The 115,343-nt window shown below is 35.2% G+C and carries 103 protein-coding genes, 2 tRNA genes and 1 pseudogene (1 of these 106 running past the window's edge); 28 read left to right on the forward strand and 78 right to left on the reverse strand.

Features of this window, described 5'->3' with window-relative positions; genetic code table 11:
* Positions 1-465: 465 nt before the first annotated feature.
* From pruA to VB796_RS01770, 4 genes are all read right to left on the reverse strand, one after another.
* Positions 466-2,091 carry an L-glutamate gamma-semialdehyde dehydrogenase gene (pruA, locus tag VB796_RS01755; RefSeq protein ID WP_323344793.1) on the reverse strand — a complete coding sequence of 542 codons (1,626 nt, stop codon included), beginning with the start codon at positions 2,089-2,091 and terminating at the stop codon, positions 466-468.
* Positions 2,092-2,406: 315 nt separating this feature from the next.
* Entirely contained in the window at positions 2,407-2,943 is a 537-nt protein-coding gene (locus VB796_RS01760; protein ID WP_323344794.1) for a hypothetical protein, read from the reverse strand.
* 215 nt (positions 2,944-3,158) lie between these two features.
* Complete coding sequence (locus tag VB796_RS01765; RefSeq protein ID WP_323344795.1) at positions 3,159-3,434, reverse strand: hypothetical protein; 276 nt, start codon at positions 3,432-3,434, stop codon at positions 3,159-3,161.
* Between the two features lie 231 nt (positions 3,435-3,665).
* The gene (locus VB796_RS01770) at positions 3,666-4,643 is read right to left on the reverse strand and encodes a ComEA family DNA-binding protein (protein ID WP_323344796.1); all 978 of its coding nucleotides are present in this window, start codon (positions 4,641-4,643) and stop codon (positions 3,666-3,668) included.
* Between the two features lie 141 nt (positions 4,644-4,784).
* Here VB796_RS01770 and thrC point away from each other — a divergent pair, with 141 nt between their 5' ends.
* The gene (gene thrC / locus VB796_RS01775; protein ID WP_323344797.1) at positions 4,785-6,089 is read left to right on the forward strand and encodes a threonine synthase; all 1,305 of its coding nucleotides are present in this window, start codon (positions 4,785-4,787) and stop codon (positions 6,087-6,089) included.
* Between the two features lie 70 nt (positions 6,090-6,159).
* On the opposite strand, the gene VB796_RS01780 is transcribed toward thrC, so the two are convergent.
* The 8 genes from VB796_RS01780 to ybeY form a co-directional block, all read right to left on the reverse strand.
* Positions 6,160-7,932 carry a long-chain fatty acid--CoA ligase gene (locus tag VB796_RS01780; RefSeq protein WP_323344798.1) on the reverse strand — a complete coding sequence of 591 codons (1,773 nt, stop codon included), beginning with the start codon at positions 7,930-7,932 and terminating at the stop codon, positions 6,160-6,162.
* A 268-nt stretch (positions 7,933-8,200) separates the two neighbouring features.
* Complete coding sequence (locus VB796_RS01785) at positions 8,201-9,322, reverse strand: hypothetical protein (RefSeq protein ID WP_323344799.1); 1,122 nt, start codon at positions 9,320-9,322, stop codon at positions 8,201-8,203.
* 149 nt (positions 9,323-9,471) lie between these two features.
* Positions 9,472-11,250: a tetratricopeptide repeat protein gene (locus VB796_RS01790; protein WP_323344800.1), complete on the reverse strand. Its 1,779-nt coding sequence runs from the start codon at positions 11,248-11,250 to the stop codon at positions 9,472-9,474.
* A gap of 517 nt (positions 11,251-11,767) precedes the next feature.
* Complete coding sequence (locus tag VB796_RS01795; protein WP_323344801.1) at positions 11,768-13,348, reverse strand: Ig-like domain-containing domain; 1,581 nt, start codon at positions 13,346-13,348, stop codon at positions 11,768-11,770.
* Positions 13,349-13,582: 234 nt separating this feature from the next.
* Entirely contained in the window at positions 13,583-14,467 is an 885-nt protein-coding gene (locus VB796_RS01800; RefSeq protein ID WP_323344802.1) for a class I SAM-dependent methyltransferase, read from the reverse strand.
* A gap of 103 nt (positions 14,468-14,570) precedes the next feature.
* Positions 14,571-16,433, reverse strand: a complete 1,863-nt coding sequence (gene mnmG, locus VB796_RS01805; RefSeq protein WP_323344803.1) for a tRNA uridine-5-carboxymethylaminomethyl(34) synthesis enzyme MnmG — start codon at positions 16,431-16,433, stop codon at positions 14,571-14,573.
* Between the two features lie 4 nt (positions 16,434-16,437).
* Complete coding sequence (locus VB796_RS01810) at positions 16,438-16,929, reverse strand: hypothetical protein (protein ID WP_323344804.1); 492 nt, start codon at positions 16,927-16,929, stop codon at positions 16,438-16,440.
* Between the two features lie 139 nt (positions 16,930-17,068).
* Positions 17,069-17,482 carry an rRNA maturation RNase YbeY gene (gene ybeY / locus VB796_RS01815; RefSeq protein WP_323344805.1) on the reverse strand — a complete coding sequence of 138 codons (414 nt, stop codon included), beginning with the start codon at positions 17,480-17,482 and terminating at the stop codon, positions 17,069-17,071.
* A 106-nt stretch (positions 17,483-17,588) separates the two neighbouring features.
* Between ybeY and VB796_RS01820 the strand changes: the two genes are divergently transcribed.
* The gene (locus tag VB796_RS01820) at positions 17,589-18,875 is read left to right on the forward strand and encodes an OmpA family protein (protein WP_323344806.1); all 1,287 of its coding nucleotides are present in this window, start codon (positions 17,589-17,591) and stop codon (positions 18,873-18,875) included.
* A gap of 52 nt (positions 18,876-18,927) precedes the next feature.
* Here VB796_RS01820 and VB796_RS01825 read toward each other — a convergent pair whose 3' ends face one another.
* The 5 genes from VB796_RS01825 to VB796_RS01845 all read right to left on the reverse strand — a co-directional run bounded on the left by VB796_RS01825 (position 18,928) and on the right by VB796_RS01845 (position 24,665).
* Complete coding sequence (locus VB796_RS01825) at positions 18,928-22,278, reverse strand: DUF4175 family protein (protein ID WP_323344807.1); 3,351 nt, start codon at positions 22,276-22,278, stop codon at positions 18,928-18,930.
* Positions 22,279-22,315: 37 nt separating this feature from the next.
* A complete protein-coding gene (locus tag VB796_RS01830; protein ID WP_323344808.1) occupies positions 22,316-22,915 on the reverse strand; it encodes a Uma2 family endonuclease in 600 nt (199 codons plus the stop codon).
* 162 nt (positions 22,916-23,077) lie between these two features.
* Positions 23,078-23,839 (reverse strand): exodeoxyribonuclease III, encoded by a 762-nt coding sequence (locus VB796_RS01835; RefSeq protein ID WP_323344809.1) that lies wholly within the window; start codon positions 23,837-23,839, stop codon positions 23,078-23,080.
* 58 nt (positions 23,840-23,897) lie between these two features.
* Positions 23,898-24,239 carry a hypothetical protein gene (locus VB796_RS01840; RefSeq protein ID WP_323344810.1) on the reverse strand — a complete coding sequence of 114 codons (342 nt, stop codon included), beginning with the start codon at positions 24,237-24,239 and terminating at the stop codon, positions 23,898-23,900.
* An 84-nt stretch (positions 24,240-24,323) separates the two neighbouring features.
* The gene (locus VB796_RS01845; protein WP_323344811.1) at positions 24,324-24,665 is read right to left on the reverse strand and encodes a carboxymuconolactone decarboxylase family protein; all 342 of its coding nucleotides are present in this window, start codon (positions 24,663-24,665) and stop codon (positions 24,324-24,326) included.
* 335 nt (positions 24,666-25,000) lie between these two features.
* Here VB796_RS01845 and VB796_RS01850 point away from each other — a divergent pair, with 335 nt between their 5' ends.
* Positions 25,001-25,681, forward strand: a complete 681-nt coding sequence (locus tag VB796_RS01850) for a ComF family protein (protein WP_323344812.1) — start codon at positions 25,001-25,003, stop codon at positions 25,679-25,681.
* A gap of 57 nt (positions 25,682-25,738) precedes the next feature.
* Here the strand turns inward: VB796_RS01850 and gldJ are convergent, their stop codons facing one another.
* The 7 genes from gldJ to VB796_RS01880 all read right to left on the reverse strand — a co-directional run bounded on the left by gldJ (position 25,739) and on the right by VB796_RS01880 (position 35,030).
* Entirely contained in the window at positions 25,739-26,983 is a 1,245-nt protein-coding gene (gene gldJ / locus VB796_RS01855; protein ID WP_323344813.1) for a gliding motility lipoprotein GldJ, read from the reverse strand.
* Positions 26,984-27,133: 150 nt separating this feature from the next.
* Entirely contained in the window at positions 27,134-30,496 is a 3,363-nt protein-coding gene (gene mfd, locus VB796_RS01860) for a transcription-repair coupling factor (protein WP_323344814.1), read from the reverse strand.
* A gap of 206 nt (positions 30,497-30,702) precedes the next feature.
* Positions 30,703-30,783, reverse strand: a complete 81-nt coding sequence (locus VB796_RS23765) for an SEC-C metal-binding domain-containing protein (RefSeq protein WP_416233510.1) — start codon at positions 30,781-30,783, stop codon at positions 30,703-30,705.
* 125 nt (positions 30,784-30,908) lie between these two features.
* Entirely contained in the window at positions 30,909-31,934 is a 1,026-nt protein-coding gene (locus VB796_RS01865; protein ID WP_323344815.1) for a PDDEXK nuclease domain-containing protein, read from the reverse strand.
* Positions 31,935-32,044: 110 nt separating this feature from the next.
* Positions 32,045-32,533, reverse strand: a complete 489-nt coding sequence (locus VB796_RS01870; RefSeq protein WP_323344816.1) for a YchJ family protein — start codon at positions 32,531-32,533, stop codon at positions 32,045-32,047.
* Between the two features lie 11 nt (positions 32,534-32,544).
* Positions 32,545-34,191: an OmpA family protein gene (locus VB796_RS01875; RefSeq protein WP_323344817.1), complete on the reverse strand. Its 1,647-nt coding sequence runs from the start codon at positions 34,189-34,191 to the stop codon at positions 32,545-32,547.
* 257 nt (positions 34,192-34,448) lie between these two features.
* Positions 34,449-35,030, reverse strand: coding sequence for a TIGR00730 family Rossman fold protein (locus VB796_RS01880; RefSeq protein WP_109744937.1), 582 nt, complete (start codon positions 35,028-35,030; stop codon positions 34,449-34,451).
* A gap of 97 nt (positions 35,031-35,127) precedes the next feature.
* Between VB796_RS01880 and VB796_RS01885 the strand changes: the two genes are divergently transcribed.
* A complete protein-coding gene (locus VB796_RS01885) occupies positions 35,128-35,340 on the forward strand; it encodes a hypothetical protein (protein ID WP_323344818.1) in 213 nt (70 codons plus the stop codon).
* Positions 35,330-35,602, forward strand: a complete 273-nt coding sequence (locus VB796_RS01890) for a hypothetical protein (RefSeq protein WP_323344819.1) — start codon at positions 35,330-35,332, stop codon at positions 35,600-35,602. The genes VB796_RS01885 and VB796_RS01890 overlap by 11 nt, the downstream gene beginning before the upstream one ends.
* Positions 35,603-35,659: 57 nt before the next feature.
* On the opposite strand, the gene VB796_RS01895 is transcribed toward VB796_RS01890, so the two are convergent.
* Positions 35,660-36,568, reverse strand: a complete 909-nt coding sequence (locus VB796_RS01895; RefSeq protein ID WP_323344820.1) for a TIGR01777 family oxidoreductase — start codon at positions 36,566-36,568, stop codon at positions 35,660-35,662.
* Positions 36,569-36,600: 32 nt separating this feature from the next.
* A complete protein-coding gene (locus VB796_RS01900) occupies positions 36,601-37,254 on the reverse strand; it encodes a peptidoglycan recognition family protein (protein ID WP_323344821.1) in 654 nt (217 codons plus the stop codon).
* A 129-nt stretch (positions 37,255-37,383) separates the two neighbouring features.
* On the opposite strand from VB796_RS01900, the gene VB796_RS01905 reads away from it, so the two are divergent.
* Both VB796_RS01905 and recO read left to right on the forward strand, forming a co-directional pair.
* Positions 37,384-38,157 (forward strand): lysophospholipid acyltransferase family protein, encoded by a 774-nt coding sequence (locus VB796_RS01905; RefSeq protein ID WP_323344822.1) that lies wholly within the window; start codon positions 37,384-37,386, stop codon positions 38,155-38,157.
* Positions 38,158-38,259: 102 nt separating this feature from the next.
* The gene (recO, locus tag VB796_RS01910; protein ID WP_323344823.1) at positions 38,260-38,949 is read left to right on the forward strand and encodes a DNA repair protein RecO; all 690 of its coding nucleotides are present in this window, start codon (positions 38,260-38,262) and stop codon (positions 38,947-38,949) included.
* Between the two features lie 4 nt (positions 38,950-38,953).
* Here the strand turns inward: recO and VB796_RS01915 are convergent, their stop codons facing one another.
* The 10 genes from VB796_RS01915 to VB796_RS01960 all read right to left on the reverse strand — a co-directional run bounded on the left by VB796_RS01915 (position 38,954) and on the right by VB796_RS01960 (position 48,202).
* Positions 38,954-39,367: a putative toxin-antitoxin system toxin component, PIN family gene (locus VB796_RS01915; RefSeq protein ID WP_323344824.1), complete on the reverse strand. Its 414-nt coding sequence runs from the start codon at positions 39,365-39,367 to the stop codon at positions 38,954-38,956.
* Complete coding sequence (locus tag VB796_RS01920) at positions 39,367-39,591, reverse strand: hypothetical protein (RefSeq protein WP_323344825.1); 225 nt, start codon at positions 39,589-39,591, stop codon at positions 39,367-39,369. Before VB796_RS01920 ends, VB796_RS01915 begins: the two co-directional genes overlap by 1 nt.
* A gap of 49 nt (positions 39,592-39,640) precedes the next feature.
* On the reverse strand, positions 39,641-40,162 hold the full coding sequence (locus VB796_RS01925) for a phytanoyl-CoA dioxygenase family protein (RefSeq protein ID WP_323344826.1): 522 nt from the start codon (positions 40,160-40,162) through the stop codon (positions 39,641-39,643).
* On the reverse strand, positions 40,155-40,364 hold the full coding sequence (locus VB796_RS01930; RefSeq protein ID WP_323344827.1) for a hypothetical protein: 210 nt from the start codon (positions 40,362-40,364) through the stop codon (positions 40,155-40,157). The genes VB796_RS01925 and VB796_RS01930 overlap by 8 nt, the downstream gene beginning before the upstream one ends.
* A 38-nt stretch (positions 40,365-40,402) precedes the next feature.
* Entirely contained in the window at positions 40,403-41,134 is a 732-nt protein-coding gene (gene lptB / locus VB796_RS01935) for an LPS export ABC transporter ATP-binding protein (RefSeq protein ID WP_323344828.1), read from the reverse strand.
* A gap of 53 nt (positions 41,135-41,187) precedes the next feature.
* Positions 41,188-42,930: a single-stranded-DNA-specific exonuclease RecJ gene (gene recJ / locus VB796_RS01940; RefSeq protein ID WP_323344829.1), complete on the reverse strand. Its 1,743-nt coding sequence runs from the start codon at positions 42,928-42,930 to the stop codon at positions 41,188-41,190.
* Positions 42,931-43,002: 72 nt separating this feature from the next.
* Positions 43,003-43,605 (reverse strand): hypothetical protein, encoded by a 603-nt coding sequence (locus VB796_RS01945; RefSeq protein WP_323344830.1) that lies wholly within the window; start codon positions 43,603-43,605, stop codon positions 43,003-43,005.
* Positions 43,606-43,685: 80 nt separating this feature from the next.
* Positions 43,686-44,891, reverse strand: coding sequence for a DUF1501 domain-containing protein (locus VB796_RS01950; RefSeq protein WP_323344831.1), 1,206 nt, complete (start codon positions 44,889-44,891; stop codon positions 43,686-43,688).
* A 314-nt stretch (positions 44,892-45,205) separates the two neighbouring features.
* Entirely contained in the window at positions 45,206-47,473 is a 2,268-nt protein-coding gene (locus tag VB796_RS01955; RefSeq protein WP_323344832.1) for a TonB-dependent receptor, read from the reverse strand.
* A 138-nt stretch (positions 47,474-47,611) separates the two neighbouring features.
* Positions 47,612-48,202, reverse strand: a complete 591-nt coding sequence (locus VB796_RS01960) for a NifU family protein (RefSeq protein WP_323344833.1) — start codon at positions 48,200-48,202, stop codon at positions 47,612-47,614.
* 546 nt (positions 48,203-48,748) lie between these two features.
* On the opposite strand from VB796_RS01960, the gene mutL reads away from it, so the two are divergent.
* Positions 48,749-50,653 (forward strand): DNA mismatch repair endonuclease MutL, encoded by a 1,905-nt coding sequence (mutL, locus tag VB796_RS01965; protein ID WP_323344834.1) that lies wholly within the window; start codon positions 48,749-48,751, stop codon positions 50,651-50,653.
* Positions 50,654-50,729: 76 nt separating this feature from the next.
* On the opposite strand, the gene VB796_RS01970 is transcribed toward mutL, so the two are convergent.
* Together VB796_RS01970 and VB796_RS01975 are read right to left on the reverse strand one after the other, a co-directional pair.
* Complete coding sequence (locus VB796_RS01970) at positions 50,730-51,371, reverse strand: thioredoxin family protein (RefSeq protein ID WP_323344835.1); 642 nt, start codon at positions 51,369-51,371, stop codon at positions 50,730-50,732.
* Between the two features lie 151 nt (positions 51,372-51,522).
* On the reverse strand, positions 51,523-52,038 hold the full coding sequence (locus VB796_RS01975; RefSeq protein ID WP_323344836.1) for a TlpA family protein disulfide reductase: 516 nt from the start codon (positions 52,036-52,038) through the stop codon (positions 51,523-51,525).
* Between the two features lie 224 nt (positions 52,039-52,262).
* Here VB796_RS01975 and rplU point away from each other — a divergent pair, with 224 nt between their 5' ends.
* The 4 genes and pseudogenes from rplU (at position 52,263) to VB796_RS01995 (ending at position 56,288) form a co-directional block, all read left to right on the forward strand.
* A complete protein-coding gene (gene rplU, locus VB796_RS01980) occupies positions 52,263-52,574 on the forward strand; it encodes a 50S ribosomal protein L21 (RefSeq protein ID WP_323344837.1) in 312 nt (103 codons plus the stop codon).
* A 96-nt stretch (positions 52,575-52,670) separates the two neighbouring features.
* Positions 52,671-52,919: pseudogene (rpmA, locus tag VB796_RS01985) on the forward strand (50S ribosomal protein L27); the annotation flags it as partial.
* Between the two features lie 243 nt (positions 52,920-53,162).
* Positions 53,163-56,072, forward strand: coding sequence for a BACON domain-containing protein (locus tag VB796_RS01990; RefSeq protein WP_323344838.1), 2,910 nt, complete (start codon positions 53,163-53,165; stop codon positions 56,070-56,072).
* Between the two features lie 72 nt (positions 56,073-56,144).
* A complete protein-coding gene (locus VB796_RS01995; protein ID WP_323344839.1) occupies positions 56,145-56,288 on the forward strand; it encodes a hypothetical protein in 144 nt (47 codons plus the stop codon).
* A gap of 47 nt (positions 56,289-56,335) precedes the next feature.
* On the opposite strand, the gene VB796_RS02000 is transcribed toward VB796_RS01995, so the two are convergent.
* The 8 genes from VB796_RS02000 to prmA form a co-directional block, all read right to left on the reverse strand.
* Positions 56,336-57,073, reverse strand: a complete 738-nt coding sequence (locus tag VB796_RS02000; protein WP_323344840.1) for a sulfite exporter TauE/SafE family protein — start codon at positions 57,071-57,073, stop codon at positions 56,336-56,338.
* A 307-nt stretch (positions 57,074-57,380) separates the two neighbouring features.
* Positions 57,381-57,743 (reverse strand): ModE family transcriptional regulator, encoded by a 363-nt coding sequence (locus VB796_RS02005; RefSeq protein WP_323344841.1) that lies wholly within the window; start codon positions 57,741-57,743, stop codon positions 57,381-57,383.
* A gap of 75 nt (positions 57,744-57,818) precedes the next feature.
* Entirely contained in the window at positions 57,819-58,037 is a 219-nt protein-coding gene (locus VB796_RS02010; protein ID WP_323344842.1) for a PLDc N-terminal domain-containing protein, read from the reverse strand.
* A 121-nt stretch (positions 58,038-58,158) separates the two neighbouring features.
* The gene (locus VB796_RS02015) at positions 58,159-59,322 is read right to left on the reverse strand and encodes an AIR synthase related protein (protein WP_323344843.1); all 1,164 of its coding nucleotides are present in this window, start codon (positions 59,320-59,322) and stop codon (positions 58,159-58,161) included.
* Position 59,323: 1 nt separating this feature from the next.
* Entirely contained in the window at positions 59,324-59,836 is a 513-nt protein-coding gene (locus tag VB796_RS02020; RefSeq protein WP_323344844.1) for a DUF6169 family protein, read from the reverse strand.
* Positions 59,802-59,954 (reverse strand): hypothetical protein, encoded by a 153-nt coding sequence (locus tag VB796_RS02025; protein WP_323344845.1) that lies wholly within the window; start codon positions 59,952-59,954, stop codon positions 59,802-59,804. The genes VB796_RS02020 and VB796_RS02025 overlap by 35 nt, the downstream gene beginning before the upstream one ends.
* 36 nt (positions 59,955-59,990) lie before the next feature.
* On the reverse strand, positions 59,991-64,715 hold the full coding sequence (locus VB796_RS02030) for a hypothetical protein (protein WP_323344846.1): 4,725 nt from the start codon (positions 64,713-64,715) through the stop codon (positions 59,991-59,993).
* A gap of 212 nt (positions 64,716-64,927) precedes the next feature.
* Positions 64,928-65,761: a 50S ribosomal protein L11 methyltransferase gene (prmA, locus tag VB796_RS02035; protein WP_323344847.1), complete on the reverse strand. Its 834-nt coding sequence runs from the start codon at positions 65,759-65,761 to the stop codon at positions 64,928-64,930.
* 139 nt (positions 65,762-65,900) lie between these two features.
* Between prmA and VB796_RS02040 the strand changes: the two genes are divergently transcribed.
* From VB796_RS02040 to VB796_RS02060, 5 genes are all read left to right on the forward strand, one after another.
* Positions 65,901-66,098 (forward strand): hypothetical protein, encoded by a 198-nt coding sequence (locus VB796_RS02040; RefSeq protein ID WP_323344848.1) that lies wholly within the window; start codon positions 65,901-65,903, stop codon positions 66,096-66,098.
* Positions 66,099-66,402: 304 nt separating this feature from the next.
* The gene (locus VB796_RS02045; RefSeq protein WP_323344849.1) at positions 66,403-67,263 is read left to right on the forward strand and encodes an AraC family transcriptional regulator; all 861 of its coding nucleotides are present in this window, start codon (positions 66,403-66,405) and stop codon (positions 67,261-67,263) included.
* 47 nt (positions 67,264-67,310) lie between these two features.
* The gene (locus VB796_RS02050) at positions 67,311-67,484 is read left to right on the forward strand and encodes a hypothetical protein (protein ID WP_323344850.1); all 174 of its coding nucleotides are present in this window, start codon (positions 67,311-67,313) and stop codon (positions 67,482-67,484) included.
* Positions 67,474-67,983, forward strand: coding sequence for a DUF6169 family protein (locus tag VB796_RS02055; protein WP_323344851.1), 510 nt, complete (start codon positions 67,474-67,476; stop codon positions 67,981-67,983). Before VB796_RS02050 ends, VB796_RS02055 begins: the two co-directional genes overlap by 11 nt.
* A 29-nt stretch (positions 67,984-68,012) precedes the next feature.
* A complete protein-coding gene (locus VB796_RS02060) occupies positions 68,013-68,561 on the forward strand; it encodes a hypothetical protein (protein WP_323344852.1) in 549 nt (182 codons plus the stop codon).
* A gap of 220 nt (positions 68,562-68,781) precedes the next feature.
* Here the strand turns inward: VB796_RS02060 and VB796_RS02065 are convergent, their stop codons facing one another.
* The gene (locus VB796_RS02065) at positions 68,782-69,219 is read right to left on the reverse strand and encodes a DUF3291 domain-containing protein (RefSeq protein WP_323344853.1); all 438 of its coding nucleotides are present in this window, start codon (positions 69,217-69,219) and stop codon (positions 68,782-68,784) included.
* Positions 69,220-69,285: 66 nt separating this feature from the next.
* On the opposite strand from VB796_RS02065, the gene VB796_RS02070 reads away from it, so the two are divergent.
* A complete protein-coding gene (locus VB796_RS02070; protein WP_323344854.1) occupies positions 69,286-69,780 on the forward strand; it encodes a DUF456 domain-containing protein in 495 nt (164 codons plus the stop codon).
* A 63-nt stretch (positions 69,781-69,843) separates the two neighbouring features.
* Here VB796_RS02070 and rlmN read toward each other — a convergent pair whose 3' ends face one another.
* From rlmN to VB796_RS02095, 5 genes are all read right to left on the reverse strand, one after another.
* Positions 69,844-70,890, reverse strand: a complete 1,047-nt coding sequence (gene rlmN, locus VB796_RS02075; protein ID WP_323344855.1) for a 23S rRNA (adenine(2503)-C(2))-methyltransferase RlmN — start codon at positions 70,888-70,890, stop codon at positions 69,844-69,846.
* 178 nt (positions 70,891-71,068) lie between these two features.
* Positions 71,069-71,863 (reverse strand): (Fe-S)-binding protein, encoded by a 795-nt coding sequence (locus tag VB796_RS02080; protein ID WP_323344856.1) that lies wholly within the window; start codon positions 71,861-71,863, stop codon positions 71,069-71,071.
* A 12-nt stretch (positions 71,864-71,875) separates the two neighbouring features.
* Complete coding sequence (locus tag VB796_RS02085; RefSeq protein ID WP_323344857.1) at positions 71,876-72,736, reverse strand: sterol desaturase family protein; 861 nt, start codon at positions 72,734-72,736, stop codon at positions 71,876-71,878.
* 51 nt (positions 72,737-72,787) lie between these two features.
* Entirely contained in the window at positions 72,788-73,777 is a 990-nt protein-coding gene (locus VB796_RS02090) for an alpha/beta hydrolase (protein ID WP_323344858.1), read from the reverse strand.
* A gap of 63 nt (positions 73,778-73,840) precedes the next feature.
* Entirely contained in the window at positions 73,841-75,169 is a 1,329-nt protein-coding gene (locus tag VB796_RS02095; RefSeq protein WP_323344859.1) for a (Fe-S)-binding protein, read from the reverse strand.
* 252 nt (positions 75,170-75,421) lie between these two features.
* Here VB796_RS02095 and VB796_RS02100 point away from each other — a divergent pair.
* Positions 75,422-75,494 (forward strand) — tRNA-Phe (locus VB796_RS02100).
* Positions 75,495-76,010: 516 nt separating this feature from the next.
* Here the strand turns inward: VB796_RS02100 and VB796_RS02105 are convergent.
* The 13 genes from VB796_RS02105 to VB796_RS02165 form a co-directional block, all read right to left on the reverse strand.
* Positions 76,011-77,138 (reverse strand): HNH endonuclease, encoded by a 1,128-nt coding sequence (locus VB796_RS02105; protein WP_323344860.1) that lies wholly within the window; start codon positions 77,136-77,138, stop codon positions 76,011-76,013.
* 10 nt (positions 77,139-77,148) lie between these two features.
* On the reverse strand, positions 77,149-78,051 hold the full coding sequence (locus tag VB796_RS02110) for a hypothetical protein (protein WP_323344861.1): 903 nt from the start codon (positions 78,049-78,051) through the stop codon (positions 77,149-77,151).
* 1 nt (position 78,052) lies between these two features.
* Entirely contained in the window at positions 78,053-79,054 is a 1,002-nt protein-coding gene (locus tag VB796_RS02115) for an AAA family ATPase (protein ID WP_323344862.1), read from the reverse strand.
* Complete coding sequence (locus VB796_RS02120) at positions 79,051-80,727, reverse strand: DUF262 domain-containing protein (RefSeq protein WP_323344863.1); 1,677 nt, start codon at positions 80,725-80,727, stop codon at positions 79,051-79,053. Before VB796_RS02120 ends, VB796_RS02115 begins: the two co-directional genes overlap by 4 nt.
* Positions 80,724-82,202 (reverse strand): DNA (cytosine-5-)-methyltransferase, encoded by a 1,479-nt coding sequence (gene dcm / locus VB796_RS02125; protein WP_323344864.1) that lies wholly within the window; start codon positions 82,200-82,202, stop codon positions 80,724-80,726. Before dcm ends, VB796_RS02120 begins: the two co-directional genes overlap by 4 nt.
* Positions 82,203-82,512: 310 nt before the next feature.
* Complete coding sequence (locus VB796_RS02130) at positions 82,513-83,085, reverse strand: hypothetical protein (RefSeq protein WP_323344865.1); 573 nt, start codon at positions 83,083-83,085, stop codon at positions 82,513-82,515.
* Between the two features lie 6 nt (positions 83,086-83,091).
* A complete protein-coding gene (locus VB796_RS02135) occupies positions 83,092-83,916 on the reverse strand; it encodes a ParA family protein (RefSeq protein WP_323344866.1) in 825 nt (274 codons plus the stop codon).
* Between the two features lie 122 nt (positions 83,917-84,038).
* Positions 84,039-84,923 (reverse strand): toprim domain-containing protein, encoded by an 885-nt coding sequence (locus tag VB796_RS02140; RefSeq protein ID WP_323344867.1) that lies wholly within the window; start codon positions 84,921-84,923, stop codon positions 84,039-84,041.
* A gap of 383 nt (positions 84,924-85,306) precedes the next feature.
* Complete coding sequence (locus VB796_RS02145; protein ID WP_323344868.1) at positions 85,307-86,416, reverse strand: hypothetical protein; 1,110 nt, start codon at positions 86,414-86,416, stop codon at positions 85,307-85,309.
* 135 nt (positions 86,417-86,551) lie between these two features.
* Positions 86,552-87,016 carry a helix-turn-helix domain-containing protein gene (locus VB796_RS02150; RefSeq protein ID WP_323344869.1) on the reverse strand — a complete coding sequence of 155 codons (465 nt, stop codon included), beginning with the start codon at positions 87,014-87,016 and terminating at the stop codon, positions 86,552-86,554.
* A gap of 394 nt (positions 87,017-87,410) precedes the next feature.
* The gene (locus VB796_RS02155) at positions 87,411-88,637 is read right to left on the reverse strand and encodes a site-specific integrase (protein ID WP_323344870.1); all 1,227 of its coding nucleotides are present in this window, start codon (positions 88,635-88,637) and stop codon (positions 87,411-87,413) included.
* Between the two features lie 292 nt (positions 88,638-88,929).
* Positions 88,930-89,772 (reverse strand): dienelactone hydrolase family protein, encoded by an 843-nt coding sequence (locus VB796_RS02160; RefSeq protein ID WP_323344871.1) that lies wholly within the window; start codon positions 89,770-89,772, stop codon positions 88,930-88,932.
* Between the two features lie 123 nt (positions 89,773-89,895).
* Complete coding sequence (locus tag VB796_RS02165) at positions 89,896-93,000, reverse strand: TonB-dependent receptor domain-containing protein (protein ID WP_323344872.1); 3,105 nt, start codon at positions 92,998-93,000, stop codon at positions 89,896-89,898.
* A gap of 228 nt (positions 93,001-93,228) precedes the next feature.
* Between VB796_RS02165 and VB796_RS02170 the strand changes: the two genes are divergently transcribed.
* Both VB796_RS02170 and VB796_RS02175 read left to right on the forward strand, forming a co-directional pair.
* Complete coding sequence (locus VB796_RS02170; protein ID WP_323344873.1) at positions 93,229-94,200, forward strand: DUF3089 domain-containing protein; 972 nt, start codon at positions 93,229-93,231, stop codon at positions 94,198-94,200.
* A 40-nt stretch (positions 94,201-94,240) separates the two neighbouring features.
* Positions 94,241-95,311, forward strand: coding sequence for a mannose-1-phosphate guanylyltransferase (locus tag VB796_RS02175; RefSeq protein ID WP_323344874.1), 1,071 nt, complete (start codon positions 94,241-94,243; stop codon positions 95,309-95,311).
* Positions 95,312-95,349: 38 nt separating this feature from the next.
* Here VB796_RS02175 and VB796_RS02180 read toward each other — a convergent pair whose 3' ends face one another.
* The 7 genes from VB796_RS02180 to VB796_RS02210 form a co-directional block, all read right to left on the reverse strand.
* On the reverse strand, positions 95,350-96,228 hold the full coding sequence (locus VB796_RS02180; RefSeq protein ID WP_323344875.1) for a MerR family transcriptional regulator: 879 nt from the start codon (positions 96,226-96,228) through the stop codon (positions 95,350-95,352).
* Positions 96,229-96,415: 187 nt separating this feature from the next.
* Positions 96,416-97,150: a carotenoid biosynthesis protein gene (locus tag VB796_RS02185; RefSeq protein WP_323344876.1), complete on the reverse strand. Its 735-nt coding sequence runs from the start codon at positions 97,148-97,150 to the stop codon at positions 96,416-96,418.
* Between the two features lie 78 nt (positions 97,151-97,228).
* Positions 97,229-97,304 (reverse strand) — tRNA-His (locus tag VB796_RS02190).
* Between the two features lie 196 nt (positions 97,305-97,500).
* Positions 97,501-98,109 (reverse strand): superoxide dismutase, encoded by a 609-nt coding sequence (locus VB796_RS02195; RefSeq protein WP_323344877.1) that lies wholly within the window; start codon positions 98,107-98,109, stop codon positions 97,501-97,503.
* Positions 98,110-98,274: 165 nt separating this feature from the next.
* Entirely contained in the window at positions 98,275-98,712 is a 438-nt protein-coding gene (locus VB796_RS02200; RefSeq protein WP_323344878.1) for a nucleoside deaminase, read from the reverse strand.
* 166 nt (positions 98,713-98,878) lie between these two features.
* Positions 98,879-99,958, reverse strand: a complete 1,080-nt coding sequence (gene aroC / locus VB796_RS02205; protein WP_323344879.1) for a chorismate synthase — start codon at positions 99,956-99,958, stop codon at positions 98,879-98,881.
* A gap of 167 nt (positions 99,959-100,125) precedes the next feature.
* The gene (locus tag VB796_RS02210; protein ID WP_323344880.1) at positions 100,126-101,610 is read right to left on the reverse strand and encodes a BatD family protein; all 1,485 of its coding nucleotides are present in this window, start codon (positions 101,608-101,610) and stop codon (positions 100,126-100,128) included.
* A gap of 178 nt (positions 101,611-101,788) precedes the next feature.
* Here VB796_RS02210 and VB796_RS02215 point away from each other — a divergent pair, with 178 nt between their 5' ends.
* Together VB796_RS02215 and VB796_RS02220 are read left to right on the forward strand one after the other, a co-directional pair.
* A complete protein-coding gene (locus VB796_RS02215; protein WP_323344881.1) occupies positions 101,789-102,007 on the forward strand; it encodes a hypothetical protein in 219 nt (72 codons plus the stop codon).
* Between the two features lie 314 nt (positions 102,008-102,321).
* Positions 102,322-102,843 (forward strand): HNH endonuclease, encoded by a 522-nt coding sequence (locus VB796_RS02220; RefSeq protein WP_323344882.1) that lies wholly within the window; start codon positions 102,322-102,324, stop codon positions 102,841-102,843.
* 57 nt (positions 102,844-102,900) lie between these two features.
* Here the strand turns inward: VB796_RS02220 and VB796_RS02225 are convergent, their stop codons facing one another.
* From VB796_RS02225 to rpmH, 6 genes are all read right to left on the reverse strand, one after another.
* A complete protein-coding gene (locus tag VB796_RS02225; RefSeq protein ID WP_416233509.1) occupies positions 102,901-103,437 on the reverse strand; it encodes a DUF2480 family protein in 537 nt (178 codons plus the stop codon).
* Positions 103,438-103,479: 42 nt separating this feature from the next.
* Positions 103,480-104,160 (reverse strand): tRNA (adenosine(37)-N6)-threonylcarbamoyltransferase complex dimerization subunit type 1 TsaB, encoded by a 681-nt coding sequence (gene tsaB / locus VB796_RS02230; RefSeq protein ID WP_323344883.1) that lies wholly within the window; start codon positions 104,158-104,160, stop codon positions 103,480-103,482.
* Between the two features lie 235 nt (positions 104,161-104,395).
* Positions 104,396-106,063: a S41 family peptidase gene (locus VB796_RS02235; protein WP_323344884.1), complete on the reverse strand. Its 1,668-nt coding sequence runs from the start codon at positions 106,061-106,063 to the stop codon at positions 104,396-104,398.
* 22 nt (positions 106,064-106,085) lie between these two features.
* On the reverse strand, positions 106,086-106,610 hold the full coding sequence (locus VB796_RS02240; RefSeq protein WP_323344885.1) for a DUF4269 domain-containing protein: 525 nt from the start codon (positions 106,608-106,610) through the stop codon (positions 106,086-106,088).
* A 64-nt stretch (positions 106,611-106,674) separates the two neighbouring features.
* Complete coding sequence (rnpA, locus tag VB796_RS02245) at positions 106,675-107,133, reverse strand: ribonuclease P protein component (protein ID WP_323344886.1); 459 nt, start codon at positions 107,131-107,133, stop codon at positions 106,675-106,677.
* Positions 107,134-107,245: 112 nt separating this feature from the next.
* The gene (rpmH, locus tag VB796_RS02250; RefSeq protein WP_323344887.1) at positions 107,246-107,401 is read right to left on the reverse strand and encodes a 50S ribosomal protein L34; all 156 of its coding nucleotides are present in this window, start codon (positions 107,399-107,401) and stop codon (positions 107,246-107,248) included.
* Positions 107,402-107,630: 229 nt separating this feature from the next.
* Between rpmH and VB796_RS02255 the strand changes: the two genes are divergently transcribed.
* From VB796_RS02255 to VB796_RS02275, 5 genes are all read left to right on the forward strand, one after another.
* Entirely contained in the window at positions 107,631-109,064 is a 1,434-nt protein-coding gene (locus VB796_RS02255; RefSeq protein WP_323344888.1) for a M61 family peptidase, read from the forward strand.
* A 74-nt stretch (positions 109,065-109,138) separates the two neighbouring features.
* Positions 109,139-109,717, forward strand: a complete 579-nt coding sequence (locus VB796_RS02260) for a hypothetical protein (protein ID WP_323344889.1) — start codon at positions 109,139-109,141, stop codon at positions 109,715-109,717.
* 118 nt (positions 109,718-109,835) lie between these two features.
* A complete protein-coding gene (locus VB796_RS02265; RefSeq protein ID WP_323344890.1) occupies positions 109,836-111,017 on the forward strand; it encodes a M20 family metallopeptidase in 1,182 nt (393 codons plus the stop codon).
* A gap of 166 nt (positions 111,018-111,183) precedes the next feature.
* On the forward strand, positions 111,184-111,582 hold the full coding sequence (locus VB796_RS02270) for a hypothetical protein (RefSeq protein ID WP_323344891.1): 399 nt from the start codon (positions 111,184-111,186) through the stop codon (positions 111,580-111,582).
* 222 nt (positions 111,583-111,804) lie between these two features.
* Positions 111,805-115,343 carry the 5' portion of a M4 family metallopeptidase gene (locus VB796_RS02275; protein ID WP_323344892.1) on the forward strand. Its footprint extends 94 nt past the window's final position, so the window shows 3,539 of its 3,633 coding nt (coding positions 1-3,539); the start codon lies at positions 111,805-111,807; its stop codon lies off the right edge, out of view.

Raw genomic sequence — 115,343 nt, forward strand, 5'->3', positions numbered from 1 at the left:
CTCTTTCATGCCCTTTAAATAAAGAAACATAACTACAACTCCTGTCTTCTGAATAAAATTAATTAATCTGTCTTCCTATCAATATCTCAAAGAACTCTTACAATCTTAACCTCTAGCAGCTAAAATTCTTGTCAGTATATTCAGTCTAAAATAAACCCTAAATAAACCCCCTTTTAATCACATCCCGTCGTTTCGGAGTGCAAAGTTCTACCTTTTATTTTAAACTACCAAACTATATAACAAAAAAATAAAAAGAAATCACAAATGCATTGACTATCAAATACTTATAAAATAAAAAAATAAACCTCATTTATGAAATGAAAAATAAGCAATTATACTCAAATACAATAGTTAAACTTTTTCGCAAAAAAATTATAAAAAAAACGAGTTCAGAAAAACCAACTTCTCCAAAAGTCACGATTAAAATTCTAATCCTAACTTTTGGAGAAATTGGTTTTGCCTATTTTAAGATAAAAAAGGATATTTGTAATCGATTGGAGATACGAATGTCTCTTTGATAGTTCTTGGAGAAACCCATCTTAACAAGTTCAGCATTGAACCTGCTTTGTCATTTGTTCCCGAAGCTCTTGCTCCACCAAAAGGTTGTTGTCCCACGACTGCTCCTGTTGGTTTGTCATTTATATAGAAATTACCTGCGGCATTCACGAGTTTCTTATTGGCAATTTCTAAAGCATATCTGTCTTGTGAGAAAACAGCTCCCGTAAGTGCATACTCAGATGTCTTATCTACGAGTTCTAAAGTTTCTTCGTATTTATCCTCATCATAAACATATATGGTCAGTACAGGACCAAAGATTTCTTCACACATGGTTGTGTAGTGAGGGTCTTTAGTAAGAATTATGGTTGGTTCGATGAAATATCCTTTCGATTTATCAAAGTTACCACCCGCAAAAATTTCTACATTATCTGAAGATTTAGCTTGTTGGATATAATTTGAGATTTTATCAAAAGCTTTTTCATCAATAACTGCGTTTACAAAATTTGAAAAGTCTTCAGTAACTCCCATTTTAATTTCCTGCAAGAATTGAGTTACGTATTCAGATGTTTCTTTCCAGAGATTACTTGGTATATATGCACGAGAAGCGGCAGAACACTTTTGTCCTTGATATTCAAATGCTCCTCTCACTAAACCCACTGCGAGGGCTTTTGGCTCGGCAGATTTATGAGCTACGATGAAATCTTTTCCGCCTGTTTCTCCGACAATTCTTGGATAAGTTTTATATAGATGAATATTCTCTCCAATTGTTTTCCAAATGTGTTGGAACACTTTGGTACTTCCTGTAAAATGAACGCCTGCAAATTGTGGATGTTTGAAAACAATATCTCCTGTCATTGGTCCATCAGTATAAATCAAATTGATTACGCCATCAGGTAAACCTGCTTCTTTCAAGATTTTCATCAAAACATTAGCTGAATAAATCTGTTGCGGAGATGGTTTCCAAACGACAACATTACCCATTAAAGCAGCTGATGCAGGTAAATTTCCTGCAATGGCTGTGAAATTGAATGGTGTAACAGCAAAAACGAAGCCTTCCAAAGGACGATGTTCGAGGCGATTCCAAACGCCATCGGAAGATTCTGGTTGTTGTGCGTATATCTGTGATGCAAAATGGGCATTGAAACGAAGAAAGTCAATCCACTCGCAAGCAGAATCTATTTCGGCTTGATAAGCATTTTTTGACTGCCCTAACATGGTTGAAGCATTTAGCTCCATTCGGTATTTTGTGGCAGAAAGGTCGGCGGCTTTTAAGAAAATAGCTACACGATTTTCCCAAGGTAAATTTGCCCATTGTTCACGAGCAGCTAATGAAGTTGCAATCGCTTGATGAACATGAGACTCATCACCTTCGTGATAATAACCCAAAATATGCTGATGGTCGTGAGGGCAAGTTAAAGGTTGTTTTTTATTAGTTCTAACCTCCTCTGAACCGATATACATGGGTACATCTGCTACGGAATTACGCATTTCAGCCAATTTTGCTTTGAGGGCTTCACGCTGTGGCGTATTGGGAGCGTAGGAATTGATTGACTCGTTTTGAGGTTTCGGGACATTAAAGAATCCTGTTGACATTTGATGAAGTTTTTAGTTTGGTGTAAAATTAATCAAATTGTGTGAAATTATTACTTATCTATCCAAGTTACAAACTTGAACCAGTCAATGGAATACTGAGCAAAATAACTTGGCGAGTACCTGACGCACGATGGATGGTGGGACACGCATCCACGGGACGGAGTTGGTTCTACCAATCAAAGAAGAAGAAATGGTCTGCGTAGGTTTGCATATCCATACACAGGAGTACACAAACAAAAAGCCATATTTTTGAGGATATGGCTTTTTGAGTGGAATGAATATTTTTTTGTGTTGGAATCATTTGAATGAAATTCTCTATTTTTCCAAGAATTGAACTAAGGACACGCTAAAAACAGCATTTTTATTGGTATAAAAATCGCTTTTAACAGCATTTGCTAAACTGAAAGTATAATTGAAATTCAAGGAAGAGTTTTCAGTTAGATTATATCCCAAAAGTAGATTTCCTCCTAAATCAATAGATTTATTGGTACCTACTTTATCAGCAAGCAAAAAACTAATTACTGGACCTGCCCCGAATTGAAAATTACTGGTAGTTTTGAAAATTACATTTAAAGGTATATCTAAGTACGTTTTTGTGTAAACAGCATCTCCCTTTTTGCAGTACAACAAGGCAGGTTGAAAAACAAGATTCTCTCCTTTTAAAGGGGTTTCTGCTACGATTCCGCCTTGATAGCTAAATGCACTTGTAGTTGAACCACCCGCATAACCCACATTGGCACTGTTGATGTAAGACAACCCAAGCCCCACCTTATACCCCCACTTTAACTGTGCTTGACTTTGAAAATGTAAAAAAACTGAAAGAAAAAAAAGAATAATAAAATGCTTTTTCATAGATAATTTATTTGGTTGACACTATTTATTTGGTTGCTAAAATCTTGCCACGTTTGAGTCATGAGTAAAACACTATTATGAAGATTAGGTGTTAGAACAGCACAAGGACTGCAAAAGTGGTGCTTTCTCTCCAACAGCCTACGAGTGAGACGCTCCTCAATTTTAGGTCTTAGGAGAACCTAAGACCAGATTGGAGCAGAAAAATTGCACAAATATTAAATATTAGTGAAGTAATTTATTAATTCTTCTTCCATAATTATAGAGTTTTCAAATTTAATAGTTTTTGATTTTAAAATATCTTCTGTTTCTATATTTATAGTCATTAAGTCACAAATCCCATTAGGTAATAGTTCAATTGATATTATTTTAATGTCTGCATAGTTAATTGAAACAGACATTTTATACTGATCCACAATGTCAATTTCTTCAATAGAAATATTTTCATTTTCAGATATATACTTTTCTAAAAACTTTTTTAAATCTTTAAACATACCATTGTTTTGGTTTGGTTGTCACTATTTCCTTCCGTGGTTGGTAAGCCATCGTCGTCTCGTGGATGTGTCTCCCGACCAGCCAACTGGCGAAAGCAAAAACCCGAACATATTGATTATCATATAATTAATATTTAAAATCTTTCCATAAAATGAGTCAAAAAACCAAAATCACCTGTGGTTGGTCGTAGGAACGCTTCGCTAAACCTACGATCAACCACAGAATGAACTTCAAAATTCAAAATATGGGAATATCTTGTCCAAAGTTTTGGCATCTAATAATTTGATATTTTCAAAATCTTTGCGACTCGAAAAATTACCGTGTTGTTGTCGATACGCAATAACTGACTTCGCAATATAAGGACGAATGTAATAATGTTTAAACTCCTCGACTGTGACTTCATTAATTTTGATTTTGCGAAGCGGTGGATTTTTTATTATTCCATATTTTAAAACCTCGTCCACAACGGTTGAATCTAATCCGTAAACTTCTCGTACTTGATTCTCTGAATAAAATCCGCCAAGCATATCCCGATATTTAATAATTCGGGCGGAAAGTTTTGAACCAATTCCTTTCATTTTTTTCAAATCATTGGTATCCGCACGGTTCAAATCGAAGGTTGTGGGTTTGAATGATTCCTTATTCGGCAAATTTGAAACGGATTTTGTTTCTACTGAAAAATCAGGTTTAGTGTTTACAGGAAAAGATTTCCCCGCTTTATCTGGCAAAGTAATGTATGGCTCTAATTTTGAATAAAGGTCGGCGGGGAAATCATAAATTCTTTGGAGGTCTTCTTTTTTACGGAACTCTCCGCCTTTAGAACGATAATTGATAATTCTTTTTGCCATCCATGAAGCAATACCTAATTGTTCCAATTCTTGTTGAGAAGCTACATTTGGGTCGAATGGAGCTAACTTAACATTACGATTTTCAGTATATTCTTTGTCTGACTTTTCATATTGATTATTAAATCGGTCTTGATAAGCTTCTTTCTTAGCAGATTCTTTTACTTCAATCTTCGCCATCATTTCCTCCACTCGCTTAGGGTCGATGGTTTTTGAAGTTTTAGGATTATCGGGAAGAAAATCGAAAACAAAAATGGAGAAAATGAAAGCGATAATTAGGAAAATAAGGAACATAAAACCTTTGATTTCAGTCTTATTAAAGGCAAAATAGTCCCGTAGATAGTAGCGTAATTTTTTGAACATGGTGATTTTTCGTTTTTTTGATGGTTGTCGAACAGTTTTAAATTAATTTTGTGGCATTAAATTAGTATTTTTTATTCCCCAATAATAAAATCTGAGTGATTTTATTGACTAAAATCTCGTTTTGAACCAAAAAATTACAACATGATACTTTACAGCACCAATCATCAAAGCCCCGATGTACATTTGGAAGAGGCAGTTTTCAGAGGATTACCACCCGATAATGGTTTATATATGCCTCATGTTATTCCGATGTTGCCCGCTTCATTTTTTGAGAATATTGAAAAAATGTCTATTTCGGAAATTGCTTTTGAAGTGTCAAAAGCATTATTAGGAGATGAAATTTCGGAAGAGGATTTGAAAATGATTGTAAACCGTGCGATTGACTTTGACGCTCCTGTTGTAGAAATTGAAAAAGACACTTACGTTTTAGAGTTATTTCATGGGCCTTCAATGGCATTTAAAGATTTCGGAGCGAGATTCATGGCTTCGTTAATGTCTTATTTTTTACAGAAATCTCAAAAAGATATTCATATTTTAGTGGCTACTTCTGGAGATACTGGCGGTGCAGTTGCTCAAGGATTTTATAAAACTTCAGGCATTAAGGTTACCATTCTATATCCAACGGGTAAAGTTTCGGACATTCAAGAGAAGCAATTAACCACTTTGGGAGAAAATGTAACTGCTTTGGAAGTTGATGGAACATTCGATGATTGTCAGGCTTTGGTAAAAGCAGCGTTTTTAGATTCAGAATTATCTTTAAAATTCAATTTAGCCTCTGCCAATTCAATCAACATTAGTCGTTTGATTCCTCAATCTTTCTATTATTTCAATGCTTTTGCAGAATTGAAAAGAGCTGGAAATACAAAACCTGTTGTTTTTTGTGTACCAAGTGGAAATTTTGGAAACCTTTCGGCAGGATTAATTGCTCAACGCATGGGATTACCCGTAAAAATGTTTGTAGCAGCAACAAACGTAAATAACGTTGTTCCAGAATATTTAAAAACGGGTACATATCAGCCAAAACCATCGCAGGAAACTATTTCAAATGCAATGGATGTGGGCAATCCTTCTAACTTTATCCGTATGCGTTTGTTGGCAGGTGATGCACACGAAGAAGTAGTTACACACATTACAGGAGATTTTAGTGATGATACAGATACTCGTAAGGCTATGAAAGACGTTTTCGACCGTACAGGATATGTCATGTGTCCGCATACTGCGGTTGCTTATTTAGGTTTGAAATCTTATACTGATAGTTTAAATGAAGAAGTAGCAGGCGTTTTATTATCAACTGCTCACTATGCTAAATTCTTAGATGTCGTTGAAGAGACTCTGGGAACGACGGTTGAAGTGCCTGAGCGTTTGTCGGCATTATTGTCGAAAGAAAAGGTTTCTATTCCGATGACGAAAGACTTTGTGGATTTTAAAGCTTATTTGTTAAAGTAATATGATTTAAAAATTTGACTGCAATAAAAAACGCCAACGGATTGAATCCATTGGCGTTTTTTATTGAGATTTATTCATACATTCCTTCAATTAAATCTTTATACTTGTTGTGAATTACTTTTCGCTTCAATTTTAGAGTTGGTGTTAATTCTCCGCTATCAATTGTGAATAGACATGGGAGTAATTCAACTTTTTTCACTTGTTCATATTGAGCGATGTTTTTCATCAATGCTTTTACTTCTTCGTCAAACTTCTCTTTTACTTTCGGATTTTTAATCATTTGAGCGTCATCTGAATACTCGATTCCACTTCTTGAACACCAATCTTTCAAGGCATTAAATTCTGGAATTAATAACGCTGATGGGAATTTCTGCCCTTCTCCTACTACAATTGCTTGTTCAATCAAAATTGATTCTTTCAATTTATTCTCTACTAATTGAGGTGCAACATATTTTCCTCCCGACGTTTTGAAGATTTCTTTTTTACGGTCGGTGATTTTTAGATACTTCCCTTCCGACAATTCGCCAATATCTCCTGTATGAAACCAACCATCTGCATCAATTGCCTCCGCAGTGGCTTGTGGTTTATTGTAGTAACCTTTCATAATTGAAGGTCCTTTTACACAAATTTCACCATCTTCAGCGATTTTCAATTCGATATTTGGGAGAATTGTTCCGACGCAACCAATTCTAAAGTCTGTTAAAATACTGGCTGAAATAACTGGCGATGTTTCTGTAAGTCCATAACCTTCAGCAACTGGAATGCCCGCAGCCCAAAAAATACGAGCAAGTCGTGGTTGAAGAGCCGCTGAGCCTGATGCAATCAATTTAATATTTCCTCCTAAAGCCTCTTTCCATTTACTGAAAATGAGCTTTCGGGCAATTTTCAATTGTGTGTCATACCACCAACCCATCGGTTTCATTGGGTCATATTTCAAACCTAAATTTAAAGCCCAAAAGAATAATTGCTTTTTAATTCCTGATAATTCATATCCTTTGGCAACAATTTTATCGTAAACCTTTTCCAAAAGTCTTGGAACGGTTGCAAAAACGTGCGGTTTAACTTCTTTTAAGTTATCCCCAATTGTTTCCATACTTTCAGCGTAGTAAATGGAAACACCATTATACATATATACATACACATCTGTACGCTCATAGATATGACATAACGGCAGAAAACTCAATGCTTTATCATCAGAAAGTAAATCTAATGCTCTTGCTTCCACCAATCCATCTATATTTGATACAATATTTTCATGAGTCAACATTACGCCTTTCGGTTGTCCTGTTGTTCCAGATGTATAGATTAATGTTAATAAGTCATCTGGACTAACAGCAGCTTTGTATAAATCTAATTGAGCTTTATCTTCTCCAATAGCTAAATCCACTACTTCTGACCAATTATTTGCTCCTTTAATTTTATCAAACGTATAAATCCCTTGAATTCCATCCAATGACTCAGTGGCTTTTTGTACTTTTTGTAATAATACTGTATCAGCCACAAAGATAAATTTAACCTCTGCATCACTAAAAATATACCGATAATCTTCAATGGTGATGGTTGGGTACATTGGAACAGACACTGCTCCCAATTGCTGTACGCCTAATTCAATGAAATTCCACTCTGGTCTATTTGGAGAAATAATAGCAATTTTATCGTCCTTCTTTACCCCTAATTTCAATAGTCCAATACTTACTTTATCAACAATATCAATTACTTCCGTAGCACTATACTTTCTCCATTCGCCATTCACTTTGTTGGCAAATGCGTCATTTTTATTTACTGGCAATACACAATGTGTCAGCAAATCAAAAACTCTTGTGATGTTTGGGTTACTTTTCATAAAATGATTTATACAATGTTGATAACTTCTTCTTTAAATACAAATTTTAGTTTTTTTAGTTCTAAAATATATTTGGCAAATATATACTTTTACTTGAAATGAAATAGTATGCAAGCATAATTATTTATCACTTTTTTTATGTTATTAAATCATTCTAATATCTTTGTATCCTAATAATCAATCTGTTAACTAAATTTGAGATTTAAACAATAAGAATAATTCTTTTCAGAAATAAATAAAAAGCTCAGCCTTTCGACTGAGCTTTCAACTATTCCTCCTCCTCTTCCTCACTAATAATTTTTATTATTTCCTTTTTCCCATCTGAAAAAATGTAGGATAGTTTAATTTCTGCTCTATCATCATCATCATTTAAAATATACTCTCCATTTTTAGATGTTCTATCATTTACAAATTGCCCTTCATACCTTTCGCCGTCTGGAAAATAATATATTCCGCTTCCTTGCCGTTTTCCGAGAACATATTCTCCGACATACATTTTTTGTCCGTTCGCATAATAATGTGTCCCAAAGCCATCACGTTTACCATTTCTCCAAGCACCTTTATAACTTCCTTGCGTTGGGTGAATGTAATACCCATCTCCATTGGCACAATCTCCCGAAATACAACCTGTTTTATTTATGGTGGATATATTTTCAATTTCGAAATCCTTTTCAACAATTTCTGGTTTGCGTTGATAAACTTTTGCTTCAGGTTGTATGATTACTTGGCTTTCTGTACGTGGAGGTGTATTTGTTGGTAATTTTTGTGGAATTGTGGATAACCTTGGATGAAGATTTTCTGCTTCTTTCCATCCTTTTTCAATGGCATCCAATCTTTGCGAGCGTGGCGGATGCGTAGATGTTACGTACTCTCCTTGAAAATGTTTCATGGCTTCCTGCGACTGTGCAAGGTTCGCTCCCATTTCGTGTAACCAAAAACCTGAGAAATAATCTGCTTCCAATTCTTTATCTGGACGGCTTCCTGTTCCATCAATGGTATGAAAATTGGCGTGATGTCCAATTTCATGTGCTAAAATTGATACTGCTGCCCAGTCGGTGCGAGTGGTTTCTTCAACTCTGTTCAAAAAAGCATTGTCATAAATAATATAAGGCTGTCCTTCAATTACCGTTGCAAAGCAATTATCTGTGTTTGAACATTGCATTACTCTAAACTTACTTTGAACTTGTCCCATCTTTCTGGCAAACTGTCCAATCACTTGTTCAGCATGACTATCAGACACAAATCCTTGCATTTGTGGACAAATTTCTTGTGGAGAGATATTTCTTCCAAAATAATTACAGGCAAAAATCTTTTTAGTGTTTTTTTGTTGACAAAATGATTGGTCTATCAACGAAAAAATAAACAGTAGTGATAATAATGGGCTTTTCATGTGGATAAATTTACTTGAATGTGGATAATTCCTAAAATTCAATCAATGTTTTACAAGTAAATTTTTATCATGCAGTTTTTGGATTGGGTTATCAACAAAAAACCGCAAGTTTGAAAACCTGCGGTTTAATTTTATTACGAAAACATTAATTAGTTTATTGTGTCACCTCTTAAATTTCTAAATCTTTTTCTTGCATCAGCTCCATAAATGCTTCCTGGATACTTTGTTAATAATTCTTGATACAATTTCATCGCTTTGGCTGGCTGATTGAGTTTTTCTTGATAAGTCTTTGCCAAATGGTAAGTTGCGTCATCGCCTTTCAACTCAATCGGGAATTTTTGGATAATTGTTTCCAAATCCTTCACTCCTTTATCCACATCACCTTGTTTTAAGTACGTCATGGCTCTTAAATAAATAATTTCATCTTCGAGTGGGTCGCCTTTAAAAGTTTTTTCCATTGCGTTCAAATTTGAGATAGCTTCTTCATTTCGATGTTGAAATAATAGTAGTTCAGCATTTGAATATGCCTTCATGGCTTTTTCGGTACTGTCAGTTCCTGTATTTTCTTGAATCAACAAACTTAATTCCATTGCATCATTGGCAATTTCTCTGGTTGTGGCCTGTTTCAGAATATCTAACACCTCTTTCGACAATTCAAAGTCACCTCGAAAGTAAGCCAATTTTGCATTTCTTAATTTGGCATCATAACCAAGTGGACTATCTTTTTCTGATTTTTCAACTTGTGAATAAATTAGTGTTGCTTCCCAAGGTTCAGATTTTAGTAAGTAAATATCTCCCAAATCTAATTTACAGCGGTCGATAAACTGTTGGTCGCCATTTGCCATTTTTATCGCCGTCTCCAAAACTGTAATTGCCGTATCTTTTTCGTTTAGGTAGAATGCATAAAGTAAACCTTTACTTCTGACGGCTTCGAGTGTTTTTTGGTTTGTGCCTAACTCCTGCAACATTTTAGAATATTCAGAAATTAAAAGCCGAATGTCGTCCAAATTGATGGGATATACACTTTTGATAACTTCTTCTTTTGCATTTATCAACATTCGTCGCCAAAGTGAATAATTTTGATGACGTGGATACTCTTTTATCAAATATTCAAAAATCTTTCCTGAGTTAACATAGTCTTTATTTTGATGAGCTAAAAAGCCTAAATCAGTTACTTGAATTCCTTCTTTTCGGTATCTTCTATCTAAGGCTCTTGCTTGAACAAATGCTTTATAAAATTCTTTCTTTTGTATTAAGTGCCAAATCAATACCTCACTATAATAGGCTTCGTCGGGGTACTTTTGAACTTTAGTATAAAGCACTTTTTCTAATTGTTCAATTTCCTTCTCATCTTTAAGCTCATCTTGAAGTATTGACTGTACCATTTCTCGATTTTCCGATACGAAGCCAAACTTGAGATACTCATCTATCATTTGCGGAATTTTACCCTCCATACGATACAACTTTGCTAATTGAACCGCATATTTATCTTCTGATTTGAAATGTTCTCTCGATTTTTCTATGGTTTGAATTGCCAAATCGAATTGTTGATTTTGTGAAAATTCTGTAACCAATTCCATCAACGCATTTTCATCTGATTTCACTTTTTCAATTGCTAAATTATACTGTTTTAGAGCTTCTTCTTTTTTTTCATTCAATTCCAGTAGTCGGGCATAGTCAGTTATATACTTTGCATTTCCATCCGAAGATTTGATTTCCTTCTTTGCAAATTTTTCAGCATCTTCCCATTCTTTCAATTTTATCAAAGTTTGCAAATATGGCTTATGAATCACTTTGGCAGTTTCTTTATTCTTTGCCAATTTCTGAAAAATGGTTTTCGCCTTTTCATACTCTCCCGCCTTCATATATTCCATACCCAATTCGGCATCCTGCGAAAAAGCACCAAATGACAGAATTAGGAAAAGCATGAATCCGAAATTTTTCAAAAAAGTTTTCAACAACATTATATTATAATAAATCATTTTTTTTTATTTAAAATTTAAAAAGAAGAAAACTACTATATCTATTATACTGTGTATATGTGGATTAAGTTTGTGAAACTTATTTTTCACGATTTATTTACTAAAACTTATTTTTTATCCACAGTTAAAATTGAGTTATCAACACATAACTAATTGAATAACAATACGTTTAATTATTAACCACTGATATGTGTATAAGTATTCTGTATTTATCAACGTTGTCCACACTTACATAATTGTGTGGTAAAATTGTATTTAGAGTCCTGATAAATCGAATACTTTTCCACGTTTAATTTTAGGCATTTTCTGAATCCACAATGACATCAAAAATATCCACAATTATTTTGTTCAAAAACCATACCTTATCCACTTATTGAATCCATCGTTTCGACCATATTTCTATGCTTATCCACAAAAGAAATATCAGCATTCTATTTTTTATCTGAATAAAATACCTTTTATATTAGTCTATCGTAAAATCATAACCCGTTAGTTCAAAATTTTGCTTAAGCTTTATTTTATCCTTTGTAATTTGGGTTTCTTCTGGAAGAATATTTTTTTCCAAGTCTCCGCTATCCCATCGAGCATTTCGATTTTCGTCCACAATCAATCTTACATAATATATACCCGCTTTTACAAAGCTAAATTCGTACTTTGCGATGTTGTCCAATTTTTGAATCACTTCATATTTTTCGTCAAGCAATTGAATGATGAAACCTTTCTTTTGAGGATTTTTAATTTCGCCCGCAATTGTCCCATAATTTTCCACATCTCTTATTGGGTGATTTAAAAGTGCATTATTTGTCGAATCATTTTCTACTGAAATAAACGCTCCTTTTTGCATTCTCATTCGCACAAATTCTTTTGGTTTTTTGGCATCCACCAAAATTTTCATTTCAGTTTTCTCCTTATTCCAGAGGAGATTTTTTTCGGAAATGGGGACTTTTACAATGGTATCATTTTCAAATTCCAATTTATTCAAATCAAAACTTTTGATTGGTTTTGTAAAGGTGAAAGTGTAGCCTACTTCTTTTAAGTCTATATCTTCATTATTAGCAGGTTTTATCTTCATAGAGAATTCTTCTTTTATACCCTCATCTTTTTTACTTTTTACTTTAAATTTTACTTTTTGGTCATGCGTGAAAACTCTATCTAATGAATCAGTTACTGAAATTTTTACTCTAATTGTATCGATGGAGTTATTAATTGAATTGAAAATTCTGATATTTCTATGATCAATTTGTTGATAAACCATGCTATCTTTTTTATCAGCGAAATTAATTTTGAGATTTTTTATGCCTCTATTATATTCAATTAGGTAATAATTAGCCGTGTTTCTGGTTTTGAGAACTTTTGTTGGTATTCTATCCATTTTTGCCATTTTGATTTCCAAGTTATCCACATTGTTTTTCAAGTCGATTGTATCTTTTACAAATCCTATAATTTCTTTCGCTTCATCATAAAGTAGATTACTATTGTTATCTGTTATGGCAAAAATTCTATATTTTCCTGCGGCGATATTTTCAATTTCGAATTTTCCAGAACTATCTGTTTTCATAAAATAGTATGGTTTAATCTTTTTAGGATTTAAAGTATCCGAAAACACATATAGACCCACACTTATATCCATCATTGGTTTTTTATCAAGTGGGTTAATTACTTTTCCACTTACTTTTAGGGAGTCAATAATATTTCCTGTACTGAAAACTAATCTGATATTTTTTGCAGGATTTCTTTCATTCATATCTTTAAAAGTATTTCTGAAATTAAAACTGTAAGTGGTATTTGTTTTAAATGGTTTATCGAAAGTTAGTTTTGCTCCTTTTGGTAAAACTTTGGTTTCATACGTTCCTTCCAAATTTGGTGTGATGGATAATTGCTGTAAAATATTATCAACACTTACATATTCATCAAATTGTAATTCAATTTGTTTTCCATTAAAATTCTTCGATTGATTGAGTGGAAATACTTTTACTAACACTGGTGCAAGTGTATCTTTTTTTCCTCCAGTTGGTGCTACAATTTGGGCACAACTCAAAAGCATTTCTGTTATAACTAATCCCAAAAAACTTATTAATACTATGTGTTTTAATCTCATGTTGATATGTTGAAAACTTTGTGGAAAATCATCGGTGCTTTCCGTGAAACAAATTTTGATTTACTATCTAACCCAAATTTGATAAAAATTATCGGTTTATAGAAATCCTTAGGTATGTACAAAAATAAACCCTCAATAGTTAATAACCATTGAGGGTTGTGGAAAAGTGTGTTATTAACGTTAATCTTTCTTAAAAATATAGATTAGACTTGAATAGTTTCTGTTGTCACTTTTTGCATTGATGTTTGACTTTAATCCATCTAAAAATGCTTTGATATAATTGATTTTACCCGATTGATATTTTGTACTCAACATCGAAACATAAAACGAATCAAATTTCATTGGTAAGATTTCTTTCAATGAAAATCCCTTTTGTTCAAATAATTGTTTTATACTTTTTTGTGAGAAATGGTATAAGTGTCTTGGTACATCATAAGCCGCCCAATGCTCTCGATAAATTTCCGCATCTTTGGATTCGTGATTTGGAACGGCAATGATTAAATATCCATTCTCACTTAATCTTTCTTTTAACCAATCAATTGTTTCGTTTAATAAGTGTATGTGTTCGAGTACGTGCCACATGGTTATTATATCAAAAGTTTCATCTTTGAATGAACTTAATATTTCAGTTTTTATGGTAGCTTTATTTATTTCTTCTGCAATTTGCCTTGCTCCATTATCAGGTTCAATGCCATTTACTTTCCAACCATCTTCTTGGCATACATTCAGGAACATTCCAGTTCCGCAGCCTACATCTAATAGTTTTCCTTTTTTGGGAATGAGTGAATTAATTAAACTTAATTTACCCTTTAGTGTATATTTTCTTACAGAGTGGTACAATTTAGCAATCAACCCTTTCGAAGTATTTGTATGAGAAATATAAGATTCTGCTTTATAGTAATCTCCAATTTGTGTTAAATCGGGTCTTGGATTTGTAAACTTGAAGCCACAATTTTTACATTCTTGTATCGAAAACTTTTCTTGACTTACCGTAAAGTCTTGAACTTTTAAAAATTCTACAAACGTGTTATTTTGACAAACAGGGCAATTCTTTAATTCTTCCATTTTTGTAAATTATAAGCTTCTTTTAATTTTTGACAAAGATACAAAAAAAGACCTGCAAGGTTTTATTTCCTTACAGGTCTTCAATTTTACTTTTTCGATTTTATTATCTTCCCATGTAAAGCATCAAAACTGAAACATCTGATACCGACACTCCACTAATTCTTGAAGCCTGCCCTATCGTTTGTGGTCTTATCTTCGTTAATTTTTGACGACCTTCAATCGAAATTGTTTTCAATTGCATATAGTCAAAATCGGTTGGAATATTAAGGTTTTCTAATCGTTGAAGTTTATTTACCATCAATTGTTCCTTTTCAATATAGCTTTCGTATTTCACATTAATTTCTGCTTGCTCCAATACGTCTTCTTTATATGCTGCAAAAAGTTTTTCTACATCTTCCGTCAATGTTCGTAAATCTTTTATCTCGATATTGGGTCTTCTCAATAAACTCCATAAAGAAACCTTTTCTCTTAACTCTGCCGTACCAAATGCTTGAAGTTTTTCATTTACTTCTTTTGGTGAAACTTTAACAACTTTTAATTTTTCAATTAACTCAGCCGATTTTTCAATTTTGATTTTTACATTAATTAATCTTTCTTCCGAAGCCAATCCTATTTTATAACCCTTTTCGGTTAATCTAATATCTGCGTTATCTTGTCTCAATAATGTTCTATACTCTGCTCTTGAGGTAAACATACGGTACGGTTCATCTGTACCTTTGTTTATTAAATCATCTATTAATACTCCTATATAAGCTTCTGAACGATTTAACACAAATTCTTCTAAGCCTTGAGCTTTTTGATGTGCATTAATCCCTGCCATCAATCCTTGACACGCCGCTTCTTCATATCCAGTCGTTCCATTGATTTGACCTGCGAAAAATAAGTTTTCTATCAACTTAGTTTCTAATGTAGATTTCAATTGCGTAGGCGGAAAGAAATCATATTCGATTGCATAACCTGGTCTAAACATTCTTACATTTTCAAAACCTGGAATTTTTTTCAAGGCTTCATATTGTACATCTTCTGGCAATGAGGTCGAGAAACCATTAATATACATTTCAACAGTATTCCATCCTTCTGGTTCAACGAATATTTGATGACGGTCTTTATCAGCAAAACGGTTTATCTTATCTTCAACCGAAGGGCAGTATCTCGGGCCAAGTCCTTTTATTCTACCCGCAAACATCGGTGATTTATCAAATCCTGTTTTTAATACATCATGTACCTCCTGATTTGTATAAGTTATCCAACAACTTCTTTGCTTTGTCAAATTCTCAGTATTCAAATAAGAAAACTTACTTGGATTCTCATCCCCTTTTTGTTCTTCCATTTTTGAATAATCTAAACTTCTTCCATCTACTCTTGGTGGAGTTCCTGTTTTCATTCTCCCCGCTTCAAAACCGATGCTTACTAATTGTTCAGTTATGCCAGTTGAACGAGCTTCTGAAGTTCTACCTCCCCCGAAGTTTTTTTCACCAATATGAATTAAGCCATTCAAAAATGTTCCATTTGTCAATACAACAGATTTCGCTTTAAACTCAATATTCATCTGAGTCCTCACCCCTACTACTTTATTGTCTTCAATGAGTAGTCCAGACACCATTTCTTGCCAAAAATCCACATTTTGATTTTGTTCCAATGCCATCCTCCATTCTTCTGCAAATCTCATTCTATCTGATTGACATCTCGGCGACCACATGGCTGGACCTTTCGAGCGATTCAACATTCTAAATTGAATCATTGTTTTATCCGATATTATTCCAGACATTCCACCGAGAGCATCAACCTCTCTCACAATTTGTCCTTTTGCAACTCCACCCATTGCAGGATTACAAGACATCTGTGCGATGGTATTCATATTCATTGTCACCAATAAAACTTTCGAACCCATTTGAGCTGCAGAATGTGCTGCTTCACAACCAGCGTGTCCTGCTCCTACTACTATTACATCATATTCTTTGTACATATATTTAATGATAATTTATGCTATTGTAAAATTTTAGAAATTCTAAATCATAATTGTATTTTGTATGAATTTCATCATTGTTTGTTTTTTCTTTTAGTGCTTTTAATATTGGATTGCTTGGTAATACCTTTAATCTTTTTTCAAGTTCAATTTTTGCAAAGTATAATGAGTGAGCTTTTATTTCATTATCTTTTCTAATCAATGGCATTAAATTTAAGTAGTGCCAACAAAGTTTTAAGTCGTCTTCATTTGTCATATCAAATTCTCCAACAGGTATAATATGGTCTATTTCCCAAGCTGAACAATAATTATCCCATGTCATTCCTTCTAAAAACTGGTGTTCAAGATATTCTCTGAAATCTGTTCTGCTTAGAATAATGTATCTTAATATTTCATTGTTTGCATAGTTATCTAACCTCATTTCTCCCTTAACAAACCTTCTCAGGCTAATTGAGTACCGTTTTTTTATACCTTGGTTATCCGTTCTAAATCTCATTAGTGATTATTTTTAGTAAATGTTCCACGTGGAGTTTTTTTACTTGTTTGTTGATTTAAATATAAAAAAACATTACGAACGAATAGGTAATTACTGAAAGACTCCACGTGGAACGTTTATTGAAAATGAAACGGTCGAATTAGAAAATTGAAATATACTCACTCTCTAAACGTCTCATTTCTGCTTTGTCTTCTGGAGTGTGGTCATCATAACCGCATAAATGTAATAATCCATGAACAATAACACGCTTTAACTCATCTTCAAAAACAGTATTTAAAGTCTGTGAGTTCTCTTTTACTCTTTCAATACTAACAAATATGTCTCCTTCAATAACATCATCATCTTCTGAATTGTCGAAAGTAATAATATCAGTGTAAGTATCATGTTCAAGATATTCAACATTAATTTTGTGGAGATACTCATCAGAGCAGAATATATAGTTTAGGTTTTTGACCTTAAAGCCCTCTTTATCAGCTATTTTTTTTAACCACGCCTTAAAAAGATTCTTGCCTTGAAATTTAAAATTAATATCTTCGTTGAAAAAAATAATCATTTGGTATCGTTATTGGTGAATAAATTAAAACAATACAAAGATACAACACAAAAGATTAGTAAGTGAAAATCAAGAGTTTAGTAGATTAAAATTAACTAAATAAGAAATGAAAGTAAAAAGACCACTCAAATATGTAATAGGTTTATTTATAGGAATTATGTTATTGGGGAACTTCGCTACATTAAGTCAACAAAGAGATGGATTGAGACAAAAGGGCGATAGATATGAAAATACGGGTATTCCAAATAATTGTGATGATAAAATTTATGGGGTAACCCTAAATGGAAATGTCATAGAAATAGAAAATATAGAAGGTAATAGCAAGGTAATGAAGCAATTAGGGATTGTTTTTCCTTTTAAATGTAATGCTTTGGCGAAAGGTGTGAATAATAAAATTTATGGAGTAAAAGCCGATGAACAATCAAAAACACCTATTTATGAGTATAATCCAAAGGCTGCTCAAGGGAATGTATCAAAATGGGTTTTACCATCGCATAATGATGGTGGATGGATTTCTGGAGCAGTTGATTCGAAAGGAAAGTTGTATTTTATTACGACTACGATGGAAAACTTAGTGAGAGTTGATATTAGAAAAGGAGAACCTGATGTAATGTGGTCGGATAATATGAGTGTAAGTGGGTGGAAAAAAGATAATTGCTCAGCAGGTTGTAATTTCTTTATCAATCAAAAAGATGAATTGGTTGTGAAAGAAAATAAAGGCAATAATTTGTGGTATATCCCTTTGAATGAGCGATTTACGGTTTCTAAAAGTGAAATTATTAATTCTGCAACTGAGATTAACCCATCTAATGATATTTTAGAATATTATAATACAAATGGAAACTTAATGACTTTATTATTACGAAGGGATGGAATATCATATTACTCAAATAAAAAAGCGGATACCTTTAGCTTAATAAAAATAGATACGTTGAAAATGGGAATATTAACTGATTTAGCAGGGTGTAATAATTTTATTAAGAAAGAAGAAAAAGTAGTAGAAGAAGATAAGGATGAATTAATTACTGCCAGTACAAATGTGAATGAAAGTATTAGATTGAAAAATATACTTTTTCAGTTAGGAGAATCGGAATTAATGCCTGAATCATTTTCTGAACTTAATAGATTAGTAAAACAGCTTAAAAAATATCCACAGGTCGAAATTTTATTGGAAGGACATACGGATATAACAGGCGATGCCGTCGAGAATATAAAGCTGTCATTGGAAAGAGTTAATTCATGCAAGAAATACCTTGTAAATAAGGGCATAGAGAGCCGAAGAATACAAACGAAAGGGTTAGGTAGTGCAAAGCCATTGAAACGCACAGGAAGCGAGAAAGAACGTGAAATAAACCGCCGTGTTGAGTTTAAAGTGATTAAAGGAATTGGTTAACTATAATAGTAAAGAAAAAGCCTCAGAATCTATTTCTGAGGCTTTTTCTTTACTAATTAATCTGCTTAAAGTAATTATCAACTTGACGCTTGTAATAAGGGTTTAAATTTGGTGGAACAGTTCTTAGTAATTCCGTTTGCTTTTGTTTATCCTTGACATATTGTTGAAACTGAGGTGGTGCTTTACGTTCAAAAGTCTGGCGTGCAGTTTCTGCTTTGCGTTTTTGGTCTTCCTCTTGTTCTTTCATTGCCTTTTCAGATTCTAAAAGTCGAGTTAAAAGCTCCTGTTGGCGTTTAATGAGGTTTTGGTCGAGACGTTTATTCACTAAATCCGTTTCCGTTTCTTCCATTTTCTTCATCATATCCTTGATTTCATCTCCAAGTTTTCTTCCTTTTTCAGTTCCTTTACTACTATCTAAAAATTGTTGGAGCATTTTTCTGAGTTGAGATTGTTCACGAGCCATCTTTGCCAATTGCTCAGAAACGCCCCCCTGCCCTTTTGAACCCTTTTGCATGGATTGTTGCATTTGCTGATTCAATTCTTTTTGAGTATCCCCCATGCTTTTCTGTTTTCCTTTGCTTTTTCCTTTACCACTTCCAGAACCTTGCATCATCATTTGCTGATTTTGTTGCATTTGTTTCAATACATCGGATAATAAAAGAGCTAAATTATTCATTGAAGTCATCGCAAACTGTTGCTTGGCGGTTGTCATTGATAATTTGCGTTCTTTAATCAATTTAACGGCATCACCCATGTAACCTTTCATGTTGTTCATTTCACGAGTAACGAAGGTTTCAATCTGTAAAACACGTTTAGAGAGCGTATAAAGACTGTCTTCAATTACTTTGGCATCATCTTGCAACTTGATTTGGTCTTGCGATAATTTAACAAATCGTGGGTCTGATGGATTTATACCTCTAAAATCTTTCATTAGCTTTTCTTGGTCGAATGAAAGCGTTACCAAATTGTCGAGAATATCTCTTAAGTCATCCATATTCTCTTCGTTTTGCTTCATTTCTTGCTGTTGTTTAGCCTGAGCTAACTTTTGAGCAAGGTTTCGCATTTTACGAGCGGCACGTTTTTGTTTTTCAGCGGCACTTTTATTGTCGCCTTTATCCATTTGCTTTTCAGAATCCTTTTGGTCGTCAGAAATATCGTCTTGCTGTTCTTTATCCATGTCCATCTTCTCCGAATTCTTCATTTCCTCATTCATTTTTTCAGCTTCCTTCAAATCCTTCTTGATGTCCTCAAATTCTTTACTTAGCTTTTCTTGTTCTTTTTTAGCCGCATCGGTTTCTTTTTGTTTTTCTGGTGAATTATCAGCTTTCTTTTCAAGTTCTTCATTCTTTTCGGCTAATTTCTCTTCCTTTTCTGCCTGATTTTCAAGGTCTTTCACTGCTTTATCCATTTTCTGGTCAAGTTGAAGTTTCTTGAAAAGGTCTTTCATTCGCTCTAATTCTTTCTCTGCATTACGTTCTTTATTTTTAAGACGCTCCATTTGCTCCAACATTTTATTGTCTTCTGGATTTTGTTCGAGCATTTTCTTTAACTCTTCGTACATTTTCTGAGTTTCAGGATCCATCAATTCATTCATCATTTTCTGCAATGCTTCCATTTTCTGCTGATTTTCAGGCTTTTGCTCATTAAAGCGTTGTTGTTTCTCATTCAGATTTTGGTTTTGTTCCTGCAAATTCTTGATTTCGTTCATCAACTCTTCTTTTTTCTTGATGAGTTCTTCGGCTAACTTTTTATCTTGAAAATCAAGTTCTTTCTTATTTTTCAAACGATTTTCTAAAGCCGCAATTTCTTTACGTAATTTTTGTGCCTTATCGAGTGTTTTCTCTAATTGTGCTTCTGTTTTGTCGATAGAATTATCAATTTCTTTATCAATTGAATTTTTATCAGGAACGGCATAATTCATTACCTGCGAGCGAGTTGACTTTGCTCCATTCACGCCATCATTATCCCAAACTTGAATGAAATACTCCAATTTATCGGCTGGACTTAATTTTAAACTGTCCAAATTCCATTGTTTGTAAAAACTTTGAATCGTTTGATTAGTGTTAATTGGTAAATTGAGACTGGCGTAATTCTGCGTAGAAGGTTTTCCATCACGAAGCACTTTGTAGAAAATAGCTAATTTACTAATTCCATAATCGTCAGCGATATTTCCGCCCAAAACCATAAAATTATAAAGTGTTGAATCTTTATATTGTTCCAAACTCAACTGTGGATATTTATCAGGAACAACATTCAAGAAAAAGCTAATTCCCTCAGCATGAGAAGCATACTGATTTTTCAAATACACTTTGTAAGTTCCAGAAACTTTAACTCGTTTAGATAAATCGAACCCACCACCTAAAAGTTTTTTCTCTGCATAATAACGTTTTCCGTCTCCTTCAAAAACCATCAAAATCGAATCGGTATCAGTAACATTAAAATCCCATTCGATGTGAGTACCTTCTGGAACGGTCAAATTACCAACGTTTTTCATGGATTCGTTGGGTTTGTTGAGATAGGAAGGGTAAGAAAGATTAACATCAAAAAAGGCTAAACTTGGGCGATTCACGATTTCAACATCATATTCGCCTGATTTAAAGCCTGCTGCCTCAAATTTGAAATCAAAACTTTGTTGAACTTTTGAAAAAGTGTAAGTATAATGACGCTTATCAACCGTTTCCATTTTGAGTTTACGGTCGTTGTGCATCAGATAAACCGATTCTGGAATTGTATTGCCTTGAAGCGATAAGTTTACGGTAAAGTCTTCATTCTTAAAGGCTTGCATTTTTTTATTCTCTAAAACGAATGAAAAAGGAGCTTCTTCTTGGTACTCATTTTTGAAGTTTACGATACGTTCGGTGCTTTTTGAGAAGAATGCAGGATATAACATCAAAATCAAAGCAATTGCACCTGCAGGAAGAGCTGCAAATTTGAGGTATTTACGGTTTTCATTGATTTTGATGGCATCGGCAAATTTTAAATATCCCAATTGTTCCGACTTCTGTTTGATGGAAGCCAAAAGCAATTCATTTTGATTGCGGTCGAGTGTTTTGGTTAATTGGAGAGTGTTCACCAACTTATCTCCTATTTCAGGAAAAAACTTTCCAATTTGGTCGGCAGCTAATTCGTTGGATAAAGGTTTTCGTTCACCATATAAGAACATCAAAGGTTTAACAACCCAAAAAATGAGGGAAACCAAGAAAGCACCCAAGAACGAAAAGAAGAGAATCGTTCTAAAAGTAGTGCCAAAATGTCCAAAGTATTCGAGGGTATTAAAAACCAAAAAAGCGGACAGGATAACCGCCGCTGAAAAAATAGAACCTTTAATGAGCCTATTGAGATAATATTTTCGTTTGTATTCCTCAATACGCATCAAGAGCGTAGCAATGGGTGAAGTTGTCATAGTTATCTAAAATTTAAACTTTCAATTTAGACGGTTCTTAAATTGAAAAAATGTCTTCCATTATTATTTCTAAATCTGGAAAAATATTGACCTTGATAGTTGGTGTTTCGGCGTTTGGCTCGAAACTTCCAATCAATTCATAGATACCTTTATCATTCAAAAGGTGTACCATAATGAATCTTTCTTTCGGAAAAACTATCCAATATTCACGAACTCCTGAACTTTCGTATAAATCTAACTTTTCGTTGAGGTCTTTTTTAGCGGTTGAAGGTGATATAATTTCAACAATCATATCTGGAGCTCCCATACAACCTCTATCATCCAACTTTTTAGGGTCACAAATAACACAAATATCAGGTTGAACAACCGTATAAATGGCATCTTCTCCTTCTTCGCCATTCATGGGTATTCTTACATCAAAAGGAGCAGAATAAACCTTGCATGATTTTCTTCTTAGATAATGGTCAATATCTGAGGTAATTCTGACAGATATTTGCTGATGATAACGTAGTGGAGCGGGAGACATTTTATAGATTTTCCCTTTAATTATTTCCACAAAATCTTGAAACTTCCACGTTAGATAATCAGCGTAAGAATATTTCCTATTTAAGTCTAATTCGTCAATATTTGTTATCATGGTATTAGTTGATTTTATTTTGCCACTAAGGCACAAAGACTCTAATATTTAAAAATTTGCGACTTAGTGGCTAATTAATCAAAATCAAAAAATCGTTTTGTGTTGCCAGAAAAGCCACTAATATTTAAAACTTTGTGTCTTAGTGCCTTCGTGGCAATCCAATCAATTTATCTCCAATAAAACTGGACAATGGTCAGAGTGTTTTGCTTCAGAAAGTATTGCCGAACGAACCAAACGTTCCCGCATAGGTTCTGTTGCACAATGATAGTCAATCCGCCAACCTAAATTTTTTGTCCTTGCTCCTGCCCGATAACTCCACCAAGTATAATGATGAGGTTCTTGATTGAAATGACGGAAAGTATCAATAAAGCCGTTCTCCAAAAAACTGCCAACCCAAGCTCTTTCTTCTGGTAAAAATCCAGAACTATTGGCATTTGATTTTGGATTATGAATGTCAATCGGATGATGGCAAATATTATAGTCTCCCGAAATAATCAAATTGGGAACGGTCTTTTTCAATTCATAAATATAATCATGAAAATCAGTAAGCCATTGCATCTTGAAACCTTGACGTTCATCTCCACTCGACCCCGAAGGCATATACACAGACATTAACGAAAAATCTTCGAAATCGGTACGTAACACTCTACCCTCTCGGTCGTAAATTTCTATTCCACAACCGTGAACTATATTTTTAGGTGTAACCTTTGTGAGAATAGCCACGCCAGAATATCCTTTCTTTTCCGCATGATGCCAATAAACCTGATAGCCCATTTCTTCAAAAATCGCTTTATCAATTTGATGTTCTTCGGCTTTTACTTCTTGAAGACAAATCATATCAGCGTCAGTAGCTTTTAACCAATCTGCAAATCCTTTAGACATTGCCGAACGAATACCGTTGACATTATAAGTTAAAATTTTCATGAATTAGAACAGGGTTAACCTGTTAGATTATTTGATAGTTTAGAAACTGTTCTACCAATTAAACAAATACTTCTTTCTCAAAATATTCAATAACGTGAGCTTTCATTAGTTTTTCTTGCTCAACAATATTGACAAAAGGTAATTGTTGAACCAATTTCCAATGAGGCCAACCATCTTGGTCGATGCCTTCGAGTTCATAAATTCCGCTAAAACTTAATGCTTTGCAAATAGCAATGTGCATCAAATCTTGTTTTTGTTCTTTGGTGAAAAATTGATGCCCTTTGCCCAATTCTTGCACGCCCATAAGGAAAAGAACCGAATCTAAATCGGCGGGACGTTTACCCAACGATAGCTCTAATTTATCTAATAATGATTCCCATTCGAGGGATAAATTTTCCATGTAAGTTTTAATTATAAATGAAAGATTGAAAGAATTATGAAAATGAATTTTATTTCAGAATCACTCAATCCATCATTCGCTCAATCACTCATTGATTAATGCTTCCCAATATTCAGTAGCACGGCGTAAATGTGGGATTACAATTGTTCCGCCAATTAAAGTTGCCACAGAAAAAATCTCTTGAATTTCTTCCGACTTTACGCCTAATTCATGGCACTTGCCTAAGTGATATTTTACGCAATCATCGCAACGCAAAACCATCGAACACGCCAGTCCCATCATCTCTTTTGTCTTCTCTGACAAGGCTCCTTCAGCGTAAGTATTTGTGTCAAGATTGAAAATTCTTTTAATAACTTTATTATCCGAAGCCATGATTTTCTCATTCATTTTGCCACGATAATCGTTAAATTCAGTAACTAAACTCATAGATTTATTTGTTGATTTTGTGTGAGTACAAGTTGATAAATTTTAGTATTTTTACCGATAAACGCTTTAATAAATTCGGAACTATCTACAATTTGTCGCAGAATAAAATTAGACCACAGATTGTACTGATTCAACGGATTTACACGGATAAATTTAAAGAAAAATCAGTGTAAATCTGTTTTATCTGTTCTATCCGTGGTCTAATTTGTCTTGCGACAAATAGTAGATAATTCCGAATAAATTTACCAGTTTTACAAAGTTAATCAATATCACCGAAACAAATCTTTTCAAAAGGTTTTGTGAAATAAATTCTAAAAAATAAACGATATAAACCGATGCTACACGCTTTCCTTGACCTCATATTTCCCCGAATCTGTGCTGGTTGCGAACAACCTTTAGAACTCAACGAAAATCAAATTTGTACCGATTGTAGGTTTGAATTGCCCAAGACTAATTCCCACATTTTACCCGACCAACAATTGGTCAATAAGTTTGCAGGAAGAGTAAATCTCAAACATACACTTTCGTATTTGAAGTTTATTAAAGGTGGAAAAGTACAAAATATGATGCATGAATTGAAGTATAAAGGTAATCAGGACGTTGGAGAGATGTTAGGTAGGTGGTATGGAGCAGATTTACGAGAAAATGGCTTTTCCGCTGAATTTGACCTTATTCTGCCCGTTCCTTTGCATAAAAAACGATTGCTCATTCGAGGATATAATCAGTCAGATTCGTTTGCCAAAGGTTTAGCTGAAAGTCTTGGTATAGAATGGAAAAATGATATTTTGAAAAGAGGCGTTGAAACAGAAACTCAAATCAAAAAATCGAGAATTGAGCGTTATCAAAATATGCAAGATGTGTTTTTTGTGGATAAACCCGAAGGACTTTCGGAACGTAAAGTAGTGATTGTGGATGATACACTTACAACAGGTGCAACACTCGAATCTTGTGTGATTGCATTGAACGATATGGGCGTAAAGGACATTTCAATTATTGCTATTGCAACTGCTTCGTAAACAAAAAAAAAGAGCCGTAAGAAATGAATCTTACGGCTCTTTTTCAAAACATAATTCTTATTTATTAGTACCAGCTCTAATCATTGCACAACGGAAACCGATGGTTGATGTTGCTGAATCTTGGTCAATAAAACGACGAGTTCCTGGAGCTAACCAATAAGCTACGTCTGCCCATGAACCACCTTTATAAACTCTTGAATGATTATCTACTAATGAGTTATCATTTTTCTTATCGTAGTTCTTGGCGTTATCCAAATAATCACTTCTACGGATTGGGTTCAAGTCATTGAAATCTTCGTAAGACAATGGGCGATATAAGTCATAAACCCACTCATTAACGTTACCTGCCATTTGAAACAAACCGAAGTCATTAGCAGGGTAAGAATAGATTTCATTAGTGATAATTGCACCATCATTTGACTTACCTGCAATACCAGCATAATCACCACGACCACGCTTAAAGTTGGCTAACATTGTTCCCTTTTTCTTTCCACGAGAAGAACGCATATTAGGGCCATCCCAAGGATAAATTCTTTGATTAGTTTGATTTTCATCCTCATATTGAGTTCCAATCATTGCCTTTGCAGCGTATTCCCATTCTGCTTCAGTAGGAAGACGGTAAGCAGGAAGAACTTTACCTGATTCAATCTGTAAACGTTGTCCCGAAGTGAATGCAGGTGCTGCTTTAGATTCTGCTTTTCCTTTAGTTTTAGTAGTTTTGCTACCTTTTTTGCTACCTTTTTGGCTTTTCAAGGCGATGTCATTGTTAACTGCCGCAGTACGCCAATTACAGTAGTCAGAGGCCTGAGTCCAAGATACACCCACAACTGGATACATACGGAAACCTGGGTAACGTAAATATTGTTCAACGTAAGAATCGTTGAAAGCTAACTCATTTTTCCAAACTAAAGTATCAGGAAGAGCTGATTCATAGAATTCTTGAGAAGAATCTTTTTGAATTGCATTCAAATATTCAAGATAGTGAACATTACCAATTTCAGTTTCATCCATGTAAAATGACTGTACTGATACGGTTCTTTCCAAGTTATCTCTTGAGTTGATAACATCTTCTTCCAAAGCACCCATCGTAAAGCGACCGCCTTCCACGAATACTAAGTTAGGACCAGTTGGCTGACCCTTGAAAGATTTATCAATCTGAAAACCTCCTTTTTTATTGTAAGCAATACCAGTAGCAGTACTGTTTTTGCTCATTTTTACGCTACTTGGCTTTTTTGATTTACATGAACTCACTAAAGCGAGTCCAACTAAAATAACAGCCACTGATTTGAGGGACAACTTCATCTGTTGATTAATTTGATTGTCTGATATAAACTAAATGATTTTAAATTCTACTTCAAAACGATTTAAAAATCGTGAAAAGGACTACAAAGTTAAGATAATCAGCGTAATATCTGGCGGGAATGGCTGAGAAGTTTGGCTTAAAAGCCGTTTCTACTTAGATTCTCTGCCGATAATTTCTCTCAAGATACCTTTTAATTCTTCAATTGACGTAATTTTTTCAAAAATAAGTATCAATTTTCCTTTTGCTTCCTTGAGTGAACACTTGCGAGAATTCATCTTTACGTAATCAAGAATCTTGCCAAAAGTAGCTGATTTATAATACTTTTCGTTCTCTGATGAAACGAAGTAACATTTCAGATTATTGTTTTTGAGCAATATTTTTTCCATTCCGAGTAATTCTGCAACCCATCGTACACGTACAATTTCGATAATATCTATCATTTCTGGAGGCAAAGGTCCGAATCTGTCTTTGACCATTCTTTCAAATTTGATAAGCTCTTCTTCGTTTTTCATATCGTCTAATTGGGTGTAGAGCGATAATCTTTCGGAAATACTACTTACATATTTTTCTGGAATGAGTACCGTCAAATCCGTTTCAATTTGGCAATCTACTTTTATGGTTTCAACCACTTCCGACAATTGTTTTTCAAAGAGTTCACGGAATTCATTTTCTTTTAATTCCTGAACGGCTTCATCCAAAATTTTGTGATAAAGTTCATAGCCTAAATCGGTAATGAATCCACTTTGCTCTGCTCCTAACAAGTTCCCTGCTCCTCTGATGTCCAAATCTCGCATGGCAACTTTAAAGCCGTCACCCAAATCTGAAAACTCTTCTAAGGCACTCAAACGTTTGCGTGCATCACTCGTGAGCAAAGAAAGGGCTGGGGTTAGTAGAAAACAGAATGCCTTTTTATTGGAACGCCCCACTCGACCACGCATTTGGTGTAAATCCGAAAGTCCAAAATGATTGGCGTGATTGATAAAAATGGTATTGGCATTCGGAATATCAAGTCCAGATTCGATAATATTAGTGGAAACCAAAACGTCATAATGTCCTTCAATGAAATTCATCATCACTTTTTCGAGCTTATCGCCGTCCATTTGTCCGTGAGCAAGACCAACTTTAGCATCAGGAACCATGCGGAGGATGATATTCGCAATAGACTCTAATTCATTGACCCGATTATGCACAAAATAAACCTGCCCGCCACGTTTGAGTTCATAACTCACCGCATCACGAATAAGCGTTTCGCTAAAAACTTGTAATTCTGTGGTAACTGGCTGACGGTTTGGCGGTGGTGTGGCAATAATTGATAAATCTCTTGCACCCATCAACGAAAAGTGTAGCGTTCTCGGAATTGGGGTTGCGGTCAAAGTCAAAGCGTCGATATTAACTCGCATTTCCTTCAAACGGTCTTTTACTTTTACGCCAAATTTTTGCTCTTCGTCAATAATCATCAATCCCAAATTTTTGAATTGAACATCTTTATTGACAATTCTATGCGTTCCAATGAGAATATCGGTTTCACCTGCGGCAACTCTTTTGAGCGTTTCTTTAATCTGCTTGTCCGATTTGAAACGATTAATATATTCAACCCGACAAGGGAAATTCTCCAAACGGTCACGGAAAGTTCGGTAATGTTGCATCGCTAAAACCGTTGTAGGAACTAAAATAGCTACTTGTTTTGAATCAGCAACGGCTTTGAAGGCTGCTCTGATGGCAACTTCTGTTTTTCCAAAACCCACATCCCCACAAACCAATCTGTCCATTGGGTGAGGTTTTTCCATGTCGGCTTTTACGTCTGCCGTTGATTTTGCTTGGTCTGGAGTGTCTTCGTACAAGAAAGATGATTCCAATTCTACCTGCATGAAACTATCTTTCGAGAAAGCAAAACCTGGAGCCATTCTACGTTTGGCATAGAGCGAAATCAATTCTTTGGCAATGTCTTTAACCTGCTTTTTAACTTTTGATTTCTTATTATCCCATTCCTGCGAACCCAATTTTGACATTGTTGGTGGTCCTCCTTCCTTGCCCGAATATTTAGCAATTTTATGCAAGGAGTGAATGGAAACCATCAATACGTCATTGTCTTTATAAATCAGACGAATGGCTTCTTGTTCAGAATCACCAACGGCAACACGGTCAAGACCCGCAAAACGCCCAATACCATAATCAACGTGGGTAACGAAGTCGCCAATTTGCAAACTTCTCAATTCCTTCAATGTCAGAGCTTTCGACTTTGAATATTTGCTTTTTTCTCTGAAACGATGAAAGCGGTCGAAAATCTGGTGGTCGGTATAACAAACCAATTTCATTTGTTCATCTACATAACCTTCACGCAAAGAAATATTCAAAGGTTGAAAACGAACATTTCTATCAATTTCGTCAAAAATTGTGGCAAGGCGTTCCAATTGTTTGGGAGAATCGGCAGTGATTACGTTTGTATAATGAAGTCCTTGATTTTCACGAAGATTATCCGCCAGACGTTTGAAATCCTTATTGAAAGCAGGTTGAAGTTTAGCTTGCAAAAGGATTTTTTCCGCTTTGAAGTGAAAACGTCTGCCAAATTCTACGATACCAAACTCCTTAATCAATTTCAAGAAACCTTTGCGAGTCTCGAATAATTGCGTAGGTTCGGAAATTACTTGAATTCCGCCACTTTTAGCGATTATCTCTTGGAAGTTGCCCTCTACCTTCTCAAAACATTTTTCGATGATTTCTAAGGTCAATTCAACGTCCTTAAACCAAAGTCGAGCATCTTTTGGAAGAAAGCTCAAAAACGGCTCACGAGTTTCTTGAATCAGTCGATTTTGAACATCAGGAATAATGTTAATTCTCGAAACGGATTCTACCGAAAGTTGTGATTCTGGGTCAAATGTTCTGATACTTTCAACTTCATCTCCAAACAAATCAATACGATAAGGCAAGTCGTTGGCGTAACTAAACACGTCCACAATTCCACCCCGAATTGAATACTGACCAGCCTCGTAAACAAAGTCGGTTTTTTCAAAATCGTAACTTGCCAAGACTTCCCCCAAGAAGTTGGTATCTAACTTTTCGTTGACATTTATCGTAAAAGTATTCTTCGATAAAGACCGACGATTAATCACTTTTTCAGAAAGAGCTTCGGGGTAAGTAACCAATAACAAACCCGAAGGAGCATTGTTGAGTTTGTTCAAAACCTCCGCCCGCATGAGTACATTAGCATTATCAACTTCCTCATACTGATACGCCCTTTTGTAAGACATTGGGAAAGAAAGAACATACTCCTCTCCTATCAAATTCTGTAAATCATTGATGAAATAAGCCGCTTCTTCACGGTCAGAAAGTACAAAAATGTGTGTTTGTTGAGGATTGAGAAGATGTACCGCCGAAGCAATAACAGCATCTAAACTGCCCACAATGCCCTTTATTTGAACATTCGGGTGTTCATTCGGCGATTTTATCTGTTCTGCAATCGTTTTTATGAAACCGTCTTCACGGTAAAGGGTCAAGAAATCTTTAACGAGCATTTGTGAAAGGTTTTAGGAGTTGGGTGTTAGGTTTTAGTCAGGACAAATTTCATGGATAACTCAAACTTAACAAACAACAATAGCCACGAATCGCTTGATTCCTAAAAATCAAAAGCCATTCGTGGCGAGAAAAATATCTGTAAAATTAACTATAAAATGGTGGATTTAGTTTGGAAATAATATTCAAATTTTAAATTTGGACGAGCCTATCCCCCACAACATTTCTTAAACTTCTTCCCACTTCCGCAAGGACAAGGAGCGTTTCGGTTGATAGATATGTCGCTTATGTTGGCGTTCCAAGTTCGTCTGCCGTCGTTTGGTGTTTCACGGGGTCGCCCAGACCAACGACTCGTGCGATAGCCTTCAGACGAATATTGGTTGCATAATTAAGTAATAGTTAAAAAAATAAAAATTACTCCTGCGATAACTCATTTTCAATTTCGTCTATACTTGGTAACGAAGGTTTTAGGTTTTCAGGTAATGCACGGGTAAGTTCATATTCTGATACGCCAATAGGTTTGTTTGTATCTCGAAGAGCATACTCGGCTATAATTTTCTTTTTATTTTCACACAATATTAATCCTATGGTAGGTTGGTCAGTAGGGTGTTTCAATAAATCGTCAATTGCCGAACAATAGAAATTCATCTTCCCCGCATATTCAGGTTTAAAATCTCCTTTTTTTAAATCTATCACCACAAAACAGCGCATTTTGATATGATAAAAAAGAAGGTCAATGTAAAAATCCTGTTCCTCCACCTCCACATGATACTGTCTACCAACAAAAGCAAATCCAGCACCTAATTCAAGCAAGAATTTTTCGATATGTTTAACTAACTCAACTTCCAATTCCCTTTCTGCAAAAGGCTCAGAAAGTGTCATAAAATCAAAGATGTAAGGGTCTTTCAGAGTTTGTCTGGCTAATTCTGATTGAGGATTTGGCAAACGAACATCAAAGTTATTGGCAGATTTCCCACTTCTTTCATACGTTTTTGATTTTATCATAGCAACCAAAGTATTACGTCCCCAGTCATTTGCTATGGTTTGTTGCATATACCAAAAACGAGCGTCTAAATCTTTGACTTTTTCAATCAAAATGATGTTATGCCCCCAAGGAATTGAAAGCAATAATTTTTTGTAATCTAATTTTGCAACAGCCTGTTGCAAAATTGAATACTCCTTAGAGAAACGAAGCATATAGCCCAAATTCCTCTCCGAAAAGCCTTTTATTTCAGGTAAATCATTTTTCAAGTCTTGGGCTAATTTAGGAATAACACCTGCCGACCAGCCCTCTTTTTGCTGGCGTTGCTGAATTATCATTCCAATATCAGAATACATCGAAATCATTTCAGCATTAGCTGCCAATGTGGCTTTTATTTGTGCTTTTCTAATTCTTGCTTTTATATCTTCAAGCAAACCACTGTATAAAGTTAATTCCATAAAACTATGTAAGGTATTGAAAAGGGCTTATTGTCGTAAGAAACATACAACAGAGGTGGAAATTTGGATAGTCGATATAAATATTTGATTTTATCGAATTTAAGAGAATTTTATCCCCCACAACATTTCTTAAACTTCTTCCCACTTCCGCAAGGACAAGGAGCGTTTCGGTTGCTAGAAATTACTTCACTTTTGGGCGGAGGAACGATTTTTCCACTTACATAAAACCAAGTTCCATCCTCTTTTTTGAAGACCGATTGCTCATGGTGAGTTTGAAGAATATTCTTTTTTTCGTGATAATAGGCCTTAAATTCTACTTCGCCTAAATCGTCATTTTCTAATCCTGTTTTGCAAGAAAGCACTTCTAATTTTTGCCATGAACTTTCCTTTGCCCACGCTTCAATTTCGGTTTTAGAATAATTGGCTTTTTGTGAAATATGAGTGCTATCAATCAAATATTGAGACGCAACCGTAACATAAGCCGAATACCGTGAACGCATCAAGGCTTGGGCTGTCTGGGCAGAAGTTTTGCCTTCAATAATGGGCTGGCAACATTCTTCAAAAGCTTTGTTTGAACAGCAAGGGCATTGGTTTTGCATGGATATTGATTCTAATTCTTCAAAATTTCAAACTCAACTCTTCGGTTAATAGCTTGATTTTCAGGGGTATCATTATTTACTTTTGGACGAGTTTTACCGTAACCTTTTGCCGAAATTCGTTCAGCAGGCACGCCCTGTGTGAGTAAGTAGTTACGCACGACATCGGCACGTTCTTGAGATAGTTTATTATTGACTAAATCTGTTCCAAGATTATCGGTGTGTCCACTAATTTCTGAAACGATTTTTTTATTGGTTTTGAAAAACTCAGCAATACGGTTTAGCTCTGGATATGATTCTGATTTGAGGGCTGCTTTACCAAATTCAAAGAAAATATTGTTCATTTCAACTTTAACGCCAACTTCAACTGGTTTTACGGTCATATCTTTTCCTTCAATTTCGAGATATTTACCATTTAGTTTTGTCAAATCTATATTTTGGGATGTTCCAACGTAGCCTTCAATTTTGGTGGTAATTCCGTAGTTTTTACCATACGGCAAGACGATTTTATAAATCCCCGTAATTGGGTCGGGCGTGGCAATGCCTAATTCTTTTCCGTTGGTCAAATCTTCGTAAATGATTTTGGTATTGACAGGCACTTTACCTGTTTTTGAGTCAATTACTTTTCCAGAAACTAAAACCACAGGGTCAGATTTTGTCGTTTCAGTTTTCGTTGGTTTGCCATCGCTTGGTTTTTTCTCCCCTCCTGCCATTGGTGAAGTCGTACTTGCAGGAACTTCAACGGCTTTTGGCTGGTCTAATTTCAAGCGAAAAATATCTTTTTTGCCAAGCGAATTATTACTCGAAATGAAATACGCATAATCGCCCGCTGCCGAAATGGTGTAATAGGCATCGTATTGGTCAGTATTGATGGGTTCGCCTAAGTTTGTAGGTTCAGTCCAATTAATCCAAGTTTCGTCTTTTCTTTTACAAACCCAAATGTCATTGCTTCCTTTTCCGCCTTCACGATTACTTGAAAAGTAGAGCGTTTTGCCATCGGCTGCTAAGAATGGCGTTGTTTCGGTAAAATCGGTATTTAGGTCGTCACCCAAATTCATGGGTTCAGACCAAGACCCGTCTTTTTCTAAAAATGAGGCATAAATATCGTCTTCATCTGAATTTTTCTTTTCTGAAAAAGCCATCAAAAGCACTTTCCCATCATTTGAAAGATAGCCATATTCGTTTTTCCCACGACTCAATTTTTCGTATTTAGGAATGTCTAATTTCTTAGGAATTTCCCAACCCGAAGCCGTCTTTTTTGAAATAGAAAATCCACGAGTTTCATATTGTCCGTTTACGTAAGCACCTTTTACCAAAATCGTTTGTCCGTCGGGCGAAACACTATAAATCGTATTGTATTGGTCACGATTTAGAGCTTCGGACATACGTCTTGAGGTTGTCCACGCACCCATGAGGCTTTCGGAATACCAAATATCTTGCGAGCCTGCAATTTGCTCCGTTCCTGCCATGCCGAACTTATTTTGTGGATGGTTTTTTCTTCCAAAGAATAATGTTTTCCCATCGGGAGACATTACAGGATTTAATTCAGAATATTCAGTATTGACGGCAGAACCGATACTTTCAGGCTTGTGTTGAGCAAAAAGTGCGGTACTTTGAGCAAAAAGAAGAGCTGTGCAAACGAAAGGAAAAGTGGATTTCATGTTAAAATTTTGATTGACGGCTTTGGTAACGAATATAATTTCAGTGAGTTGTTAGAAGCAGAGTTCTGAAAATCATCGTGTTACTTATTTTTGAATAACGAATTTGGGTGTAAAAAATTACGATTTGCGTGCAAGTATCTTTAGTGTAGATACGAGTAACGACTTCTATAAATAATTAGAAATAAACCGCTGACGAGGTTTTTAACCGTCGTCAGGGTTGAAAAATTATGCTCTAATATCTATCATCTATTCTCTAACTAAGCTCTTCCAATCCATTTACCCACTAATTCACCCTCTGAAGAATCATTTTTGAGTTTTTCCAATAAAGAATCAATATTATCATCAACGATTAACATTTGTAGATTAGCTTCCTTCAAAAATCCTTCCGAAACCATCTTTTCAAGCATTTTTAATAAATCATCGTAAAAACCGTTGGTATTTAACACGCCAATGGGCATTTTATGAAGTCCTAATTGTCGCCAAGTCAAGATTTCAAAAAGTTCGTCCAATGTTCCCCAACCACCTGGCAAAGCAATAACGGCATCTGATTTCTCCGCCATGATTTGCTTACGAGTGTGCATTGTTTCTGTAACGATACACTCGGTTAACCCTTTGTGTTGCACTTCCCAAGGCTCCATAAAAGAAGGAATTACCCCGATAGCTTCGCCACCATTTGCCAAAATAGCATCAGCAACTGTTCCCATTAAACCAACGCTACCCCCACCATAAATTAGGCTAAGTCCTTGTTTAGCAAGTGTTTCGCCAACTTGTGTGGCTGTTTTTTTATAAATTTCGTTGTGACCTGCTGATGAACCGCAGTAGATTAAAATATTTTTCAAAATACGGTATTTGTTTAGTTAATTTGTAAAAATAAATAAAATATGCTCAACCGACTATTTTCGTCAAAGAGTATTTATCAATAATCAAGATAAGGCAATGAAAACACTCACCATACAACCAAGCAATATGTCTGATTATCGTCTTTTTATTGATTTGGCAAAAAGATTAAAAGTTGATTTCTTAGAACAAGAAGTGCCAACAAAGAAAATGTTTTTAGATGGTTTAGAGCAGAGCGTTGAAGACATTAAAAAACATAGAAAGGGCGAGTTGAAACTTAAAAATGCTTTTGATTTAATTAATGAACTTTGAGATAATTTCAACACCTGAATTTGAAAAAGAATTGAAACGACTGAATAAAAAGTACGTTTCAATGAAAATGGATTACGTAAAGCTTCTCTTAGACTTGCAAGATAACCCAACTCAAGGAGAACCTTTGGGAAAGGACTGTTATAAAGTTCGCATGAGTATTGAGTCAAAAAATAAAGGCAAAAGTGGAGGAGCAAGAGTAATAACTTGCGTTAAGATTATTGACGATATTGTATATTTATTAGCGATTTACGATAAAAGTTAGTTGTCTACTTTGAAAGATAAAGAGATTGCCAAAAGAGTAAAATTATTAGAGGAATAGCTATTTTAGCAAATCCTCCAAAGCCGTTTTCGCATCTGTAAATTTATACCGAAAATCTGTTTCTAACTTAATTCTTTGGTTTAAAACATAATTTCCTCCCAATACAATACTTGCCATTTCGCCAAAAACTAACTTTAAAGCAAAAGCAGGAACATTCGGCATCCAAAACGGACGTTTCAAAACTTCGGCTGAAAGTTTCGTTAAATCATAATTTGTGACAGGATTTGGAGCAACGGCATTGTAAAAGCCTTTCATGCTGTTATCAGTGAGAGATTTTACGTACAATTCGCATAAATCATCTAAATGAATCCATGATTGCCATTGTTTTCCCGTTCCCAAAGCTGCTCCAACACCCCAGCGAACAGGTTGGATAATTCTTGGTAAAGCCCCTCCTTTTTCGCTCAAAACAATTCCTGTTCTCAATTTCACCGTTCTGATTCCTAAATTTTGGATTTCATCGGCTGCCGCTTCCCATTGAATACAACAATCTGCCACAAAGTCAATGCCTGCGGTGTGTTGTTCAGAAATATGTTCATCGCCCGTATTTGCTCCATAAAAACCAATACCCGAAGCCGAAACGAAAGATTTAATTTTATGTGGAATCGTTTTCAGTTTATTCGTAATTAATTGAATAGATTTTGTACGACTTTCAATGATTTCTCGTTTCCGTGCTTCACTCCAATTTTCATCAGCAATGCCCGCACCCGCAAGATGCACGAGATAATCAGCTTCCTCAATTGCCTTTTCGTCAATGATACCTTTTTCAATATCCCAATGAAAAGTTTGGATTTTGCCATTTGCTGAACTTGGTTTACGGCTCAAATGAGAAACGGTAAATCCTTTGGCAATGAGTATTTCTGTAAGTCGAGTTCCGACTAAACCAGAACCGCCTGTGATGAGTACATTCATGTTGTTAAGGTAAAATAAGTTTTATTTAAGAACTAATAACTCCCTTTCAAGTTCAACTTTTTTACCCCATTTCTGAGTTTTTCCATAAATTCTTTTCCAGGGTCACTTTTTTCAGTTCGATAATTAGCATCTGTTTCTTTCCAAAGTGGTGTGTTTTGGAAGGAAGTATATTCATGGTGTCCAATTAAATATTCAATAGATTGATATTTCTTTTTGAGGTATTTTACCAACCAAATATTGGCTTTAAGTTGTGCTTCAGTCAGCGGAAATTTATTGCCGTCACCAACATTTTCGATGCCCAAAGCACACCAATTTAATCCGATGACATGGCGAGCCATCAAATTTTCTGGCATTAATCGGTAAATTGTTCCGTCTCTATCCACCAAAAAATGGATTGAAACATTCAACGGACTTGCTCCTTTTAACTCTTTACGGACATTTGGCAATAAAACAGGGTTAAAAGCATTGAATGAACCTTCAAGTGTCGGAATTGCCGTCCAATGAGATACAATAATTTTAGGTGAAATGCTTGGTTCTGTGAGTGTTAAGTTATGTCTTTCTTGAAGATATTGCAATGAAAGAGCTTTGCGAGTAGAATCATAAATGATTGGTCGTTCGATGATTTTTTGCGAAAATCCTTTAAAAACCATTATAAATAGAAAGACAAAAAAGATTATTTGTTTCATAATGAAGAGTTTTTAGCCGAAATCAGCACATTGAATGCTAAGACAATTTACTAAAAAATACCTATCTTCGATTATTTGTTTCATAGGAAAATAGGCAATATGAATTCGATAGTAAAAAAGTTTCTCTCAATGATAGATGTTTTCGGTTTTTTTGAAAGAGACCCGTTTGGAAACTCTATGTTTTTAAAGAGAATAATAGTAATGATTTTGGGGGTGATAACGTATAGTCGTCTGCGAGGCGTGAATAAAACGCAAGTCAGCGGAACAGAGCATTTAGAAGGATTGCCACGGACAGGCGTATTATTTTTATCCAATCACCAGACTTATTTTATGGATGTGATTGCCCTGTATCATATTTTCTTTAGTGTAAAATGGGGTTTTAGAAATTCAGTTAATTTCCCGATTTATTTGTTAGCACCCCGTTCGAGAGTATTTTATGTAGCCGCTTCCGAAACGATGAAAGATGGAGGGTTAATTCCAAGAATTTTCTCACAGGCAGGAGCAATTTTAGTTAATCGTTCTTGGCGAGCTGAAGGCAAAGATGTGAAACGTGCCGTGGATACTTCGGCGGATGATAAAGTTGGGAAAGGATTATCTTACGGTTGGGTAGTAAGTTTTCCACAAGGAACTACTACGCCTTACGCACCTTTACGCAAGGGAACAGCCCATTTGATAAAAGCACACAATCCGATTGTAGTCCCCGTCGTAATTAATGGATTCAGAAGAGCGTTTGATAAAAAAGGTTTACGTTTTAGAAAAGTAAATACAACTTTAACGGTAAACTTTAAAGAGCCAATCCGATTTGACCCAGAAATGCCAGTGGAGGAAATTATGGAGATTTTAAGAGATAGAATTGAGCAGAATATTCCTGTTGATAAATTGACATGGAAAAGAGAAGTGTAGTTTTTAGGTGTTGGGTTTTAGGTGTTAGATTTAAAGAGGTCTATTTTCTCATCCAGATTAAACACTAAAGCCTAATTCCCGAAACCTAAAACCCGTATTAAAATGCTTTATAAAACTCGTGGCATAGTTATTAATTACATTCGTTATCGAGAAACTTCGGTAATTGTGAAGATTTATACCGAACAATTTGGGATTCAGACTTACATTGAAAATGGCGTTAGAAGTGCCAAATCAAAGAATAAAATTGCGCTATTTCAGCCACTTACGCTTTTAGATTTAGTTATTTATCACAAAGATGGAAAAGGCATTCAGCGGATTTCGGAGATAAAATGCAATGCTCCATTTCAGACAATTCCTTTTGATATTCATAAATCTTCTATTGCGTTATTTATTACCGAGATTCTATCAAAATCGCTTCACGAAGAAACAGGCAATACTAATCTTTTTCATTTCATCAATAACTCCATTCTTTGGCTGGATGGCACAACGGAGCATTTTGAGAATTTCCATTTACAGTTTCTCTTACAATTTGGAACGTACTTAGGTTTTTCGCCCGAAAATGCCCACGAAATTTCGAATGAATTGAGTCTTCATAACTTACCAACGTTAACAAAAGTGCTTGAAAATCAGTTGGATGTGCTAATGAATACACAATACGATAAAGTACCAAAGATTGACCGTTTTTCCAGAAATCAGTTATTAGATTCAATTATTCTGTTCTATCGTTTGCATGTGGATACGCTTACGGAAGTGAAATCGTTAGCGGTTTTGCATGAGGTGATGCGGGGGTGAGGGATTAATGTTCCTTCAAAATAGAAAGAAAAGACTCTAAATCCACTACTTTAAGTAATGGAAATTCAAGGTCTTTAAAAATATTAAAATCGTTATCATTACTTACCATAAAGTCTGCATTAACACAGATAGCCAAATCGGCAAATTTATTATCATCAAGGTCATTTTTGATGAGTTCCCAACGAAAAGCAGGTTCCGTAAAAACTACATTTGGAGCAATTGCCAATTGATTTAAGACTAATTGAGATGTCTTTTGAGAATAAGTTGCCGTTAAAATCTCTTCATATTCAAGAAGAATTTCCGTGCTGACAAACCATTCAAATTTTCCAGCCATAAAATCTAAATAAAGCTGATAGAAAGGACTTTTAGGAGGAATGGACGCTCGTAAACAGTTTGTATCAATGACAACTCGAAGCATTATGATTTGGAATTGAGCATTTGACGAAAATCGTCTTCAGTGTAGCCTTTTTCTTCAATAACAGTTTCTAATTCAGCTTTGAGTTGAACATCAAAATAATTCATCATCAATTTGCGAATTTCTAAAGTTTGGTCGTCAGAAATATTTTGTGAAAATAATCTTAAAAGACTTATTTGTAAGCTATTAAGTCTTGGAGAATTAGATATGTTTTCGATACTTGACATGCAAAAATCTGTTTATTGTTAGAACAAAATAATGAAATATTTGTGGAAATTACAAAGCACAATCCACTTTTTCTCTCCAATCCATCCCAGCAGTTAAATCAATATCAGAAAACTCTAAATGAATAACTCTCCTATTACGTTCTGAAGTGCTTTTATTTGAGGCATGAAGAATCAGAGGTTTCATCAACATTATACCGCCTTTTGGAACTGGGCAAGTTACAGGTTCTGGATAATCCTCTAATTGAAAGTTTTTCATTGGAATTACTCCTTTTTGATGGCTATTTGGAATGACTCTCAAAGCCCCATTGGTTTCATCACAATCATCTAAATGAATTCTGACTGTGTAAATATTCTCTAAAACCTCACGTGGAGGTTGTACCGTTGGCTGTCCTTGTTTTATCGACCAATTTACAAAACCCTCCCTTTCAATTTTATCAGAAACAGAAATGGTTAAATCCTGATGCCATGCCACTATCCAATTTGATTGTGGAGGTTTATCGAAATAAATGGCTTTGACGTTGAAATATTTCTCACCAAATAAATTCTTAATCAAGCTTTTTAGATTAATCATTCCAAAGGATATTTTGTAACTCAGGAATCTCTGAGAGTAAATTTCTAATTGCAAATAGGTCATTGCTTTGTCGAAAATTTGGAGAGTTTTGAGTAGCGTTTTCGATAGTTTCAATCAATGAATTTACTTCTGATATTGTGTAAATATTGGATATGGTGGTAAAGCCGTTTTGGGATAAAATATTATTAGCAAGTGTTTTCATAATTGTAGCTTATTTTTCTAATTGCATTTCACTTCCCCCTAAATCTTCCGCTTCAACTCAAAATGTTTTCCCAAATATAAACGTCTAACTTGTTCATCATCAGCGAGTTCTTGAGGTGTTCCAGCTTTTAGGATTTTTCCTTCAAAGAGTAAATAGGCACGGTCGGTAATGGAAAGGGTTTCGTCAACGTTATGGTCGGTAATCAAAATTCCGATGTTGCGATATTTAAGTTTTGCCACAATGCCTTGAATTTCCTCCACCGCAATTGGGTCAACGCCTGCAAAGGGTTCATCTAATAAAATAAACTTCGGGTCAACCGCCAAAGCACGAGCAATTTCAGTTCTTCTACGCTCTCCTCCCGACAAAACCTGTCCCAAATTTTTACGGACGTGTGTCAATGAAAATTCTTCTAAAAGTGATTCTGTTTTTTCCTTTTGCTCTTTTTTAGAGAGTTTGGTCATTTCCAAAACCGCCAAAATATTTTCCTCAACCGATAAAGTACGGAAAACGGATGCTTCCTGAGCTAAATAACCGATGCCAAGCCTTGCACGCTTGTACATGGGCAAGTCCGTAACGTCCAAGTCATCCAAATACACTTTGCCAGAATTGGGTTTGACCAAGCCTGTTGCCATATAAAAAGAGGTAGTTTTTCCTGCACCGTTAGGCCCTAAAAGTCCCACGATTTCCCCCTGTGCCACTTGGTAGCTAACGTTGTCATTAACAGTGCGTTGTCCGTATTTTTTGACTAAATTTTCTGTTTTTAGTATCATTTTTAACTTTGATAAATCTTGTTTGTGTGGATTGATGTTGGTTTTAGACTTTGCTAATTACCTACCCTAACCCCAAATTTTATATCCTTCAACATCAACTGAAAACTCCTTTTTCCTTGCCATTCATTAATCTCTATGGTATAACAAATCGAAAATAGTTTTCCTTTGGATAATTCTTCGTAAAAATCTTCTACCATGCCAAAACCTACGCAGGTAAAAGCAGGTGAGTCTTCCTGAAACACATTAATTTTCAAGTGTTTCTCTTTCATTTTTATCGGTACGCCATGCAGTTTTACATTTTCAGAAACAAAAACGGGTGTCATGTTTTGAGGACCAAAAGGAGACATTTGACACATGATTCTGTGAAATTTATCGGTAATTTGACTTAATGGTAAATTCATATCTACCGAAATCATCGGCGAAAGCTGTTCGGGTAAAATTTTACGGGAAACCACTTCTTCAAATTTACGTCTAAAATTCTCTATCTCGTTGATTTCTAAGGTTAAACCTGCCGCAAAAGTATGTCCACCAAACTGAATTAAGTGTTCTTCACATTCTTCGATGGCTTCGTAAACGTCAAATCCAGGAACAGAACGTGCCGAACCCGCAGCGTGTCCTTGCGATTCGGTAAGAATAATGGTCGGGCGGTGATATTTTTCAATACAACGACTCGCCACAATCCCGATTACCCCTTTATTCCAATCATTTTTGAAAAGTACGGTACTTTTGGCATTCTGGAGTATTTCATCATCTTGAATCATTCCCAAAACTTCTTCGGTAATACTCGAATCTAAGCCTTTTCTATCGGAATTGTGTTTACTGATAATTTTAGCGAAATCAATCGCAGCGTCTTCATTATCAGATAACAACAAGTTGACGGCATCGTAAGCGTGCTTAATTCTGCCAGCCGCATTGATGCGTGGTCCAAGTCCAAAAACGACTTTGGTAATATCCATTTTTCCTTCCAAACCTGCCGACGACATCAAGGCTTTTAGTCCCGTTCTTGGATTGGTATTCAATTGTTGTAAACCAAAATATGCCATTGTGCGGTTTTCGCCCACGATGGGAACAATGTCGCAAGAAATGGACGTAACCACCAAATCGAGATAAGGCAAAAGGAGTTCTTCGGAAATTCCTTGATTGGAACAAAAAGCCTGTAAAAGTTTGAATCCTACTCCACAACCCGTCAATTCATCGAACGGATAAGTACAGTCTGAACGTTTGGGGTCAAGTACGGCAATGGCATCGGGAAGGTCATTTTCATCGGGGCGGTGGTGGTCGCAAATGATAAAATCTACGCCATGAGCTTTTGCCCAAGCTACTTTATCTTTTGATTTTATGCCACAGTCCAAGCTCACAATCAAGCCAAAACCATTATCAGCCGCATATTCAATTCCTTTTTGTGAAACGCCATAGCCTTCCGCATAACGGTCGGGAATATAAAACTCTAAGGGACAATCTTCTCTATTTTGAAAAATATGCGTTTTCAAAAATCCATAAAACGTTGCAACTGAAGTAGTTCCATCGACATCATAATCACCGTAAACCAAGATTTTTTCACCTTTAAAAATGGCTTCTTCCAAACGAGCAACGGCTTTATCCATGTCTTTCATCAAGAATGGGTCGTGCAATTGAGAAAGAGCAGGTCGGAAAAAATCTTTGGCTTCGTCGAAATTTGTAATTTCTCTTTGAGCCAAAAGCGTAGCAATTTCAGTCGAAACATTCAGCTTTTCGACCAATAAATCAATCTGTTCTTGGGGTGGAATGGGTTTATAAATCCAACGTTTTTCTGTCATACAACAAAGTTAAAACCTTGATGCGTAGGATTGATATGTTTGTGGGGAAATTAAGAAGATTTAAGGGAAATCTCAAAAACTCATCCGAAGACCCACGCCTAAACCATCTTGACTTGGTTTTATATCAAAGGCTGTTTTGGGTTTGGTAATGAGTTGGTTGTAGCGTTTATTGGCTTTGTGGAGGTGAGAAAAACTATTTATTCGGATGATTGTTGATGCCAACATTACTCCTGCTCCAAATAAGATTGTATAACCTCCTCTTTCCAAAGAAGACTTTGTGTTGGGAGTATTATAGTAAGTGAAAGTAGTAGAAAAAGCTTGAATAATTCCTCCAAAATAAATTAAAATACCTGCATTTTGACCAATCAAATATATAGGTCTTGTGCGTCTATGTATTTGATAATCAGTAAGAATTTGTTTGTCTCCGAATTTATCGTAATAAAACTTTAAGGGTTTATTTGAAAGATTTTTTTCGGTCCCAATTGTATATTCATTGGCATTTGCACCCATTAACCAATAGCCAGATATGATTGAAAGAGCAAAAAGTGGAACATTTTTCTTAATCTTAATAGTCGGAAAGGAATCCAAACGACTGGAAATTCTCAAAGAATCTTGAGCTTTGATTTTGGGAAGGATTGTACTAATAAGTAATAATAGAAGTAGATATTTTTTCATGTAAAGTAGAGTTTGATTTGTTCTCTACAAATATAATAGAAATGGCTGTCATTGCACTCGCAATGATAGCCATTTTAACATTACACAAACCCCAAACCCTCAAATTTTTTCCCCAAAACCGCCATAGAATCTGTTTGTAACCATTTGTCTAAAACAGTCGAATAAATATCTCTGAAATCAACTTTGTATTTTAAATCTCCTTCGTCAAGATTTTGTAAATCAGGAGTTTGCATGAGATTTGAATCGGTTTTCAACTTCCCTCCCATCACAAAAACATTATTTGCCGTGCCGTGGTCGGTACCGTTTGAGCCATTTTGTTTTACCCTTCTGCCAAATTCCGAAAACGTCATCACCATTACCTCTTCCGTGCGTCCGTTGGCTTTTAGGTCGTCCATAAAAACACGCATGGCTTCGGCGTATTGTTTCAATAAACGTTCTTGCTGATTAACCTGATTGACGTGCGTATCAAAACTTCCATGCGATACATAATATACCTGTGTTTGCACGCCTGAGTTGATTAATTCTGAAATAGTTTTCATTCTTTTGCCCAATTCCGTTTGTGGATAAGTGGCTTTTGATTGAAAAACCTTCGATTTTTCGTAAATATAATCTGCCGAAGAAATGGTTTCGGAAAGCGTTTTATAGAGATAATTTACGTTATCAAATTCTTCGTGATTGACTTTGGCGAGTTTTTCGAGAAATGGATTTTTCGTTTGTCTGTACAATTGAGCGGGATTTTGTACCGCCATTCCTTTTACTTTTGAGCCTTTTAGTGCTAAACTCAGTGAATCATCAACTTCAATGGCGGAGTATGGTTCGCATTTGCCCGAACATTGAGCGTCTAAATATCTCCCTAACCAACCACTTTTTAAATATTCGCTTGATGAACTGCCCGTTTGCCAAATATCCATCGAACGAAAATGCGAACGGTCGGGATTTGGGTAGCCTACGTTATTGATAATCTGCATCGAACCATTATCATAAAGTCCTCTGATTGCTCCTAAAGCGGGATTTAAGCCAATTTCATCGTTTAGTTTCAAAACTTTATCCGACTTAATTCCGATGGTTGGACGTTCACGATAATAAATATCATTTCTGAAAGGAACAACGGTATTTAATCCATCATTTCCTCCTGAAAGTTGAACCATTACTAATATTTTTCCTTGATTTTGACTTTGAAGTTGTGCCAAAGCCTGCTGCTCAAATCCCTTTAAGAAGTTGGGAATCAGCATTGTACCTGCCGTAGCAAAGGCTGATTTTTGGATAAATTCACGTCTGGAAGTCATAGTTGAGATGTATTTTATTTCAAAATGCTTCTTTGACTGTTTGTTTTGGGAAAGGTTTAATTTTTGCCACGAAGGCACGAAGACTCTAAGTTTTTTAAATAATGCAGACAGGGTTAGAACCTGCCTGCGTTTAACCTGTTTATTTTGCCACGAAGGCACGAAGACTCTAAGTTTTTTAAATAATGCAGGCAGGGTTAGAACCCTGCCTGCGTTTAACCTGTTTATTTTGCCACGAAGGCACGAAGACTCCAAGTTTTTTAAATAACGCAGATAGGGTTCAAAATCCAGCCTACGTTTAATACGTTTAACCGAAACTAAAACAAATTCCAACGAACCCCCAAAAAGCCTCTTATCCCTTGCATCGGAGCGTAACTTGCATCAGTATTAAAATAGTAGCCTTTCGGGAATGTACCCAAAGCTGAATTTTTTATTTGTTCAGAGCGTAATTCATTTGATTGATAAACGATTTTTTGTTCAGGAAAGAAGTTAAAAAGGTTTTTGGCACCCGCATAAATTTGTAAACCGTTGTTGAAGCGACGGGAAATTTGGAGATTAGAAATATTAAAAACAGGAGAATTAGCTTCTCGAATATCATCTGTAATCAAAGGAATATCCATTGAGCCATAAATATTTCCTGTAAAATCAAAGGCGATTTGTGTTTTTGGGTGCGTATAAGAAATAGCGTAATTAGTTGTAAAAATAGGCGTTTTTTTCTGGCGAATTTTTACATTTTCCTCCATTCGATAAATGTCTGTGTAAGTTCCACCCAACGTTATTTTTATCCCATTCGTGAAATTAGCATCGATATTTAGGCTTGCACCTTTCAGTTCTCCGTAGCCTTTCAAATTATCAAAAATCACTTTTGTGGGGTCTGTATCGTAGTCTGCTACCACTTTATTGGTGAAATAAGTATAAAAAATACTTCCATCAAGCGACAAAAAACCCTTTTCGTGCGTAATCGTTTTTTGGTAGTTTAAATTAGTATTCCATGATTTTTCTGGATTCAGTTCCGAGCGAATTTCAACCTTCCTTGAACCCGAATAAACCGTTTCATCTTCCGAAAATAAATTTACCACTCGATAACCCGTTCCAAAACTCAAACGAATAATATCTGCTTTTTCAGAATTGTATTTCCAATTCACTCTCGGCGAAATAATTCCTCCGTGAATATCATTGTAGTCATAACGCACGCCCACCAAAAGTGTATTTCGTTTACTAAGTTTTATTTCATCTTGAGCAAATACACCTGGTAAAAAGGTTTTACTGGGTTTATTCTGTGTCGAATCGTTTTCGTCTTGCGTTAAAGTATTGTTATCATCATAAAAAGTATAGCGTAAAGCAACGCCAAAAAGGGCATCATGATTTTTGCCTAATTTCTTATCCCAAACCAACTGACCAAAGGCAATTTCTTGCTGAGCAATATAAGGCTGATTGCCATAAACAGAATTTTGGTCGTGATTATTATAAGAAAATTGTAGATTAATTTGCTGATTATCAATCGGTAATTGGTAATTCCCGATAATTTCCCAACGCTTTGTATAAATACTTTCTCCGTAAATTTTATCATTTCCTCTATCTGATTTTTGCCAATTGAGTTCTCCTCCAAAACGGTCTTCATTTACGTACCTACCCGCAAGCGTAAAAATCCGACTTTGTTTTCTTTGAAACGACCATTTATTAAAAACTGAAATTCTATTTTGCAGTGTTACATCGGTAAAACCATCATTATTTTTATCAAATCGGTTTTGAAAGTTGAAATAATTGCCACTCAACATAGTGTTTGCCGTTCCAATTTTTGCCTTCACTGCACCGTCTAAAGTGTATTCTCCATAAGAAGTTGTGTTTAAATCCAAGGAAATAATAGGTGCTTTGATGGGGTTTTTCGTAATGACATTGATTAAACCGCCAACTGCTTCCGAACCATAAAGCGTTGAAGCAGGACCTTTTACAACCTCAATTCGCTCGACCATTGAGTTTGGAATTCCCGAAAGTCCATAAACTGTGGAAAGTGCCGACACGATAGGCATTCCGTCAATTGTAATCATGGTATAAGCACCTTCCATGCCGTTAATATGAATATCGCCCGTATTACAAACGCTACAATTCAACTGTGGACGCACGCCATTAACCATTGTAAGTGCTTCAAAAAGGCTTGGGGTTGGGTTTTTTTTGAAAAAAGTAGGCGTATAAATTTCAATAGGCGTTGATGATAAATTAACCATCGTTTCTTTCATTGTTCCCGATACCACCACTTCATTGAGAGCCGTTTGGTTGGGTTCAATTTCAAAACTAACCGTCGTTATTTTATCTTTTTGAATTTGAACTGTTCGCTGGGTCGTTTTGAAACCCACGCCCGAAATCTGAATAAGTTGTTTGCCTACTGGAATAATCTTTATCAAGAAATTACCCTCCATGTCAGCTTGTGTACCAATTCCTTTGTGACTTGGAAAGGTAATATTTACAAATTCTGCGGCTTTTCCATTACTAATTACTTTTCCTTTTAAGCCTTGCGAAAAAGATAGAAAATTTCCTAACAAAAGAATTAGAAGAATTGATGAGGCTTTATGCTTGCAGTATTTCATTTTTCGTTAATTCACATTTAATTTTTAGGTAAGTCTAAAAATTAAGCAAATATAAAGCTAAAAATGAAAAAACCAATAAAAAAGCCTTTCCAGAATTTCTGAAAAGGCTTTTAATCTGTTTATTTTCAGAAGTTTGTCTTAAACTCCTTCTGCTACTACTTCTTTAACTTCTGGAACCATACGAGTTAAAAGGTTTTCAATTCCTTGCTTTAATGTAATGGTTGAAGACGGACAACCAGAGCATGAGCCTTGCAAAAGAACTTTAACCGTTCCTTCATTGAAAGAATGAAAATTGATTGCTCCACCGTCAGATTCTACCGCTGGACGCACATATTGGTCTAAAACCGCTTTGATTTTGATAACCGTTTCCGAATCTTGCTCCCCTCCTGCCGACTCGTAAGCGGCAATGGTAGTTTTAGCAAAAACGTCTTTTTTATCTTCAAAAAATTGCTTCAAAAATTGCTTCATTCCAAACAATTCATCTTCCCATTTTGTCTCATCGTTTTTAGTAACGGTGATGAAATTTGAAGAAATAAAAACTCTTTGTACGAAGTCAAAACCGAAAAGCTCAACCGCTAATGGTGAGTTTTTGCCTTCAACGAGTGCATCAGAAGGCGTTGCATAGTCGAAAGAAGAACCATCTGGCACTAATTCAAAGTTCAAAACAAACTTCATTGAATTAGGATTGGGCGTTGATTCTGTATAAATAAGTATTTGGGGCTTCAACATAATTTCTTGGATAATATTACTTGTTTGAGTCGATATAACAGTAAAATTACAAAATAAGTTTGGTCTTGATAGAATATAACAAGGATTCTATCATTTGAAAACTGAATAATTTAACGGAATTATCTACAATTTGTCGCAAGACAAAATTAGACCACGGATAGAACAGATAAAACAGATTTACACTGATTTTTCTTTAAATTTATCCGTTGAATCAGTACAATCTGTGGTCTAATTTTATTCTGCGACAAATTGTAGATAGTTCCGTAATTTAATAACAGAATGAAACGTGAAACGGTATTGCTCAAAACCTAAAAGCTAACACACATATATACTGCTGACAGTTTGTATAAAAAGTGTAACCATATTGAAAGTCAGATTGTTATGGAGTTATCCACGTATTATCAACATCAAACTTGTTTTTTTTATTGCCAATCGTCTGATTTATAGCGAACTTAGGGGCAGTAAACAGTTATCAGTAAACAGTTATCAGTAAAAATTTTCTACTAACTGTTAATTGATAACTATTCACTAATAACTGATTCAAAAATGTTAGATATAATTCAACTTCTTCCTGATTCTATTGCCAACCAAATTGCGGCTGGTGAGGTAGTTCAGCGTCCTGCCTCGGTGGTGAAGGAGTTGTTAGAAAACTCCATTGATGCAGGGGCAAGTACCATTCAATTGATTATTCGGGAGGCTGGAAAAACGCTTATCCAAGTAATTGACGACGGTTTAGGAATGTCAGAAACCGATGCCAGAATGTGCTTTGAGCGTCATGCAACTTCAAAAATTCGTACTTCAGAAGACCTCTTCAAAATCCGTACAATGGGTTTTAGAGGTGAAGCAATGGCATCAATTGCCGCTGTTGCCCAAGTAGAAATGCGTACTCGTAGAAAAACCGATGAATTGGGGATTTTGATAAAAATTGAAGCATCCGAAATCAAAGCCCAAGAAGCCGTTGCAACTGAACAAGGAACAAGTATTCAAGTTAAAAATTTGTTTTATAATGTTCCCGCCAGACGTAACTTCTTGAAATCCAATCCCGTAGAGATGCGTCATATTTTGGATGAATTTCAACGAGTATCTTTGTCAAATCCAGAAATAACCTTTACACTTCATCATAACGATTCGGAAGTTTATAATCTTCCTGCGGGAAAATTGAGCCGCCGAATTGTAGATTTATTCGGGAAGAATTATCGAGAACAATTAGCATCTTGTGAAGAAGAAACGTCCTTCGTGAGTGTGCGTGGATATGTAGGTAAGCCTGAATTTTCTAAAAAGACTCGTGGCGAACAATTTTTCTTCGCCAATAATCGCTACATCAAAAATGGCTATTTGAATCATGCCGTGATGTCAGCTTTTGAAGGGATGATTGCGGAAGGTACGCATCCTTTTTACGTACTTTTTATCGAAATTGACCCCATTCACATAGACATTAACGTTCATCCGACAAAAACGGAAATAAAGTTTGATGATGAACGTACCGTTTACGCTATCGTACAAGCTGCCGTTCGGAAGGCGATGAGCCAGCACAACCTCACTCCTTCTTTGGATTTTGAAACTGACGTAAACTTTACCAATAATATTTTCAATTTCGGAAACTCTCCTTTTCAGACCAAACAACAAAGTGCCGAAACATTTAATGGCGGACCAGCCGTGACAACTGCCATTCGTCATGATAATTCTCCCCGTGAGCGTACCAATCTGACCAATTGGAATAAACTTTATGAAGGTCTAAACAGAACATCGGATGATTTTGAAAGAAAAGAAGTAAGTCAAGCCAATTTTGATTTTGGAAAAGATTTTGAGCCAACGCCTTTCACGATGAAAAGTAAAGCAAACGATATTTCGGATATGCGTTTGCAAAGAGGCTTTAAAGATTCAGAGGCTACGACTTTCCAAATTCATAATCGTTATATTGTCTCGCAAGTAAAATCTGGAATGTTGTTGATTGACCAACGAGCGGCTTATGAGCGTATTTTGTACGAAAAATTCTCGCAACACCTCCAAAAAAATGATGGAGCATCGCAACAGTTACTTTTCCCGACGACCGTAACGCTAACACCCGTAGATTTTCATTTGGTGCTTGAAATTCAAGAAGAAATTCGGAATTTGGGTTTTGTCTTGAGCGTTACAGGACACGATACTTTTGTGGTCAATGGTATTCCTGCCGACTCGCCCGATGAAAATGAGCAAGCGATGATTGAAGGACTTTTGGAGCAATTCAAAGATAACGAAGCGAATTTACATTTAGATAAATCTGAAAATGTGGCTCGTTCGATGGCGAAGCGTTCAGCAGGACGTTTTGGTATTCATGCCCTTACCGTTTTAGAAATGAATGCTTTGGTAGAACAACTTTTCGCATCCTCAAACCCAAGTTACACACCAAGCGGTGAATTGACGATGAAGATTTTATCTTTAGAAGAAATGGCTGGGGTGTTTTTGCGATAGCAATAACTGTGACCATATAAACAAGTACGGCTTCGTTTAAAACGAAGCCGTACTTAAAATCTATTAGAAAGTAATCTTAAATGCCTTTCCATTTAATAGCACATCCCACCGACTTCGTGATATTTACCACCACGGGCTTTCCTACTAATAAACTATTTACGGCATCTTCAACATAGCGTTTAGTTACACCGTTAGCATCTTGCGTGTTGTCGTCAATTCCGCCAATGTATTGCATAATAAACTTGTCGCCTTCACGCTTAACCACATAAACAGAAGGTGTACGAGCTGCCCCAAAAGCACGAGCTACATTTTGCGTTTCATCTTGTAAATACTCAAAAGTATAACCTTTAGACTTGGCTACGGCTTGCATATTTTCGAAAGAATCCTCTTCGTAAGCTGTTGGGTCATTGGGATTTATGGCTAAAACAGGATAGCCTTGTGACGCATATTTTTTGTCCAACGCCATGATACGACTCTCATAAGCCTTTGAAAATGGACAGTGATTACACGTAAAAACGATTATATAACCCTTTGTCGAACGATTTTCTGCCATTGAGGTCACTCCACCTGAGGTACTTTTTAGCTTAAAATCAGCAACAACGTCGCCGATACCATAGCCTTTGTCAGTAATAGTAGTTGATTTATTTTTGAAAGCAAACAGTATCGTAAATCCCATCAGTAACACTCCGACAGAACTTAAAATGTATATTTTTTTCATGATTTTTTTCATTTTTAATACTTTTAATGTGTTATTATTCAGACGTTTAAAGTTTATAAAGTAACAAGGTCGAATGGTGAATCAGTGAGTTATGATTTAGCGATTATAAAAAAAGCAGATAAAACTTAATTACGCATTCACAAATATAAAGCTAATTAGCCCCGTCAGCAGGTGTCATTTTTTTTAACTCTTCCAAAAAATGTTCCATGTTTACTTGTCCTTCAAAGAAAACACGTTTTTGCATGGTTAAATTTACCAACAAAGTAGCGGGAATAGTACCCGACCAATCTTTATCAATATCATCAATCCAAGCATTGTAATCGGGTTCGTCTAATAAAACAACGTCCGACTCAATGCTATTTTTATTGACAAAAGAATGAACCTTTTCCTGTAAATCTTTTGGAAAATCCATACTAACCATCAAAAATCGAACTTTTTTGCTTGAATATTCTTGACTTAGTTTTTCAAGACTCGGTAGTTCTTCTATGCAAGGACGGCACCAAGTAGCCCAAAAATGCACAACTAAAGTTGTATCTGTGGCATGATTTATCAGTTGTTGCAAATGTTCAAATTTGACAATTTCTATTTTCTGATTTTGACCAACAACTTGAAAAACAGACAAATACAGTCCTAAAAACAGTATTTTGGGCATTCTATTCCAAGACATAATTATTTGTTTTTGGATTGTTTATTCAAGGTTATGATTAGATTTCAAACAATTGCTCGTTAATGAATCTTATAACGTTCTATTATACAGAGTGTTATAAAAAAAGAAATGAATAAAATTAATCATAAAATTTGAAATAAAAGTAGTCGATAACTTTTAGATTTCAAAACAAAAGCTGTACCTTTGCAACCCAAATTAAATTTTCATTACTAAATAATTTACAAATGTACGCAATCGTAGAAATCGCTGGTCAGCAATTTAAAGTTGAGAAAGACCGTTACCTCTACACCCACCGTTTGGCGGGAGAGGAAGGCGCTGCACTGGTTTTCGATAAGGTTCTTCTTGTCGATAATGACGGGGACATCAAAGTAGGTCTTCCGACAGTAGCAGGTGCAACAGTTTCAGGTAAAATTTTAGCTCACGTTCGTGGGGAAAAAGTTCTTGTTTTCAAGAAAAAACGTCGTAAAGGCTATCAAAAGCAAAACGGCCACCGTCAAGATTTGACGAAAGTATTAATCGAAGGAATCACATTGTAGGAGTTAGGTATTATGGGTTAGGTTTAAGAGTTATTCAACTCATAAACAATAACTCAAAAACTTATCACTTCTTACTCATAAACTCATTCAAAAGAAATGGCACACAAAAAAGGTGCGGGTAGTTCGAAGAACGGCCGTGAGTCACACAGTAAACGCCTCGGCGTTAAAATTTTCGGAGGTCAGCCAGCAATTGCAGGAAATATCATTGTTCGTCAAAGAGGAACAGCTCATAATCCTGGCGTAAACGTAGGTCTTGGAAAAGACCATACTTTATTTGCTTTAGCTGATGGTTTAGTAACTTTCAAAAAAGGATTTAAAGGACGTTCTATCGTGGATGTATTGCCTTTCAGCACTGTTGTAGTTGCTGCTCCAGCTGCGAAAGCGGTAGAAGTTGCTGCTCCAGTTGAAGTTGTTGCTGAAGAAGCTCCAAAAAAAGCTAAAAAAGCTAAGAAAGAAGATAAAATCGAAGAGTAGTCTTCTATTTGTCATCAATCTTGAAAAGGCTCGTTCTATTATTGAACGAGCCTTTTTGTTTTTTTAGGCAAGTTCTTTCTCGTAAATTCGTTCTAAAGAAAAACCTATTGCTCTATGCAAAAAATCTATACATTTCTAATCATTCTCATTTTTGCTTATTCTGCTACAAAAGCTCAAGATAATCAACGGTACATGGCATTATCGTTGGTAAATGTTGATTATCGTAATTCTCACATTGACCAAATCCAAAAGGCTTCAGAAATTGGAATGAATGCCGTTATCATTACGGTTCGGTGGGATGTTATCAATCAGTTTAAGGTGAATTCTCCTAATCCTTGGGAACAATACGACTTACAGGTTCAATACGCCCAAAGCAGAGGAATGAAAATTTGCTTGCGGGTATGTATGTACACGTGGTGCAATACAAAGGTAATTGGAGCGGCAGATGATAATTCTGTAACTCCATGCGACGGACTGTCAAATGCCGATAGAATGGTTGGCTATGATGTTTCAGGTAAAAATAAGCGAGTGCAACAACAAGCAACAGGATATAACGGTTGTGATTTAATTGATGATTGCGGACACGTACTTTCTTATAGTTTTGCATCCAAACCTTTTCAAGAACGAAGTCAAAATTTTGCTCGGTTAGTGGCTAATCGCTACAAATATTTGTTAGATACCAATGACTTGCTTTATATGAGTGTGGTAACAACGGCTGAACAAGAATTTGGTTTTCCTTACAAAACAACCAAAGGCAATGATGGGGGTTTTAATGCAATTTTCGATTATTCGCCAACGGCTATTGCTGGTTTCAGAGAATTTCTAAAGAATAAATACGGTAATGATTTTAAGAAGTTTCAATTAATTTGGGGAGCAAGAGGAAAAGATTTCAATAGTTTTGATACCGTTGAACCTACCGCACCCGCTGGCTCTTTTGCATGGGGTGTTTTTATCGGTAACGGAAAACATACACAAGATTGGTATATGTACCGCCACACTTTATTGAAAAATTATTCCATGAATTTTATAAAAGCCGTAAAAGGAGTGGACAACAGAATAAAAGTCATTAACGATTATGGTTCAATCGTGGAAACTCGGATGGGAGCTTACGGTTTTAAAGATATTGGAGAAGGTACAGATGGCATAAAAGTAAATAATGCTCCTTTATCCGACCACCGACATATTACGGATATTTGCCGAAGTAGTTTTCCTGATAAATGGGTAATGAATGAAGCAGAAGGTCCTTTTGCCACACAGCAACAATTTGAAGAATGTTATACGCACGGAGCAAAATTGATGAGTGCTTTCAACTACAATTTAGAAGAACCCGCTCAGAAAAAAATGCTTACCGAAATGGTTAATAAATACGTAAAAGGCACAAATGGAATTATGAAACCTATTGAAACCTGTGGCGTTGCTCTTTACAGCGTTGAGGATATGCTCACGAATGATGGTTGTAATAATGCCGACAGAACTAATATTACCAATACTTGTAGGTCGTATAAAAACTGGCGAAGCGTTTATGATGCCAATGGAAACAAACCCGTTAGGATATTGTTGAATGAAGAATACGCCACTGATATTCGTTACACTCAACCAAGTTCAGACTATTCAACTTGTGGTTCAATTCCTGATTTTAAGGATACTTATAATAATGCCTGTATAAAATTAACGACCTTACCAAATGCTCCAGATACGTATCGTGGGGGCGTTGAAAGTGTTGATTGTCAAGAAATAACAGGTTGGGCTTTAGACAGTAAAAATCTTGAAAATATCTTAACCGTTGATATTTATGTTGATAGCGTAAAAATTGGCACAACTCAGGCAAATTTGGGAAATCGTCCAGATTTAGCTACCACCTTTAATAATAAACAAGCGTATTTTCGTTCATTCAGATATATTCTTCCTGATACTGCTTGGTTTAAAAGTAGCACTCGGCATAAGATTATGGTAAAATTTGGAGGAACAAATAAGTCCTTAGAGTCACAATCCGAAACAGAAAAAACATTACGTTGTTCTGGAAGTGGTTCTGGAATGTGTGGTGTCCGTTTTAGATTGGGCATTAATCCAGATTCTTTAGCCAATGTTTTCCCGACGGGAGCAGAGTTTGAAGTAAAAGTTAGTTCAAATTTGAAATGGAAAGTAGAAAAATCAGCAACTTGGTTGACAGTAAGTGCGGATACAGGTTCTTTTGATAACACCTTTCGGTTAAAGATTTTAGCATCTTCAGAAAAAGATACTCGGACAGCCAAAGTTACAGTTTCGGGAGAAGGCATCACCAAAACCATTTTTATCACTCAAAAAGGAGTAGGAGAGAAGTGCGACGATTGTAGCGATAAACCCATTATTACTAACCCAATTGATATTGAGAATGGTCCTGTGGCTTCACTGGCTTATCGTGGATTTGTGGAAAGTGGCAATTGTTGTTCGTTGAATGGTTGGGCTTTTAATTCAGATAATTATGATGATATTTTAACCTTAGATTTATATTTTGACAAACAGAAAATAGGGACAACGCAAGCCAATAAAGGTTATCGTTTTGACTTAGTGAATACCTTAGGTTCGGAAAAATTGTTTTATAAAAGCTTTTGCTTTGATATTCCTGCGAGTGCTTGGGCATTGTTTAAAGATGGAAAATCCAGACGTTTAAGCGTGCGATATGCAGGAACAATAACAACATTGCCAGAGGCTGAAATTTTTGTATTAGCTTGTCAGGAAAAAAATATTTGTCAAGATAGAGATTTGTGCATTAATCAGAATGATTATGACAAAGAAATAACTGTTTATCCCAACCCTAATACTGGAAAATTTAGAGCTGAAATATTCTCAACTGCCAGTCAACCAAGTATATTCAGATTTGTAACTGCCAATGGGCATATCCTAAAAACAGAAAATGTTTATTTGAATCAAGGTTTAAATAAAATCAATTTAGATATTTCTGATTTACAAAACGGGACAGTTTTATTGTCGATTGAAATGGAAAATGGAAGAAAATTATTAGGCAAAGTTGTGAAAGTGAACTAAGTTTTGTTGATGATTTGTTAATAAATCAATAACCGTTAATTGATTTATTAAAGCTAATTTTGAAACAAAAACATGAAACAACACAGAGCAATTTTCCAGCAAAATAACTGGAGAGAATTTCAAAGTAAAAGAAAGGCGAGACCTTCATCAACTCGAAAAGAAAAAGAAAGTATCCACCCCGAATTTGATAAAGTATCCTTCGATTGGATAAATTAAAAAAGCCATCCCAAATGTATTTGAGATGGCTTTTTTAATTATTAGAGCTAAGTAAATATCAATTTTGCACAAGCAATGACTAAACCCAAAGCGAGCATATACCGTAAAGTTGGTAAATTAAATTTCTGACTACCGAAATATGAACCCAATAATCCACCTAAAATAGTCGCTAAAATTGCCCATTGCAGATTTTCAGGAATTTGGAAACCACCTTTTGAAATTTGTCCGTACAAACCCGAAAGAGAATTCACAAAGATAAAAAGTGCCGAAACCGCAGCGGTTTCTTTGAGTTTTGCCCACTTCATCAAAAGCATAACTGGACTCAAAATAATACCGCCTCCAATGCCAATCATGCCAGATAATAAGCCAATTACACCGCCCGTAGTGAGTCCTGCCCAAGTTGGGATTTCTTGATTTTCGGATTCTTCATTTCTAAATTGATATAATAAGCGAGCGATAGAAATAAGAATACATACGGCTAAAATTTTCTTATAGATAGAATCTGAAAGCGTCATTGTTCCCCCAAAATATGCCATTGGAATGCTGGCGATGGCAAAGGGTAAAAATAATTTGAGTTTAAAAAAACCTGCTCGATAAAATCCAATAAATGAAAATAACGAAACGGCAAGGTTCATTAGCAATGCCGAAGATTTCATGAGGGGAGGAGCAATACCCATAATTGCCATAACTGCCAAATAGCCACTCGCCCCACCATGACCAACCGAAGAGTATAAAAAAGCTACAATCGCTAAAAGTGGGAGAAGAAGTAAGAAATGTGAATCCATAAATTCGTTATGTTTTTGCAAATATAACGAATGGTAAAACAGGTTTCCAACCTGTTTGTCAAATTTGTAATCTATTTCTTGTGTATTGACAGGTTGGAAACCTGTCCTACTTGAAGTGTTGCTTTTTGAATAAAGTAAAACAGTTTCCAACCTGTTTGTCAAATTTGTAATCTATTTCTTGTGTATTGACAGGTTTGAAACCTGTCCTACTTGAAGTGTTGCTTTTTGAATAAAGTAAAACAGGTTTGTAACCTGTTTGTCAAATTTGTAATCTATTTCTTGTGTATTGACAGGTTTGAAACCTGTCCTACTGGAAACATTGATTTTCCTGTAAAAGAAATGCTTGAAAACGAGCTTGAAGGGCTTTATAATCTTCAATGGCTTGAAGACCTTCTTCGGTCACGATTGTTCCACCCCCACTTTTGCCGCCAGTTTGTGTAATAACGAAAGGTTTTTGTGCTTGAGAGTTCATAGAATTGACTAAATCCCAAGCTCTTTTGTAAGACATTTCCATCGCTTTGGCGGCTTTGGAAATAGAACCGTGTTCGATAATAAGTTGTAATAATTGAATTCTTCCTTTTCCCAAAAAGCGTTCAGAACCATCTTGGCGTTCAATCCAGATAGCCCCTGTAATTTTGACTTCGTGAGGAGAGGCAAGAAGATTCTTCATTGGTTTTACTATTTAATGTTATAACATAAAAGCCGTTTCAAAGTTTTGAGACGGCTTTTATATTGAATAATCGTTTTAACGGATTCGTTGTTTGTATCCTACAAAGAAATAAATGTATGTTCCAAAAGGAACAAAAATCACAATGAGTAACCATAGCAATTGCTGATTTTTCTCAAACTTACTGGTTGCTACACTGAAAACTGCAATAATTGTTGGTACAATTATGCCAATGATTAAAAATAATTGCCAAGCCATAATGGCGAAAGATGGCTCAAGAATGCTTAGAACTTCCATGATTAAATTTGTGTAAGAGTTAATATTTAGAATACAAATTTAATGTTTTCTAATAATGCTCGTGAACAAATTGTATGTATGGTTTTAAATCTAAGCTGTTACAGACTTCAGTCTGTATTAACTAATAAACAAACTCTCCAAATTCAGATTTGATGGTAACTTGCTTACTTTCAGAACCTTCTACTCGACCAATAATTTGAGCATTGATACCAAATGACTGTGCAATATCAATAACCGTTTGAGCATATTGAGGATTAAGATAAACCTCCAAACGGTGTCCCATATTGAAAACTTTATACATTTCCTTATAATCTGTTCCGCTTTCCGCCTGAATCATTTTGAAAAGAGGAGGCAAAGCAAACATATTATCTTTGATGATATGAACATTATCAACAAAATGTAAAACCTTCGTTTGGGCTCCACCCGAACAATGAACCATTCCATGAATGACAGGGCGCAATTCATTTAAAAGTGTTTTTACCACAGGAGCATACGTGCGAGTAGGAGAGAGGATTAATTGCCCTACGTTTAAAGGTGTTCCTTCAACGCTATCCGTTAAACTTTTTGAGCCACTATAAACTAAACTTTCAGGAACGGCAGGGTCAAAACTTTCAGAATATTTTGTGGCTAAATAATGCCCTAAAACATCATGACGAGCCGAAGTAAGTCCATTTGAACCCATTCCTCCGTTGTAAGTATTCTCGTAATTTGCTTGTCCGTCAGAAGCTAAACCAACAATTACATCACCCGCTTGAATGGTATGATTTGAAATTACATCAGCACGTTTCATTCTCGCAATTACCGTAGAATCCACGATGATGGTACGCACTAAATCGCCTACATCAGCAGTTTCACCGCCTGTACTCCAAATACCGATGCCATTATCACGGAGCATTTCTAAAACATCTTCCGTTCCGTTGATGATTTCAGCGATAACTTCCCCTGGAATTAGGTTTTTGTTACGCCCAATGGTGCTTGAAAGGAGCATATTATCGGTTGCACCAACACAAATTAAATCGTCGGTATTCATCACAACGGCATCTTGAGCGATTCCACGCCAAACCGAAATATCGCCCGTTTCTTTCCAATAAAGGTAAGCTAATGATGATTTTGTACCCGCACCATCGGCGTGCATGATATTACAGAAAGCATCATCTCCGCCCAACATATCGGGAGAGATTTTACAAAATGCTTTTGGGAAAAGCCCTTTATCAAGTTTTTCGATGGCTTTGTGGACATCTTCTTTGGAGGCAGAAACGCCTCTTTGCATATAGCGGTCGGTCATTTTATTTATCGAAAGAGTCTGAGATTTTTACAAACTCATCAAATATTTGGGTTCTGAAAGGATTATCTTTTTTGATAATTAGGGAAGATGGAATACGTTTGCCTTGCGTATCCGTAAAAACAGTATCAATTTTTAAGAACATATTTTCGTGAAATTCTTCAAACCAAATATTGAATTTACGGTGACGAACCATTTGCCTATTATCGGATGATTCACAAATATAAATAGTTACGGTATTATTGAATTTTTGATAAAAATCTTCAAAAATTTTAGCAATTGTTCGTGATGTATTGCCATCAAGTGGAGGACGACCTTGAATGGGATTATGAAGAACAGCAATTATAAATTCAAAAGAGAACTTAGCATATTCTTTGCTTGAATCGAAAAGATAAGGAGTTGGTTTGAACTGTATTTCGTAAATAATTTTTGAGGAAGTTTCAAAAACGTATGAATTATAGTCAGCACCGACAAATTCAAATTTATACTCCAACGATAGCTGTTCTTCTTTCTTCATTTCTAAGTCTTAATCTTTGCAAAGCTGCTTGATATTCAGGTTTTTGTAAGTTTTTTTTAGCATCTTTAATAGCTTGTTTTTTATCCTCAACAAGTCTATCTATTATTGATTTTTCCATCATAATGAATGTTAAATATCTTTTATTTATACAAATTTAAAAACCTTCCTTGACTTCCTCCTTCTTTTTCTCTTCTTTTTTCACTTCGTCCTTTTTTGTAACCTTTTTCCCTTTCTCAGTTTTGGTTCTGTATGCGTCAGTAAAACGGTCGGTGAAGGCAAATTTTTCTTCTGCTCCAACGCCCAAGAAAGTGTACGCATTTTTGCCACTTCCTTTTTTCACACCTTTTGATTTGGCAGTTACCGCATTGTTAAATTCTCCGTCGGAAGAGATTACCCCCATTTCGTTTTTCAAATATCCCATAAAATACCAAACATCTGTTGAGGGTTCTAAATACAAGTAAAACTCGTCACCTTCGGCGGTTTTTTTGATTTCTACCATCCCTTCAATTTCTGAATTAATATCTGTTCCTCCGATACTGGCAATGCTCAATTTACCAACGGAATAAAAGCCAGAGGCTTGGTCTGAATACCGCAAATTGGCTTTTGAAATTACCATTGTAGTATTCAGTTTTGAGTTAATACTATGTAAAGGAACGTGTTCATTTTTCAAACGTCTTTCAAATGATTCAACCGTTTTTCCTCCTAATAAATTGGCTAATTTAGACAATAAGTGTTCTTTGTCTTCGGGTTCATCAGCACTTACGTTGTCTCTACTGTCTAAATTGGTTTTCACAATTTTATCAGCCATCGCTTTCAACACTTCCGCAGGCATTGGGAAGTTTAAAACCAACATTTGGTCAAATTTATACTTTCCGCTGTCCACTCGCATTTCGGCAAAACCTGATGATTGAACATAATTTGAAGGATTAAAGAAATTGAAATTACCTTCTAAATTGAGCGTTTTCTTTTCGTCATCATAAGTATAGCGACTTACTTCGTAAGATTTGTTTTTATCATCTGGTCCAATTTCAAAGCGAGCCGTTTTAGGAATATCTTTTAACTGACCATTAACTACAAAAATATCTTCATCTTTTACATCTTCTTTGCTGGTTAAGAAGGTAGTGTATAAACCCGTAGAGGTAGTTCTTGCGTGTAAACCTGCATAAATTGGAGCATTCAAATCTCCTTTCATATTAGGTTGAATTTGGATATTTACATCGTCTGTACTGTTGCCTTTATACACAACCCAATTGATTACATCTGCTCTGTTTTTATATTCTGGACGAACAAATCCATTGAGTGTCAGGTTTTTATCTGTTGCAAGCATTGTGATGTCTCCTCGATAAAGAATTTTTGGGGAGAGGTGAAATTTATCGGTTTGCTCGATGGTTGCCTTTGCCGTAGTGGTATAACCTTTCGTTTTTTTACGGTTATCAACAAGTGATTCCTTAAACTCAAAATTACCCATTTTAATGTTCATGGTGTCCCCAACAAGATTTGGGAATCTATAAGTTGCATCACCTTCAAATTTCACTCTTGAAATAATTCTAATATTTCCATTTACTAAATTGTGATAGCCATTAACGGTATCAATTTGCAATTTAGCATTATAAAATCCACGCATTTCGGCATCTCTTCGAATCGAAACTGCTCCTTTGTCAGGAATAATCTTTGCATCTGCCGACTTGATAAATGGTACGCCATTGATGTTAAGTGATTGTTTATCAATTTCATATAATGCTTCAGAGCCATTAAAGGAAAGCCCTTCTTGTGATGGTTCAAGAGACGTAAAAGTGGTATTTCTTACATCACCTTTCATCGTAATCGTCTTTTTATTGATGTCCCATTCGGCATTATTGATAGATGTTTTATACGCCGTATAAGGGAAATATAAACTGGTAGAGTCTTCAATTTTTAGATTTGTTGGCGTTTTGATACTCACCAAACCTGTCGCCAAATTGAAACTTACATTCATTTTATTTCCTAAAAGAGCAGGTTTTGAAACCTTCAAATTATTGCCAACCGAAAGGTTTGCCATATCAGCGGTAAAGGCTTCTTTGCCAAATTTGATATTATCCGAAACCGTTTCCGAATCTTGTCTTTTTACTTTACCAAAGCCAAATAAACCCGTCTGACGAACTAATAATTTTCCTTCTAATTTTGAACTGGCAGCATAAAAATCAAAAGAATTTCCTTTGGTTTCAATCAACATACTATCGGCTTTGGGTTGCCATTTCAAAGAATAGTTTTTAATATCCACCTTCGTAAAGTACGCTTGTCCGACTGTTCCTTCATTAATAATCCCCGTTGTTCCATAAGCCGTTACTGAATCGGCAGTAAAAAGGGCATCTTTTGCTTGAATTTGTGCCGTTAGGTGATTGATTTCACTTTCTGCATGAAGCCCTTGTCTATCCATTAACAAAGGCTTTGTAAATTTTACGAAGGTTTTACTATTATAAACATTATATTTTCCTTCAATAACCTTATGGCTAAAACCTAAAGTATTATCAGGCATCGAAATCAGCGTTTCTTTGAATGGAGGGAAAATACCGTCTGAATTAAATGTTCCTACAAAATCAATATCCTTGATATTCAAACTGTCAAAATCAATGCTTGGTACTTTGAAAAATATCTTTTTGCTATAAGCTCCATTGGCACGATAAGGGTGGTCGAAATACGCCGTTACGCCCGTAGGCACAACCAAACGAGGATATTCAACCAAACGCTGACGACCCGATTTGTTGTCTGGTTTGTTGATATAAATTACCCCTGCTTCATATTTTAAGTCTCCCCCAATTTCTGTTCGTCCTTTCTTGGCTAATTCTTTTTGAGGAATGAAAGTAATCGAATCAATTTTATTCAATTTTACACTAAATTCACCGTAATTGAATGACAAATCTTTTCCTCTAAAACGGAAATTACCCGTTTTCAACTCACCACTAATACCAAAATTTCGGTCTTTATTTACACGGATTACATTATCGTAAGGAGCCATATAAACATTCAGCGAATCCGAAAGATAAAATTGCTTTACTCCTCTGACAATCAATTGATTATCTTTTAAATTTAAGGAGGCGTTCGATGTTGTATCCTTTGTGCTTGATGAATAAAACGAAGGAATCAAGAAGTTGTCATAATCTTTTTTAGCACCAAAAACCGCTAAATTGTGCATTCCTTTTCTGGATAACTTCAACACTTCCACATCGGGGTCGTACTCAAAATACCCCTTTTGCATCATTTCTAAAAATACAGGTTTTAAAGCATTAGCATCTTTTTGGAAAGCTCTGGCTAATTCAGAAAGTGTGGTAAATGGAAGATTATTTTTCTTGATATAATTTGAAACAACCAATAGAGGGTTAAAACTATAATTGGCTGAAATTTGGGAGAATCTTTCAGGATTATAATAATCAAAAGACTCAAAAAGGGCAGGAACAACATTCTTAGCGGTCAGAATAGAAAAGTCCATTCTTTGGTCATTTAAACCCCAACGCATGGCATCGGCGGTAATGTCTAATTTATGGTAACTGTCTGAATAAGCCGTTTCTCTAAAGCCACCATTATCTACTTTATTTAAACGTAAGGTGAAATTTTTACGGTTATAATTTAGTTTTACCGAAGGATGATATAAAGAATCTTGTGCCGCAAAATATCCCGTAAAAATAGCGGATGGTGACGTAATTAAGGAGTCGCCCACTTCAAAGCGTTTACTAATCACTCTGAAGGCTACTTTCCCATCTTTTTTCACAATAATAGTTGCTAATTTTGACTGCAAAGATGAACTCGAAATTCTATTTCCAACCATCGTAAAACCGCCTTTGTATTCAATGTCAGCACTATTTTTCAAGACAACATCATTTTCCATAGACATAAATCTTGGATAATTTGTTGGAGCATTTTTTGCTCTTTTTTTACTCTGAAATTCAAAAATTCCTTTAATCGGGCTATTCAGTCGTTGATTATGGGTAATAACCGCCAATTCTGAAACAATTTTTGGATTTCTAATTTCCATACTGTAATTATTCAGCGTTACAAAAACGTCAGGTAATCCCACATTTTCCCAAGTAAAAGTGCCACCTGTTCCCAACAAAATTCCATCTTTCAAACTTAGGGTTGATGACGTATTTCTTAAGGTTACTGAATCATTAGCAGTCACAATATTTAAGTCGATACCCTTAAATTCCATCACAGGGCCTGGGTTTAAAACTTGTGATATTGGTTCATCAGCGATGGCAGGAGTTGTAGCATTGTTGGCGTTTGCCGTTGGGAGAGGAGCGTCCCAATCTTCCCAAGCATTAGCTTTTTTGATTGGCTCGGGAGTAGCATTTGTAGGTTGATTGCTCACTGGAGGCTTTTCTGCCTTATTGATTTCTATTTTTTGCTCATTGAATTTAAACGAAACGGAGCCATTTAATGTGTATAAGCGGTTAAAATTTGTAAAATAAACGGCTCTATTATTGAAAAATAAACGACTAACATCAATATACCTCAAAGTCGTTTTAGTATCTCCCGTTTCCACCGATTTACGAAGCGTTTCTAAATAATTGTCCAATGATGTTTGAGGCATCAAAGCACTATTTATACCTAAAATTACGGCATCGAAAAGCCCAACAAATTGAGGCGGTTTGTAGCCTTTTTTAAACATGAAATTAGAAACACTTGCTAATTTTCCCTTTTGTGGTTCGGTAAGTTTTCCCGAATTCCAAAGTTTGTCAAAATTGATAGCAATCGTTTCTGCTTGTGGATTGCCAGAAAGAGCCAAAAAGTTTTTAGCATCTGCCAAAAACTCTTCGGGTTTATCCGATAGTTTTAGACCTTGTGCGTTTGAAAACGAGTAAACAAGTACGAGTGTTAGACTAATTAAAAATGATTTGATGTTCATAGATTTCACGTATTATCTTATGTAAAATTAACGAATGTTTTGGATTGATATTTCATTTGTTTAAATGACAAATCAGTTTTGGATATGAAGTTACACAGAGAGCCACAGAGATTAAAATGAGAACCTTAGAGTATGTCATTGTATCTCTGTGGCTCTCTAATTTTTCTCTGTGGCTCTGTGTGTAACTTCATACCCGAAATGAAAATATTGATTTATACTCGCTCAAAAACAACCGCAGCCCAATTATTTTTATTTTCAGTTTGAACTTTCCTTAAACCGACTTCTTTGGCTACGTTTTCAATGTCCTCAATGTCATGTTGATAGAAACCACTGACTACTAATTGAGCAGGTGCAGGTTTCATGAACTCAACATATTTTGGAATATCACGCATCAGGATATTTCGGTTAATGTTAGCCAAAATGATGTCATATTGTTCGGCAGGCTCATCTTCAATCGTTCCTTGACGAATAATGATATTGTCGCAATTGTTCAATTGACAGTTTTCTCTCGAATTTTCAGCCGCCCATTCTTCAATGTCAAAACCTGCAACGTAAGATGCTCCTAATTTTGAAGCGAAAATTGCCAAAATACCCGTTCCACAACCTACATCAAGCACTTTTTTACCTTCGTGATTAACGTTCATTTGCAAACTCAAAACCATAGAAGTTGTTTCGTGATGTCCCGTTCCGAAAGACATTTTAGGATTTATCAACAAATCATACTGAATATTTGGGTCTGCTTCGTGGAAACTGGCACGTACACGCACACGTCCATCAGCGGTTAAAATGGGTTCATAATTTTTTTCCCATTCTTCGTTCCAATTCTTTTTTTCAAGCGTTTTGTATGAATAACTGATTGGAGTCATGCCCAAATAACGCTCCATAATTTCATCTACCGCATTTTCTGAAAATAAATCATCGGTAATGTAGGCGTTTAGTCCATCGTTTTCTTCGGTGAAAGTCTCATATCCAATTTCGCCTAATTCAGCCATGAAAATATCGGAAAATTCAGGATTGATGGTTAGTTTTAATTCTATATAGTTCATGGTTGAATCTGTATTTTAATTTTTGAATCCTCAAAGATAGGAAGTTTTACACGATTCAGAATCAAATAAAAGAAGGATTGGATACATTTTGGCAAAGCTTTTTCGTTAAAGTTATTCAAGTATTATTAAATTTGAACTTATGAAAAAGCTAATTCTTTTAACGGTTATAATTGCGTCTTTTCAAGTAGAAACAGAGGCTTCGAGTAATACTAATTTAACAAAGACAACTATTTCGGCTACTTCGTCGGAAGTTAACATGGTCGTAAAGCGTCGTCGTAAAAAAGGTTTTCTTTGGGGGATTTTCAAAAAGAAAGACTGCGGTTGTCCTAAACATTGAGTAACGCAGGTTTTAATCTGTTTAAGTAGGATACAGGTTAAAACCTGTTTAAGATAAGATACAGGTTAAAACCTGTTTAAGATAAGATACAGGTTAAAACCTGTGTTACAAAATAAGAAAAATTCAAAATTGAGCTTTTATTGGAAGCCCACAAGAGTAGTAAAAGAAGTATTTTAGATTATTTTGGAAGGTTGAAAAAAGTAATTTCAATAAATTTTGGATACTTTTTGTCATTTTTGCTAATAATTGTGCATTTTTACCATAACTACTTTGTTTTCAATCAATTTGATGAATTTTTCCGCAAATGAAAGCCTCCCTCGAACAATTAGACAACACTAAGGACGGTTCTTTTTTATTCCGCCAATTTACGCTTCCTTATTTTGATGCCCCTTACCATTTTCATCCCGAATTTGAGCTAACACTTATACTGAAAAGCGAAGGAAAACGCTTTGTTGGTAATCAGGTGGCTGATTTTCAAGAAGGAGATTTGGTTTTATTAGGTCCAAATGTACCTCATTGTTGGAAAAATGATGGGATTGGGGTAGAAAACTCTGCTCGCTCAATCGTTGTTCAATTTAAGGACGGTTTTTTGGGAGAAGCATTTTTTAAAAATCCAGAGACACAACCTGTAAAATTGTTGTTGGAAAAGGCAAAAGCAGGAATTCGCATTACAGGAAAAACTCGTGATAGAGTTGCCCGAGAAATGATTTTTTTGTTAACCGTTCCGCCTTTTCAAAAACTTTTGGGATTGTTGGACTTATTGAATACGATAGCTATTTCTAAAGACTTTGAAATTATTGATGATGAGTCAGAAAAGTATGATTTGTCGCCAGTAGATTTAGAACGTATCAATAAAGTTTATGCTTATGTGATTGAGCATTATACTCAGGAAGTACATCTGGAAACGGCAGCTCACCTGACCAATATGACAGAAACGGCTTTTTGTAGGTATTTTAAAAAGATAACAAAGAAGACATTTTTAGATTTAGTAACCGAATTCAGAATTAAACACGCTTGTAATTTGTTAACCAGTACCGACAAACAAGTAGCAGAAGTTTGTTTTGAAAGTGGATTTGGAAATATCTCACATTTTAATAAGCAATTTAAAGTTGTAACAGGATACAGTCCTTTACATTACCGAAAGATGTTTTTAGCCACGATTTGAGGATGTTTTAATATTTTGTAGTTTTGTGTAAATCAAAAAATAAAGTCATGATAGAAATTACAGTTTCACCCAATGATAGACCAAGTAGCAAGAGGGCTATTGCATTTGCAAAAGAATTGATGGCTAATAAAAAGGAAATGATGCGAGAGGCGAAGGAAGATTTTAAAAAGCCTGAATTTCAAGAAATGTTGAAAAAATTAAGAGAAATCAATGAAAGATAACGAATTAGTTCTACCATATAAAAAATTATTTTTAGGAGGAAGTGACAATGTTTATGGTTTTGAAACAGTAAATTCAATTGTATATGAAGTAAAATTCAAACCTACATCTTATATTTTTGAATCTTATTTGGCTTTCCCAATTGATGCGTTTGAGTTTGTTATTTCAGTGGCGTTAAATCCCACAGGAAAAAATCCACCACTTGATGCCAAAATACCTTTTACGATTGCCTCCATTTTTATGGACTTTTTCCAGAGAATCCCAGAACAAGTAATTATTTATATTTGTGATTCTGCTGATACCAGACAATCTGCTCGTAAAAGAAAGTTTGACCAATGGGTTGAGTTTTTTAAAGGAAATGAATTTGTAAAAGTAAATACAACCATTATTGATATAGATGGGACTCGTTACCACAATTCCCTAATAATAAGAAAAGATAATCCTAATCGTTTAGCCATAACCGAAGCATTCATTAATCTTGCCGAAGAGCAGGATAAGTGATTTTAACAAAATAATAAAGCAACAAACCCATGAAATCATTAAGTATTACCTTTATTCTTGCCTTTTTTATTACGCTTACCTTATCTTCTTTCAAGTCCAAAACTAAAAATGTTACCGATAATGGAGATTATGATACACTCAATTTTCATTCAATGACTATTTCAGGAGTAAAATTAGGAGCAAATTATGGGGTTATTTTGGAGAAATTTGGTTCGCCAGATTCTGTACGTAAAGAGGAAACTCCCGATGCTCAGAGTGCCAATCATTTTGAAATGTATCGTTATGGTAAAGATGCTTTCTATGTGATGGACGACAATGTGAGTGGTTTTGAATTGGAAACTGCTCGTTTCAACCTTGAAAACTTAGGAGGTTTAAAAGTGGGTGACCCAATGTCGAAAGTAAAAAAGCGTTTTCCCAAATCGTATAAACTTCGTGATGTGGATAATACAGAAGAAGAATGGGTGACAATTATAAGTGTGCAATTTGGGACAAGTGATTCATTCTTAGAAATTACTGTTCAAAATGATAAAATCGTTGGTTTGGCAACAGTAACTGATGACGGAACAGACGAACAGTAAGATAGAGATTTGGAACTATAAACATATTGCAGACAAATTTAGACCACAGATTGAACTGATTTTACACAGATAAAACAAAGAATAATCAGCGAAAATCAGTATAATCTGTTGTATCTGTGGGATATCATTTGTCGTGTGACAAACCCTTTATCGTTCCGCAGAGATTTGATTTTAGGAGTTAGGTAATTGGTAACTTTTTCGATTACCTGACTCCCAATACCTAAAACCTGCTTTTAAAATCAAAAGCATATTCACTCGCTCCATTTTTTTGTAAAAACTCCAAACGTTCACGAGCTTCTTCTACGCTTGGAGTCTGCCCTTCGTCGATATACCAAAGTACCATTGACGGCTTCCCAAATTTTTCAAACCATTTACTTCGGTCTTTCATCACTGATGAATGAGCTGATTTATAAGCATATTCCATCAAATCTTCAATTGACTCCCAAACCGACATATTTACAATAATTCGTTCATCATCGAAAGGATGTATATTCGTAGCGTTTCCAGCATCATCTTTTAGTCTCCAAACAAACCCTTTACTATTTTCAGCTAAAGTATTTATGGTATCAATTTGTGAAACAAAGTCAGCCATTAAAGGGTCATCTATTGTTTCAGAAAGCATTCTGGCAATGTTTAATTGAGCTAATTGTTTTTTCATAAATCTAATTTTACGTACTTCGTACAAGATAAGAAATGTTTCGAAATAAATCCTAAATCAAGATATATGGATATTCTTTTATTAATCGCTTCAATAATATGTTTGCTTGTTGGGTTAGCAGGTGCGGTGCTTCCATTACCTGGTCCACCAATAAGTTTGATTGGACTTTTTATCTTGAATGCTTCAAAATATGCAGATTTCGATCGTAAAACATTGATTTTCTTTACCTTATTGACTATTGCAATGAGCGTATTTGATTATTATGCACCGATTTGGGGAACAAAGAAATTTGGAGGTACAGCATACGGCTCTTGGGGTTCAACAATTGGGCTTTTACTGGGACTTTTTTTTACGCCAATTGGAATGTTTTTAGGAGCATTTTTAGGGGCATTTTTGGGCGAAATAATCGGAAAAACTAAACCAGATAAAGCCTTAAAAGCAGCAATTGGTTCAATGATTGGACTGATTACGGGAATTATCGGAAAGGTAATTTTATGTTTAATAATGCTGATTTATGCAGGAATGGCAATTGGGGAATATATTTTTATAATGAATACTTAGATTATAGAGGATAGATTTTAGAGCGTGGTGTTTCTCTAAAATCTATCCTCTATAATCTAAACTCTACTTTTTCTTCCCTGCTAATTGTCCACAAGCCGCATCAATATCTTTTCCACGTGAGCGACGTACATTTACCACCATATTTTTGGCTTCTAAGAAATTGGCAAATTTCGCCAATGTTTGTGGGTCAGTATTGGTATAATTAGCTTCTGCAATTGGGTTGTATTCTATAATATTGATTTTGCAAGGAAACTGTTTCGCAAACTCCCAAAGTTCTTTTGCATCGTCTAAAGTATCATTAAACTTATAAAATAGAATATATTCAAGGGTGATTCTACTACCCGTTTTTTTATAAAAATGTAATAAAGACTCCTTCAACGCCTCCAAAGTATTTGACTCATTGATAGGCATAATTTCGTTGCGTTTTGTATCATTGGCAGCGTGTAAAGAAAGTGCCAAATTGAATTTTACTTCATCATCGCCCAATTTTGTAATCATTTTGGCAATACCTGCCGTTGAAACTGTAATACGCTTTGGCGACATTCCCAAGCCTTCGGGAGAGGTAATGTAATTAACTGATTCTAAAACATTTGCGTAATTCAACAACGGCTCGCCCATGCCCATATATACGATGTTAGTAAGAGGCGTTTGGTAATGAGATTCCGCTTGGTCACGGATACGAACTACTTGGTCGTAGATTTCGGCAGGGTCAAGATTCCGTTTTCTATCCATATAACCCGTTGCACAAAACTTACAAGTCAGAGAGCAACCCACTTGCGACGACACACAAGCCGTCATACGGTCATCGGCAGGAATTAGTACGCCTTCTACCAAATTTTTATCGTATAATTCAAACGAAGACTTAATGGTACGGTCGGAGCTAACTTGTTTTTCAGCTACTTTCACCGCACGAATTTCAAAATGTTCGGCTAATAATTCACGAGTTTTTAAAGAAAGATTGGTCATTTCCTCAAAACTCTGAACGGACTTTTTCCAAAGCCATTCATAAACTTGTTTAGCTCTAAATGCTTGTTCTTTATGTTCAGCCAAAAAATCTTTAATTTGAGCGATTGACTGCTTGCGTATATCTTTTTTTACGATGGTTTCCATGATGACAAAAAAAGAGCAAAGATTTTATCTTGGCTCTTTTAGGGTTTATTTTCTACAAAATTACGAAGAAATGTCTGTGGAATCAATAAATGTTGTATTTTATTGATAATCAATCATTTGCGACTTTTTAACCTTTGATTTCTATGTAACCTATCTTTTCAATGTAGTTCAATGGTTATCACATAGCCTCCAACAACAATTCCGCTAAGTCATAAATCTTCACAGAATCCTCCTTTTCCTTATTTTTTACACCATCAGACATCATTGTCATGCAAAAAGGACACGCTACCGCAATGGTTGTTGCACCCGTTTCGAGAGCATCTTCAATGCGTTCAATATTTACTTCCTTCGTTCCTTTTTCAGCATCTTTAAACATTTGTCCACCGCCTGCACCGCAACAAAGCCCTTTGGTTTTACAACGCTTCATTTCTACCAAATCAGCGTCTAATGCTTCTAAAACTGCTCTCGGAGCTTCATAAATATCATTGGCACGTCCCAAATAGCAAGAATCGTGGTAAGTAATTTTTTTGCCTTTAAACTCTCCACCGCCTGCTAATTTTACTTTTCCAGCGTTGATTAATTCTTGTAAGAAAGTAGAATGGTGAATTACATCATAATTTCCTCCTAAAGCTGGATATTCATTTTTCAAAGTATTAAAACAATGGGGGCAAGCCGTCACGATTTTTTTTACGCCATAGCCATCCAACACTTGAATATTCATGGTTGCCTGCATTTGGAACAAAAACTCATTCCCTGCTCTACGTGCGGGGTCGCCAGTACATGATTCTTCCGTGCCGAGAACGGCAAACTTTATTCCAACGTGATTCAGAATTTTACAAAAAGCAATGGTTACTTTTTTATAACGGTCATCAAATGAGCCTGCACAACCAACCCAAAAAAGCACTTCGGGCGTTTCGCCAGAAGCCATCATTTCTGCCATCGTTGGCACTTTATATTCTATTTCTTGTGTCATTTTATTGTTGATTTAAATCTCCTTTTTCATTTCTTGAGCCGTTTTTCTTGACCCGTCGTGGCTCCATCCTGGTTTTCCAAAAATATAGCCCAAAGCATATTTAGGATTAGCAAAAACGTCTTTTCCAATGGCAATCCATTCGCCAAATGCAATTTTTACGGGATTATAAGTATTTACATTTTCAACTAATCCATATTTTGGACGATGCGTTTCTTCGACAAATGTCCCAAATATTCTATCCCAAATAATCAAAATTCCTGCGTAGTTACAATCTAAATACTCAACGTCCGAGCCATGATGTACTCGATGGTGCGAAGGCGTATTGAAAATGTATTCAAATGGTCGCCACATTTTGCCAATCGTTTCTGTATGAATCCAATATTGGTACAACAAACTGATTTGTTGCATGATAATTATGACGATTGGATGAAAACCTACAATGGGCATCCAAAGATAAAAAACGTAGGAGAAAGTAATATTGCCAGTCCAAGTTTGACGTAAAGCCGAAGCCAAGTTGTACTTTTCAGACGAGTGATGCACTTTATGCGATGCCCAAAAATAACGTATCAAATGAGCTTCACGATGAAACCAATAATAACTTAAATCATCCGCAAAAAATGCCAAAACCCACATCCACCAAGCCGAACCATCAAGCGTAAAAATGTTGAAATTTTCGTAGAGATACCAAAATATTCCCGCCATGATGGTTTTGGTAATTAAGCCCGAAGCCAAATTTCCCAAACCCAAAGCAATAGATGTGAACGAATCCTTAATTTCAATTCTATCACATTGTTCTCGATACAAAAAATAGCCTTCTATCAATACTGAAATAAGAAAGAATGGCACAGCGTAAAGGATTAAGTTCGGTGGCATGGGAATACAATTAACAGTTAAGAATTAATAGTTTGAAATTGTAATCAAAATTCACTCAATTAATATTTTATCTAAAAATTTCTCCGTTTTTTTCTGAATATTGTCAACATCTTTTGATAAAATTGGTGATGCCAACACATGATTTCCTGCATTTGGAAAAACCATTTTTTGCTTATTGCTTGAACCTAATTCGTCAAACATTTTCAACATCGCAGGTACAGAAACCACTTTGTCTTGTTCTTCTTCATTTTTGTAATAATAACCCATAAAAACAGGACATTTTACCTTTGCAAAAGTCTCAGGTTTCATTGCGTGCGTTAAGAAGTTTTGTAGAGCAATTACACCATTTAAGTGATAATGACGACACCAATATTTGGCGTGGTCTGGATTGGCAGGAGGGAAATCCCTAATCTCAGTACCTGTAACGGCTTTTCCTAAAGCTAATCCCCAATGATTATCCAATAATTCAGCATTGTCATCATAAATCTTGATACATGGCGAATAAATAACGATTGCCTTAATTTCTGGGTGTTGCGAAGCTAAATAAGTCGTCAATGCTCCACCGAAAGACGTTGCTACGACCACTACTTCATCTCCCAAATTTTTCGCAATTGCCAACGCTTTTTCTGCCGAAATAATAAAGTCATCTGTCGTAACTTTTGCCATCGTTGAATCTCCTAAATCAATACCATGTCCAGCCAAGCGGGCTAAATACAGATTGGCACCGTATTTTTTTGCTAAATTTCTATGAACTGGATTTCCTTCTTCTTGCGTAGCCGAAAAGCCGTGAATGTAGAGAATCGCTAATTTTGTTTTCTCTTTTTTGGTAGAATCAGCCCAAACAATACGTGCCTGACAATTGGGACGAATCCCTTTTTCAGTGGCTTCACCTTCGTTAATTTGGCTCTCTAAAGTTGGTAAATCTCCTGTGAGTTTAAACATAGGAACTTCCAATTTGGGTGCTTCGGGTTTTGGACCCGACAAGTAGCCTACTGTTCCCACGCCAATGATTGCGAGGAGGATTTTTAAGAATGTTTTCATTTTGTTTTATTTTTAGTAACACAGACTTTAGTCTGTTTTTAACATTACAGACTGAAGTCTGTGTTACTTCACTCCCTCAACCCAATTAAATCTATCCGTTGGTGAGAATTTCCACGGAGCTTGGTTATTTTCTAAATTCGAGAACATAGCATTCCAAGAAGCAGGTGCATCCGATTCTTCCATAATTTGGTAGCGACGTAACTGTAAAATGATATCCAAAGGAGAAATGTTGATTGGGCATTCCTGCACACAGGCGTTGCAAGTAGTACAAGCACGTAGTTCTTCGGCAGAAATATGGTCACCGTAGAGAGATTTCCCATCGTCCACAAAATTTCCTCCATTTGCAGCCATATTTGCCCCTACAATTTCCAAACGGTCACGGGTATCCATCATAATTTTACGTGGAGAAAGTTGTTTTCCTGTCATATTCGCAGGACAAGCCGATGTACAACGCCCACATTCCGTACATGAATACGCATCCATGAGGTTTTTCCAAGTCAAATCTTTTACGTCTTTCGCTCCAAAACGAGCAATTTCAGTAGAAGCATTGGCATCTGGTTGAGCTGTTCCCAGCATAATTTGTACTTCCTTCGTTACATCAGGCATATTTGGAATTTCACCTTTAGGTTTCAAATTTGAAAAATAGGTATTCGGAAAAGCCAAAAAGATGTGCAAATGTTTTGAATATGTAACATAAAGAGCAAAAGCTAAAATGCCTAAAATATGCAACCACCAAGTAATTCGCTCGTAAGCAACCAAAGCTCCTTCCGACCAAGAACTAAACAGAGGTTTCAGAAATCCAGAGAAGGCAAAATCTCCTACTTTATGATAATGTTCATTTCCCATGTCTTGCAAAACGCTATCTGCCGCATTCATGGTCAATAAAGCCGTCATCAAAATAATTTCTGCCAAAAGAATCGTATTAGCATCAATTACAGGAAACCCATTTAATTCACGATGGCGAGTAGGTTGTAAGCGTTCAACTTTAACAATATTTCTACGAATCAAGAAAATCACACAAACCACCAATACACCCACAGCCAGAAATTCAAAGAAATTTATTAAAGTACCATAAAAATCACCCAATAGCGGGGCGAATAAACGGTGCGTACCTAAAATGCCATCTAAGACAATTTCGAGAACTTCAACATTAATTAAAATGAATCCTGCGTAAACTACAAAGTGCAAAATTCCCACGATAGGACGGTCGAACATCTTTTTTTGTCCAAAGGCAATTCGAATCATCGTTGCCAATCGTTCCGAAGGATTATCCGAACGGTCTTCAGCACGTCCCAACAGAATAGTGCTTTTGATGATACCGATACGTTTGCTAATCATAAAACCAGCACCACCCAGTGCCAGTACAAAAAGAATTTGTTGAAGAATGTGCATGATATTTATTCGATATTTGAAATTCGGTATTTAATTTTCAATGTTTGTAATCGTACATCGAAAATCAAGCATTAAACTTTCACAATTTACAGATAAAACTAAACGATACAAAGATTATTAATTTCAAAATGTTATGCAAGCATACTAATTTATATTTTTTTAATTTTTTTTTTGCTTTTAGTTTTGGATTTAAAAAAAACATTCCTACCTTTGCAGTCCCAAATGACACATCGGGAAGTACCAAAAAGTAATGGTGAAATAGCTCAGTTGGTAGAGCATCGGACTGAAAATCCGTGTGTCGGCGGTTCGAGTCCGCCTTTTACCACAAAAAACCCCTTAAAACATTGTTTTAAGGGGTTTTTTATTGTGAGATATATGGAAAGAGATATGGAGACTTATTAGTTTCTTCTTGAAACTGTTTTATTCGTAGAATGTTTATTGTCTGCTGCACTCTATTAAATTAATTTTCAGAACAACATGCTTATTAATGAAAAATAGCCGTCAGAATCTTATGATGTAACTCTGATTGCTGTCTTGCCCGCTTCGAAGGTTAATTATGTTGATTTAAAAATATTCACAGAACCCAATTTGTGATAGTTTAGGGTTTTTGACAACTTTTTTAAATTTGACGAATTTAGGAATTTCAAGCAAACCTGCAATTTTTTCTTGAAACTTTTAGAGGTGACAAACAAGTCTTGTTTTTTGGTAGGCTGTTCCACTGCTTACTGTTGTTGCTTCAATTTGAATACTTTGAAACGTAGGCTTGTTACTTTTTTGGTTATCATAAGATGAGACTAATACAAAATACCCAAGAGTGAACTACCCAATATTTGGTGATTTTTTACGTCAAATTGTCAATGTCATCTTGAAATACATGTTTCCTGTGATAGTCTAAATATGCTTCTCTATTCTCAGGGAAAATACGCATTTTATTTTTTGCAGTTGGATTAATATTTAGTTTGTCCCAAGTGTATGAACTTAATTGTGTTCCACATATTAATTCTCCATTATCCAAAAATGTAATATAACCTTGGTCAAAAAGTTTATCATAAGTAGGTGATAGAGCAAGGCCATTTAGATAATCTAAAGCTTCATCTTCTTTTTTTTCTTTAATACAAACGTTGTAAGGTTTGATGTGACTTGCAATTAAGAGTCTTTCGTCAGTTATCTTCGAGAAAGGGCATTGGGGCATGTGTTCTAAAACTGCTTTTCTATATTTTTCTTGCCCAATTCTATATGATTTCTTAAGTTCTTCAATTTTTGGAATATCTACATTTACTTCTTCAATTACTTGTAAAGCACTTGGATGTACAAAAGTTCGAAATTGATAATCTAATAAAATTCTAAAATAAAATATTGGTTTATCATTCCCTGTCGTTGGCAAAACAGGTACCAATTTTAAAATGGATAGGTAACTTATTTTGGGAAGAATCAATTCCCGCCAAAGTTTCCAAATATAGTCATCTGATCTAATGTAGCCTCTATTTTGTCTTTGAGACAAATTATCAGAAGCATCATAAATTGAAAATGGTATATGTTCCGTTTTGATATTCTGTACTTCCTTATACCTCTCGTTGTAGTAAACGCTTATGTCATTGTGGTAAATTTGTTCTTGAGCATAATACTCAGCTTTGGCATCGTCTAAATATTTGAGTAAGTTGGTTTTGCTGAAAAAACAAGTATTATTTTGAATTATAGCACCACTTTCCTTTGCTGAATCGATAGTTTTTCGTTTCTTTTCTTTGTCGATATGTTCTAAACCCCAAGAAGAATATTCAAAAAAGTTAGAAATTCTTTGCCCAAGTTCTCCACTGTAAGTACCTATGTGCTTTTTACTTTCTCCATTACCATCAAATTGTGCTAACTTATTGGAACGATGAATAAAGCTATCTTCTGCTCTAAAATCTTGTATAGCATCAATAATGTTGTACTCGATGTTATCTATTTTTATTTTTTGATATTCAGGCATTATAAATAATTTATTTGTTCTTTAATTCTTTCAAAATAGAGATAGCATTTTTTATGTGTGAATTTTGCTCTTTTGTTAGTCTATCCTTAAGAGGCTTATCTTCAAGAGAAGCTAAATAATATATTCCATCTATCTCTTTAAAATACAATCTTTTCGCGATGGGGTCTCTCATTTTTAATTCCTTAATTGTTTCATTTTTGTGAGTAACATCTCTTAGTAAAGTTTCAGGAATATTAAACCCGTTTTTTTTATAATTAATGATTGTTTCAAAACCCTCAATTATTAAGTCTTGAATCTCTTTTGACATTTTACTGAACGTGTTGTCAAACTTCTTAGATGATGTTGGATTATTTAATATTGTTTTTAGCTTATCTAAATTACCTAATTTGGATAATTCCTCATTTTTAATAGTTTCTTCGATAATATCAGTATTAGACTTTAAGCCATATAAATTATCAACTGAGAAGCTTGTAGTATTACTTGAATTGATAACTAATGAATCTTTTGCTAAATCGCTATGAAGATTTAAACTAAACAGAATACCATTTTCATTTGATATGATTTTAATAAATAGAGCGTCTTCTTGATTTGTATTCAAAACAAAATGATAATTGTTTTCTTCTGTTAATACGGTTTCAATATCTAAAAAATTTTCTATTGGATATTTTGTAAAAATGCTAAATGAATAATCTTTTATTTCTTTATTGTCTATTAATTCTAAAGAATCTGCTAAAGTTAAATCTTTAGTAAGGTTAATATTGTTTAATTGTGTACTGCATATAATACCGTCAATATAATTAGGGAATTTCTCTTTTAAACTTTTATATTCAACAATAGTGTTTTTAAAAGCATTAATGATTTCTGCATTAGAGATTGGATTGGGAGTGATGTCATTAAATAAAAATTGTTTCATATCAAATCAGTTTAGAGTGATTTAATTCAAATTGGTCAAAAAAACCTTTTGGCCAATTATTTACACGACCATCATTATCAATAAAAATTGTTGTTACATCTGTATTTCGGTATTCGTTTAATTCAAACCAATGTACTAATGTTTTGTCAGCAAAGTTGTTTTCCTTTATAAACAATCTAATTCCAGTAAATATGTGGTCGCTATGAGTTTCTATAATTACTTGTGTGCCTAATTTAGAGCATAAGCAAATTAGTTTTGCAAGCTCCGTTTGCCCCTTTGGATGTAAATGTGCTTCAGGATTTTCAATAATGACTACATTATTCTTTTCAATTGTTGCAACTAATAACGTTGTAATTACTGGTAATATATAACTTAATCCAAAACCAACATTGGTTGCTCTATGTCCGTCATAAGTTGCATAAGAAGAATCGCTTATGTCTTGTACTTCGTAATCAAAAGTAACATTTGGCGAAATTACTTTTAGCCAAGTACGAATATTTTCTAATAGAGTGTAAGACGTAGCGTCTGGATGTTTAATTAATTCATCTAAAGAAACTGGATTAATTGAATCATAATACCTGATACATTGTAATACATTTTCTCCGTTTTTTCCAATCATATTTTTTGTTTCTTCATCATTTGAGATTGGAATAGATAATTGCGGTCCAAATCTATTTGCAGATATATGCCAAACTTTTGGAAAAAGATCTGCAATTAATTCTTTTTTATTATTAGGAAAGTCTATTGAATATTCGGAGCCATTAATTTCAATACTTAACACAATCGAATCTTTAGCGTTTTTATTTTTTAAATCCAATTCTGTACCGTGTCCATCCAATAATAAATTTTTTTCATTTTTAAATGCTTTCTCAAGGATTAGTAAAGATTGAATTATTGAACTTTTTCCACTACTATTCAATCCTGTAAGAATAGTCAAATTTTCTAAATCTAATTCTCTGTATAAAAAAGATTTGAAAGCTGTTAAGGTGATACTATTGATCATACGCTGTATCTATTTAGTAAATAATTTATTTTAGTGTACCTCTCAATTACTGAACTATGTTTTAAAGCATTTCTTGAAATGATTTCATCAAACTTGTAATCTTTTAAAAAGTTGATTTTGTAATCATTTAAAAACTCATTCTTATTACCTTTTAAATTTTCAAATTGAGTTTCCGACATTTCAGATAATAATACACCCCAAACTTCAAAAAGTGTTTTATTAATAGGTGTTTTTCTTTTGCCATGATAACTCTTTCTAAATGCATGTTCTCCAAAAATAATTGATGAACGTATTATCCCTGAAGCGAACCTATTTTTAAGTATTTCTGGGTCACTAATTTTTACTTCTGAAATAATATTTTCTGAAATCTTCTTTACTTCTTTAGAATTCATCTCAGGCATTGAATTTAATATTTTAAGTGTATCACTTAAGAATCCGTCCATATTTCCACTCTTGGGATATAAAACATAGTCACGTATCATAAATGATAGAAGTCTTAAAATAAATTCTCTATCAAGCATTCTATTTGCCTTTATTGAACTATTTGTAACTTTTAAAAATTCATTTGTTGAAGCAAGTTCTTTTAATAAGACGGTTGATTTTCCGCTATACAATGCATGACGTATTTCTTGGTCTGTTAAAGGAGCACCTCCCCGGTTGACTCTTTTGAAGATATTTCTTTTAACTATTTCGGGTGTACCAGGATTTATGACTGTAAATGTAAATTCCGTTTCTAAGATTCTATTCTCAATAAATGTTGGTAAGTTTTCAAATGCAACATTATTAAATTGGTCACCCCAAAATTCTAATTTTTGAAGCTTAAATTTTTTATCAATAATATAGTCTCTAATTGTAGAAAGCCTTTGTAAACCATCTACAACGGTATAATTTCCTTTTTCGTCTGCTGAAACATAGAACATTGGAAGTGGGATTTTAAGCATTAATGATTCAATAAGTTGGCACTTTTTATCCATTGTCCAAACATAGTTTCTTTGAAAATCAGGATTCAGATTTATTGTACCTTGCTTTAATCTTCTCAGTAGTGTGTCCATTGTTATTTTTTTTGTGTCAATGGATATTAATTCAGGGTTAAAAGGTTCGAATTCAGCATCATCAACAGTGAGTTCTTCCTCTTCGAGAATTTCATTTGTATAATCTGAAAATAAATAAAAATAGTATCTTATTGTGTCATTATTGATGCTTTTTATCTTTGTTATCTCAAGATGCGAAATAACAGGAAGAGAAATTTCTCGAATTAATTTATACCCTTCTGAATTAGAATTAACATAAACTCGAGGGCCTTGTAAATTATTTTGGTCTTTAATCTTAAATTCTATTGTTTCATCTAACTGTAGAACCTTGCTATATTTGATACTCCATAATTCTTCAAATGTGTCTTTTTCTCGGTACTCCTGTGTAGGTGCAATATGCTCTTTCCTAATTTCATCTAAATATTGAATTAAATCTTCTTTTAATAAAAAACAGTTAGCCTCAAACCCTCGTTCTCCGAAAAAATCTATCAGTTTCTCTCCAACTTGTCCAACGTAAAGTTTGGCCTCTCCATTTCCATCTCCAATTTTATTTGACTGAGCGACAAAAGAATCAGCAATATTTATGCTCTTCAATGTTCCTAAAACTTCAAACTCTTGTTCTAATATTTCAATTCGATTCATGTGCGTGCATATTTAGTAATGTCCATTTGTTTAAGTAAAGCAATAAGAACATCAACTACGATACTGTTTCCTGCTTGTCTGTACATTTGAGTATCACTTACAACTTGTGTAAAATCATCTCGAAAACCCATTAAACGCAAACATTCTTTTGGGGTTAGTTTTCGGATTTTTCCAGTATGCGTAACGTAGTTGTCAACTCCAGCTCTATGCATTTTATGCATACTTTGCAAAAGAGGCCTTGCTACTTCAAGGTCTGTTTTAATAGACGTTTTAAAGGTTTTAGTTCCACTACTCAAAACGTAATCACGAACTTTGTCTGATAGATAATATTTCTCTTCAACATTATTCACGTCAAAAATAAATTCATCAAATTCACTTTCTCCTTGCTCAAACACAAAGTCTCCGTGCCAATTAAATTGCTGGTTAGCTTTTTGGCAAAGAGCAATTTCTCCGTTTATTTGGGTATAGCGTTTGTTTCTATTTTTTGAACTTGTGACAAATTTTACACCTTTTTCTTTCAGATAATATTTGCTATCCGTATAATCCTCCAAGAAGTCTTGCATTTTGTGTTCCAATGCAATAGGCTCAGGGAATGTAAATTTTGTGGTTTTATCTTTGAAGCCAACAACAAAAATTCGTTCTCTGTGTTGTGGTATTCCATAGTTTTTAGCATTCAAAACTTGGAAATAGTATTTGTATCCTAATTCGTCAAATGTTGCTTTTATAGTTTCAAAAGTATTGCCACTATCGTGATTTAACAAGCCTTTTACATTTTCAAAAATGAAAACATTGGGTTGACTCTCTTTTACAACCCTTGCAAATTCATAAAAAAGAGTCCCTCTTGTGTCTTCAAATCCTTTTCTTTTTCCAACCATAGAAAACGACTGGCAAGGACTTCCTCCAACTAATAAGTCTAATTTCCCCTTGTATTTATTACCGTTTATCTCGCAAACATCTTTATACCAATTACTCGCTCCGATTTCGTAATTTGCGAAATAACTTTGCTTTACAAAATCGTCAATGTCACACGCGAATTGGATTTCGGTGGTTAGGTTTAAGCGTTTTAAAGCGTATTCTATTGCTCCAATTCCAGAGAACATTGTTCCAATTTTTATTGTTGCATTAGGGTTTGAAAATTCTTTTTCTCGCCAATCTTTTTCAAACTTGATAGTTTGTTGGACTGTTGAGTGATATTGTAAATGTTCGCTAACAATACTTAAAACTTCTTTATATTGAGGATATTCTTTTAATTCTTCCACGATTTTAGTTGAATAATGATAATTTAAAAGAGTTTTTTTATCTGTTTGTAAAATTAAAGAAAGACTATCTAAATGCTCCAAATTAAAGCATCTTTCATCCTTTTCAATTTTTCCAAGTGTTGAAGGGTCAATATTGATGTGTGCAGCAACTTTACGTAGTGGAAAACCTAATTCTCCTCTTCTTTGCTTAATGTATTCTCCAAATGTTGCTTCCATAATTTTCTTTTTTTTGGACGACTTTTGTCCAAAAGTACGGAATATGAAATAAAGTCCCAAATTCCTTTATAAAATGTTGGATTTTATAATTTAGGAAGTTTTACTTGCCTTCATTGCATCATCAATGATACAAGCAATTCGCTTTTTATGGTTTGTTCTTGCTTGTTGCTCAGGTGTCATTTTCGCTAATAAATTATCTAAAAGGGTCATTTTAGAATTTTGCTAAAATACTATTTAAACTCTACATCAAAAAAGAGCATTGTGCCTACAATGCTCTTTTTTGTGCCTGCAATTTGGGGTGTTGTTGTGCCTACTTGGTGTTTATGCTGAGTTTACTAAAGTATTTTGACTTTACTGTAATTCCTTCCGATAGTTCCCGATTGACTGAGCCTAAGTAGAGACGTTTTTTTTGAAGTTTTCCCTCTGTATTGCGAATATACCTGGTTGCATAATGAAACCTACCGTTACTCCTCATTTCGGTTTTTAGAGACCATCCACGCATTGATAAATAAACAATTTTGTCTTGTTTGGTTGGCAAAGCTGAAAATTCATCCCAATTCAAGTCATCGTGCGTAACACGTTGTTTCTCTTTTCTCGATAATCTTTTAAATTTTTGCTCAATGACAGGCTTATTAGAATCACTACTATTCTCAATAGTTGGTACAACATTAGTCATTGGTGTAAATGCTGTGTTGTCAATCTCTAACTTTTGAAATGTTGGAACAGGATTGGTTGGTTCCATTTGTATTGTTTTTGGCTGAGGAGTAGTTTCAATAATCGACTCAGTTGGTTGAACAGCATTACCAGTTGGGATTTGTAAGCCATTGTTGATTTCCTCTAATTTCTTGAAGACGAAACCGTTTAGTTTGCTTTTCGTTGCCATACTTTCTTATTTTTTGATGTTCATTGTGTAGCGACTGCCAATTATCTCTCCTGTATTTCGTGCGTATTGCCAAGTTTCGGCTAAACTCTTGTATTCCAAAGCTACTTTTGTACGTGAGTTGGCTATGATTGTCGGAATACCTGTGTAACCATCTTCAACCACTTTTAACTGTCTTGGTATCCTCTCTTTTAGCATAATTCCCATACCCAATTCTTTACTATCTTCAACTGAATCAATGAGTTCTTTGTGGAGATTGGTATTTTTCTGAAACATGGTAAAAAGAATACTTTTCGGTTTTTGTTTGAAGACTTTACTAATCTCTCTATCATGCCATTTGTCGAGAACAGAAACTAAAATTTGAACCCCTGTCATACTTGCTTTAGAAAAGTCAGTTACCAACATCAAATTGTCCGAAGCGTAAACAGCATTGATAGCATCTAAACCCAAATAGGGGGGAGTGTCAATTATAATTTGGTCGTAATTGTGCTTTACTTTATCAATAATCTGTTTTAAAAGCCTGTAATCACTTAGTCCGTTGGTTCGTTGATAGGCATACAAATTATTGGGTATATAATCGAAATAAGGAGTAGTTATGATAGCCCTTTGAGGGTCGATTCGTCGGTCTTGATAAAGACTACTAATTGTCAATGCTTTTGCGTCTAAAACGGCATCTTCACTGCCTTGTAAATTTATCCCTACGTTTCCCTGTGGGTCAGTGTCAATCACTAAAACTCGTTCTTTGAGTTTATTTAGTCCTGCACCTAAATTGATGGTTGTGGTAGTTTTAGCAACACCACCTTTAAAGTTTATAATTGCTGTAATTAGTGTCATTTTATTGAAAAATTGTGCCTGCAATGGCGTAAAAATCGTTGTGCCTGTTTTGTTATTTTGTTGTGCCTACAATACGTTATGCTATTGTGCCTACAATGTATATACGTTGTGCCTACATTGTGTTAAGGTGGCTTTGTGCCTGCAATTAAGAATTCGTTAAAATCGTTGTAACCTTCATAGATAAAAGACTGGTCAATTAAGTTTGGGTTTACTTGTTTCAACTTTTCAAAAGCTTTGCGTCCTGCATCATCATTATCCAAAAAGCAGAATACCTTTTTGTATTCGCTAATGATGGGTAATGCTTTGTTTAGATTACTTGTGGAATTTAGAATAATAGCCGTCATTGTGGGGTTTCGTCCAAAATGCTCAATAGCAGACAGAAAATTAAAGAACCCTTCAAATATCATCACTGATTCACTATTGGGTATTTCTACGGAGGAATAGAATTGACATCCAATGTTGATTTTTCCGCCCTTTAATTTGCTTCTAATCGCATAACCTCCTTTATCGTTGGTAAATCCTATGCCAAAGTATCTCTTCTCGTTATTTACAGAGTATTCCACTTCTTTTAAGTATTGATAGGCAACTTTAAAACTAATACCTCTAAGTTGGCAGTATTCAATGAGTGCGTAATGTTGTAGTGGTTTTACCGCTATGATTTGGACTTGGCTATTGGATTTGTTATTAAGGTTTTGACTTGTTGAAAGAGAAATAATTTCCTTTTCTTTTACCAAGTCAAAATCCTCTAAGAGTTTGCAAGCTTCATTAAAGTTTAGACTTTCCATGAGCATTACTAACTCAATAATATTTCCCTTGTCACCGCTTCCTAAATCATTAAAAATATTCTTAGTAGGGTTTACACCGAAAGAAGGTTTTGAATCATCACGTATTGGGGAATGATACATAAACCAACTACCACTTTTTGAGGTAGGATTTATTCCTTTATTTGCCAAATAATCCATGATAGATATTTGTTTTAGTGTCTTTATTTGGTCTTGATTTCTCATTGGTTTTAAAACGGTTTTGACTTCGTGAAAGAAAAATAAACTCCTTCTTTTTCATAAAGTCGAATGGTCAAGGATGTGGACGGACAGACGGACGGACAAATGGACACATATGCAAAATGTCCGTTTGTCCAGACTGTCCATGTTCTCCATTTTATCTGATTTCTTGAAAGATTTCAGCCACAAAGTGTGGACGGACAAAATGCGGACGGACGGACAAGGGGGCATATATGTAAAATGTCCGTCCGTCCATATTTGTCCATTTTATCGCATTTCTTGGAATTTTACATCTAAAAAATGCGGACGGACGGACATTGGACACCTTTACATATATTTTGTCCGTCCGTCCATATAGATAAGTGGACGGACACTTAAAAAAATGAAACTCAAAACCCAATTTTGAGATTAGGGTTGTCGTAGTGGTAAATTGTCCGTTTAATATTGTCCCTAACGTCTTCCTCAACCCGAAGAAGTCGGCTGTTTATAATTGCTTTGAAATACCTATCATTTCGTTTTCTGATAGCATCTTTTGATGAATTTTGTTTAGCTGGTGGAGCATAAAGCACTACCCTTTGTTTGAGAATGTCACTTGTTAAGCCTGTTCCATTTACATTCTTAAAAACCTTTTCAAGAACTTTAGCAATCTCTATGTTTTTGCTATGGTCTTTATCTTCTGCAATCTTTTTGATATTATCCAGCGTTTCATTGTCACATGAAACAGGTTTTCCATTCTCATTAAACTGCCAATAAATTGGTTCTATCCGTTTTGACCCTCTGAAATAGGTTGATTTAATGGAGTGAACACCCTTATCTTCTTCATAAGAAACAGAAATAGCCCCCTGACATTTTCGGGCGGCTTCACTTCCAATGTGTCCTCTCATCTTTCCATTACTATTTCCACTATTTTCATGGATTAAACATACTATACAGGTATCATTGATAGAACTCATTTTCATTAAATATCTAATAATCTCATTTCCTGCTGTTTCATCATTGGCACTTGGTAGAAAGTCTGTAACGCCGTCAATTATCCACAAATAGGCATCGTTGTAATGATGAAACAGACTTTTGAGATAGTCCAAATTTTCGGAGTGGCTATATTCTCGAAGATTTAATGCGATGAAGTTTTCGGGTTGTTCACTCAGTCCTGCAATATCGAGTATTGAAGTAATCATTTTTTGAGTATCAGCTGGGTTTTGCTCTGTATCTAAGTAGATAACCTTTCTACCTTGACAATATTCAGAACGAATTGATATAGTATCATGCTCTTGCGGAATGTGTGGCATTAGAGCTGTGGCAATCATAAACCTTGTGATAGTTGATTTTCCTGCTTTGGGTAATCCAGAAGTAAATGAAATATCCCCATTGACCGCAAATACAGCTTCACTGATTCGGATAACAGGTTTCATTTCTTTGTATTGATTGAAGAGAGTTATAGAAAGGTTCTTTATTTGTTCCAAACTATGCTTAATTTCCTCTTGTTTTTCTCCTGCCATTTTTGTAGTTTTGCCTTTGTCTTAAAGAATTTAAAAATTGATTTTTAAGCCATTGTGTTGTCGCACAATGGCTTTTTTTGTGCATAGTTATTTGAGCATCATATAAATATGATGCTCAAAACCAATAGTGCAATTTTAAGGTTTTTGCTTTTTAATTGTACGGGAATTAATGTACTCGACCAAATCAGAGCGTTTGAATAGGATACGTCTTTCTGATATTTGGACAGCTTTTATTTTTCCATCGCCCACTAATTTTTGGAAAGTGGGTCGAGAAATCTGTAAAAACTCTATCGTCTTGGTAGCGTTCAAATATTCCTCCTGTGGGAGATTTATGGGATTAGATTTTAGGTTAGTCAAGGCTGTACTAACAATGCTTTGCACCATCTCTGAAACTTGCTCCAATGTCAAAACAACTAAATTTGTTTTGGGAATTTCACTTGTATAGTCTAAATTTGCTATAAGGGTATGCGACTTTTTCATCGAAGGGGATTGATTTAATTTCAAACTACTATCGGTTAAATGTTGAGATTTTGAGTGAACATTTTTGTTTTTTTCATTCAGCAAAGAAAAACGCTTCCCTGCACGTGTCGTTTTCGCCATGTGTTATTTGTTAAGGGCTTAATTCAGTCGTCAGGTCGCCAAACTTTTCGGGCTGATTTAAGCTTTTTTTATTTATTTACAGACAAATATTGTATATTTTAAGTAAAAAAAAAATTGTATTTTAATAATATTTTCTTTTGTCAAAAAAGAGCTTTTAAGGTATTTTTGAATTTTAGTAATAATCTCTTCACACTTCAAACTGTACACATTGTTATACATTTTAACTATTTTTTTGGGGGAAAAGCAATTAGGTTGTACAATTAAATAGTTTTTAATGAAAAAATAATGACTGCGTATCTATACAGGAAACTTATACACGAAATCAAATAACAATTGTACTGTACTAATATTTTACTAAATTAAAAATGTCTAAAAAAAATATTTTCAATTGCTGTTAATCTTCCCATTTAGTCATTTCATTATCTAAATCCTTGTCAGTTAATTTTATATACTTCTGAAAGCTCTTCAAATCCTTGTGTCCAGTCATTTTTCTAATTGCGGGCAAAGGTATTCCTCTTGTGATAGACTGCGTTATAAATGTACGCCTTGCTGTGTGGCTTGTCATTAGTTCGTATTTAGGTACAGTTTCTTCTATTCGTTGGGCTTTGCGGTGTGTGACAACTTGTTCTGGAGTGTCTATCCCTGCTACCTTACCTACTTCCTTTAAGTATTTATTAAATTTTTGTTGTGTAAACATTGGGAGGATAAAATTGTATTTCTCTAAAATACTACGTGAAAATGAATTGAGAGGGATAATAAGGTGGTCGCCTGTCTTGATAGTAACTATATCTAATTTGCCATTCTTGATATTTTCAGGCTTTATATTAGAATAGTCAGATTCTCGTAAACCTGTTGAGCAACCGAAAACAAATAGGTCTGCAACCTTTTGAAGTGTCTCACTTGCAAATTCATGAGTGTACAGTTTTTGAAGTTCTTCTTTGGTGATGTAGATAGAATTCGTTTCATATTCTTTCAGTCTTTTACCCTTATTGAGTTTTTCAATATTATAAACACCCATATCCGCACAAAACTTTAAAAAACCTGTTAGGTAATCAAGGCGTTTATTTACGGTGCTATTTGCAAGTTTACAATCGTCAAGTAAGTAGTTTACAAAATTATTGAAAAACTCAAAGTTCATCATTTCAAAAGTAGGTACTTTCTTTCCAAAATAGTCGCTTAAATTGTTTCCTACAGTACAAATATGTTTGATAGTTTCAGTGGACATTTTGTTTTTGCTATCATTAAGGTAGACTTGAAACCACTCGTAAAAATCTCTATAAGGTGCTTCAATTTTTTTAATAGGATTTTCGAGTTCTTCTAATTTCTGATTGATGAACTCATAGGTAATTAACTTATCTTCACGTCTTGCAGTATCAATTATAGAATCAATCTTACGTTTATAATCTTGAGCTTTAGCATTCATTTTTTCAAAGCCATATCCATAAGTCTTTCTTACTTTTTGATTATCATTATCCCAAAATTCAGGAGCAAATTTTGCAGGGGTTTTATAATATTTTTGTTGATTATTAATTACAACTTGTACGCACAAGGTTGCCATTTTAGGCTGAGGTTTTGAGTACCTAACTTTTGGGAGGAAAGTTAATTTTGTCGAAACTGCCATATATCTTTTTATTTTAATGCCTTAAACTCTATACAAATATAATGGGTAATATTAAAGATATATGGAAAATATAAGAAATTATTTAAAAATACAGAGAAGATTTTATAGGAAAATGCTTTTAAATGACATTTAAAAGCATTTTCCTATAAAAATAGGAACGGTGAGATATTAATATTTGTGATACGCCTTTTACCACAAAAAACCCCTTAGAACATCGTTTTAAGGGGTTTTTATTTTAAGAGCATTTTGTGACAATTTAGAAATACAAAATGCTCTTAAACTTCAAATAAATTTAAAATTTACTCTTCAAATAGTTAATTGCTAAAGAATAAGCATCTTCCGAAGCTACTTTATCAAATTTTGGATTTGAAGGATTAGCAAAAGCATGTTCTGCATCATAGTTTTTTACTTTTACTTTTTTTCCTGCAGCTGACATATCCTTTTCGAACTGAGCTACTACTGCTGGAGAAATCCATTGTTCTTTAGCTGCAAAAAGACCTAAAACGTCACAATGAAGCGTTTTTAATTTCTCAACGTCTTTCTCAGGCATTCCATAGTACATCACGCAACCAACGGCTTGTTTCCCTTCAAGAAGTGCAGATTTTAACGACAACCCACCACCAAAACACCAGCCTACTGAGGCAATTTTTGCTTTAGGGCCTACATAGGCTACTGCTCCTTGAATAATCGACTGTAAACGCTTAGGATCAGCTCCTGACATATATTTCCCTGCATCTTCTGCCGTAGTGGCTATTTTGCCATCATACATATCAATCGCAATCACATTTACATCTTTGAGGTCATTATAAAAAATTTCCGCCTGTTTTTTGATGTGGTCATTAAGTCCCCACCATTCCTGATAAACAAAAAGATATTTGTTTGATTTGGTGGTAGCTTTAATCAAAAACGCATTTGCCGTCTGTCCGTCTGGCGTTTTGAATTGAATCATTTCTCCACCTACCAAACTTACGTGTGTGTAAGGCAGTGGTTCGGCATGGGCTTTTTGGAATTCTTTTGTGGAAGCCATCAACTGCATATCATCTTTTTTGAGACTGCTTGTTGGCGAGCAACAGCTTTGTGAAAAACCGAAATAGCTTACGGTTGATACGAGAAGGGTTAAAAGTAATTTGTTCATGAGATTTATTAAATGTTTATACATTAATTATAACTAAATGGATTGATTAAAAGTTTTGAAAGGAGTAAAAACAAAAAAGAGGCGTGAAGCCTCTTTTTTGAAATAATAATAAATCTATGAATGTTATTTATTCAATAACTCATCAAAAACAATTGAAACGTAATATGACGAACCAACAGAAGCACTTCCGTATGCTTGTATGTAAGGATTGCCAAATAAATTTGTTCCACCTACTTTGATAATTGATTTTATACTTGGTACTTTATAGCTAAACTGAGCATCAAAATTATTGATAGTAGGTACTTCTGTATTTGTAAACAAAGCTACCCCAGAAGTTGTAGGTACTGGGAAGCTCGACTCCCAAGTGAAAGCATCTTGATGACGAAATGATACGTTATATCCCCAATTGCTTCCAGAAATAATACGTTTTCCAAAACTGAACTTATATGTGTATTTTGGAGAATTAAAACCAGCATAAGGTACTTCTGAGCTTACTTTAAAGTCGCTCAAAGTATTGTTTGTGATGTTTGCTCCTAAGTTATATCCTTTTGCCAAAGAATAAGTTAAGCCTAAGCCCCATCCTGAAATGGTAATATCCTCAGTAGAGTTAGCAGGTCTTTGATAGCCTTCACGAGTGGTAGCACTTGCTAAGCCAGATTCTATTGGTAAGCCTGGTGCTAAAGCTGCCGTAGGTACAACGATAGAAGTTCCTCCAAGGAAGTTTTTATAAATACTCATGTAATAAGAAGCGTCAACAAATAAGCGTTTAGCGATTAATGTTTTATAGCCAATTTCATAAGATTGGATTTTTTCTGGCTGTAAAGCTTTGGCTTGATACTTTGGTAATGTTGCTAAAGCATAAGCAGGTGCAACTTGAGTAGCTGTTTCTGTGATTTTTTGGGTAAGCGTAGCAGTTACATTACTACTAATTGTTGCTTGGATTGCTGGAGAAGCTAATGTTGTTGCTACTCCTTGACTAATAGCCGCCGCCGCATTGGCAGCAGGAATTTGTCCAGCAGCAACTGCTGCATTAACTTGTGCTGTAACTCCTGCTGTAACTTGTGCTGTAACTGCTGCCAAAACTCCCGCTTGAATAGCAGGTAACTGAGCTGTAACTGCTGCTGTTGCGTATGCTTTAGCTTTTGCAAGCACATCAGCCGTCACATATTTAGCAGGGTTTTTTGAGAAATCTTCTAATACATCACGAGTTACGCCTGTTGCCAAATTGTATCTTGCGTCAAATTCAGGAAGCCCACCAATAAGTGTTCCAGAAGGGGTTCTTAGGTCGATATATTGGTTTTGAGTTGTTGGAATACGGAACCCTGTTTGGTAAGACAATCTAATATTGTGTTCTCCAAAAGTAGTAACTGCTGAAATACGTGGCGTAAATTGCCCTTCAAAATTTTGGTTTTTATCATATCTCAATGAACCTGATAACTTTACATGATTGTCAAATAAAGATTTTGATACTTGTGCAAATGCACCATATTCTTCAATGCCAATAGTTCCTGTACGAGCGTATTTAGGGTCAGTTGTTGAGGTTTTACTATTTGGAGTATCAGCAAATAGAGTTCCGTTTGAACGTAACTGATAATTACGATAATTTGCTCCTACAATAAAATCTACAAATTTGATTTGGTTTTTAAAATTATAAATACCTTCTAAATGATACATATTACTTGCATCACCAAAAAGTCCACCGCCATTTGTGATAGTTGTTGTTCTATATTTATTGAGTAAGTTATTAAATGCTGTCGAACCAGGTGCAGGCATATTAGCATCAGCTACTTTACGAGCCGCCAAATCTGCTTGTTCCTGTGTTGAACCTGTTGCTAAAGCTGCTCCAAAAGTTCCTGCGTATTCAGTAAACCATTGTTTGTTAGATTTTATTTCCTGAAGCATTCCTACGGCAGTTAAGCCCGCTACGTATGAGTCTCCCGAACGTTCTTGAGTTGTATATCCACGAATCGTAAAGTTATCTCCACGTAGTTCTAATTTTGCCTGAGTAATAGCAAAGTTTCTCAATGAATATTTACCAGTACCAGTATATACCGTAGTTCCTTCGCCATAATTCAATTGTGCAATCGCTTCTACTTTTTCAGACAAACGATAGTGTAAAGCCGCATTAAATTTTAAAGATTTAGTGTTATAATCTACTAAATCTTTTTCTAAATAACCTGTACGGCTAACATTAACTTTTGGTAATGCGGCATTTAATGAATTTAAGTTTGCCTGAATTTCATCACCATAAGAGTTCATTCCGTCATAATCTGTATTAGTGCCAAGTCCACGTGTTGGGTCGGCTTTTCCTCCGATATTCAAATTGGTATAATTGGTAGATTGCCAGTCTGTTGCTTTTACGTAAGAAAAATTCATTTTAAATGCCAATTTATTATTGAAGGCTTTGGCATATCTAATAGAAAAATCCCCTAAAGGAGTTGTTGCTTCTGTACGATTACTCGCTGACATCACTCCTGCTTTTACAGAAGCACTTAATCCTTGATATAAAAATGGACTTTTTGAGTTCATCAATACCAAACCATTGATAGCATTAGGGCCATAAAGAGCAGAAGCCGCTCCTGGAAGAACCTCTACATTTTCAACGTCCAATTCTGGCATACCAATAATATTATCTACCGCAAAGTTCAAACCTGGTGCTTGATTATCCATACCATCAATCATTTGTACAATACGTGGATTACCTGTCGAGCCAAAACCACGCATATTGATAGATTTGAATAATAAGCCTTGAGTTGTCATGTCAATTCCTTTTAAATTAGCTAAACCATCATAAAAAGAGGCAGAAGGCGTACTTTGAATGGCACGAATATCCATTTTTTCAACAGAAACAGGAGACTTCATTACGCTTTCTTCAATACGAGATGCAGACACAACAACTTCTTGACCCAAAATTGTTTGTTCTGCCAATTTAATGTCAAAATCTGTTTTGCTTTCGGTAACAGTAAATTCTTGACTTTGATAGCCCACACTTGAAACTAAAATAACAAACGGAGGAGCTGTTGTTGTTGAAAGAGAGAAATTACCTTTGGAGTCTGTGATTGTCCCGATAACCTTTCCTTTAACCGCAATACTCACGCCAATGAGGGTTTCTTTCGTTCCTCCATCGCTAACTTTACCCGCAATTTTTGTTTGGGCAAACGTGGATGCCGCAAGTAACACGATAGAGGCAATGAAGCCTAATCGTAGTTTTGTGAAAAAATTCTTCATACAATGCCTTTTTAGTGAATTAAGGTTAAAATATAGTAATTTTGTAATACAAAATTGCAAATTATTATGCAAAAATTGGGATTAATTTTGAATTTATTATGCAAGCAGAGTAAATATTTTACAATTTTTTAATAAAATTATCCAAATAGCAGGGTTATGGTTCTTAAAAAAAGTATATTTTTTGTTCTAATTGTCTCATTTTCAGGGTGTAATAGGCTACCATTCAAATTGAGTAGTCATTTCTCTGAGAATGCAATTCCTGTTAAGCCCGACTACTCAAAAATAGAATATTGGGCGGCTCTACCTAATAAAGTTGACCAAGCAGACCAAGTTCCTCTAAAATCAAACTTAACCGATGGGCAATCAGAGGCTAAAGTGGATGTGTTTTTCTTGCATCCAACTATCTTTACTGGCAAACCCGAAAATCAATATGAATGGAATGCAGATGTTAATGATTTGAAAATGAATGAATCGGTGGATAATTCAACTATCTTGAACCAAGCAACCGCTTTTAATGGTTCGGGTAAAATTTATGCACCCCGTTATCGTCAAGCTCATTATCACGCTTTTGTTACGACAGATAAAAATGATAAAAAACGGTCGCTTGATGTGGCTTATTCAGATATTAAAGATGCTTTTGATTATTATTTGAAAAATTATAATCAAGGTCGCCCCATCGTGATAGCATCACATAGTCAAGGAACGGTTCATGCTACGAGACTGATGAAAGAATATTTTGATAATAAACCACTCCAAAACCAATTAGTAGCTGCATATTTGGTGGGAATTACAACTCAACCAACAGTTTTTGAGAATATCATGCCCTGTAAAACGGGAGAAGAGATTGGGTGTTTTGTTTCTTGGAATACTTATGCAAAATATTATTATCCAACATGGTACAAAGCAGGGTTGAATACTGCCGTAAGTACCAATCCACTTACATGGACTTTGGATGAAAATTACGCTCCTGCTTCTTTAAACAAAGGTGGTGTTGGTTTGAAATTTACGATGTACCCAAATTTAGTAGATGCTCAAAATCATCAGGGTATGTTATGGATAAATAAGCCTAATATTGCAGGAAGTTTTCTATTAAAAACAAAAATTTGGCACCGTGCCGATATTAACTTTTTTTACACAAATATCAGAGAGAATGTCGCTCTTAAAGTCGACAAATATTTATTAAAAAGTAAAGGAAAATGAATCTGTTTCAACCTCTTCATTTTTTAGACTTACAGACAACATGAATAATAACAATTATGTAGTGATTATGGCAGGAGGCGTAGGAACTCGTTTCTGGCCTTTTAGTAGAACCAAAAATCCAAAGCAATTTCACGATGTTCTTGGAACTGGCAGAACGCTTCTACAACAAACAGCCGACCGTTTTGAAGATATTTGCCCCAAAGAAAATATCTATATCGTAACCAGTAATGATTATATTGGTCTGATAAAAGAACAACTGCCTTTTTTGGCAGATAGTCAGATTTTAGCAGAACCATCACGTAGAAATACCGCTCCTTGTGTAGCGTATGCTTGTTACAAAATTGCTGTACAAAATCCAGAAGCAAATATTGTAGTAGCACCTGCTGACCACATTATTCTTAGAGAAAAAGAATTTGAAAAAAGGATAAACCTTGCCCTTGATGCATCTGCGAAAGACGATATTTTAGTTACTTTGGGAATAACGCCTACTCGTCCTGACACGGGTTATGGATATATTCAGTATGTAAAATCTGAAGATGATGTAAAGCAAGTAAAAACCTTTCGTGAGAAACCCAACTTGGAGTTAGCTAAGTTGTTTGTAACCAGTGGTGAATATGTTTGGAACGCAGGTATTTTTATCTGGAATGCCCAAGCAATTAAAAAGGCTTTTGCCAAAAATTGCCCTAAATTACACGATATTTTTTCATCTGGCGACAGTCAATATTTTACGGAAAAAGAAGGTAATTTTATCAATGAAATTTACCAAACTTGCGAGAGCATTTCTATTGATTATGCCGTAATGGAAAAAGCTGATAACGTCCATATCGTTTTGGGAGATATTGGTTGGTCAGATTTGGGAACTTGGAAATCGTTATATGAAGTTTCTGGAAAAGACGAAAATGAGAATGTCATTGATGGTTCAACCATGCTCTATGGCGTAACTAATAGTATTATAAAAACACCAAAGGACCGTTTAGTTGTAGTGCAAGGTCTTGATGGTTATATCATTGCGGAATATGATAACGTACTAATGATTTGTGAAAAAGAACAAGAACAATTTGTAAAAAACTTCGTAGCTGATGCGGGGAAAAAAGATAATAAATTTGTCTAAATTTTTAGAGCCGAGGCATTGCCTCGGCTCTAAAAATATTATTCTGATGCAATTTCCATTAGGTGCTTAATTTGAGTTATGATTTGCACATTATCAGGACAATCAATGTCTTGACCTACGATTTGATACCCCGTCAGTAAAACCTTTGAATCTGGAAACTCCTTCGCCAGCTTATAAACATACTTTTGAATTTCGTTTTGTCCAGGAACAGAGGTAATAACCGAGAAAATAATATCTGGTTTATGAACATCATAAGCAAAGGCAAGCTCATTGAAAGGCAAACTTTGACCTAAATAAACCACCTTGTTTTGTCTTGAACGAATAATATAATTAGCAAAAAGAAGACTGATTTCGTGCATCTCTCCTTCTGGCAAATACAAAAGATACTTCTTCGCACCCTGTCTCAAAGATGGCAACTGTCCGTCAATGGCTACAATCAACTTCTGACGTATCAGGTTTGAAATAAAATGTTCTTGAGCTGGGCCAATTGACCCTGTAATCCACAGTGTACCAATTCTACTTAAAAATGGATAAATGATGTTGACCATCATATTCTCAAAACCAAATTGGAGTGTATTGGTACTAACAATTTTCTCAAAACGTTCCTCATCCAAATCAAGCATGGCAATGGTCAAGGCATGAATTTGGTCTGGGTAATTCAACTGTTTATCAGAAATCAACATTACTTCCTTCGACATTTGGTCAGAGGACATTTTGGAAATTTCTGAAATTTTATATCCGTGGTCTTTCAGCAAGGAAATATTTAAAACCAATTTTAAATCCTTGTCATCATACGTGCGAATATTCGTATCAGTGCGGTCTGGCTTCAGGATATCATATCGCTGCTCCCAGATTCGAAGAGTATGAGCCTTAATGCCCGAAAGCTGTTCAAGGTCTTTAATTGAATAATTGCTCATGGTTTGTTTTTATCGTCAGATTTCTCCACAGGTCTTTTAAAAATCAAGCTTTTTAATAAAAACTTAAAATCGTTATCGTCTGAATAAACTGAAAACTAAATACACAATATAGGGCTTACTAATAACTTAACAAAAAGAGTCAAATTTATGTTCTTTAAGTTGACAACATTATGTTTAATGAAAAGTTTTAAAAATTAAACAAATTTTGTATTGTTCCCAAAGTTGAATAGCACAAATATAGGAAAATAAAAAAAAGTAATTGGAGGATAAAGAGTAGTTGTGCTAATAAATTGGTTTTCAGGAAATTGCCCTTTAAAAAGACAAATGCTAATACAAATGCAATCAAAAACCATGCTTGAAAGTTTTGAGACGGTATTTGTTCATTTTTCCAATGCCAAAAATCCAACCGAATAGCTACTGGTTCAATCAAAAAATCCAATGAAACCATTAAACTCGCTGATAAAAAAGCCCTAAAAAATAGAGAAGAAAAGACAGGATTGGTAGGGAATATTTTTTTTAAATATAAACTGATATTTTGTGTAACAATACTTGAACAATAAATCAGTAAGAGCCAATTTGCTCCAATTACTAAAGGCACGCCAAATAATTGAGTTCCTAATGTTTGTCCATACCAATATTGTCCAAAAATTAGCCCTGTGTGAACTCCAACAACTTCGACCAAAAATCCAGCTAAGAAGATAGAGATTGAAATTAAAATAAAATTTCGATTAAAATCTTGATGGAAAAGCAAAAGTAAAATTAAGGAAACCCAAAGGTTGAGAGGAGATAGAAGTTTGAAATATGGTTGAGTATAAGGAATAATCAAGCCAATTGTTCCTGCAAGATACATTAGTATAATCACTACAAAGGTAGTTTTGCGATAATGTTCCGAAACAGACGATTTGATTTGTATGAGATTCATATACTTAAAACAAGGTAATAGCTATTAGGTTTGAAATAATTGACAACAAAAAAGCCTTGTCTATTCGACAAGGCTTTTGGCAGGAAGATGGGGCTCGAACCCACGACCTCCGGCACCACAAACCAGCGCTCTAACCAACTGAGCTACATCCTGCATATGTAATTTGGAAGTGCAAAAGTAGGAAAAAAATTGGCACTTCCAAAATTTTAGAATCTAAAAAAATGAAATAATTTAGTTTGGAATGATATTTTGAGCTTGACTTATTTTTAATTACTTCTTAACCGTTTGATTGTCAAAATATTAAAAATAAATACATCCAAATAAATATTTTATATTTTTTTAAATAAAAATTACTTCGCTGCTGCATAACGAGCCTCTGCACCGTTCCAATCTACTACATTCCAAAATGCGTCGATGAAATCTGGACGTTTATTTTGGTATTTTAAGTAATATGCGTGTTCCCAAACATCCAATGCAAGAATTGGCGTTCCTTTCACTTCTGCCACGTCCATTAATGGATTATCTTGATTTGGTGTTGATGTTATTGCTAAAGAACCGTCTTCTTTTACGATTAACCATGCCCAACCTGAACCGAAACGTCCAATACCTGCTTTTTTGAATTCTGCTTTTAAGTTATCAAATGAACCAAATGTCGAATCGATAGCTGTTGCTAAAGTTCCAATTGGAGCTCCACCTGCATTTGGTGCAAGGATATTCCAGAAGAAAGTATGATTCCAGTGTCCACCGCCATTATTACGAACTGGTGCAGGAAGTTTACTGATTCCAGCCAATAGTTCTTCGATAGTTTTTCCTTCTAAATCTGTTCCAGCAACTGCTGCGTTAAGATTTGTTACATAAGCATTATGATGACGGTCATGGTGGATTTCCATTGTTAGTGCATCAAAATGTGGTTCTAACGCATCATTTGCGTAAGGTAATGGGTCTAATACGAATGCCATTTTCTTGAAGTTTTAAATTGATATTAGCTATAAGCAAGGCTTTAAGCTTCTAAAGTTAAATATGATACCAGATATCAGTTGAAATACTGAAATTTGGCAAGAATTGAGATAAGCTTATTGTTTAGAATATGAAGCCTATCGCAAAAAAAACTATAAAAACACTAATTAAGTTCTTAGTCGGGCGAAAAAACGTTTTAAAATTTCTTCACAATCATCTTCTAAAACCCCGAAAGTAATTTGAGTTTTTGGATGTATAATTTTAGATGGAATTTTCTGAAAGCCTCGCTTTTCATCTGAAGCTCCCCAAACAACTCTCCCAATTTGTGACCAAAAAATTGCACCAGCACACATTACGCAAGGTTCGAGAGTCACGTAAAGGGTGCAATCTTTGAGATATTTTGCCCCTAATTTTTGAGATGCAGCGGTCAGGGCTAACATTTCGGCATGAGCAGTTACATCTTTGAGTTTTTCGGTTTGGTTGTAACCTTTAGCAATAATTTGATTCTGACAAACGACAATTGCCCCTACTGGAATTTCTTCTTCATCAAAAGCATTTTCTGCTTGTTGAAGGGCAAGTTGCATAAAGTATTCGTCAGAAAACATTTTTATAAATTTATATTTTTTGCCACGAAGGCTCAAAGTCACTAAGTTTTATTATTTTGAGTCTTCGTGTCTTTGTGGCAAACATCAAAGTCACTAAGTTTTACTATTGGAATATTTACAGTAAAAATACTATCAGAGTCTTCGTGTCTTTGTGGCAAACATCAATTTACTTTGAATATGCTTTATTTCTCAAATAAAAATCCACTAAAACCAATGCTGCCATTGCTTCAACGATAGGTACGGCTCTTGGCACAACGCATGGGTCGTGGCGACCTTTTCCCGAAACAACGACTGAATTTCCTTCTGCATCAACGCTTTCTTGGTCTTGCATGATGGTTGCCACAGGTTTGAATGCTACTCTAAAATAAATATCTTCACCGTTTGAAATTCCACCTTGAATCCCACCCGAATAATTAGTTTTTGTTCTAACTTTTCCGTTTTCATCCACATACATTTCATCATTATGTTCTGAACCGTACATTTCTACACCATCAAAACCACTTCCGTATTCAAAACCTTTGACCGCATTTATGCTTAACATAGCTTTCCCTAATTCAGCGTGGAGTTTATCAAAAACGGGTTCTCCTAAGCCTACGGGCGTTCCTGTGATGACACAATTAACCACGCCACCGATTGAATCTCCTTTTTTACGAGTTTCATCAATCAAATCAAACATTTGTTGAGCCATTGCTTGGTCTGGACAACGAACAGCATTTTCTTCAGCATCAGCAATGTTCAATTGTTGGTACGGCGTTGTCAATTTCAATTTTCCAACTTGCGATACATACGATTGAATTTCTACACCGTGTTGTTTTAATACCAATTTGGCTATTGCTCCAGCCGCAACACGAGCGATGGTTTCACGGGCAGAACTACGTCCACCACCACGATAATCACGATTGCCATACTTAGCGGTATAAGTATAATCAGCGTGCGAAGGACGGAATTGTTGAGCAATATGCGTATAATCTTTTGAACGTTGGTCGCCATTTCTAACGATTAAAGAAATAGGCGTTCCCGTAGTTTTTCCTTCAAAAATTCCTGAAAGCACCTCAAATTCATCAGCCTCTCGGCGTTGTGTTGTGATGCGAGATTGCCCAGGTTTACGACGGTCTAATTCTGATTGAATAAAAGACGAGTCAAAGTCGATGCCCGATGGACAACCATCTATAATGACACCCACGCCAACTCCGTGAGATTCTCCGAATGTACTGATTTTAAATAATTTGCCGTAGGTACTGCTCATGCTGTTTATGAGTGGCGAGTTGTAATTAATTTCAACTCAAACCGTCACTTTATTTGAATGAATAAAAACTATATTTTACCTTTAATTTAAGGCTTTTCTGAAATCGATTTTAATGTTATTGGGAAAAATAATTAGGTTTTTCCCAATGCCCAAATGCTAATTATTAACTATTTTTTATTCTTCCGATTGGGGAGAAAAATATAAATAATGCCAATTAACATTATCACAATCAAGATGTTAGCTTCATCTTTTAGTATTTTTTTGAAATTACTTGCTTCTTCCGAAGAGTCAGTTTGTTCAAGTCCATCATAAACTGATGTTTGCGTTAAAGGAGAATCTGCTGTTTGAATAGATTGTCCAGAAACCTCCAATTTTAAAACTGATTTTAATGTATCATATTTTGCAGTTTTGGTATTGAAATACACCCATTCAAAATATTTATTTAGTGCAAAGTTACCAGCCCGCTTTGGAATAATCTGAAAAGTGAAAGATTTTGTGCTAATAATTTTATTGTTTTGAGGCGTATTGATGGCATCGACTTCGGGAGGGAAGAAGTCAAAAACACTATCATTTTTAATTTGAGGTAGTTTAACATTATAGCCATCACCCATAATTTGGAGACTATATTCTACAGATTTCCCTGTAATGACTTTATGTTTGTTAAGAGCCTCTCGCCATGTAAACTCCCCAACAGAAACTTCATTTTTTAGCGGATGTGGAGGTAATTCTTTCGCTTTTACAGTAAAAGCATTTGTCTGAAAAGTAACGTAGGTAGATTTTTTACTACCGTTCTTTTCTGGAATAAACTTTAACAAACGCAAACTCACGGATGGAAATACGATTTTTTTATCGTTCAAAGGATAAAATGTAGATTGGTAGAGTTTGTATTGGGTGTATTGTTTCCCATTTATACTCACTTGGGCTTCTTGAACTTCAGTTATTCCAAAAGATTCTTCCCAGCAGTTTTCAGGCTTAATTTTTTTCGTAATAATTGGAATTTGAGTCCCATTTTGGTCAAACTCTATCTCAGCAGTATTGTTTTTGGCAACATAGAAAGCCAGCGTAACAGTAAATCCTTCTCCGACATAAGGCGTAGATTTTGAAGAACTTAAAGATAAAAACGCATCTTCTTTTGTGTTTAAATTGGCTAATTCAGGGCTATTCCCTTCGATGAAATCAGTAAAGTCTTCTTGATTATCTGTTGTTTTTGCCGTTGTAGATTCTGTATTATTAGCATCTTTTTTGCCAGAAGTAAGAGGTTTTGTGACTTTTATCACAAAAGCTTCTTGTTTCAAATCCGTTCCATTGATATTGACCTTAAAAGCAGGTATTTTGAAAACCCCTTCTTTTTTGGCGGCATAGTTTTGGGTAATCGTACAAGTAGCAACAGGCTGACCACTCACAAATGAGCGAGCAATTGATTTAGAAATACCTCTTTTTGAAAAATTAGGCAATTCTGGAAATTTATATTCTGGATTTGGAGATTCGCCAAGAAATTTCAAAACTACCGTCACGACGAATGGGTCTTCGAGGGAAATATTTTTCTCGCCAATAATCAGAGATACATCGCTGTTTTGTTGTGCTTTTGTCGAAAAACACAATAAAAGGCAAAAAAATATTAAAATATTTATGTAATAATTTCTAAATTTCACCGTTGTTTCTGATGTTCATTCAAATAGAGTAAATACGTTTGTTTAATTTATCGGAAATGGATTTATGAAAATTTAACACTAAAATATTCATTAGTGCTTGATTATCAGAATTTTATGTTTTATTTTTAAACTGTTAAACAAAAATAATCCTTCCCCTCTTAAAAACACATTTAAAGCTATGACAACTTTAAATTACGTCAAAGTTATACTGGAAAAAGTTAGCTTCGATGCAAAATTATTCGAGAAAGAGTTAAGAAAAGCAATTAAGACCTTAGTAGTTGAAGAAATTAAAGAATTACGGGCTTGGTGTTCGGAACAATTTGGCAAAATGTATAATCAAGTAATTGATAAATGCTTTAGTCGAATTCGTAGGAAAAAGGTTGCAATTGCCAATTAGAGATTTACTTTCTCCTCAAAATTTATTTTAATCGCTCAGAATAAGCAGAAAAGACCTTCATTTGTTTGAAGGTCTTTTTTTATGCTCGTTTCACACATAATGGAGTATTTAATTCACTTTCATAAGTATTACAATAATCTTCTGATTAACAAAAGATTAAGCAAAACAAAAATGTTTATCCTTGCGTTATTTCTAAAAGATTTATCAGTAATTTAGTTAGATAATAAATTGAATATTTTGAAACGATTTGAGTAAGAGAAATAATGAATAAGCGGTAACATTAACCTGTGCTTTGGCACTTAAATTACTACATTATGGGTCGGAAAGTTTTAGTTTTAAATCAAGATTATAGTGCCTTAACGGTTTGTTCTATTCCCAAAGCGTTTTTGTTGGTCTTTCTGAAAAAAGCTGATTTAGTGGCTGAGTCTGCTACGGAACAACTACGCAGTGTTTCACAATCCTTTCCGATGCCTTCTGTAATTCGTCTTCATCGTTATGTTTATTTGCCATATAAAGGAGTGATGTTGTCTCGACAAAATATTTTTAGGCGAGACGGCGGACAATGCCAATATTGTGGAAAAACCGAAGATTTAACGCTCGACCATGTTTTGCCGAAGTCAAGAGGAGGGAGGACTTCTTGGGATAATCTTACAACGGCTTGTAAACGCTGTAATTCACGTAAAGGCGACCTAACTCCCGAAGAAGCAAATATGCCCCTGAAAGTAAAACCATACAAACCTTCTTTTGTGATGTTTTTGAGAGATTTCGGTGGAAGTATTGAAAATAGTTGGGTGCCGTTTTTGGGGAAAAAGAAAGAAAAAACGTTGGTAGAATAGTGGTTTAGTAGTGGCCAATAGCATTCGCCACTACTAAACCACTACAAATTATCAAATCTAAATTTTCTTCTTATACAAAGGAACAGTGCTACATGGTTCGCCAAACATTAACGACTGAACGACAGGTTGTAAAAGTCGAGTAATTTCAACGTAAGCCGCTGTTGGAACTGGCACTTTTGAACATCCTTTCACCACAACTCTCGCACCACGATATTCTTCTGGATTCACTTTTTGAAGAGCATCAAAGAAAAGTTTGTTTTCTAATTCTTCCAATGTCCCGAAAACCACTGAATTGGCAACAGGTTGTAATTTTATCGTCAAAAGCATGTATGCCCAAGTAGGAATGATGGCATCTTCAGAACAAGTGATGGCAATGTTTTTCCCTGCGTATTGCGCCCAATCGTGACTTTTTAGAAATTCTCGGAAATCTTTTTCCTTTAAAATCATACCCATAAATAGGTTGTCTTTCAAGTCATAAACAACCCGTTCACCTTTGTCGTAAAGGTCTTCTAAGTCAAAAGTGATAAGTCCACTGTTTGTGACTTTATTGATGATTGATTCTTCTTCCATTGTTGTAATCCGATGCTTTTGCATCGAATTTATTATTATACTCACAACCGATACACAAGCATCGGGCTACACTTTTTTCTGTGTTCCTACAAAGTCCTTCAAGTAAAAAGGCTCAAAAGTCACAACGTTTTCAAATAACGATTTTTCAAAAGAATTGGTTGCCAAAGTACCAACGGTTTTTGCCGAAGGCGTAATGTCAGTTTTCAAGAAAATAGCATTTTGATGAGTGATTTTTTCTTGACATTTGGCTGCTCCATCGCCAAAGAAAACAATTTTCTTCTCCTCAAAAATATCATTAAATGATTCTTCATCAATAATTTTCGCTTCTGTTTCTGAAATTGTATTCATTTGATTATCAATTGTTTGACAATAAACTTCCATTCTCCGTGCATCAATCATTGGACAAAGTAAATGCGTTTCGTCATAGAAATCTTTTACTTGAAATGCCATTGCTTCTAAGGTATTAATAGAAATTAAAGGCTTATCCAAAGCAAAGCAAAAACCTTTGGCAGTGGACACGCCAATGCGTAAACCTGTGTAAGAACCAGGCCCTTTTGCCACGGCGATAGCATCTAATTGATGAAGTGAAAACCCTCCATGGTTTACGACATTTTCGCACAAAGTTGTGAGCATTCCAGAATGAGATTTTTCAGTAAACAATTCGCTGATAGCCAATAAATTGCCATTTTGATGAAGAGCTACGGAACAAACTTTTGTGGAGGTATCTATGCTGAGAATTAAGGACATATTTTGATTTCGGATTGTTTGTTTGTAAGATTTTTGTCTGAACTTGGATTCGTAGAATTGGAAGTTTTTAGGATTGAATTTGAAAAGACATAATCCTAAAAATCTCTTAATCTTATTAATCCAAGTTTAGATAAAATGTCCAAACAAAAATATTTCACAAAATTAAGCCTAAACCTTTCAAACAAAAAATAGCGACCAATTTCTTAGTCGCTATTTCGTTTATTTTCTGTTCTTCTTATTTTCCTCCCTTCAAAATGGCATTGTAACGATTCATATCTCCGAACAATTTTAAAGCCGCTTGAATCTCTGGGTCTTTGGCAAAAGATTGCTCACGAGTACCTTTTTGTAAGTAATAATGAACGATAATTTCTTGTTCCAAAGTCGTTTTGATTTCGTCTTTAAACTTCATCATATCTGCTTCTTTATTATGCGATAATTTTGAACGGAGTGCCTTCAATTGTTCCGAAACATTATCGTAATATCTTTCCTTTTTGGCAGATGCTTCTAAGAGATTCAAGTCCTTTTCGGCTTGTGTTGTATAGTCGAAATCTTGTGCCGCAGCCCATTTTACAAACTCACTGTATTCAGTATCTGACAATTCAAAATCTTTTGCTGCCTTGATAGTTGGGTGGTCAAAATGATATTTGATAGCGTAATCAAATAATACATATTTATTTGATAATGAAAGTGTTACTGCTGCTGGGGCAGGTTTGTCAACTTCAATGTCTGGTAAAACACCGCCACCATCATAAACTGTTCTTCCACTCTTTTTAGTTTTGAATGGACGTTTTAGAGAATCAGGTAATTTACCAACACTACCGTCTGAATTACGGTGAGCATAATCAATTGCTTGAATACAACGTCCACTCGGAATGTAGTATTTTGCGGTAGTAACTTTCAATTTGGTATTATATGTTAAGTCACGAGTAACTTGTACCAAACCTTTGCCATAAGTACGTTGACCAATCAAAACGCCACGGTCATAATCTTGAATTACACCCGATACAATTTCTGCCGCCGAAGCACTACGAGAGTTTGTTAAAACAGTGATTGGCATTTCGGTATCCATCGCAGGATTTAGCCCTGTATAAGTCTTATTCCATTCTTGAACCTTTCCTTTGGTTGAAACAATTTCTGATTCTTTTGGCAAGAAAACATTACAAATATCCACCGCCATATTCAATAGTCCACCTGGGTTTTCACGAAGATCAAGCACTAATTTCTTCATGCCTTTCGCTTTTAAATCAGTAAAAGCCTGACGCACCTCTTTGGAGGCAGTTCCTGTAAAATCCTTCAAATCAATGTATCCAACTTCGTCATTAATCATGCCGTAGTAAGGAACATTTTTCATTTTTACGACATCACGGGTAACTGAAATATCCTCTAATTTATCCGTTCCGTACCGTTTTACGGTCAATTTTACGGAAGTTCCCGTTTGCCCTTTAATCAATTTGCCAGGGTCGATACCTTTTTTAGACTTCAAATCAACGCCATCTACTTTTACGATTTCATCGCCAATTTTTATACCAGATTTTTCGGCAGGAGTACCTTCGTCAATCAACATCACCACGATACGTCCATTGCGGTTTCCCGTTACGATACCGATACCGTTGTATTTGCCCGTAGTCATGGTCATATAATCCTCGATATCGTCTTCTGCGTAATAGACGGTATAAGGGTCAAACGACTTCAACATGGCATCAATAGACGTTTTGATAGTCTTATTCGGATTGATTTCATCCACATAATAACGATTCAACTCCTTGAAAAGCGTAGCGTAAATATCCAAATTTTTGGCAATATCAAAGAAGCGTTCTCCTGGGTCAGAGAAAGATGCTAAGGATAAACCAGTAATCGTTATCCCGCTGATTATTAATGATTTTGTGTATTTTTTTATGTTCATTTTATTGAGAAAAGTGCCAATGTTACACTTCATATTTTAAAAGTTCATCATAAGGATTACCTTCCAATCCTAATAATTTTGCAAATGCTGGTTCTGTCTTTAAACCCTGTTTTTTCAGTTGAATAATTGCCTGTCTAAATGTTGAGTCATTTGTCTCTAACAAATTATACTCTATCATCATGTGCCTAAAGCCATTTTGTGATTTTGTGGGAATATTTTGCCCAAATATTTCTATCTCGAATTCATCAAAAGTAAAATTGGCGATTACAGACACTTTTCCTCCAATGGTCTTTTCTGAGAGTTTAAATCCTTTTTCTTGATGAAATATATTGTGAATGGTATCAATAAATACGTCTTTATTTTGCCAATAACAAATAATATCAAGGTCAGAAGATTCTATGTTTATGCCAATCGGAATAGTACCAACAAGAATAGGAGTGAATACGCTTAGTTCTGTAAAAATATTCGTTTTTAGAAGAATCTTATATGCTTTCCTCTGAATATCATTTCCAGATTTTATATATTCTATATTGTCAAAGTTTATCAAGAGCAAATAATTATTTCGACCATTTTTATTAACGCAAAATCAAACACGATATTTCAATCAAAAACTAAACCATTTTCTTGAAAATCCCTTTCATTGATTTTTCTATCTTGGCGTAATCTTCAATTGTCTTCGCAATATACACAAAAGCGATGTAAGCAGGAATCTGATTGGTGGGTTTTTGCATCAAAAGATGCTTATTGAGGCGGTATGCCTCTCGGGTGCGGCGTTTCACTAAGTTTCTATCAACGGCGTGTTTGAATGAACGCTTCGAAACGGAAATGAGAATTTGGGGAGTGGTAGGAGTTTTAAGTTTTAAGTCATAAGTCATAAGTTGTTCTGAATCAATTTCATTCGAGTCTTCACTTATGACTTGCGACTTATCATTTATAACTTCGTGTATATAAGTAACACGAAAAGGGTAGAGAAAAACCGATGGGTTTGTTTCTCTACCCTTTTTATCAAAGAGTCTTTCAATAACTTTTTTGGAATTGAGTCTTTCTGACTTTTTAAAAGTAAATTTCACGTAATTTAGTTAATAGTTAAAAATTAACAATCAACAGTTGAAGCTGTTACATTGTTTTGATATGGAGAATTAAATAACTATTCTCTATTAATTATTAACTATTCTCTAAAATCTATTTACCTCTTTTCTCGTCTGAAACAGTCAATTTATGTCTGCCTTTTGCACGACGAGCCGCTAATGTACGACGACCGTTTGGTGTTGACATTCTCTCACGGAAACCGTGCTTATTTTTTCTCTTTCTTACCGATGGTTGAAACGTTCTTTTCATGACTATATCTTAATAAAAATCTTTGAGTTCTAAAAACAGGACTGCAAAGGTACATAAGTTTTTTTTATTTGCAAATTGTTTTAAAAAAGTTTCTGGTTTTATATGATTGATTATGAGTAAATTGGATGCTCAATAATGCTCAATTAGTATTTTGAACTGTACGAAATATAGTTTTTTGTATGGTCAAATTACAATCTAAAACAAAAGAATTAAAAGCTATACATACAATATGATAAAGTATAAAATTTCATCTGAAAATCCCCAAAGTCACTACCTGAATATTGAGATGGTGATTGATAATATTGATACAAATACGATTGAATTACAACTCCCCGCATGGCGACCAGGACGCTATGAATTACAAAATTTTGCTAAAAATATTCAACGATTTGAGGTGAGTTCTTCTCAAAAAAATATCCCTTTTTCTAAGATAACAAAGGATAGGTGGGTGTTAGAAGTATCTGATTTTAAGGAAGTTGTGGTTAGTTTGACTTATTTTTCAAATGTTCAAAATGCAGGGAGTTCCTTTGTGGATGAGTCGGTGATGTATGTTAATTTTGTCAACTGTTTGCCTTACGTAGAAGGGCGAATGGATGAGCCTTGCGAGTTGGAAGTGACTTTGCCAAGCGACTATAAAATTGCTTGCGGAATGGCACACGAAAATTTTGTCTTTTCTCCCAAAGATTATCATCAATTAGTAGATTCTCCGATGCTTGCGAGTCCGTATTTGCAATGTCAAAAGTACCAAGTTGATGAAGTTGATTTTTATGTTTGGTTTTTAGGAAATTATATTCCGAATTGGGGAAAATTATTATCAGATTTTCAGAAATTTTCCGAAAAACAGGTAAAAGTGATGGGTGATTTTCCCGAAAAAGACTATCATTTCATCAATTGGATTCTGCCAACGTCCTTTTATCATGGCGTAGAACATCGAAATTCAACCATGATTGTGTTAGGTCCAGACTCAGAAGGCGACGGACTTTATACTGACCTTTTGGGTGTGTCCTCGCACGAGTTGTATCACGCTTGGAATATCTGTAAAATTCGTCCCGTTGAGATGATGCCTTATGATTTTACGAAGGAAAACTACTTTCCAACGGGTTTTGTGGCGGAAGGCGTTACGACTTATTACGGAGATTTATTTTTGGTACAGTCGGGTGTTTTTACACAAGAACAATATTTAAAAGAGTTAGAAACCGTCTTGAAACGCCATTTTGAGCAAGATGGAAAGGCTTTTCAGTCATTGGTAGAATCCTCTTTTGATTTGTGGTTGGATGGTTACGTGCAAGCCATTCCGCACCGTAGAGTTTCGATTTATCAGAAAGGGGCGGTTGTTTCCTTAATTTTGGATTTAATGATTCGCTTGCGTTTTGGACATCAAAAATCATTAGAAACTGTCATGCAAATTTTGTGGGAACGCTTCGGAAAAACGGGGGTCGGATATTCATTAGAAGATTATCAGCGGGTTTGTGAAGAAGTTTACGGACGTTCGTTGTCAAGTTATTTTAAAGATTGCATCAATGGAAATATGCCACTCGAAAGCATGGTCAATGAGTTATTAGATGCTTTTGGGTTGCAGATGCAGTGGAATGAGGAAGGAAAGATTCATTTGGAAATAATGGAAGCGGATAATGAGAATCTGAAATTGTGGTTAAATTTGTAGGGAAATTAGACACAGATGACCATTTCAAACATTTTACCAAATAAATCATTGTGTCGTCTTTGGAGACACAGATAATGGCAAAAATAATAAATTCTATGATGTCTTTTAATAACTTTTCGATTAAAATCCCAAAAGGAAATGATATTATAGTTAAATTAATTCCATTTGAAGAACATAGTAACTATGTAAATTCTTCTGAATGGACAGAATTTAACAATGACATTTCAGATATAGCTAAGTCGTATGTGAATAAAAAAAAAGAAATTGTAGTATTCGAATTAAGAGAAAAATTTGGAGTTATTTTCAAAAACATGGATGATTATAATATGGTTTTTAAACTACCTTCAAAAGTATATTTAAGCCATGATAATGTACATGGTTTTATCTATTTCGTTTCAATCCAAGATGAAGAAATCATATTCTTGTTAGATCAAAACTCTCAACGAAAAAAAATAAGTTCTTTATCTGTAAAAGATGATTACGATGTTTTTGAATTAGAAGATGGCTCTATTCTACAAATCTTTTTAGATGATTTTGATAAAAAATATAGAATTGGCACTACTGGTGCATATTTCCCCAATAAAATATCTTTTGATTTAATCAATCCACCAGATAACAATTATCCAATTGGAGTTATGGTTTATGGTTATTAATCATTAACCTATATTTTACAGTATTTTGCCCTTGTCTGTGTTGTCCACAGATAGCCTTTTAGGTAAGAAAAACGAAATCATCGTATTCGTTAATAGAATTGCCGTTTTAACCAAATAAATGAAAGAAAAAATAAAACAATTAGCCCATGCCCATGCAGGCGAATTTGTGGCTAACCGCAGACATTTACATCAAAATCCTGAGTTGTCGTATCAGGAATACAATACGCAGAAATACGTTGCCGAACGTCTGAAAGAAATTGGTATCACGCCAACGTCCATTGCCAATACGGGTTTGGTGGCCACGATTGAAGGGAGAAATCCATCTTCAAAAGTGGTGGCTTTGCGAGCGGATATGGATGCGTTGCCTATTGTGGAGGCAAATGATGTGTCGTACAAATCTCGTAATCAGGGAGTTATGCACGCTTGTGGACACGATGTTCACACGGCTTCGTTGTTGGGCGTTTCTAAAATTTTATATAATTTACGCAACGAATTTGAGGGAACGGTGAAATTAGTTTTCCAACCTGCCGAAGAAAAAGCCCCCGGTGGTGCCTCAGTGATGATTGCGGAAGGTGCTTTGTTGAACCCTACGCCCAATAAAATGTTAGGTCAGCATGTGGCTCCGAATATTCCAGTTGGTAAAATTGGTTTTCGTGAAGGAATGTACATGGCAAGTGCCGATGAATTGTATTTTACCGTGAAAGGCAAAGGCGGACACGGTGCCATGCCCGAATTAGGCATCGACCCTGTGTTAATTACTTCGCATATAATTGTGGCTTTACAGCAAATTATCAGTCGTAATCGTAACCCACGTTATCCTTCAGTATTGACTTTCGGAAAAGTGATTGCGAATGGAGCTACCAACGTAATTCCAAATGAAGTTTATGTAGAAGGAACTTTCCGTGCAATGGACGAAGAATGGCGTGCCGATGCTTTGGGACGTATCAAAAAAATGGCGGAAGGAATTGCTGAATCAATGGGAGGCGTTTGTGAGGTTTTTATTCAGAAAGGTTATCCGTTCTTGAAAAATGAACCCGAATTGACTCGCAGAATGAAAGGGGCAGCCATTGATTTTATGGGTCAAGAAAATGTGATTGATTTGGATATTTGGCTCGCTGCCGAAGATTTTGCCTATTATACGCACCATGTAGATTCGTGTTTTTATCGTTTGGGAACACGTAATGAAGCAAGAGGAATTATCTCGGGTGTGCATACCCCAACGTTTGATATTGACGAAAGTGCTTTGGAAATCGGAGCGGGATTAATGTCTTGGTTGGCAGTTAGTGAGTTGAGCTTGTAAGACAGGTTTCTAACCTGTCTTAGACAAATAGTAACATTAATGGACAGGTTGAAAACGGATTGATAATTAGTGGTGTTATCGCATGGCTTTTAAGTTTCCAACCTGTCTTAGACAAATAGTAACATTAACGGACAGGTTGAATACCTGTCCTACAATAACCAAAAATATGAAAAGAATATTTACCTTCTTGCTTTTAACATTTATGATAAGTTGTAAATCTGTTCCAGAAAACCAGCAAATTACCGTTGCTTCGGGCGGTGGTTTTACGGGCGTTTGGCATGAATACACACTAAATCCCGACGGACAAATTCTCCATAAAGCCAGCAATGTGGATACGGTGGAAGTGGTAAAAACGCTTTCTAAATCGAAAACGAAGAAATTTTTCAAGGAAATAGAAGCCTTGAAATTGGAGGAAAAGAAAATGGACGAAGCTGGAAATATGTCGTATTTCGTACAGTTTTCAGAACGTAAAAAGTTTAGCCACAAAGTACAATGGGGTGATAAAACCATGCCTGCTGATTCGGTAAAGACCTTTTATAATACTTTTATGGAGTTGTTGAAGTAGGTTTCGTTTGAGCGTGAACGCTCAAGGTAGTTCAAGTCTTGAGACTTAAACCAGTACAAAATTCAGTCAGACGATAGTCGGACGGAAAGATAAATGGTGTTTTACTCTTTATCTGACCTCCGTTTATTACTAATAATCAGTAACCACATCAGTCTTTCCTGAAATACATTCAGTAGATTGATTGTATCATCCATAATATGCCCGAAATGGGGTTTGTTAATTATGAAAAAACTATTCCTTCTTGCAATCACCGTCATTTGTGGAAACGCATTGATGGCTCAAAACAAATTCAAAACCATTAAAAGGTCTGGGGTTGAAATTGAAAACTCTTCAAAGTCTGCCGTAGAAGTCATTGATAATTCTGCTCAGGGAAAAACACTTTCTCGTCAGGTATATTTATCGAAACCTACCGACAGTCAAACGTACCTAAATCTGATTGCCAAAAAATCAGGGGTAAAAGTTATTGCCGATGAAAATGGTATGCCTTCGATGATTGAGGGTATTCCGACGAATCTCAAAACAAATAGCACTCGTAATGGTAGAATGAGTGCCGTAGCAGCGGCAGCTTATAATTATTTAGAAGCGGTAAAACCATTTTTGAAATTAGCTAATCCTGATGATGAGTTAAATATCATCAAAAGTGAGGAAGATGAAATTCAAACCACTCACGTGCGTATGCAACAAATGTACAAAGGTGTTCCTGTATATGGTGGTGAGATGATTTTACACCAAAAATCCGCCGAAGCCGTGTCTTTATTGAACGGACACATTTATCCAACGCCAAGTTTGGAAGACGTAAAGCCTGCATTAACGGCTGAAAATGTTGGAACAATCGCTTTGGGTGATGTTGCAAAAGTGTCTATCGTAAAAACAATGACCGCTACCGAGCGAGTTATGTTGAAATACGAAAAACCCAAAACTGACCTTGTTATTTATCACCAAAACGAAAAAGCTGATGCCGAGCGTTTGGCATATCAAGTTGTTGTTCGTCCCAATTTCTTGGAACGTTGGGTTTATGTGATTGATGCAAAATCGGGTGAAATATTGGATAAATATAATCATACTTGTACGCTTGATGGTGTTGCGAAAGCTACTGCAACGGACTTGAATGGACTTAGCAGAAGTATTAATACATATCAATCTGGAACGAGTTATAACTTGATTGATGCCACTAAATCGATGTTTAAAGGTGGAACTGTAAAAGCAGACGACCCACAAGGTGTTATTTGGACAATTGATGCGACCAATTCTAAAGTGAATGAAGATTTAACGGTTAGACAAATTTCGTCAACCAATAATACATGGAATAATGCAAATGGTGTTTCGGCACATTTTAATGCAGGAAAAGCTTATGATTATTACACACAATATCATGGCAGACTTTCTTTAAATGGTAAAGGTGGAACAATTGTTTCCATCATTAACATCACAGATGAAAACGGAAAAGGTTTTGATAATGCTTTTTGGAATGGTGAATACATGGGTTATGGTAGTGGAGGAACGTATTTTAAGCCATTAGCAGGCGGTTTGGATGTAGCAGGTCACGAAATGACACACGGAGTAGTTGAAAACACCGCTAACTTAGATTATAACGGACAATCGGGAGCAATCAATGAATCAATGGCTGACTGTTTTGGAGCAATGGTAGAACGTAAAACAGGAGCAGATTTATGGCGTTTGGGTGAAGACGTAATGAAAGGGAGTTTTTATCCAACAGGAGCATTGAGGGATTTATCTAACCCAAATAATGGCGGTAAAAACTTAAATGACGATGGTTATCAACCTGCCACAATGACTCAATATTACACAGGTTCGCAAGATAATTATGGGGTACATATCAACTCTGGAATTCCTAATAACGCATTTTATCGTTTTGCTACGGCAAGTGGAATGACCAAAGAAAAAGCCGAAATAGTGTATTATCGTGCTTTGACAATTTACTTAACTCGTACTTCAAAATTCCTTGACCTTCGTCGTGCCGTGATTCAATCAGCCACAGATTTGAAATCAAAAGGAATTACAGATTCGGATATTGCAGCCGCAAAAGCCGCTTTTGAAGCCGTAGGTATTTCTGACCCGAATGCTCCAAATCCTTCAACAACACCAGCAACCACGCCAACCACAACGCCCAAAGCAGATATTCCTGTAAATAATACGGGTACCGAAGGTTTATTAACTTATGACCCTGTGGCTAAAAAACTGTATCGGTCAAGTGTAAAAGGTGAAGCTGAACAAACGAGTTTTGTTGAATTAGCCACTAATATTGTGATTGACCATAAGCCGTCTGTACCCGATGACGGTACGTATGCGTATTTTGTGGCAGGTGATGGATTTATCAAAAGAGTAAATTTAGCAGGAACTCCAAAAGTAGAAAATGTTTCGGCTTCAGGTGTTTGGAGAAATGTTTCAGTATCCAAAGATGGTAAAAAATTGGCAGCACTCAGAACTTTGGGTAAAACAGTAGCCACGACAGACAAACAAATTACAGTATTTGATTTAGTGGGTAATAAAAGTGTTGCCTTTACGCTTTATAATCCAACTTATACACAAGGTGTAAGCACAGGACAAGTACAAAATGCAGATGCTTTAGAATGGGATTATCAAAGTGAAAACATTGTATATGATGCCTTCAACATCATTAAAAGTGCCACTGGAACAGAATCTGATTATTGGGACGTAGGTTTTATTAATGTTTGGAGTGCCGCTAAAAATACCTTCGGAACTGGAAGTGTTAGTAAATTATTTACAAGTTTAGAACAAGGAGAAAATATTGGAAATCCATCATTTTCAAAAACTTCAACAAATATTATTGCCTTCGATTATTTCATTCAAACAGATGATATTTATTATGTAATTGGAGTAAATACAGAACGTACTGACGGTTTGGACTTTATCTATGAAAATAATACGCTTGGTTATCCAGAATATTCAAGAACGGACGAATTTGTACTTTATAATTACGAAGACACGAAGAAAATTTTGAATACCTATCAAATCTCGATGGATAAAAGTCGAATCAAAAGTATCGCTAATTCAGAAAAATATTTGGTAGGTCAATCAGCTTATGCCGTTTGGTACACCGTTGGAACACGTGTTTTGCCAACTAAAACCGCTCAATCCATCAGTTTATCTAAAACTCCAGATAAAAGCCTCACTGCCTCATCTTTTGACGTAACAGCAACGGCAAGCTCTGGTTTGGCTGTAGTGGTAAATATTGCATCTGGGCCAGCAACCGTTTCGGGCAAACGTATTACGCTTAAAGGAACGGCAGGACGAGTAAAAGTATTAGCCGACCAAGTTGGGAATTCAACTTATTATGCTGTTTCAGCGGTTGATTCTTTCTGTGTAAATCCTGCAAAACCAACGATTTCAGTTGTTAAAAAGACCGATGCGAATGGTGATTATTGGGAATATACTTCAAGTTCGGCAACTGGCAATATTTGGTATCGTGACGACGTAATTTTTGAACCATTGCGTGGTGCTCAAATTGCACAAATTGTATCAGGTTCAAAATTTAATGTGCAAGTAGTTACGACTGACGGTTGTGCCAGTGCCTTGTCAGATGCTCGCCAAGATGCAGCCTTAGTAAAACCACTTGCTAACGACCCAGAATTAACGGCAAATGTATCAGTTTCACCCAATCCTTCGAGTGATGAAGTAAGAATTGTAACACCTAAAAATGTGAAAATTGAATCGGCTTCATTATCGTCAATATCGGGTGGACAAGTTGTTGAAAAACAAGGAGACAAGACAAATACAAT

The organism is Arcicella sp. LKC2W, assembly GCF_034931005.1.
Lineage (GTDB): Bacteria > Bacteroidota > Bacteroidia > Cytophagales > Spirosomataceae > Arcicella.

Excerpts from the sequence above, each read along its gene's own strand:
- pruA (WP_323344793.1), bottom strand. The coding sequence starts at position 2,091 with ATGTCAACAGGATTCTTTAATGTCCCGAAACCTCAAAACGAGTCAATC.
- VB796_RS01760 (WP_323344794.1), bottom strand. The coding sequence starts at position 2,943 with ATGAAAAAGCATTTTATTATTCTTTTTTTTCTTTCAGTTTTTTTACAT.
- VB796_RS01765 (WP_323344795.1), bottom strand. The coding sequence starts at position 3,434 with ATGTTTAAAGATTTAAAAAAGTTTTTAGAAAAGTATATATCTGAAAAT.
- VB796_RS01770 (WP_323344796.1), bottom strand. The coding sequence starts at position 4,643 with ATGTTCAAAAAATTACGCTACTATCTACGGGACTATTTTGCCTTTAAT.
- thrC (WP_323344797.1), top strand. The coding sequence starts at position 4,785 with ATGATACTTTACAGCACCAATCATCAAAGCCCCGATGTACATTTGGAA.
- VB796_RS01780 (WP_323344798.1), bottom strand. The coding sequence starts at position 7,932 with ATGAAAAGTAACCCAAACATCACAAGAGTTTTTGATTTGCTGACACAT.
- VB796_RS01785 (WP_323344799.1), bottom strand. The coding sequence starts at position 9,322 with ATGAAAAGCCCATTATTATCACTACTGTTTATTTTTTCGTTGATAGAC.
- VB796_RS01790 (WP_323344800.1), bottom strand. The coding sequence starts at position 11,250 with ATGCTTTTCCTAATTCTGTCATTTGGTGCTTTTTCGCAGGATGCCGAA.
- VB796_RS01795 (WP_323344801.1), bottom strand. The coding sequence starts at position 13,348 with ATGCTTTTGAGTTGTGCCCAAATTGTAGCACCAACTGGAGGAAAAAAA.
- VB796_RS01800 (WP_323344802.1), bottom strand. The coding sequence starts at position 14,467 with ATGGAAGAATTAAAGAATTGCCCTGTTTGTCAAAATAACACGTTTGTA.
- mnmG (WP_323344803.1), bottom strand. The coding sequence starts at position 16,433 with ATGTACAAAGAATATGATGTAATAGTAGTAGGAGCAGGACACGCTGGT.
- VB796_RS01810 (WP_323344804.1), bottom strand. The coding sequence starts at position 16,929 with ATGAGATTTAGAACGGATAACCAAGGTATAAAAAAACGGTACTCAATT.
- ybeY (WP_323344805.1), bottom strand. The coding sequence starts at position 17,482 with ATGATTATTTTTTTCAACGAAGATATTAATTTTAAATTTCAAGGCAAG.
- VB796_RS01820 (WP_323344806.1), top strand. The coding sequence starts at position 17,589 with ATGAAAGTAAAAAGACCACTCAAATATGTAATAGGTTTATTTATAGGA.
- VB796_RS01825 (WP_323344807.1), bottom strand. The coding sequence starts at position 22,278 with ATGACAACTTCACCCATTGCTACGCTCTTGATGCGTATTGAGGAATAC.
- VB796_RS01830 (WP_323344808.1), bottom strand. The coding sequence starts at position 22,915 with ATGATAACAAATATTGACGAATTAGACTTAAATAGGAAATATTCTTAC.
- VB796_RS01835 (WP_323344809.1), bottom strand. The coding sequence starts at position 23,839 with ATGAAAATTTTAACTTATAATGTCAACGGTATTCGTTCGGCAATGTCT.
- VB796_RS01840 (WP_323344810.1), bottom strand. The coding sequence starts at position 24,239 with ATGGAAAATTTATCCCTCGAATGGGAATCATTATTAGATAAATTAGAG.
- VB796_RS01845 (WP_323344811.1), bottom strand. The coding sequence starts at position 24,665 with ATGAGTTTAGTTACTGAATTTAACGATTATCGTGGCAAAATGAATGAG.
- VB796_RS01850 (WP_323344812.1), top strand. The coding sequence starts at position 25,001 with ATGCTACACGCTTTCCTTGACCTCATATTTCCCCGAATCTGTGCTGGT.
- gldJ (WP_323344813.1), bottom strand. The coding sequence starts at position 26,983 with ATGAAGTTGTCCCTCAAATCAGTGGCTGTTATTTTAGTTGGACTCGCT.
- mfd (WP_323344814.1), bottom strand. The coding sequence starts at position 30,496 with ATGCTCGTTAAAGATTTCTTGACCCTTTACCGTGAAGACGGTTTCATA.
- VB796_RS01865 (WP_323344815.1), bottom strand. The coding sequence starts at position 31,934 with ATGGAATTAACTTTATACAGTGGTTTGCTTGAAGATATAAAAGCAAGA.
- VB796_RS01870 (WP_323344816.1), bottom strand. The coding sequence starts at position 32,533 with ATGCAAAACCAATGCCCTTGCTGTTCAAACAAAGCTTTTGAAGAATGT.
- VB796_RS01875 (WP_323344817.1), bottom strand. The coding sequence starts at position 34,191 with ATGAAATCCACTTTTCCTTTCGTTTGCACAGCTCTTCTTTTTGCTCAA.
- VB796_RS01885 (WP_323344818.1), top strand. The coding sequence starts at position 35,128 with ATGAAAACACTCACCATACAACCAAGCAATATGTCTGATTATCGTCTT.
- VB796_RS01890 (WP_323344819.1), top strand. The coding sequence starts at position 35,330 with ATGAACTTTGAGATAATTTCAACACCTGAATTTGAAAAAGAATTGAAA.
- VB796_RS01895 (WP_323344820.1), bottom strand. The coding sequence starts at position 36,568 with ATGAATGTACTCATCACAGGCGGTTCTGGTTTAGTCGGAACTCGACTT.
- VB796_RS01900 (WP_323344821.1), bottom strand. The coding sequence starts at position 37,254 with ATGAAACAAATAATCTTTTTTGTCTTTCTATTTATAATGGTTTTTAAA.
- VB796_RS01905 (WP_323344822.1), top strand. The coding sequence starts at position 37,384 with ATGATAGATGTTTTCGGTTTTTTTGAAAGAGACCCGTTTGGAAACTCT.
- recO (WP_323344823.1), top strand. The coding sequence starts at position 38,260 with ATGCTTTATAAAACTCGTGGCATAGTTATTAATTACATTCGTTATCGA.
- VB796_RS01915 (WP_323344824.1), bottom strand. The coding sequence starts at position 39,367 with ATGCTTCGAGTTGTCATTGATACAAACTGTTTACGAGCGTCCATTCCT.
- VB796_RS01920 (WP_323344825.1), bottom strand. The coding sequence starts at position 39,591 with ATGTCAAGTATCGAAAACATATCTAATTCTCCAAGACTTAATAGCTTA.
- VB796_RS01925 (WP_323344826.1), bottom strand. The coding sequence starts at position 40,162 with ATGATTAATCTAAAAAGCTTGATTAAGAATTTATTTGGTGAGAAATAT.
- VB796_RS01930 (WP_323344827.1), bottom strand. The coding sequence starts at position 40,364 with ATGAAAACACTTGCTAATAATATTTTATCCCAAAACGGCTTTACCACC.
- lptB (WP_323344828.1), bottom strand. The coding sequence starts at position 41,134 with ATGATACTAAAAACAGAAAATTTAGTCAAAAAATACGGACAACGCACT.
- recJ (WP_323344829.1), bottom strand. The coding sequence starts at position 42,930 with ATGACAGAAAAACGTTGGATTTATAAACCCATTCCACCCCAAGAACAG.
- VB796_RS01945 (WP_323344830.1), bottom strand. The coding sequence starts at position 43,605 with ATGAAAAAATATCTACTTCTATTATTACTTATTAGTACAATCCTTCCC.
- VB796_RS01950 (WP_323344831.1), bottom strand. The coding sequence starts at position 44,891 with ATGACTTCCAGACGTGAATTTATCCAAAAATCAGCCTTTGCTACGGCA.
- VB796_RS01955 (WP_323344832.1), bottom strand. The coding sequence starts at position 47,473 with ATGAAATACTGCAAGCATAAAGCCTCATCAATTCTTCTAATTCTTTTG.
- VB796_RS01960 (WP_323344833.1), bottom strand. The coding sequence starts at position 48,202 with ATGTTGAAGCCCCAAATACTTATTTATACAGAATCAACGCCCAATCCT.
- mutL (WP_323344834.1), top strand. The coding sequence starts at position 48,749 with ATGTTAGATATAATTCAACTTCTTCCTGATTCTATTGCCAACCAAATT.
- VB796_RS01970 (WP_323344835.1), bottom strand. The coding sequence starts at position 51,371 with ATGAAAAAAATATACATTTTAAGTTCTGTCGGAGTGTTACTGATGGGA.
- VB796_RS01975 (WP_323344836.1), bottom strand. The coding sequence starts at position 52,038 with ATGTCTTGGAATAGAATGCCCAAAATACTGTTTTTAGGACTGTATTTG.
- rplU (WP_323344837.1), top strand. The coding sequence starts at position 52,263 with ATGTACGCAATCGTAGAAATCGCTGGTCAGCAATTTAAAGTTGAGAAA.
- VB796_RS01990 (WP_323344838.1), top strand. The coding sequence starts at position 53,163 with ATGCAAAAAATCTATACATTTCTAATCATTCTCATTTTTGCTTATTCT.
- VB796_RS01995 (WP_323344839.1), top strand. The coding sequence starts at position 56,145 with ATGAAACAACACAGAGCAATTTTCCAGCAAAATAACTGGAGAGAATTT.
- VB796_RS02000 (WP_323344840.1), bottom strand. The coding sequence starts at position 57,073 with ATGGATTCACATTTCTTACTTCTTCTCCCACTTTTAGCGATTGTAGCT.
- VB796_RS02005 (WP_323344841.1), bottom strand. The coding sequence starts at position 57,743 with ATGAAGAATCTTCTTGCCTCTCCTCACGAAGTCAAAATTACAGGGGCT.
- VB796_RS02010 (WP_323344842.1), bottom strand. The coding sequence starts at position 58,037 with ATGGAAGTTCTAAGCATTCTTGAGCCATCTTTCGCCATTATGGCTTGG.
- VB796_RS02015 (WP_323344843.1), bottom strand. The coding sequence starts at position 59,322 with ATGACCGACCGCTATATGCAAAGAGGCGTTTCTGCCTCCAAAGAAGAT.
- VB796_RS02020 (WP_323344844.1), bottom strand. The coding sequence starts at position 59,836 with ATGAAGAAAGAAGAACAGCTATCGTTGGAGTATAAATTTGAATTTGTC.
- VB796_RS02025 (WP_323344845.1), bottom strand. The coding sequence starts at position 59,954 with ATGGAAAAATCAATAATAGATAGACTTGTTGAGGATAAAAAACAAGCT.
- VB796_RS02030 (WP_323344846.1), bottom strand. The coding sequence starts at position 64,715 with ATGAACATCAAATCATTTTTAATTAGTCTAACACTCGTACTTGTTTAC.
- prmA (WP_323344847.1), bottom strand. The coding sequence starts at position 65,761 with ATGAACTATATAGAATTAAAACTAACCATCAATCCTGAATTTTCCGAT.
- VB796_RS02040 (WP_323344848.1), top strand. The coding sequence starts at position 65,901 with ATGAAAAAGCTAATTCTTTTAACGGTTATAATTGCGTCTTTTCAAGTA.
- VB796_RS02045 (WP_323344849.1), top strand. The coding sequence starts at position 66,403 with ATGAAAGCCTCCCTCGAACAATTAGACAACACTAAGGACGGTTCTTTT.
- VB796_RS02050 (WP_323344850.1), top strand. The coding sequence starts at position 67,311 with ATGATAGAAATTACAGTTTCACCCAATGATAGACCAAGTAGCAAGAGG.
- VB796_RS02055 (WP_323344851.1), top strand. The coding sequence starts at position 67,474 with ATGAAAGATAACGAATTAGTTCTACCATATAAAAAATTATTTTTAGGA.
- VB796_RS02060 (WP_323344852.1), top strand. The coding sequence starts at position 68,013 with ATGAAATCATTAAGTATTACCTTTATTCTTGCCTTTTTTATTACGCTT.
- VB796_RS02065 (WP_323344853.1), bottom strand. The coding sequence starts at position 69,219 with ATGAAAAAACAATTAGCTCAATTAAACATTGCCAGAATGCTTTCTGAA.
- VB796_RS02070 (WP_323344854.1), top strand. The coding sequence starts at position 69,286 with ATGGATATTCTTTTATTAATCGCTTCAATAATATGTTTGCTTGTTGGG.
- rlmN (WP_323344855.1), bottom strand. The coding sequence starts at position 70,890 with ATGGAAACCATCGTAAAAAAAGATATACGCAAGCAGTCAATCGCTCAA.
- VB796_RS02080 (WP_323344856.1), bottom strand. The coding sequence starts at position 71,863 with ATGACACAAGAAATAGAATATAAAGTGCCAACGATGGCAGAAATGATG.
- VB796_RS02085 (WP_323344857.1), bottom strand. The coding sequence starts at position 72,736 with ATGCCACCGAACTTAATCCTTTACGCTGTGCCATTCTTTCTTATTTCA.
- VB796_RS02090 (WP_323344858.1), bottom strand. The coding sequence starts at position 73,777 with ATGAAAACATTCTTAAAAATCCTCCTCGCAATCATTGGCGTGGGAACA.
- VB796_RS02095 (WP_323344859.1), bottom strand. The coding sequence starts at position 75,169 with ATGCACATTCTTCAACAAATTCTTTTTGTACTGGCACTGGGTGGTGCT.
- VB796_RS02105 (WP_323344860.1), bottom strand. The coding sequence starts at position 77,138 with ATGCCTGAATATCAAAAAATAAAAATAGATAACATCGAGTACAACATT.
- VB796_RS02110 (WP_323344861.1), bottom strand. The coding sequence starts at position 78,051 with ATGAAACAATTTTTATTTAATGACATCACTCCCAATCCAATCTCTAAT.
- VB796_RS02115 (WP_323344862.1), bottom strand. The coding sequence starts at position 79,054 with ATGATCAATAGTATCACCTTAACAGCTTTCAAATCTTTTTTATACAGA.
- VB796_RS02120 (WP_323344863.1), bottom strand. The coding sequence starts at position 80,727 with ATGAATCGAATTGAAATATTAGAACAAGAGTTTGAAGTTTTAGGAACA.
- dcm (WP_323344864.1), bottom strand. The coding sequence starts at position 82,202 with ATGGAAGCAACATTTGGAGAATACATTAAGCAAAGAAGAGGAGAATTA.
- VB796_RS02130 (WP_323344865.1), bottom strand. The coding sequence starts at position 83,085 with ATGGCAACGAAAAGCAAACTAAACGGTTTCGTCTTCAAGAAATTAGAG.
- VB796_RS02135 (WP_323344866.1), bottom strand. The coding sequence starts at position 83,916 with ATGACACTAATTACAGCAATTATAAACTTTAAAGGTGGTGTTGCTAAA.
- VB796_RS02140 (WP_323344867.1), bottom strand. The coding sequence starts at position 84,923 with ATGAGAAATCAAGACCAAATAAAGACACTAAAACAAATATCTATCATG.
- VB796_RS02145 (WP_323344868.1), bottom strand. The coding sequence starts at position 86,416 with ATGGCAGGAGAAAAACAAGAGGAAATTAAGCATAGTTTGGAACAAATA.
- VB796_RS02150 (WP_323344869.1), bottom strand. The coding sequence starts at position 87,016 with ATGGCGAAAACGACACGTGCAGGGAAGCGTTTTTCTTTGCTGAATGAA.
- VB796_RS02155 (WP_323344870.1), bottom strand. The coding sequence starts at position 88,637 with ATGGCAGTTTCGACAAAATTAACTTTCCTCCCAAAAGTTAGGTACTCA.
- VB796_RS02160 (WP_323344871.1), bottom strand. The coding sequence starts at position 89,772 with ATGAACAAATTACTTTTAACCCTTCTCGTATCAACCGTAAGCTATTTC.
- VB796_RS02165 (WP_323344872.1), bottom strand. The coding sequence starts at position 93,000 with ATGAAGAATTTTTTCACAAAACTACGATTAGGCTTCATTGCCTCTATC.
- VB796_RS02175 (WP_323344874.1), top strand. The coding sequence starts at position 94,241 with ATGAATAATAACAATTATGTAGTGATTATGGCAGGAGGCGTAGGAACT.
- VB796_RS02180 (WP_323344875.1), bottom strand. The coding sequence starts at position 96,228 with ATGAGCAATTATTCAATTAAAGACCTTGAACAGCTTTCGGGCATTAAG.
- VB796_RS02185 (WP_323344876.1), bottom strand. The coding sequence starts at position 97,150 with ATGAATCTCATACAAATCAAATCGTCTGTTTCGGAACATTATCGCAAA.
- VB796_RS02195 (WP_323344877.1), bottom strand. The coding sequence starts at position 98,109 with ATGGCATTCGTATTAGACCCATTACCTTACGCAAATGATGCGTTAGAA.
- VB796_RS02200 (WP_323344878.1), bottom strand. The coding sequence starts at position 98,712 with ATGTTTTCTGACGAATACTTTATGCAACTTGCCCTTCAACAAGCAGAA.
- aroC (WP_323344879.1), bottom strand. The coding sequence starts at position 99,958 with ATGAGCAGTACCTACGGCAAATTATTTAAAATCAGTACATTCGGAGAA.
- VB796_RS02215 (WP_323344881.1), top strand. The coding sequence starts at position 101,789 with ATGACAACTTTAAATTACGTCAAAGTTATACTGGAAAAAGTTAGCTTC.
- VB796_RS02220 (WP_323344882.1), top strand. The coding sequence starts at position 102,322 with ATGGGTCGGAAAGTTTTAGTTTTAAATCAAGATTATAGTGCCTTAACG.
- VB796_RS02225 (WP_416233509.1), bottom strand. The coding sequence starts at position 103,437 with ATGCAAAAGCATCGGATTACAACAATGGAAGAAGAATCAATCATCAAT.
- tsaB (WP_323344883.1), bottom strand. The coding sequence starts at position 104,160 with ATGTCCTTAATTCTCAGCATAGATACCTCCACAAAAGTTTGTTCCGTA.
- VB796_RS02235 (WP_323344884.1), bottom strand. The coding sequence starts at position 106,063 with ATGAACATAAAAAAATACACAAAATCATTAATAATCAGCGGGATAACG.
- rpmH (WP_323344887.1), bottom strand. The coding sequence starts at position 107,401 with ATGAAAAGAACGTTTCAACCATCGGTAAGAAAGAGAAAAAATAAGCAC.
- VB796_RS02255 (WP_323344888.1), top strand. The coding sequence starts at position 107,631 with ATGATAAAGTATAAAATTTCATCTGAAAATCCCCAAAGTCACTACCTG.
- VB796_RS02260 (WP_323344889.1), top strand. The coding sequence starts at position 109,139 with ATGGCAAAAATAATAAATTCTATGATGTCTTTTAATAACTTTTCGATT.
- VB796_RS02265 (WP_323344890.1), top strand. The coding sequence starts at position 109,836 with ATGAAAGAAAAAATAAAACAATTAGCCCATGCCCATGCAGGCGAATTT.
- VB796_RS02270 (WP_323344891.1), top strand. The coding sequence starts at position 111,184 with ATGAAAAGAATATTTACCTTCTTGCTTTTAACATTTATGATAAGTTGT.